Source organism: Kitasatospora humi (assembly GCF_020907985.1).
Taxonomy (GTDB): domain Bacteria; phylum Actinomycetota; class Actinomycetes; order Streptomycetales; family Streptomycetaceae; genus Kitasatospora; species Kitasatospora humi.
Map to the genome: position 1 here is coordinate 1 of NZ_JAJJPA010000022.1, position 112,330 is coordinate 112,330.

Annotated in this window: 104 protein-coding genes, 1 tRNA gene and 7 pseudogenes (1 of these 112 cut by a window edge); 53 read left to right on the forward strand and 59 right to left on the reverse strand. The window is 72.4% G+C overall.

Features of this window, described 5'->3' with window-relative positions:
* Together LN042_RS20860 and LN042_RS20865 are read left to right on the forward strand one after the other, a co-directional pair.
* Positions 1-659: hypothetical protein (locus tag LN042_RS20860; protein WP_230052805.1), on the forward strand; the 659-nt coding region annotated here is incomplete at its 5' end.
* A 157-nt stretch (positions 660-816) separates the two neighbouring features.
* Positions 817-1,311, forward strand: a complete 495-nt coding sequence (locus LN042_RS20865) for a DUF5709 domain-containing protein (RefSeq protein WP_230052806.1) — start codon at positions 817-819, stop codon at positions 1,309-1,311.
* Positions 1,312-1,386: 75 nt separating this feature from the next.
* Here LN042_RS20865 and LN042_RS20870 read toward each other — a convergent pair whose 3' ends face one another.
* The 5 genes from LN042_RS20870 to LN042_RS20890 all read right to left on the reverse strand — a co-directional run bounded on the left by LN042_RS20870 (position 1,387) and on the right by LN042_RS20890 (position 6,278).
* Positions 1,387-2,217 (reverse strand): polysaccharide deacetylase family protein, encoded by an 831-nt coding sequence (locus LN042_RS20870; protein WP_230052807.1) that lies wholly within the window; start codon positions 2,215-2,217, stop codon positions 1,387-1,389.
* Between the two features lie 609 nt (positions 2,218-2,826).
* A complete protein-coding gene (locus LN042_RS20875) occupies positions 2,827-3,357 on the reverse strand; it encodes a hypothetical protein (RefSeq protein ID WP_230052808.1) in 531 nt (176 codons plus the stop codon).
* 41 nt (positions 3,358-3,398) lie between these two features.
* Positions 3,399-4,157, reverse strand: coding sequence for an SDR family NAD(P)-dependent oxidoreductase (locus tag LN042_RS20880; RefSeq protein ID WP_230052809.1), 759 nt, complete (start codon positions 4,155-4,157; stop codon positions 3,399-3,401).
* An 85-nt stretch (positions 4,158-4,242) separates the two neighbouring features.
* Complete coding sequence (locus LN042_RS20885) at positions 4,243-5,169, reverse strand: TIGR03619 family F420-dependent LLM class oxidoreductase (protein ID WP_230052810.1); 927 nt, start codon at positions 5,167-5,169, stop codon at positions 4,243-4,245.
* Positions 5,170-5,882: 713 nt separating this feature from the next.
* Complete coding sequence (locus tag LN042_RS20890; RefSeq protein WP_230052811.1) at positions 5,883-6,278, reverse strand: DUF5997 family protein; 396 nt, start codon at positions 6,276-6,278, stop codon at positions 5,883-5,885.
* Between the two features lie 57 nt (positions 6,279-6,335).
* Between LN042_RS20890 and LN042_RS20895 the strand changes: the two genes are divergently transcribed.
* Positions 6,336-7,097 (forward strand): LysR substrate-binding domain-containing protein, encoded by a 762-nt coding sequence (locus tag LN042_RS20895; RefSeq protein WP_230052812.1) that lies wholly within the window; start codon positions 6,336-6,338, stop codon positions 7,095-7,097.
* Between the two features lie 30 nt (positions 7,098-7,127).
* Here LN042_RS20895 and LN042_RS20900 read toward each other — a convergent pair whose 3' ends face one another.
* The 5 genes from LN042_RS20900 to LN042_RS20920 all read right to left on the reverse strand — a co-directional run bounded on the left by LN042_RS20900 (position 7,128) and on the right by LN042_RS20920 (position 11,577).
* Complete coding sequence (locus LN042_RS20900; protein ID WP_230052813.1) at positions 7,128-7,592, reverse strand: hypothetical protein; 465 nt, start codon at positions 7,590-7,592, stop codon at positions 7,128-7,130.
* Entirely contained in the window at positions 7,589-8,119 is a 531-nt protein-coding gene (locus tag LN042_RS20905) for an RNA polymerase sigma factor (RefSeq protein WP_230052814.1), read from the reverse strand. Before LN042_RS20905 ends, LN042_RS20900 begins: the two co-directional genes overlap by 4 nt.
* Positions 8,120-8,127: 8 nt before the next feature.
* Complete coding sequence (locus tag LN042_RS20910) at positions 8,128-9,039, reverse strand: alpha/beta fold hydrolase (protein WP_230052815.1); 912 nt, start codon at positions 9,037-9,039, stop codon at positions 8,128-8,130.
* An 82-nt stretch (positions 9,040-9,121) separates the two neighbouring features.
* Complete coding sequence (locus LN042_RS20915) at positions 9,122-10,057, reverse strand: serine protein kinase RIO (protein ID WP_230052816.1); 936 nt, start codon at positions 10,055-10,057, stop codon at positions 9,122-9,124.
* 227 nt (positions 10,058-10,284) lie between these two features.
* Positions 10,285-11,577, reverse strand: coding sequence for an MFS transporter (locus LN042_RS20920; protein WP_230052817.1), 1,293 nt, complete (start codon positions 11,575-11,577; stop codon positions 10,285-10,287).
* Positions 11,578-11,666: 89 nt separating this feature from the next.
* On the opposite strand from LN042_RS20920, the gene LN042_RS20925 reads away from it, so the two are divergent.
* A complete protein-coding gene (locus tag LN042_RS20925) occupies positions 11,667-12,641 on the forward strand; it encodes an ArsR/SmtB family transcription factor (RefSeq protein WP_230052818.1) in 975 nt (324 codons plus the stop codon).
* A 235-nt stretch (positions 12,642-12,876) separates the two neighbouring features.
* Positions 12,877-13,353, forward strand: coding sequence for a VOC family protein (locus tag LN042_RS20930; RefSeq protein WP_230052819.1), 477 nt, complete (start codon positions 12,877-12,879; stop codon positions 13,351-13,353).
* Between the two features lie 21 nt (positions 13,354-13,374).
* On the opposite strand, the gene LN042_RS20935 is transcribed toward LN042_RS20930, so the two are convergent.
* Positions 13,375-14,184 (reverse strand): DUF6585 family protein, encoded by an 810-nt coding sequence (locus LN042_RS20935; protein WP_230052820.1) that lies wholly within the window; start codon positions 14,182-14,184, stop codon positions 13,375-13,377.
* 159 nt (positions 14,185-14,343) lie between these two features.
* On the opposite strand from LN042_RS20935, the gene LN042_RS37760 reads away from it, so the two are divergent.
* Positions 14,344-15,189: a class I SAM-dependent methyltransferase gene (locus LN042_RS37760; RefSeq protein WP_308191839.1), complete on the forward strand. Its 846-nt coding sequence runs from the start codon at positions 14,344-14,346 to the stop codon at positions 15,187-15,189.
* Between the two features lie 7 nt (positions 15,190-15,196).
* Here LN042_RS37760 and LN042_RS20945 read toward each other — a convergent pair whose 3' ends face one another.
* Positions 15,197-15,937 carry an MBL fold metallo-hydrolase gene (locus LN042_RS20945; protein ID WP_230052821.1) on the reverse strand — a complete coding sequence of 247 codons (741 nt, stop codon included), beginning with the start codon at positions 15,935-15,937 and terminating at the stop codon, positions 15,197-15,199.
* Between the two features lie 92 nt (positions 15,938-16,029).
* On the opposite strand from LN042_RS20945, the gene LN042_RS20950 reads away from it, so the two are divergent.
* The 11 genes from LN042_RS20950 (at position 16,030) to LN042_RS20995 (ending at position 27,120) form a co-directional block, all read left to right on the forward strand.
* On the forward strand, positions 16,030-16,719 hold the full coding sequence (locus tag LN042_RS20950; RefSeq protein ID WP_230052822.1) for a CGNR zinc finger domain-containing protein: 690 nt from the start codon (positions 16,030-16,032) through the stop codon (positions 16,717-16,719).
* A gap of 45 nt (positions 16,720-16,764) precedes the next feature.
* Positions 16,765-17,604 carry a class I SAM-dependent methyltransferase gene (locus LN042_RS20955; RefSeq protein ID WP_230052823.1) on the forward strand — a complete coding sequence of 280 codons (840 nt, stop codon included), beginning with the start codon at positions 16,765-16,767 and terminating at the stop codon, positions 17,602-17,604.
* Positions 17,605-17,814: 210 nt separating this feature from the next.
* Entirely contained in the window at positions 17,815-17,988 is a 174-nt protein-coding gene (locus LN042_RS37765; RefSeq protein WP_308191840.1) for a hypothetical protein, read from the forward strand.
* Between the two features lie 34 nt (positions 17,989-18,022).
* Positions 18,023-18,163: a hypothetical protein gene (locus LN042_RS37770; protein WP_308191841.1), complete on the forward strand. Its 141-nt coding sequence runs from the start codon at positions 18,023-18,025 to the stop codon at positions 18,161-18,163.
* Between the two features lie 75 nt (positions 18,164-18,238).
* A complete protein-coding gene (fxsT, locus tag LN042_RS20965) occupies positions 18,239-21,814 on the forward strand; it encodes an FxSxx-COOH system tetratricopeptide repeat protein (protein ID WP_230052824.1) in 3,576 nt (1,191 codons plus the stop codon).
* A 61-nt stretch (positions 21,815-21,875) separates the two neighbouring features.
* Positions 21,876-22,553 (forward strand): hypothetical protein, encoded by a 678-nt coding sequence (locus LN042_RS20970; RefSeq protein WP_230052825.1) that lies wholly within the window; start codon positions 21,876-21,878, stop codon positions 22,551-22,553.
* A 65-nt stretch (positions 22,554-22,618) separates the two neighbouring features.
* Positions 22,619-23,344 carry a YcnI family copper-binding membrane protein gene (locus LN042_RS20975; protein ID WP_230052826.1) on the forward strand — a complete coding sequence of 242 codons (726 nt, stop codon included), beginning with the start codon at positions 22,619-22,621 and terminating at the stop codon, positions 23,342-23,344.
* Between the two features lie 299 nt (positions 23,345-23,643).
* Positions 23,644-23,898 carry a hypothetical protein gene (locus tag LN042_RS20980; RefSeq protein WP_230052827.1) on the forward strand — a complete coding sequence of 85 codons (255 nt, stop codon included), beginning with the start codon at positions 23,644-23,646 and terminating at the stop codon, positions 23,896-23,898.
* 101 nt (positions 23,899-23,999) lie between these two features.
* The gene (locus tag LN042_RS37340; RefSeq protein WP_283843859.1) at positions 24,000-25,118 is read left to right on the forward strand and encodes a TerD family protein; all 1,119 of its coding nucleotides are present in this window, start codon (positions 24,000-24,002) and stop codon (positions 25,116-25,118) included.
* Positions 25,119-25,696: 578 nt separating this feature from the next.
* The gene (locus tag LN042_RS20990) at positions 25,697-26,284 is read left to right on the forward strand and encodes a TetR/AcrR family transcriptional regulator (protein WP_230052828.1); all 588 of its coding nucleotides are present in this window, start codon (positions 25,697-25,699) and stop codon (positions 26,282-26,284) included.
* On the forward strand, positions 26,281-27,120 hold the full coding sequence (locus LN042_RS20995) for an alpha/beta fold hydrolase (RefSeq protein ID WP_230052829.1): 840 nt from the start codon (positions 26,281-26,283) through the stop codon (positions 27,118-27,120). Before LN042_RS20990 ends, LN042_RS20995 begins: the two co-directional genes overlap by 4 nt.
* A gap of 24 nt (positions 27,121-27,144) precedes the next feature.
* Here the strand turns inward: LN042_RS20995 and LN042_RS21000 are convergent, their stop codons facing one another.
* From LN042_RS21000 to LN042_RS21010, 3 genes are all read right to left on the reverse strand, one after another.
* Entirely contained in the window at positions 27,145-27,558 is a 414-nt protein-coding gene (locus tag LN042_RS21000; RefSeq protein WP_230052830.1) for a VOC family protein, read from the reverse strand.
* A 347-nt stretch (positions 27,559-27,905) separates the two neighbouring features.
* Complete coding sequence (locus LN042_RS21005) at positions 27,906-29,408, reverse strand: alpha/beta hydrolase (RefSeq protein WP_230052905.1); 1,503 nt, start codon at positions 29,406-29,408, stop codon at positions 27,906-27,908.
* A gap of 66 nt (positions 29,409-29,474) precedes the next feature.
* Positions 29,475-30,239, reverse strand: a complete 765-nt coding sequence (locus LN042_RS21010) for a crotonase/enoyl-CoA hydratase family protein (RefSeq protein ID WP_230052831.1) — start codon at positions 30,237-30,239, stop codon at positions 29,475-29,477.
* A 131-nt stretch (positions 30,240-30,370) separates the two neighbouring features.
* On the opposite strand from LN042_RS21010, the gene LN042_RS21015 reads away from it, so the two are divergent.
* From LN042_RS21015 to LN042_RS21025, 3 genes are all read left to right on the forward strand, one after another.
* Positions 30,371-30,886: a PadR family transcriptional regulator gene (locus tag LN042_RS21015; RefSeq protein WP_230052832.1), complete on the forward strand. Its 516-nt coding sequence runs from the start codon at positions 30,371-30,373 to the stop codon at positions 30,884-30,886.
* Positions 30,887-30,996: 110 nt separating this feature from the next.
* Positions 30,997-32,127 (forward strand): DUF2306 domain-containing protein, encoded by a 1,131-nt coding sequence (locus tag LN042_RS21020; RefSeq protein ID WP_230052833.1) that lies wholly within the window; start codon positions 30,997-30,999, stop codon positions 32,125-32,127.
* A gap of 65 nt (positions 32,128-32,192) precedes the next feature.
* A complete protein-coding gene (locus tag LN042_RS21025; protein ID WP_230052834.1) occupies positions 32,193-33,089 on the forward strand; it encodes a hypothetical protein in 897 nt (298 codons plus the stop codon).
* A gap of 130 nt (positions 33,090-33,219) precedes the next feature.
* Here LN042_RS21025 and LN042_RS21030 read toward each other — a convergent pair whose 3' ends face one another.
* Genes LN042_RS21030 through LN042_RS21040 form a run of 3 tightly spaced genes read right to left on the reverse strand, consistent with a single transcriptional unit; the run spans position 33,220 to position 35,820 of the window.
* Positions 33,220-34,212: a hypothetical protein gene (locus LN042_RS21030; protein WP_230052835.1), complete on the reverse strand. Its 993-nt coding sequence runs from the start codon at positions 34,210-34,212 to the stop codon at positions 33,220-33,222.
* 13 nt (positions 34,213-34,225) lie between these two features.
* The gene (locus tag LN042_RS21035; RefSeq protein ID WP_230052836.1) at positions 34,226-34,918 is read right to left on the reverse strand and encodes a hypothetical protein; all 693 of its coding nucleotides are present in this window, start codon (positions 34,916-34,918) and stop codon (positions 34,226-34,228) included.
* Complete coding sequence (locus LN042_RS21040) at positions 34,915-35,820, reverse strand: ABC transporter ATP-binding protein (protein ID WP_230052837.1); 906 nt, start codon at positions 35,818-35,820, stop codon at positions 34,915-34,917. Before LN042_RS21040 ends, LN042_RS21035 begins: the two co-directional genes overlap by 4 nt.
* A 90-nt stretch (positions 35,821-35,910) precedes the next feature.
* Between LN042_RS21040 and LN042_RS21045 the strand changes: the two genes are divergently transcribed.
* Both LN042_RS21045 and LN042_RS21050 read left to right on the forward strand, forming a co-directional pair.
* Positions 35,911-36,210 carry a PadR family transcriptional regulator gene (locus LN042_RS21045; protein ID WP_230052838.1) on the forward strand — a complete coding sequence of 100 codons (300 nt, stop codon included), beginning with the start codon at positions 35,911-35,913 and terminating at the stop codon, positions 36,208-36,210.
* On the forward strand, positions 36,207-36,986 hold the full coding sequence (locus LN042_RS21050; protein ID WP_230052839.1) for a hypothetical protein: 780 nt from the start codon (positions 36,207-36,209) through the stop codon (positions 36,984-36,986). Before LN042_RS21045 ends, LN042_RS21050 begins: the two co-directional genes overlap by 4 nt.
* Before the next feature lie 172 nt (positions 36,987-37,158).
* Here LN042_RS21050 and LN042_RS21055 read toward each other — a convergent pair whose 3' ends face one another.
* On the reverse strand, positions 37,159-37,692 hold the full coding sequence (locus LN042_RS21055; RefSeq protein WP_230052906.1) for a PadR family transcriptional regulator: 534 nt from the start codon (positions 37,690-37,692) through the stop codon (positions 37,159-37,161).
* Positions 37,693-37,796: 104 nt separating this feature from the next.
* On the opposite strand from LN042_RS21055, the gene LN042_RS21060 reads away from it, so the two are divergent.
* Both LN042_RS21060 and LN042_RS21065 read left to right on the forward strand, forming a co-directional pair.
* Entirely contained in the window at positions 37,797-38,573 is a 777-nt protein-coding gene (locus LN042_RS21060) for an alpha/beta fold hydrolase (protein ID WP_230052840.1), read from the forward strand.
* 248 nt (positions 38,574-38,821) lie between these two features.
* A complete protein-coding gene (locus LN042_RS21065) occupies positions 38,822-40,039 on the forward strand; it encodes a chorismate-binding protein (RefSeq protein WP_230052841.1) in 1,218 nt (405 codons plus the stop codon).
* Between the two features lie 26 nt (positions 40,040-40,065).
* Here LN042_RS21065 and LN042_RS21070 read toward each other — a convergent pair whose 3' ends face one another.
* The 4 genes from LN042_RS21070 to LN042_RS21085 all read right to left on the reverse strand — a co-directional run bounded on the left by LN042_RS21070 (position 40,066) and on the right by LN042_RS21085 (position 41,909).
* Positions 40,066-40,233: a hypothetical protein gene (locus tag LN042_RS21070; protein WP_230052842.1), complete on the reverse strand. Its 168-nt coding sequence runs from the start codon at positions 40,231-40,233 to the stop codon at positions 40,066-40,068.
* Between the two features lie 22 nt (positions 40,234-40,255).
* Positions 40,256-40,603, reverse strand: a complete 348-nt coding sequence (locus tag LN042_RS21075) for a PRC-barrel domain-containing protein (RefSeq protein ID WP_230052907.1) — start codon at positions 40,601-40,603, stop codon at positions 40,256-40,258.
* A gap of 151 nt (positions 40,604-40,754) precedes the next feature.
* Complete coding sequence (locus LN042_RS21080; RefSeq protein WP_230052843.1) at positions 40,755-40,964, reverse strand: hypothetical protein; 210 nt, start codon at positions 40,962-40,964, stop codon at positions 40,755-40,757.
* 210 nt (positions 40,965-41,174) lie between these two features.
* Positions 41,175-41,909, reverse strand: coding sequence for a 2-phosphosulfolactate phosphatase (locus LN042_RS21085; protein WP_230052844.1), 735 nt, complete (start codon positions 41,907-41,909; stop codon positions 41,175-41,177).
* Between the two features lie 424 nt (positions 41,910-42,333).
* Here LN042_RS21085 and LN042_RS21090 point away from each other — a divergent pair, with 424 nt between their 5' ends.
* Positions 42,334-43,065: a hypothetical protein gene (locus tag LN042_RS21090; protein WP_230052845.1), complete on the forward strand. Its 732-nt coding sequence runs from the start codon at positions 42,334-42,336 to the stop codon at positions 43,063-43,065.
* Between the two features lie 76 nt (positions 43,066-43,141).
* Here the strand turns inward: LN042_RS21090 and LN042_RS21095 are convergent, their stop codons facing one another.
* The 4 genes from LN042_RS21095 to lanKC all read right to left on the reverse strand — a co-directional run bounded on the left by LN042_RS21095 (position 43,142) and on the right by lanKC (position 49,061).
* Positions 43,142-45,199: a phosphocholine-specific phospholipase C gene (locus tag LN042_RS21095; RefSeq protein ID WP_230052846.1), complete on the reverse strand. Its 2,058-nt coding sequence runs from the start codon at positions 45,197-45,199 to the stop codon at positions 43,142-43,144.
* Between the two features lie 213 nt (positions 45,200-45,412).
* The gene (locus LN042_RS21100; RefSeq protein WP_230052847.1) at positions 45,413-45,883 is read right to left on the reverse strand and encodes a hypothetical protein; all 471 of its coding nucleotides are present in this window, start codon (positions 45,881-45,883) and stop codon (positions 45,413-45,415) included.
* A gap of 402 nt (positions 45,884-46,285) precedes the next feature.
* Positions 46,286-46,411 carry a SapB/AmfS family lanthipeptide gene (locus tag LN042_RS21105; RefSeq protein ID WP_230052848.1) on the reverse strand — a complete coding sequence of 42 codons (126 nt, stop codon included), beginning with the start codon at positions 46,409-46,411 and terminating at the stop codon, positions 46,286-46,288.
* Positions 46,412-46,499: 88 nt separating this feature from the next.
* On the reverse strand, positions 46,500-49,061 hold the full coding sequence (gene lanKC, locus LN042_RS21110) for a class III lanthionine synthetase LanKC (protein WP_230052849.1): 2,562 nt from the start codon (positions 49,059-49,061) through the stop codon (positions 46,500-46,502).
* Positions 49,062-49,868: 807 nt separating this feature from the next.
* Between lanKC and LN042_RS21115 the strand changes: the two genes are divergently transcribed.
* From LN042_RS21115 to LN042_RS21140, 6 genes are all read left to right on the forward strand, one after another.
* The gene (locus LN042_RS21115; protein ID WP_230052850.1) at positions 49,869-51,005 is read left to right on the forward strand and encodes a hypothetical protein; all 1,137 of its coding nucleotides are present in this window, start codon (positions 49,869-49,871) and stop codon (positions 51,003-51,005) included.
* A gap of 178 nt (positions 51,006-51,183) precedes the next feature.
* Positions 51,184-51,807, forward strand: a complete 624-nt coding sequence (locus LN042_RS37345) for a TMEM175 family protein (RefSeq protein WP_230052851.1) — start codon at positions 51,184-51,186, stop codon at positions 51,805-51,807.
* A 292-nt stretch (positions 51,808-52,099) separates the two neighbouring features.
* Positions 52,100-53,578 (forward strand): AAA family ATPase, encoded by a 1,479-nt coding sequence (locus tag LN042_RS21125; protein WP_230052852.1) that lies wholly within the window; start codon positions 52,100-52,102, stop codon positions 53,576-53,578.
* 317 nt (positions 53,579-53,895) lie between these two features.
* A complete protein-coding gene (locus LN042_RS21130; protein WP_230052853.1) occupies positions 53,896-54,342 on the forward strand; it encodes a universal stress protein in 447 nt (148 codons plus the stop codon).
* A gap of 247 nt (positions 54,343-54,589) precedes the next feature.
* On the forward strand, positions 54,590-55,045 hold the full coding sequence (locus LN042_RS21135; RefSeq protein ID WP_230052854.1) for a universal stress protein: 456 nt from the start codon (positions 54,590-54,592) through the stop codon (positions 55,043-55,045).
* Between the two features lie 32 nt (positions 55,046-55,077).
* Positions 55,078-56,325, forward strand: coding sequence for an MFS transporter (locus LN042_RS21140; protein WP_230052855.1), 1,248 nt, complete (start codon positions 55,078-55,080; stop codon positions 56,323-56,325).
* A gap of 114 nt (positions 56,326-56,439) precedes the next feature.
* On the opposite strand, the gene LN042_RS21145 is transcribed toward LN042_RS21140, so the two are convergent.
* A complete protein-coding gene (locus LN042_RS21145; RefSeq protein WP_230052856.1) occupies positions 56,440-57,201 on the reverse strand; it encodes a pirin family protein in 762 nt (253 codons plus the stop codon).
* 112 nt (positions 57,202-57,313) lie between these two features.
* Here LN042_RS21145 and LN042_RS21150 point away from each other — a divergent pair, with 112 nt between their 5' ends.
* Both LN042_RS21150 and LN042_RS21155 read left to right on the forward strand, forming a co-directional pair.
* Complete coding sequence (locus LN042_RS21150) at positions 57,314-57,544, forward strand: hypothetical protein (RefSeq protein WP_230052857.1); 231 nt, start codon at positions 57,314-57,316, stop codon at positions 57,542-57,544.
* Positions 57,545-57,621: 77 nt separating this feature from the next.
* Positions 57,622-58,110, forward strand: coding sequence for an Lrp/AsnC family transcriptional regulator (locus tag LN042_RS21155; RefSeq protein WP_230052858.1), 489 nt, complete (start codon positions 57,622-57,624; stop codon positions 58,108-58,110).
* Positions 58,111-58,206: 96 nt separating this feature from the next.
* Here LN042_RS21155 and LN042_RS21160 read toward each other — a convergent pair whose 3' ends face one another.
* From LN042_RS21160 to LN042_RS21185, 6 genes are all read right to left on the reverse strand, one after another.
* Complete coding sequence (locus LN042_RS21160) at positions 58,207-59,010, reverse strand: methyltransferase domain-containing protein (RefSeq protein ID WP_230052859.1); 804 nt, start codon at positions 59,008-59,010, stop codon at positions 58,207-58,209.
* 308 nt (positions 59,011-59,318) lie between these two features.
* Positions 59,319-59,471: a hypothetical protein gene (locus tag LN042_RS21165; protein ID WP_230052909.1), complete on the reverse strand. Its 153-nt coding sequence runs from the start codon at positions 59,469-59,471 to the stop codon at positions 59,319-59,321.
* Positions 59,472-59,796: 325 nt separating this feature from the next.
* Positions 59,797-61,062, reverse strand: coding sequence for a geranylgeranyl reductase family protein (locus LN042_RS21170; RefSeq protein WP_230052860.1), 1,266 nt, complete (start codon positions 61,060-61,062; stop codon positions 59,797-59,799).
* A gap of 379 nt (positions 61,063-61,441) precedes the next feature.
* Positions 61,442-62,656: an MFS transporter gene (locus LN042_RS21175; protein WP_230052861.1), complete on the reverse strand. Its 1,215-nt coding sequence runs from the start codon at positions 62,654-62,656 to the stop codon at positions 61,442-61,444.
* Between the two features lie 279 nt (positions 62,657-62,935).
* Complete coding sequence (locus tag LN042_RS21180; RefSeq protein WP_230052862.1) at positions 62,936-64,573, reverse strand: amidohydrolase; 1,638 nt, start codon at positions 64,571-64,573, stop codon at positions 62,936-62,938.
* A gap of 85 nt (positions 64,574-64,658) precedes the next feature.
* The gene (locus LN042_RS21185) at positions 64,659-66,146 is read right to left on the reverse strand and encodes an APC family permease (RefSeq protein WP_230052908.1); all 1,488 of its coding nucleotides are present in this window, start codon (positions 66,144-66,146) and stop codon (positions 64,659-64,661) included.
* A 227-nt stretch (positions 66,147-66,373) separates the two neighbouring features.
* On the opposite strand from LN042_RS21185, the gene LN042_RS21190 reads away from it, so the two are divergent.
* The 4 genes and pseudogenes from LN042_RS21190 to LN042_RS21205 all read left to right on the forward strand — a co-directional run bounded on the left by LN042_RS21190 (position 66,374) and on the right by LN042_RS21205 (position 69,133).
* Positions 66,374-67,102: a TetR/AcrR family transcriptional regulator gene (locus LN042_RS21190; RefSeq protein WP_230052863.1), complete on the forward strand. Its 729-nt coding sequence runs from the start codon at positions 66,374-66,376 to the stop codon at positions 67,100-67,102.
* 92 nt (positions 67,103-67,194) lie between these two features.
* Entirely contained in the window at positions 67,195-68,592 is a 1,398-nt protein-coding gene (locus LN042_RS21195; protein WP_230052864.1) for an NAD(P)/FAD-dependent oxidoreductase, read from the forward strand.
* A gap of 70 nt (positions 68,593-68,662) precedes the next feature.
* Positions 68,663-68,817 (forward strand): annotated as a pseudogene (locus tag LN042_RS21200) (flavin-dependent oxidoreductase); the annotation flags it as partial.
* A 47-nt stretch (positions 68,818-68,864) separates the two neighbouring features.
* Positions 68,865-69,133, forward strand: a pseudogene (locus tag LN042_RS21205) (DUF3237 domain-containing protein).
* A gap of 166 nt (positions 69,134-69,299) precedes the next feature.
* On the opposite strand, the gene LN042_RS21210 reads toward LN042_RS21205, so the two are convergent.
* Together LN042_RS21210 and LN042_RS21215 are read right to left on the reverse strand one after the other, a co-directional pair.
* Complete coding sequence (locus LN042_RS21210) at positions 69,300-69,554, reverse strand: LapA family protein (RefSeq protein WP_230052865.1); 255 nt, start codon at positions 69,552-69,554, stop codon at positions 69,300-69,302.
* A gap of 191 nt (positions 69,555-69,745) precedes the next feature.
* Positions 69,746-69,886, reverse strand: a pseudogene (locus tag LN042_RS21215) (VOC family protein); the annotation flags it as partial.
* Positions 69,887-70,224: 338 nt separating this feature from the next.
* Between LN042_RS21215 and LN042_RS21220 the strand changes: the two are divergent.
* On the forward strand, positions 70,225-70,635 hold the full coding sequence (locus LN042_RS21220; RefSeq protein WP_230052866.1) for an SRPBCC family protein: 411 nt from the start codon (positions 70,225-70,227) through the stop codon (positions 70,633-70,635).
* Positions 70,636-71,208: 573 nt separating this feature from the next.
* Here the strand turns inward: LN042_RS21220 and LN042_RS21225 are convergent.
* The 8 genes from LN042_RS21225 to LN042_RS21260 all read right to left on the reverse strand — a co-directional run bounded on the left by LN042_RS21225 (position 71,209) and on the right by LN042_RS21260 (position 81,340).
* Positions 71,209-72,603 (reverse strand): NAD(P)/FAD-dependent oxidoreductase, encoded by a 1,395-nt coding sequence (locus LN042_RS21225; RefSeq protein ID WP_230052867.1) that lies wholly within the window; start codon positions 72,601-72,603, stop codon positions 71,209-71,211.
* Positions 72,604-72,670: 67 nt separating this feature from the next.
* Positions 72,671-73,027 carry a cupin domain-containing protein gene (locus LN042_RS21230; protein ID WP_230052868.1) on the reverse strand — a complete coding sequence of 119 codons (357 nt, stop codon included), beginning with the start codon at positions 73,025-73,027 and terminating at the stop codon, positions 72,671-72,673.
* Between the two features lie 133 nt (positions 73,028-73,160).
* Positions 73,161-74,588: an APC family permease gene (locus LN042_RS21235; RefSeq protein WP_230052869.1), complete on the reverse strand. Its 1,428-nt coding sequence runs from the start codon at positions 74,586-74,588 to the stop codon at positions 73,161-73,163.
* Between the two features lie 884 nt (positions 74,589-75,472).
* A tRNA-Met gene (locus LN042_RS21240) sits at positions 75,473-75,549 on the reverse strand.
* Positions 75,550-75,782: 233 nt separating this feature from the next.
* Positions 75,783-76,451: a hypothetical protein gene (locus LN042_RS21245; protein WP_230052870.1), complete on the reverse strand. Its 669-nt coding sequence runs from the start codon at positions 76,449-76,451 to the stop codon at positions 75,783-75,785.
* A gap of 864 nt (positions 76,452-77,315) precedes the next feature.
* Positions 77,316-77,873, reverse strand: coding sequence for a GNAT family N-acetyltransferase (locus LN042_RS21250; RefSeq protein WP_230052871.1), 558 nt, complete (start codon positions 77,871-77,873; stop codon positions 77,316-77,318).
* A gap of 182 nt (positions 77,874-78,055) precedes the next feature.
* Positions 78,056-78,697, reverse strand: a complete 642-nt coding sequence (locus LN042_RS21255) for a dihydrofolate reductase family protein (RefSeq protein WP_230052872.1) — start codon at positions 78,695-78,697, stop codon at positions 78,056-78,058.
* An 816-nt stretch (positions 78,698-79,513) separates the two neighbouring features.
* On the reverse strand, positions 79,514-81,340 hold the full coding sequence (locus LN042_RS21260; protein WP_230052873.1) for a zeta toxin family protein: 1,827 nt from the start codon (positions 81,338-81,340) through the stop codon (positions 79,514-79,516).
* A gap of 622 nt (positions 81,341-81,962) precedes the next feature.
* On the opposite strand from LN042_RS21260, the gene LN042_RS21265 reads away from it, so the two are divergent.
* Positions 81,963-84,980, forward strand: coding sequence for a non-ribosomal peptide synthetase (locus LN042_RS21265; protein ID WP_230052874.1), 3,018 nt, complete (start codon positions 81,963-81,965; stop codon positions 84,978-84,980).
* A 227-nt stretch (positions 84,981-85,207) separates the two neighbouring features.
* Here LN042_RS21265 and LN042_RS21270 read toward each other — a convergent pair whose 3' ends face one another.
* Positions 85,208-86,482 (reverse strand): MFS transporter, encoded by a 1,275-nt coding sequence (locus LN042_RS21270; RefSeq protein WP_230052875.1) that lies wholly within the window; start codon positions 86,480-86,482, stop codon positions 85,208-85,210.
* A 70-nt stretch (positions 86,483-86,552) separates the two neighbouring features.
* Between LN042_RS21270 and LN042_RS21275 the strand changes: the two genes are divergently transcribed.
* From LN042_RS21275 to LN042_RS21285, 3 genes are all read left to right on the forward strand, one after another.
* Positions 86,553-87,545 carry an ArsR/SmtB family transcription factor gene (locus LN042_RS21275; protein ID WP_230052876.1) on the forward strand — a complete coding sequence of 331 codons (993 nt, stop codon included), beginning with the start codon at positions 86,553-86,555 and terminating at the stop codon, positions 87,543-87,545.
* 309 nt (positions 87,546-87,854) lie between these two features.
* Positions 87,855-88,514, forward strand: a complete 660-nt coding sequence (locus LN042_RS21280) for a hypothetical protein (RefSeq protein ID WP_230052877.1) — start codon at positions 87,855-87,857, stop codon at positions 88,512-88,514.
* 285 nt (positions 88,515-88,799) lie between these two features.
* Positions 88,800-89,294, forward strand: a complete 495-nt coding sequence (locus LN042_RS21285; RefSeq protein WP_230052878.1) for a hypothetical protein — start codon at positions 88,800-88,802, stop codon at positions 89,292-89,294.
* Positions 89,295-89,937: 643 nt separating this feature from the next.
* On the opposite strand, the gene LN042_RS21290 is transcribed toward LN042_RS21285, so the two are convergent.
* From LN042_RS21290 to LN042_RS21300, 3 genes are all read right to left on the reverse strand, one after another.
* Positions 89,938-90,861 (reverse strand): hypothetical protein, encoded by a 924-nt coding sequence (locus LN042_RS21290; protein ID WP_230052879.1) that lies wholly within the window; start codon positions 90,859-90,861, stop codon positions 89,938-89,940.
* Between the two features lie 455 nt (positions 90,862-91,316).
* Positions 91,317-93,809 carry a helix-turn-helix domain-containing protein gene (locus tag LN042_RS21295; RefSeq protein WP_308191842.1) on the reverse strand — a complete coding sequence of 831 codons (2,493 nt, stop codon included), beginning with the start codon at positions 93,807-93,809 and terminating at the stop codon, positions 91,317-91,319.
* Between the two features lie 25 nt (positions 93,810-93,834).
* A complete protein-coding gene (locus tag LN042_RS21300; RefSeq protein WP_230052881.1) occupies positions 93,835-94,530 on the reverse strand; it encodes a hypothetical protein in 696 nt (231 codons plus the stop codon).
* 70 nt (positions 94,531-94,600) lie between these two features.
* Here LN042_RS21300 and LN042_RS21305 point away from each other — a divergent pair, with 70 nt between their 5' ends.
* The 8 genes and pseudogenes from LN042_RS21305 to LN042_RS21340 all read left to right on the forward strand — a co-directional run bounded on the left by LN042_RS21305 (position 94,601) and on the right by LN042_RS21340 (position 101,300).
* Positions 94,601-95,083, forward strand: a complete 483-nt coding sequence (locus tag LN042_RS21305) for a hypothetical protein (protein WP_230052882.1) — start codon at positions 94,601-94,603, stop codon at positions 95,081-95,083.
* A 41-nt stretch (positions 95,084-95,124) separates the two neighbouring features.
* On the forward strand, positions 95,125-96,654 hold the full coding sequence (locus LN042_RS21310; protein ID WP_230052883.1) for a PLL family lectin: 1,530 nt from the start codon (positions 95,125-95,127) through the stop codon (positions 96,652-96,654).
* Positions 96,655-96,727: 73 nt separating this feature from the next.
* Positions 96,728-96,917: pseudogene (locus LN042_RS21315) on the forward strand (GNAT family N-acetyltransferase); the annotation flags it as partial.
* Between the two features lie 117 nt (positions 96,918-97,034).
* Positions 97,035-97,216 (forward strand): annotated as a pseudogene (locus tag LN042_RS21320) (hypothetical protein); the annotation flags it as partial.
* A 454-nt stretch (positions 97,217-97,670) separates the two neighbouring features.
* Positions 97,671-98,111, forward strand: a complete 441-nt coding sequence (locus LN042_RS21325; protein WP_230052885.1) for a hypothetical protein — start codon at positions 97,671-97,673, stop codon at positions 98,109-98,111.
* Between the two features lie 101 nt (positions 98,112-98,212).
* Positions 98,213-99,235 (forward strand): YihY/virulence factor BrkB family protein, encoded by a 1,023-nt coding sequence (locus LN042_RS21330; protein WP_230052886.1) that lies wholly within the window; start codon positions 98,213-98,215, stop codon positions 99,233-99,235.
* Positions 99,236-99,394: 159 nt separating this feature from the next.
* A complete protein-coding gene (locus LN042_RS21335; protein ID WP_230052887.1) occupies positions 99,395-101,038 on the forward strand; it encodes a bifunctional phosphatase PAP2/diacylglycerol kinase family protein in 1,644 nt (547 codons plus the stop codon).
* A 34-nt stretch (positions 101,039-101,072) separates the two neighbouring features.
* The gene (locus tag LN042_RS21340) at positions 101,073-101,300 is read left to right on the forward strand and encodes a DUF6458 family protein (RefSeq protein ID WP_230052888.1); all 228 of its coding nucleotides are present in this window, start codon (positions 101,073-101,075) and stop codon (positions 101,298-101,300) included.
* A 1,357-nt stretch (positions 101,301-102,657) separates the two neighbouring features.
* Here the strand turns inward: LN042_RS21340 and LN042_RS21345 are convergent.
* Both LN042_RS21345 and LN042_RS21350 read right to left on the reverse strand, forming a co-directional pair.
* Complete coding sequence (locus LN042_RS21345; protein ID WP_230052889.1) at positions 102,658-104,601, reverse strand: YhgE/Pip family protein; 1,944 nt, start codon at positions 104,599-104,601, stop codon at positions 102,658-102,660.
* Positions 104,598-105,224, reverse strand: coding sequence for an ATP-binding cassette domain-containing protein (locus LN042_RS21350; RefSeq protein WP_230052890.1), 627 nt, complete (start codon positions 105,222-105,224; stop codon positions 104,598-104,600). The genes LN042_RS21345 and LN042_RS21350 overlap by 4 nt, the downstream gene beginning before the upstream one ends.
* 605 nt (positions 105,225-105,829) lie before the next feature.
* On the opposite strand from LN042_RS21350, the gene LN042_RS21355 reads away from it, so the two are divergent.
* Positions 105,830-106,948 (forward strand): IS630 family transposase, encoded by a 1,119-nt coding sequence (locus tag LN042_RS21355; RefSeq protein WP_308191843.1) that lies wholly within the window; start codon positions 105,830-105,832, stop codon positions 106,946-106,948.
* Between the two features lie 16 nt (positions 106,949-106,964).
* Here the strand turns inward: LN042_RS21355 and LN042_RS21360 are convergent, their stop codons facing one another.
* Positions 106,965-107,279 carry a hypothetical protein gene (locus LN042_RS21360; protein ID WP_230052892.1) on the reverse strand — a complete coding sequence of 105 codons (315 nt, stop codon included), beginning with the start codon at positions 107,277-107,279 and terminating at the stop codon, positions 106,965-106,967.
* Between the two features lie 91 nt (positions 107,280-107,370).
* Positions 107,371-107,821 (reverse strand): annotated as a pseudogene (locus LN042_RS21365) (ISL3 family transposase); the annotation flags it as partial.
* A 451-nt stretch (positions 107,822-108,272) separates the two neighbouring features.
* Between LN042_RS21365 and LN042_RS21370 the strand changes: the two are divergent.
* Positions 108,273-108,392: pseudogene (locus LN042_RS21370) on the forward strand (IS5 family transposase); the annotation flags it as partial.
* A 72-nt stretch (positions 108,393-108,464) separates the two neighbouring features.
* Here the strand turns inward: LN042_RS21370 and LN042_RS21375 are convergent.
* The 6 genes from LN042_RS21375 to LN042_RS21400 all read right to left on the reverse strand — a co-directional run bounded on the left by LN042_RS21375 (position 108,465) and on the right by LN042_RS21400 (position 111,265).
* On the reverse strand, positions 108,465-109,193 hold the full coding sequence (locus LN042_RS21375; RefSeq protein ID WP_230052893.1) for an HAD family hydrolase: 729 nt from the start codon (positions 109,191-109,193) through the stop codon (positions 108,465-108,467).
* A 91-nt stretch (positions 109,194-109,284) separates the two neighbouring features.
* Complete coding sequence (locus LN042_RS21380; RefSeq protein ID WP_230052894.1) at positions 109,285-109,521, reverse strand: hypothetical protein; 237 nt, start codon at positions 109,519-109,521, stop codon at positions 109,285-109,287.
* 124 nt (positions 109,522-109,645) lie between these two features.
* Complete coding sequence (locus LN042_RS21385) at positions 109,646-109,837, reverse strand: hypothetical protein (protein ID WP_230052895.1); 192 nt, start codon at positions 109,835-109,837, stop codon at positions 109,646-109,648.
* 112 nt (positions 109,838-109,949) lie between these two features.
* A complete protein-coding gene (locus LN042_RS21390) occupies positions 109,950-110,450 on the reverse strand; it encodes a hypothetical protein (RefSeq protein WP_230052896.1) in 501 nt (166 codons plus the stop codon).
* An 87-nt stretch (positions 110,451-110,537) separates the two neighbouring features.
* Positions 110,538-111,062 carry a helix-turn-helix domain-containing protein gene (locus LN042_RS21395; RefSeq protein WP_230052897.1) on the reverse strand — a complete coding sequence of 175 codons (525 nt, stop codon included), beginning with the start codon at positions 111,060-111,062 and terminating at the stop codon, positions 110,538-110,540.
* Positions 111,059-111,265: a hypothetical protein gene (locus LN042_RS21400; protein ID WP_230052898.1), complete on the reverse strand. Its 207-nt coding sequence runs from the start codon at positions 111,263-111,265 to the stop codon at positions 111,059-111,061. Before LN042_RS21400 ends, LN042_RS21395 begins: the two co-directional genes overlap by 4 nt.
* 422 nt (positions 111,266-111,687) lie before the next feature.
* Between LN042_RS21400 and LN042_RS21405 the strand changes: the two genes are divergently transcribed.
* Positions 111,688-112,314 carry a nucleotidyltransferase family protein gene (locus LN042_RS21405; RefSeq protein WP_230052899.1) on the forward strand — a complete coding sequence of 209 codons (627 nt, stop codon included), beginning with the start codon at positions 111,688-111,690 and terminating at the stop codon, positions 112,312-112,314.
* Here LN042_RS21405 and LN042_RS21410 read toward each other — a convergent pair.
* Positions 112,289-112,330, reverse strand: partial view of a hypothetical protein gene (locus tag LN042_RS21410; protein ID WP_230052900.1) — the 3' portion only. It continues 165 nt past the right edge of the window; 42 of the gene's 207 nt are visible here — the last part of the coding sequence; its start codon lies beyond the right edge, outside the window; its stop codon occupies positions 112,289-112,291. The two genes, LN042_RS21405 and LN042_RS21410, sit on opposite strands and share 26 nt — an antisense overlap.

Genomic DNA, 112,330 nt, shown 5'->3' on the forward strand with positions numbered 1-112,330 from the left:
GCGAAATGATGTCCAGGTGGTACTGGGTGTACGGCGGCGGCTCATCGGGCAGCGGCAAGGGCGGCACACCGGCCGGCTCGGCCGGCAACGGTGCGGCCGGCGGCGGGGCCAATGGTGCGGCCGGCTCGTCAGGCGGCCCCTCGGGCGGCGGCGGCACCCCGGCGGGCGGCGGCACCCCCGGCGGCGGCGCGAACCCCGGCGGTGGCGGCAGCACCCCGGGCACCGGTGGCGGCGGCACGCCACCGTCCGGCTGCGGCGGCGGCACCTGGGGCTACCTCACCAACGTCTCGGACGGCCTCAAGCTGGGCTTCTCGGGCAGCATGACCGGCGGTGCGCCCGTGGTGATGAACGAGAACACCGAGTACGGCTGGGTCTACGTGCCCGGCAGCTTCGACGCCTTCTACCCGTGCAACACCAGCAGCCCCGCGCTCAACGACGTGCCGAACTTCAGCGGATCCTCCAACTCGCTCGACCTGCGCGGTCCGACCGACTTCAGCCCGTACTTCATGGTGGCCGCCGGAAGCACCCGGGGCGCCCACCTGATCGAGGACTCGCAGAGCGGCCAGGGGCACTGCATGACCGATCACGGTGCGGGACAGCGGGTGACCATGGACGCCTGCGTACCGGGCGACAAGGCCCAGGAGTGGTACATCCCCTGAGCGCGGCGGCCCCTGGATTCCCCCGAGAAGTTGCAGAGCGATCACGGGTTGCGAAGCATGAGCGTGTGGGCGAAAAGTCGCACGCCTCATGCTTCGCACGCTGACCGGAGCAGCCACGGCGGACCGGACCCGCCCGCGAACGGACGGAAGGTGTGCCATGACCGACTTTGACGACCGGGACTTCGTCCCGGTGGAGGACGACGGCGTGCTGCAGCCCGCGGATTCGCTGGAGACCGACCGGCTGGACGACGACCCCCTGGACACCGGCCTGACCACCAGCGGCGGCTACCAGGGCGCCACCGCCTACGGCACCACCCCGGCCGAGGGGCAGCAGCGGGAGCCGCTCGACCGGTTGCTGGCCGCCGAGGAGCCGGACGAGCCGCCGGACGCGGTCGACGACCGCTGGAGCGACGGGCCGCGCCCCAGGGCCGGGCGCCTGGTGCCCGGGCCGGACGACACGCAGGCCTCGGACGTCGGCCGGAACTGCGGAGCGGCCAGCGCCGAGGAGGCGGCCGTCCACGTGACCGACCCCGACGACGACGCGGACTCCCAGCTGGGCGATGCCACCGAGCCGGAGAGCCTCAGCGAGGCGATCCGCTACGCCATCCTGGACGACCTGGAGGACACCGCCCGCTCCGACGACTACCGCTGAACGGACGCTGGAGGGCCCCACGGCCCCGACGGGCCCGGGCGGGCACTCCTCGCGCCGATCGGGGCCCGGCGGGTGTCACAACCGCACGAAGGTGAAGCCCTTGGCCTTCAGCGCGGGCAGCACGCTCTTCAGCGACTCCAGGGTCTGCGAGCGGTCGCCGCCGCCATCGTGGCAGAGCAGGATGTCACCCGGGCGGGCGGCCATCAGCTTCTGGGTGATGTGGGCGACCCCGGGGCGGGACCAGTCGCGGGGGTCGACGTCCCAGTCGATCGGGACCATGCCGTACTTGGCGGAGGCCGCCAAGATCTCCGGTGACCAGTCGCCGCCCGGCGAGCGGAACAGCGTCGGCGTCGGCGCCCCGCAGTCCACGATCACCGACTGCGCGTCGGCGATCTCGGCGTCGATCTGGGCCGCGGTGCGCTTGGAGAGGGGCTGCGGATGGGTCATCGTGTGGTTGGCCACCATGTGCCCGTCGGCGGCGATCTGCCGGATCAGGTCCTTGTGGGCGTGGGCCTCGCTGCCGACCACGTTGAAGGTGGCCTGGATGTCGTACTTGCGCAGCAGGGCCAGCAGCTGCGGCGTGTAGACCGGGTTGGGGCCGTCGTCGATGGTCAGCGCGATCGCGTCGGACGGGGCGTCGGGCAGCAGGTCGTGGATCTTGTAGACCGGCTTGCTGCGGACGGCGACCGGGGAGGCGGCCATCGGGCCGGGCAGGCCGGCGGCCGCCGACGGGTTGAGCGGGGCGCCCGGGGAGAATGAGTCGGACGGCTCGGGTGCCGCTCCGCCGGACGCGTGAGCGCTGTCGGAGCACCCGGCCAGCGTGCCGACCGCGAGGCTCGCGGCGCCGGCCGCCGTCCAGGCGAGCAGACGGCGGCGCGGCTGCGGAATCCTGGGTGATATTGACACGGGCCCTCCTGGATCGCGTTACCTCCCAACGGGAGGACACCGCGCTGTGCCGCAGCGGTTCCCCCGTCCCCTTTGCGGATCATCTTATGGTCAGGCGTCCACCTCTCCGAACACCGGCGTGTCGCCCGTGAACCGGTCGGGAGCTGCGATGACAATGCGGCGGTTGTGGCGTTGGTGCTCGAGGTGGGCGGTGGCGGCCTGCCGCCCACCGGCCTCCCAGTGGATCCGGTTGCCGTCTCCGACGTCGAGCGTCCGCTCCGGTGCGGCCGGCTTTCCGTATGACCGACCAAGTGCTCGGCGGTCTCCACCCGGCGCCCGGCTGCGCCACTTGCCGGAGCTGCTGGAGCTACTGGAACTGCTGGACGGCGGCTGTCGCGACGGTCCACGGCCACCTCGGCCTTGCCGGGCTCCCGGCCGCGCCACGCGCCCGTGGTACGGGCACCGGCGGCCGACGGCCCGAGCAGGATCCGGGACTTGGCGCGCGCGATCGGCGTGCCGTGACGTGACCCACTCCGCAGCCGGTCGGACGGACGCTCAGATGGTCAAGGACGGACCGGTGGTGCCGGTCTGCAGTGCCGACGCTCGATGGCTCGCATGGCTGACGCAACGTCAACCACCGCTCAGCACCTGGCGCATCGCCGCGACCACGGCCTCCGCCGGGAAGCTGTGGCAGGCCGTCAGCTCGGCCTCGGCCACGGCCTCGGCGAACAGCTCCGGGTCGGCCTGGCCGAGCCGGTCGCGCAGCAGGACGAGCAGCTCCTCGGGTACCAGGGGGCGGTCGCCGGCCAGGATCACGGCGTCATCGTCCGGTTCGGCGGGCAGAGGTGCGGGGGTGCGCCGCGGTGGTGGCGCGTCGGGGCGCAGCAGCGGCGGCCGGGGAGCCGGCGGGCGGGCCGCGCGGTCCGGCACCGGAAGGCGCCTGCTGGCGTAACGGGCCGCCGGCAGGCCAACCTTGTACGGATGCACACAGACCGGGATCCCGGCCGCCGTGTAGCGGAAACCGGTGGCCGGATCGAACGGGGCGTCCTTGGCCGGCCGCCGGTACACGTCGAACCGCCCGGCCGGGTACCGCAGCGCCGGGCAGAACCAGCAGACGTCATGGTCGCTGTCGTCGTCGATGAACGGCGGTTCCCCAGACATGATTTCGCACTTTACCCGGACAACTCCCCGAGGGGTGCCGCTCAGGGGAACAACCGACCGGCGCTCGGGTGGTCCTGGGCGGCGTCCACACGGATGTTGGCGCCGTTGATCCCGCTCGCCCTCGGCGACAGCAGGAAGCACGCCACGTCGGTGACCTCGCGCAGCTCCACCAGCCGGCCCCGGGGGAAGTCCTCCCGCTCGAACTTCTCGAACCGCTCCGGGTGGTTCTCCTTGAACCACTCCCAGCCGCCGCCCTCGGCCAGCACCGAACCGGGGCTGAGCGCGTTCACCCGGATGTTGCGCGGCCCCAACTCCTGGCCCAGCGTGGCTGCCAAGTGGATCTCGGCGGCCTTGGCGGAGGCGTAGGACGACTTCGGACCAGGCTTCCACCCGGTGATCGAGGCGACCACCACCGCGCTGCCGCCGCCCCGCCGTTCGAAGTGCGGCACCGCCGTGCGGATCGCATGCGCGGCGTGCAGCACATTGATCGCATAGGTCTGCGCCCACTCCTCGGGCGTCGAGTCCAGCAGGCCGCCGCCGAACGCGCCGCCGGCGTTGGCGACCAACAGGTCCAGCCCGCCCAGCAGTCGGGCGGCGTCGTCGACGGCCCGACCCAGCTGCCCGGGGTCGGTCACGTCGGCCTGGACGCCGGGCAGGCCGGTCGAGGCCAACCGCTCCGGGTCCCGGCCGCAGACCGCCACCTGGACGCCCTCCTGGACCAGCGCCCGTGCCACGGCCAGCCCGATCCCCTGGGTGCCACCGGTGATGAACGCCTTCTTGCCCGAAAGTCCAAGATCCACGCCTGACAAGATCGCACCTGACGGCCGCTCAGGGCAAGCGGTGCCGTTCAGGGCAAGCGGTGCCGTTCAGAGCAAGCGGTGCCGCTCAGGAAGCGCGCTCGCGCAGCGCGTCGTGCAGGCCGGCGGCCAGCGCCACGTACTCCTCGGGATCACCGGCCGCGAAGTGCAGGTCGAGCAGCACCTCGGCGCCGAGCGCCTCGACCACGCCGCTCAGATAGCCGACCAGCTGGTCGACCGTGCCGTGGCGCGGCACCTGCGCCTCGGGCACCGGCTCGGCGGTCAGCACCGGGTTGACCCTGAGCACCAGGCGCAGCACCTGGGCGTCACGCCCGGCCGCCTCGGCGCGCCGCCTGACGGCCTGCCACATCTGAGCCAGCACCGGCACCGGCAGTCCGCCGGCCAGCCAGCCGTCGGCCCGGCGGCCGACCCGCTCCAGGGTGGCCTGGCTGAAGCCGCCCAGCAGCACCGGCGGCCGGGGCCGCTGCACCGGCTTGGGGCGCATGATCGCCTCGGGGACGGTCCAGTGGGCACCGTGGTGCTCGATCACCGCGTCCTCGGCCCAGGCCCGCTCCAGCACGTCCAGGGTCTCCTCCAACCGGGTACCGCGCCCGGCCCACGGCACCCCGACCGCCTGGTACTCGTCCTTGGACCAGCCGAGGCCCAGGCCGACGTCCAGGCGCCCCGCGCTGACGTGGTCCAGCGTGGTCAGCGAGCGGGCCAACAGCACCGGTGGCTGCCAGAGCGCGTTGAGGGTGCTGCTGCCCAGCCTGACCCGGCTGGTGACGGTGGCTGCGACGGTCAGCAGGGCCAGCGGGTCCAGGAAGACCTGGTGCTCCCGGGGGGCGTTGCCGCCGCCCGCGGGGTACTGGCTGCGCGGTGCGGTCGCGACCAGCAGCCGGTCGCCGACCCAGAGGCTGTCGTAGCCGATCTGCTCGGCGGCGACGGCGGCCCGGGCGGCGAAGCCGGCGTCCGCGAAGCGGCCGTACTGGGGAATGGACAGTCCGATGTGCATGCGCCCAGCCTGCCGCAGTCCACTTGACGTTCGATGAACGTCCGGTCGCCGGTCGCCGGTCGCCGATCGCCGATCGCCGGTCGTCGGTCGTCGGTCGCTGATCGGCCGGTCGCCGGTCGCTGATCGCTGATCGCCGGTTCGGTAGCCGAGCCGCCGACGTGATCGCCCGCGACGAGGCCGGCCCGATCCGGTCCTGGCGCGCACTCCGACCCGCGGCAACAACTCGAGCCGATCGAGCGGTACGGCTACGGCTGGTGCCAGGGCCCGGCCGGTGACGCCCAGGCGTTCCGGCAGCTGCACCGCGCGCTCGGCGAGCCGCCGTGGTCCGCGCTGGTCGACCGCCGCCGGCACACGGTACGACGGTCCGGCCTGCCGTGCCGCCTGCGCCCGGGCTTCAGGGTCATCAGCGGCCGGTGCTGCGGTACGGCCGGGGTGCGGGCGCCGGCCGGCGGCCGCGAGGCGGAGAACGGCGACGGACGTGTGTTCGCCGACACCCTGGCCGCCGACCTGCCGGTCCGGGCCACGGTCGACACCGACGGAGTCCGCTGGTCAAACACCGAGCACCGCCGCGGGCGGAGCTCGCTGGAACCGTGCCCGGGTGGGCCATGGGCAACACGGGCATCATCTGCGAACTCTGCGGCACGCCCGGCTGCGCACCGCCGACGAGCCCGGCCGTGCCGTGGACTGGCCGGACCAGCCGCCGGGCACCGCCGCTACCTGCGCTTGGCCCGCTGCGCCTGCTTCTCCTTGAGCCGGAGCTCTTCCTTGCGCACCTCGGCCTGGATGCTCTGCTCGCGCTGCAGCCACTCGGGAGCGGCGTCGCGCAGCTCCTGGATCTGCGCCGTGGTGAGCGCCTCGGTGACGCCCGCCCGGGCCAGCCCGGAGGTCGAGACGCCGAGCCGGGCGGCCACCACCGAGCGCGGGTGCGGGCCGTTCTTGCGCAGCTCCACCAGCCACTGCGGCGGATCCGTCTGAAGGGAGTTCAGCTCATCGCGGGAGACGACGCCCTCCTGGAACTCGGCGGGAGTGGCGGGCAGGTAGATCTCGAGCTTCTTCGCCGCCGTGGCGGGCTTCATGGTCTGGGTCGTCTTCGGCTTGAGCGATGTCATGGCCCCAAGGTTAGTCGAGTGTGGGCCCACCCCGATCACGGACGGTAGCCTGGGCGCGTGACAGAGAACCAGGCGACCTCCTCCTTCCGGCTGGCCTACGTGCCGGGCGTGACTCCCAGCAAGTGGATCCGCATCTGGGAGCAGCGGCTGCCCGAGGTTCCGCTCACGCTGCTGCCGGTCGCGGCGGCCGGGGCGGAGCAGGTCCTGACCGCCGGGACGGCGGACGTCGCGCTGCTGCGGCTGCCGGTGGACCGGACGGTGCTCAGCGCCATCCCGCTCTACACCGAGACCACCGTGGTGGTGATGCCCAAGGACCACGAGCTCACCGAGGACGAGGAGCTGCTGGTCGAGCAGCTGGCCGACGAGGTGATCTGGCACCCGCAGGACGAGACCATCCACTGGGAGACCCGCCCCGGTCAGCCGGGCTTCGAACGGCCGGTGACCACGGGCGACGCGATCGAGCTGGTCGCGGCCCGGGTCGGTCTGCTGGTGGTGCCGCAGTCGCTGGCCCGGTTGCACCACCGCCGCGACCTCACCTACCGCCCGCTGGTGGACGCCCCGCAGTCGCAGGTCGCGCTCTCCTGGCCGGAGCAGCGGACCACCGACCTGGTGGAGGAGTTCATCGGTATCGTCCGCGGCCGCACGGTCAACAGCTCCCGGGGTCGCACCGCTGCTGCCGCGGAGGCGAAGCCGCAGGTCAGGAAGGACCGCAAGACGGCTGCCGCGCCGGCCCGCAAGCCAGGGCCGAAGCCGGCCGCCCGCAGCAGCAGGGGCGGCGCGGCCGCGGCCAAGCGCGGCAAGCCGCGCCGACGCGGCTGAGCGCGCCGGGCGGGCCAGGCGGGCCGGGCGTCAGTCCTGCAGCGCCGGGTGCTCGGCGAGCCGGCGGATCGCGACGTCGCCCAGCAGCCCGGTGAGCGGGCTCAGCAGCCGGGCGCCGGGGAGGCGGAAGCCGCCCAGCGTGGCGAACCGGGTGCCCTCACCCTCCGGCACGGCGGCCATCGCGCCGAGCACGAAGCGGCTCCGCATCAGGCACCAGCCCGGGCGCAGCACCACGTCGAAGTCGGCCCGCTGCCCGAACCGGCCCACCGCATGGGCCCGCAGCCGCTCGCCCTCCCCGCCGGTGAAACGGAAGCCGCGCACCGTGGTCAGCAGGCGCGGCAGCTCCCGTTCGAGGTCCGAGGCGACCGCCCAGACCCGGTCGACCGGCACGGGCAGCACGATCTCGCGGTGCCGCACGGCGCCCGGGACGGCGGCGGCCAGCACCCTGAGCCGGCGGACCGGGTCGAGCTCGGCGACGATCCAGTTGTCGGTCACGACTCCCACACCTTCCGAAAGCTCTGCCGGGCCCGGGCCAGCCGGGACCGCACCGTGCCGAGCGGCACCGCCAGCACCGAACTGGTCGTCGACTCGTCCACCCCTTCCAGGTCGCGCAGGACCAGCACGGCCCGGTGCTCGGGGGTGAGCCGGGCCAGCGCGTCCTCGACGTCGGTGGCCAGCTGCGGATCGCCGGCCGCCCGCAGCTCGTCGAGCGGCGCCGTGACCGTGCGCCCGGCCCGCTGGGCGACCCGGACCGCCTCGCGCACCGCGATGGTCCGGGCCCAACCGAGGAGCGCCGCCGGTTCGCGCAGCTGCCGGATGCCGCGCAGGATCACGATCAGCGCGTCCTGGGCGGCGTCCGGGCCGTCCTGCCGGGCGATCGGTCCGCAGATCCGTCCGACGTACGGCGTCAGCAGCTCCATCAGGTCTGCCAGCGCCAACGGATCGCCCTGCTGGGCGGCCCGGACCAGCGCCGGATCGATCCCGGTCGCCGAGGTGCCGCCCGGCCCGGTCTGCTGCTCCACGGCTGTTCTCAACTCCTTTCCGCCCCGGGCATTCCGGCAGTCCGGAAGTGCTCCCGCGCGGCGTCGGCGACCGCGCGCGGGTTCTCCTCGGGCAGCAGGCGCCCGCCGGGCACCACGCGGACCGTGACGCCCGGCACCTCCCGGGCGGGCCGGGTCACCGGATCGCGATCACCGCACAGCATCAAGGTCGGTACCGCCAACCGCTGTTCGCGGTACCGCCCGGTGGCCAGTGCCGGGATGTCGTGCAGCACGAACTGCCAGAGCAACTGCTCACCGGCCCGGGCCCGCTGCGGAGCACGCAGGGCCTGGACGAACTCCTCCAGGACGGCCGGCTCCCAGCAGGACGGGTCGGCCGTCCAGTGGCGCAGCAGGAAGCGGGTGAAGCCCGGCCAGTGGCGCAGCACCCGCCGCCCGATCCCCGGGTACTCCCAGGCCGCGGTGTACCAGAACCGCCAGGCGTCCAGCGGCAGTCGGCCCTTCGCCCGGCGCCAGGGGTGCGAGGTGTTGAGCGCCAGGTAGCCGTCGAACCGCTCCGGGGCGGCCAGGCAGAGCAGGAAACCGAGCCAGCCGCCGCACTCGTGGCCGATCAACCGCACCCGCTCCAAGGCGAGTTCATCCATCACCGCGAGCACGTCCTGAACCAGGCCGGCGCTGTGGTAGCCGCGCCCGGGCGCCTGCGACCATCCGCAGCCGCGCAGGTCGAGGCAGATCAGCCGGTGGTCGTCGGCGAGTTCGGGCAGCACCCGGTGCCAGGTGTACCAGTGCTGGGTGAAGCCGTGGAGCAGCAGCACCGGTTCGCCGTCCGCCGGGCCCGCCTCGGCCAGATGGAAGGCGACGCCGCGTGCGCTGACGAACCGGTGGGTGACACCCGGGACTTCGGGGAACGGCCGGCGGGGCGCGTCCGGTCGGGCAGGCCGCATCTGAACCTCCTGGTGATCGTCGTCAGCCAGGAAGAGGACGCGGCCCGCCCGGACTATCCGGTGAGCCGCGTCACACCACCGGTCAGTCGAAGCGGGCCTCCCGGACCAGGTGGCGGGAGAGCTCGTCCACCGCCGCCTCCGGGAGCCCGCGCGAGACGAACCAGGCACCGACGTTGCGCACGTCGCGCTCCAGGAACGACCGGCCGCGCGGGTTGGCGACCACGTCCACGATCTGCGGCACGTCGATGATCACCAGCCGGCCGTGGTGTACCAGGATGTTGTAGGCGGACAGGTCGCCGTGCGCGTACCCGTCCCTGGCCAGCAGCACCAGGCTCTGCTCCAGTTGGTCCCACAGGCTCGCCAACTCGGCCTCCTCGGCGCGCAGCTGGGCCAGCCGGGGAGCCGCCGTGCCGGACTCGTCGCCGATGAACTCCATCAGGATCTCGGTCCCCAGGATCTGCACCGGGTACGGCACCGCGACACCCGTGCTCCACAGCCGGGAGAGCGCGGCGAACTCGGCGGCGGCCCACTGGCCGGCGATCACCTGCTTGCCGAACTCGGTGCGGCGCGCCATCGCCCGGCTGACCCGGGACTCCTTGTGCGAGCGACCCTCCAGGTAGCCCGCGTCGCGGTGGAAGAGCCGGTGCCCGCCGTCGCGGTAGCGCTTGGCGGCCAGCAGGGTGCGGCGGTCGGTGCCCGGCACGCCGCGCTCCAGCAGGAAGACGTCGGCCTCCTTGCCGGTCTTCACGATGCCGAACTCGGTGTCGACGGCGGCCAGTTCGGTGACAACCCAATCCGGGCGCGGCTCCGGGCCCTTCTCGGTGGGCGTCGACTGGTCCCAGGTCGACCAGCGGTCCCCGCTGGGCGGCCCGTCCAGGGGCGGGGCCGGCTCCGCGTCGGTCTCCGGCAGGCCGTAGGGCTGGTACTCGTAGCCGTCCTCGTCGAAGGAACGCCGGCGGCCGGCTGCCTTGCCGCGCATCCGGACGAACGACTCGCTGCTGGAAAAGCGCTCACGCACTTCGGCGATCTCCTGTGGGAGGGGCCCACCGGAGGCCGCGTCAGCAGCCGTCAGCCGGTGGGCAGGGAAACGGGGGAGGCTTCTGGCGCGCAGCACAGAGCGCGCCGCGTCATGGCGGCCGTCACGTTCACGCACCTCTCTCTCTCCGACCGGACGGCAGGCGGCCGTCCGCGTCCCACTGGCGGAACTCCGTGATCGTATCGGGCCGGCGGCGGGACGCAACCGATTTACCGGGGTGCCGTCCGCGCACCGGGGAGGGCGCGTGCCCCGCGGATCGGGGAGCGGCTGATCGGCACCCAGACCAGCGCCAAGCCCGCCGCGCCCGCCCAGAGCGCGGCCCGCACCCCCAGGGTCGCTCCCAGCAGGCCGGCCAGCGCCGAACCCACGCAGAGCGCACCCGTCAGCACGAACCGCATCGTCGCGTTCATCCGGCCCAGCAGGTGGTCCGGAGTGACGGCCTGCCGGAAGCTGACCTTCAGCACATTGTCGATGCCGACCTTGAAGGTGGTCACCAACCAGCCGAGCGCGGCTGCCCAGAGCCAGCCACCCCGGTCGACCAGCGCGATCAGCAGCCCGAACGGCGCGATCACCACGCCCATCAGCCACAGCACCCGGCCGGCGCCCCACCGCCGGGCCAGCGGCCGGGCGCAGCGCGACCCGAGCAGCACGCCGAGCCCGCCCGCAGCGAAGAACAGGCCGAGCACCCAGGACGGCAGCCCCAACTCACGGGTGATCAGCAGCGGCAGCACCGTCTGGCAGAGCTGGATCGACAGATTGGTGCACCCGCCGGCCAGCGCGATCGGCCGCAGCACCGGGTCCTGCCGGACGAACCGCAGCCCCGCACCGATCTCCGCGCGGATCCCGGTGCGGCCGCCCCCGCGTCGGACCGGCGCCGGGCCGGAGCCGAGGCGCAGCAGGCAGGCCGCCGACCACACGTAGCTGACCGCGTCCACCAGCACCGCCGCCGGTGCGGCCACCGCCGCGAGCAGCAGTCCGCCGACGGTGCGGCCGCCGATCTGGGTGAGCGCGTCGGTGGTCACCAGGTGCGCGTTGGCCTCGGTGAGCCGGTCCCGTCCGACCAGGTCCGGCAGGCTGCTCAGCGACGCGACGTCGAAGAAGACCGTGGCCACGCCGCTGACCAGCACGGCGGCGCACAGCTGGGTGAAGGTCAGCCGGCCCAGCGCCCAGGCCGCGGGCACCGAGCCGAGCGCGACCGCCCGCACCAGGTCCGCGGCGACCATCACCCGCCGCTTGGGCGAGCGGTCCACCCAGGCCCCCGCGGGCAGCCCGATCAGCAGGAAGGCGACCGTGCTCAGGGTGGCGAGGAGGCCGACCTGCGCCGCACCGGCGTGCAGGGCGACGACAGCCACCAGTGGGATCGCCAGCGAGCTGACCGCGGTGCCGAGCTTGCTGACCGCGGCGGCGGTGTAGAGGAGGCGGAACGGGCGCTCGGTGAGCAGGCTGCGCGGCGCGGACGCGGCTGCTGCCGGTGGGGGAGTGGTCTGCTGGGCTGTGGTCATGGCGCAGACTGTGGCGGCGGTCGGCCCGGCTGCTCCAGGAATTTAGAGTGGGCTGAATCCACCGCCCCCGTTCGCCCGTCGAGGACCGCATGCTCGCGCTCTCGTTCACCGCCGCCGACCTTGCCAGGACTCGGTTCGCCGTGTCGCCGCTCTGGGAGGTGATGGCGAGCGCGCGCATGCTCCGGCAGCCGGACAGGTCGGCGCTCTACCGGCCCTGGCTGGAACCGGCACGGGCCCGGCTGGCGGCGGCCCGGTTGGACTGGTCGCTGCTCGCCGCGCTGGTACCGCTGCCGCCGGTCATGCTGCCGGTGTTCATCGCCCCGCCGCCGTCCGTGCCCGAGCCCGACCTCGCGCTGGAGCTCACGGTGCTCCGAGCCACCCCGCCCGAACTGGTCCGCGAGGCCGTCGCCGCCCTCGGCTCACCCCGCCTGGCCCCACTCGTCGAGGACCCGGAGCGCGGCCTGGCCGAGCTGGCCGAGACCGTCGAGGCCTACTGGGAGCTGGTGCTCGCCCCCCACTGGCCGCGGCTGCTCACCCTGCTGCGCGGCGACGTGCTGCACCGGGCCCGGCTGCTCGCCGAGGGCGGTGCCCAGCGGCTGCTGGACAGCCTTGACCCGGGCGTGAGTTGGGAGCAGGACACGTTGCAGGTGCCGCACCGCTACCACTCCGGGGCGAAGGGGCTCGGCGGTCGCGGCCTGCTGCTGGTGCCCACGGTCTTCGGCGGCTCCAAGGTCCACTCGGTCACCAGTCCGCGCTGGCAGCCGACCCTGCGGTACCCGCCGCGCGGCGTCGCCACGCTCTGGGAGCAGGCGCCGGCACCCGCGCCGGAGGCGCTCGCCGCGGTCGTGGGCCGTTCCCGCGCCCTCCTGCTGGCCGAGTTGCACGCCCCCGCATCCACCACGGACCTCGCCCGGCGCACCGGCATCACCCCCGGTGGCGTCTCCCAGCACCTCACCACTCTGCGCGCCGCCGGCCTGGTCACCGCCCACCGGGTCGGCCGCTTCGTCCTGTACGCCCGCACCGGTGCTGCCGAGGCCCTGCTGGCGGCGGCCGCGGGCGCGTGACGCCCGTCCTTGGGTGCCCGGGAGAACCCGGGGGCGGAGACCGGACACGGCGAGGGACCGGCGCCCAGCGGTGCCGCCGCGCCCGGGGGCCCGCACCGCCGCGCCGCCGTCGTCCGGTCGATCATCCGGGGCGGCCGTCCCTGACCCGGCGGCGCGTCGGCACCCCGTTGTCAGTGCGAGGCGGTACGCATGGAAGCAGCACACCTTCGATCCCGCACCCCGTTGGAGGTCCGCGATGACCGGTCCGCTCACCACCTGCCTCTGGTTCGACGGGCAGGCCGAGGAGGCCGCCAAGCACTACCTGTCGATCTTCCCCAACTCCCGGATCGGCCAGGTCACCCGCTACGGCGAGGCCGGGCCGGGGCCGGCCGGGTCGGTCATGGTGATCGAGTTCGAGCTCAACGGGCAGCCGTTCATCGGGTTGAACGGCGGCCCGGAGTTCACCTTCTCCGAGGCGATCTCGTTCCAGATCCACTGCGCCGACCAGAGCGAGGTCGACCACTACTGGGACAAGCTCACGGAGGGCGGCCAGCCGGGGCCGTGCGGCTGGCTGAAGGACAAGTTCGGCGTTTCCTGGCAGGTCGTCCCGACCGAACTGCCGGCGATGATCGGCGACCCCGACCCGGAGAAGGCCGCCCGCGCCACCCGCGCGATGATGGGCATGGGAAAGCTCGACATCGCCGCCCTCCGGAAGGCGCACGCGGGCGGGTAGGGGTGACGGCGGCGCGGTGCCCTACCGCGGGGTGCGCGCGGCCTCGACCAGGAGGTCGGCGAGGGTCCGGAAGACGAAGAAGTTGGGGATCTGGCTCACCGCCTTGGTGGTCATGTTCAGCCAGCGCCCCTGCTGCTTGATCGAGAGATAGCCCTTGTTGGTCCTGATCTCTTGCACCTCCGACCAGGCCACCGATTTCCCGCCCGCGCTCAGCCGTTCGGCGTTCACCGCGAAGGGGCCGAACTCGAGGGTGAGTCCGGCCTGTATGGTGGCGAGCGCCGGTGGCAACTGCACCGCGGTGACCTGCTGCTGGATCTCCGTGCCCCAGGTGTCGGGGGCCTCGAAGCCGCCGATCGTCCCGCCTTTGACCCGGGCCGTCTCGCCCCCCGGTCCGGACAGCGTGTAGAGGTACGAGGTGTGTGTGTACACGCCGTTGCGGTAGTGCTTGGTGATGTTCTGCAGCACGGACGCGTCGTCCCACCGGAACGCCTTCATCGTGGCGCCGCCGGTTTCGACCACGGCCACGCCCCGCTCGTAGAAGCGCAGTTCGCGGCCCTCGCTGTTGCGTGCCTCGATCTTCGTCCCGCGACGGGCCAGCAGGAAGAGACCGACCATGCCCGCGAGCACGACCAGACCCGCCACCGAGTTCGCGACCCAGACCACGACGATGATGAACGCCACCAAGGCGAGCCCGAGCACCATGGCGATCACCTGGCCCGCTTTGGCCCCGGGTGTCAGCTCAGCCCACTTGCGCCGCCGGGTGGGCCGGAACGTTCTCCGGAACCCGCCCAGCCGCGCCTGCTCGGCCATTGCGTCGAGGTGCGCCGTCATGCCGTCTCCCCAAGGCTCGTCACCACTACCTGACAGGAAGCTACCGATTCGCCGACAGTTGCGACGCGAAACCGCCGTAATTCGCTTCCGGTGACACCACATCTCCGACACCGTGGGCCCAGTTCTGACCTCCCGTGACCAGTCCGGAGAGGCACCCGGATGCGCAAGATCCCGACGCTCTTCGCGCGCGATCCCGAGGACCGGCGCTCCCTCACCGCCGAGGTCGATCCAGGGTGCGAGTGGGTGCTCGCCGGTGAGGGCACGGCCAGGCGCAAGTACGACGGCACCTGCGTGATGCTCGATGGGCACGGCGACTGGTGGGCCCGCCGCGAGGTCAGGCCCGGCAGGTCCGCACCCGCCGGCTACCTGGCCGTGGAAACCGACCCCGTCACCGGCAAGACGCAGGGCTGGGAGCCGATGGCCCGGTCGTCCTTCGCGGCATTCCAGGCGCAGGCGCCGGCAGCCGGCGGCGACTGGCGACCGGGCACCTACGAACCGGTCGGCCCGAGGATCAACGGCAACCCGGAGCGGTGCGACTCGCACACCCTGCTGCGCCATGCGACAGCCGAGGTGCTGCCGACCCCGGCACGCGACTTCGGCTCCCTGCGTCGGCTGGTCCTGGACCTGGCGGCCGAATCCGGCGCCGAGGGGGGTCGTGTTCCACCACGCGGACGGGCGCATGGCGAAGCTCAAGGCCCGGGATTTCGACGCCCGTTGATCCTCCGTCGGATAGCGGTTGCCGAGTGGTCGCGGGCGCCCGACACTGCGCCGACGTACTCGCAAGCCGACGGCGCCGTGCTCTACGACCGGCTCACCCCTGGTACCGACACCCGCGCCGATGACGCCTGCTGTTTCCCGCTGGTGGTGGGCGCCGAGTCGGTGCTGGACGTCGGGTGCGGCACGGGTGCCATGGCGCACCCGGCCCGCGAGCACGGGCACCGCGGCCGGCCGGCCGGGCTCGACCCGGCCCGTGCGATCAGCACGGTACCCGCAGCCGTGAACTGACCGTACGTCAGCAGAACTGAAGGCGATCGGCGAGCCCGGCAGCCGTGAACGCCGCCTCCAGCGCCTCGCGGCCCTCGGTGAAGTGGCCCCAGCTGTCGAAGTGCGCCGGAACCACCCGGCGGGCGCCCAGGACGGCGGCGGCTTCGGCGGCCTGCGCGCTGTCCAGGGTGAGCAGTGCGCCGTCGAAGATCAGGGTGCGGGCGGCGCCGGCGAACAGGAGCGCCGTGTCGACCGGTCCGAACCGGTCGGCGATCTCCTTGACCACCGCGAGCGAGGCGTTGTCGCCGCTGACGTAGAGGCTCGGTAGGTCAGCGGCGGTCAGCATGAAGCCGATGACTTCGCCGATCACCGGCTCGCAGCCGTCCGGACCGTGCTGTGCGGGCACGGCGGTGACGGTGACCGTGCCGCCGTCCGGCCGGGGCAGCTCCACCGACTCCCAGGGCGCGAGGCCGCGGGCGCTGCCGCCGAGCCGGCCCGCGCCGCTGCGGGTCACCAGCACCAGCGGGGCGGTGGCCAGGAAGGCGCGGCCGGAGGTGTCCAGGTTGTCCGGGTGCTCGTCGTGGGAGAGCAGCACGGCGTCGACCGGGCCGAGCTCGGCGGGGGTGACGGCGGTCGGGGCGGTCTTGGTGAGCACGCGATCGCCACTCGGATAGCTGCCGGGCTGGTCGAAGGTCGGGTCGGTGAGGAAGCGCAGGCCGCCGAACTCGATGAGCGCGGTCGGGCCGCCGAAGACGCGGATGTCAGCCATGGCCAGGGTTCTCCTCACGGGAAAGTTCACGATTTGACGTGAGAGAAACTAGCCGGTCCTCACGGAGAAGCGCAAGGTTTAACATGAGAGTCATGAGAGCCAGGGCAGCCGCCGAGTCCGCCGAGTCCGCCGAGTCCGCCGGAGCCACGATCCGGACCACGAGCGCCGACCTCGCACCGCCGCCGCCCGCGCCGGGCGCGGAGCGGCATGTCGCGCTCGACTTCGCCAACAGCGAGCTCGCGCTGCGCGCCGGCCGCCTCGATCTGCTCGCCACACCCGACGCGGCCGCCCGCTGGCTGGTCGAACGCGAGCTGGCTCCCGATGACGCCGTGCTCTACGAGTACTGCGCGGGTCGGCTGCGCGAACTCCGCGCCCAGTTGCGGACGTTGCTCGCGGCCCGGATCGACGGCACGCTGCCCCCGCCCGAAGCGGTGCGCGCGGTCAACACCGCACTGACCACCGCGCCCGCGGCCTCGCTGCTGCACTGGGACGAGGCCCACGGGCCGCATCGCGCCCCGGCCCATCCGGCCGACCGGGTCGCCGAACACGCCATGGCCGCGATCGCCGCTGACGCGGCCGAGTTGCTGACCGGCCCGGACGGCGAGCGCCTCGCCGCCTGCAGCGCCAGCCCCTGCAACCGGTTCCTGGTGCGCACGCACGCCGCCCGGCACTGGTGCTCGGTGCGGTGCGGCGATCGGGTCCGGGCGGCCCGGGCGTACGCCCGCCGTGCTCAGCGGGCCCAGGTGGCGGGGAGTGACGGGGCGACCGGGAGCGGCAGGTGACCGGGGGAGTGACAGGACATCACCCGCGCCGCTAGGTTCGGGTGCATGCGAAGCCTTCCGCCGCCCGCTGTTCACCCCACTCAGTTCGACGCCTATGAGCGCCAGGCCTGGGCCGGCCGCGCCGAGGCGTTCGCCGGCGGCTTCGCGCTGCTCTGTGCGCACACCGTGCCGGCGCTGCTGGACGCGGCCCGTGTGACCGCCGGTGACCGGGTGCTGGACGTGGGCACCGGGACCGGATCGGTGGCGGTCGCGGCGGTCGAGCGCGGCGCGGTCGTGACGGCGGTGGACGCCGAGCCGAGCATGATCGAGTTGGTCCGAGCGGCGGTTCCCGGACCGGCCGCCGCCGAAGTCGCCGTGCTGCCCGAACTGCCCTTCGAGGACGAGACGTTCGACGCCGTGACGGGCAACTTCGTGCTCAACCACGTAGGGCAGCCGCTCGCCGCGGTGGCCGAGCTGCGGCGGGTGCTGCGGCCGGGCGGTCGGCTCGCGCTCACCATCTGGGCCGTTCCCGCCGCACCCGGGCAGGCGCTGCTGGGCCGCGCCGTCGAGGCCGCCGGCGTCACCCGGCCCGCCCATCTGCCGCTGGTACCGTCCGAGTGCGACTTCTCCCGCACGCCCGAGGGCCTCGCCGCCCTGCTGACTGCCGCAGGCCTGCGCGAGGCGGCGACCGACACCCTGCACTGGGTCCACCGGACGACCCCGCAAGCATGGTGGAACGGCGCCGCCGCCGGCGTCGGCTTCATCGGACAGCTGCTGCTCGCCCAGAACGAGCAGACCCGGGTCGAGATCAGGCGGCACTTCGACCGGTTCAGCCAGGAGTTCACCGATCCCGACGGCCTGTTGAGCCTCCCGCACGCCGCGCTGCTGGTGCACGCCCACCGCTGACGGGCCGCGCCGGCGCCGGTACCCGGAGGATCGCGATGACGGACGAGCACGAGGCCGACCCCACCGAGCAGTTGGCCGGTGGGATGGCCAACGCGGGCGCGGTGCTTCGGCGCGGCGCACTGGTGCACCGCCCGCCACCACCCACCACGCCCGCCCTCCCTGCACGCCCACCTGCGGGCGCCGCGCCCCCGGGGATTCGACGGCGCCCCGATGTCGCACCGCATCACCGACGACGGCAGCGAGGAACCGGACTTCATGCCCGGCGACGCCGCCCACCGCGACTACCCACCGGACGCCGACCTCCCGCACCGGCTGCGCCCGGTCGCCGATGCCTACCGCCTCGACCGCCAGGGGCGCTCCCAACTGCCGGTGTTGATCGAGTAGGCCACCGCCGCCGGCCAGGTCGTCGCGCCGCCGAGTGGCGGCGGCAGACCCCGTCTACCGCGAGGCGTTCGCCGAGCACGGCGGCTGGGCACGGTGGGGCCGGATGCAGACCTGGTTGGCCGACCAACGGGACGTCAACCAGCGGGCGTTGCCGGCCGGCACCCGGCCCGGCTGATCAGCCGCCGTCCGACCCCTACGCAAGTCGCCCGCACTGAGCCACACTTGATGGCCCAGTGCGGTGGGAGGCGGGGTGGAGTCGTACTTCTTTCTCAGCTATGCGCGAGCGGATGACGACGGGACGGTGATCGCGCGGTTCCACCAGGACCTGCGGGCCGAGTTGGCCCGGCGGGACCCGGAGGCCGCCCGGCAGCCGTCGTTCCGGGACGTCGAGGAGATCTTCCTCGGAGCGGACTGGGAACGGAAGCTGAGCCAGGCGATCGGCGGCTGTCGCGCGCTGGTGGCGCTGTACTCGCCGGCGTACTTCACCAGCGTCTACTGCGGCAAGGAGTGGACCGCCTTCCGGGCCCGGACCGCCGCCTACCAGCAGGAGACCGGATGGGATCCGGGCGCGCTGCTGCCGGTGCTCTGGGAGCCCGTGCCCGGCGGGCCGCCCGAGCCGGTCGGCGAGGTGCAGTACCGGGAGCCCGCGCTGGGCGACCGCTACGCGGAGCTGGGGCTGTGCCGGCTGCTCGTCGAGGAGCCCGACGGGCCCGACTACCGGCGCGTCATCGAGGTGCTGGCCGAGCGGGTCAGCCGCGCCGCGGGCCGGATCCGGCTGCCCGGCCTGCCGGGGCTCAACCTGCGCGAGCTGCGGGGCGTGTTCCCCGTCGAGTCGTCCCCGACGCCGCCCAGCGAACCGGTGGTGGACCCTCCGGCGCCGCCGAGCCACCTCTTCGTCAGCTATGCTCCCGCCGAACGGATGTGGGCCGAATGGGCGGTGGGCGAGCTCACCGCGCTCGGCTACCGCAGCTCACTGCACAGCCTCGACAAGAACTCTGACGGTCAGTCAGCAGAGGTCTCCTGGACACTGGCCGGTCAAGGGCGGGTGGTCGCCCTGCTCTCCGGCGACTACCTGCGCCACCCCCGCGCCGCCGAACTCTGGCGCGCCCTGTCCGGACACCAGGTGGTCCGCGGGGTGAGCGCCCTGGTGCCCTTGCGGGTCCGGGAGTTGGACGGCCCACTGCCCAGGCTGTTCGCCGAACACCCGGTCGGTGACCTGGTCGGCAGTACCGCCGCCGACTCCGCCGCCCGCCTCGCCACCGCCGTCGGCCGGCTCCCGACCGCCGCGTCGCCGGCCGGCGGTGAACCGGCCCGCCACCCCGGCGCCCTGCCCGAGGCGCTCGACGTCCCCGCCCGCAACACCGCGTTCACCGGCCGTGACGCCGAACTGGAGGCCCTGCGCGAGGGCTTCACCGGTGGTGGCCGAAGCGTCCAGGTGGTCACCGGCCTCGGCGGCGTCGGCAAGACCCAGACGGCCGCCGAGTACGCCCACCGCTTCCGGGCCGGCTACGACCTGATCTGGTGGATCGCGGCCCAGCAGGTCGAGTACCTCGCCCCCCAACTCGCCGCGCTGGCACCCTGGCTGGGCCTGGAGAGCGGCGACGACAGCGCCGACACCGCCGGCCGGGTGCTCGCCGCCCTGCACCGCGGCGAGCCCTACCGGCGCTGGCTGCTGGTGCTGGACAATGCCGGACCGCCCGAACAGCTCACCCGCTGGCTGCTCGACGGCCCGGTCGGCGGTCATGTGCTGGTCACCTCCCGCGACCCCGGCTGGAACCGGCGCGCCGCCGTGCTCGAACTCGGCGTCTTCCGCCGCTCCGAGAGCCTGCGCCTGCTGCGCCGGTACAACCCGGGGCTCAGCGAACAGTCGGCCGAACAGGTCGCCGGGCAGCTCGGCGACCTGCCGCTCGCCATCGCCCAGGCCGCCGCCTGGCTGCAGGAGAGCGGCATGCCGGTGGCCGGCTACCTCGACCTGCTGTCCGCCACGCTCACCGAGATCCTGGACCGCACCCGGCTGCCCGAGGCCGAGTACCCGCGGTCGGTCGCCGCCACCTGGCTGCTCTCCCTGGAGGAGCTGCGCCGCGGCAACGCCCGGGCCGCGGACCTGCTGGAGGTCTGCGCGCACTTCGGCCCGGAGCCGATCCCCACCGCGCTGCTGTTCAGCCCGCCGCTGCTGCACCGCCTCGGGCTCGGCCGCGACCCGCTCAGCGCCCGGCTGGAACTCGGCGAACTCGTCCGCACCATCCACCGCACCGGACTGGCCCGGGCCGACGCGGGCCGGGAGTCACTGACCGTCCACCGACTGGTCCAGGCCGTGGTCCGCGACCAGGTGCCCGACGAGCGCCGCGGCGAGCTGCGCCGCACCGCCCAACTCGCGCTCGCCGCCGTGGCCCCGCAGGACCCGGACGCGGCCGACACCTGGCAGGCCTTCACCGAACTGCTGCCGCACCTGTGGCCGAGCGGCGCCGCCGACTCCCGCGAGGCCGAGGTGCGCCAGATGCTGGTCAACGCGGTGCGCCAGCTGTGGAAGACCGGCCTCGGCCAGGAGGCCAGGGAACTGGCCGAACGCACCCTGGAGCGCTGGTCCGACGCCAGCCCGGACGGCGGCCGGGTGCCGTCCGACGGCCTCTACGCCGGAATGCTGCGGGTGCAACTCGCCAATGTGCTGCGCGACCAGGGCGAGTTCCAGGAGAGCTACGCCATCGACCGGGCCGCCCACGACCGCTTCCGCCGCGAGCTGGGCCCCCGGCACCTCCAGACCCTGATCGCCGCCAGCAACCTGGGCAGCGACCTGCGGATGCTGGGCCGGTTCCAGGAAGCCCGGGTGCTCGACCAGGAGAGCCTGGAGGCCGGCGAGCAGTCACTCGGCCGCACCCATCCACGGGTCGTGATGATGACGCACAACCTGGGCGTCTCCGATGCGCTGGCCGGGAACTGGCAGCGGGCGCTGGAACTCTACCGGCGCGCCTACCTGGGCCAGCGCCGGCTGTTCGGGCCCACCGACCCACGAGCCCTGCTCGGCGCGACGGTCTACGGCATGGCCCTGCAGAAGACCGGGCGGCTGCGCGAGGCCCTGGAGCTCCTGGAAGTCATCGTCCAGACCCACCGGCGCACGGTGAGCAGGCGGTACAGCGGCGCCCTGTTCGCCGGTGCCCAGCTGGCCGCGGTCTACTTCCGGGTCGCCCGCCACGACGAGGCCGCCGAGCTCGCCGAGGCGGCGCACGAGGGCTTCCTGGAGATGATCGGGCGCAGCAGCTACTACACCCTGTCCGCGGCCAACACCCTGGCGGCCGTCCGGCACGCCCAGCACGACGTGGCGGCGGCGGTGCGGATCGCCGCGCTCGCTCACCGGGCCGGCCAGGACCACTACGGCGGCGACCACCCGATCGCCCTCGGACTGGCCGCCAACCTCGCCGTGCACCTGCGCGGCGCCGGCAGTACCGGTGAGGCCCGGGCACTGGCCGACGCGGCGGTGGCCGGACTGACCCGGGCCCTCGGCGCGGAGCACTGCTACCTGGGCCCGGCGCTGGTCAACCAGGCCACCGCGCTGGCCGACCGGGGGGATCCGGAGCGGGCGGTCACGCTGGGGCGGCGGGCCGCGCGCCTGCTCGTCACCGCCTTCGGAACCTCGCACTACGACGTCCTCGCGGCGCGCGCCAACCTCGCCCTCGACCTGGCCGCGCTGGGGCACCAGGACCAGGCGGCCGAGCTGACCGCCGCCTGCACCCGCGAGGGCACCGCCGCGCTGGGGGCCGAGCATCCGCTCACCCGGGCGGTGGCGGCTGGGGAACGGTTGTCGGCACACCTGGACCTGTGCGACTTGTAGCGCTGGACCTGTGCGACTCGTAGCGCCCCGGAGGCGCGGGCGTCGCTATGCTGTCCGGGCCATGACTGCCCCCGGGACCGCGGCCGAGCCATCCGCGATGCGCGCCGCCGCGCTCGACCTCCGCGTGCTGCGCGCCGTCCCCTTCGCGACGGTGTGCGTCCTGCTGGCGGCCGGCGGGCACCTGATCGGCTCCGACACGGCGGTTCCCTGGTCGGCGGTGCTCTTCGGATGGCTGCTCACCCTGGCCGCCGCCATTCACGGCGCGCGAAGGGAGCGCGGCCTGCGGGCGATCACCGGCGGCTTGGCGGGCGGGCAGCTGGTGCTGCACCTGGTCTTCGCGGTGGCGCAGGCGGTGCACGAGGCGCCGGCCACCCCTTCGATGCCCGACATGCCCGGAATGTCACACGGCGAGTCATTGGGCCGCACCGCATTCGGGATCAGCCCCGGCATGCTGACCGGCCATCTGCTCGCGACCGCCGCGGCCGCCTGGTGGCTGCGGCGCGGCGAGGCCGTGCTCTGGCGCCTGGCCGGCACCGCCTCCCGAGCGGCCACCGAGGCCACCCGGCGGTGGGCGGCGGCGCTGGACACCGTGCTTGCGCTGCTCACCGCCGCACGCCTCACCGGCCCTCCCGTGGCGGCCGGGACGCCGGCCGGGGCCCGGCCGCCGCGTCGGCCGGGCGCACCGCTCCTGCGACACGTGGTGGTCAGGCGCGGTCCACCGGCACGGCCGGCTCGCTGAACGGCACCCGCCCAGGCGAGCCGACCCAGCCGACCGACCGCAACCAGCCGATTGGGAGTACCCCCATGTCCGCAACCCGTCACACCCGTACCGCCCGCACCGCCGCCGCCCTCGCCCTGGCCGGCGCGGCCGTGCTGCTCACCGCGCTGCCCGCGTCCGCGCACGTGACCGTGCAGCCGTCCACCGTCGCGGCGAACGCCACCGACCAGACCTTCGCGTTCCGCGTGCCCAACGAGCAGGACAAGGCCAGCACGGTGAAGGTGGAGGTCGACTTCCCGACCGATCACCCGATCCCGTCCGCCCTGGTCGCACCCGTGCCCGGTTGGACCGACCAGGTCCAGACCACCAAGCTGGCCACCCCGATCCACACCGACGACGGCGACATCACCGACGTGGTCTCGCAGATCGTCTGGACCGGCGGGCAGATCGCCCCCGGCCACTACCAGGACTTCACCGTCGACTTCGGCGCGCTGCCCGACGGCACCGACCAGGTGGTCTTCAAGGCCCTGCAGACCTACAGCGACGGCAGCGTGGTGCGCTGGATCGACGTGCCCAAGGACGGCCAGCCCGAGCCGGAGCACCCGGCGCCGGTGCTGCACCTCACCGCGGCGGGAGCCCCGGCCGGCCAGGCTGCCGCGCCGGTCTCCTCGGCCAAGCCGGCCGCGGCGCCGGCCGGCGACAGCGACTCCACCGCGCGGGTCCTCGGCATCGCCGGCATCGTGGTGGGCGCGCTGGGCGTCGCGGCGGCCGTCCTGATGGGCCGCCGCGGGCGGACCACCGACAGCAAGTGAGCTGAGGGCAAGTGAGCTGAGGGCAAGGCGGGGCCGGGGCAGCGGCTCCGGTCCCGCCGGCCGGCCGAGGAGCGTTGGTCCGGCCCGCTCGCCGGGGCGCGGTGATCCCACTCCTCTTCCTTCGCGCGCCGGCCGGGCGCCCGCCGGCCGGAGCCGTGGCTGCGCGAGATCGACGACCGGGTGCCCGCCCGCGTGCCCGCCGGCCGTTCCGGCATTCCGTCGGGAGTCGTTCCAGCAGGGGCTTGCGTCGCTCCGGTCCGCCCGGGGCAGTAGTGTGTGCGCCCTGTGAGGGAGGTCTGATGATTGCTGGGCCGGGGTTCTGGGATGCGGAGATCACTGCCGCGGGGTGGTCGCGGGTGTTCTCGCCGGGTTTCGCCGAGTTCCCGGAACTGGCGGCGCGCGGTGCGGTGTGGGGGCGCAATGCCTACGTCCGGGGCGGTGACCGCCTGGTGATGGAGTGGTCGGACCTGGTCACGCTGGCCGTGGTCCTGCTGAACGGGGTGCCGCGGCAGGTGGCGGCGGAGGAGGACCTGCTGACCCTGATCAAACCCTGAGTTCGTCGAACGTCACGGCGAGTCGGGAACCAAAGGTTCTGCGTACCGCGTTATCGGCGACATGGACCCGGCAGTGGGGTCAGTGAGCGGGAGGAGTGTCCATGAGCGTGGCGCTGACGAAGGGCGGCAACGTCTCCCTGGGTCGGCAGGCGCCGGGTCTCGCTACGGCGCTGGTCGGGCTGGGATGGACGGCCGACCCCGCGTACGAGCTCGACGCCAGCGCCCTGCTCTGCGACCGCGACGGGCGGGTGCTGTCCGACCAGCACTTCGTCTTCTTCAACAACCTGCGCAGCCCCGACGGCTCGGTCTGGCACCTGGGCGGCCCGGCCGCCGGCGGCGACGCGACGGACCAGCAGCGGATCGAGGTCGAGCTGACCGCGGTGCCGGCCGAGGTCGAGAAGGTCGTCTTCGCGGTCGCCCTCTACGAGGCGGCGCAGCGCCGGCAGAGCTTCGCGCGGGTGCGGTCGGCCTACATCCGGATCACCGACCCCGGCAGCGGTCTGGAGATCGCCCGCTACCAGCTGGCGGACGAGCCCCGCACCGAGACCGCGATGGTGTTCGGCGAGCTCTACCGGCACAGCGGTGACTGGAAGTTCCGCGCGGTCGGCCAGGGCTACGCGAGCGGGCTCGCGGGGATCGCCGCCGACTACGGGGTGGTGGCGCTGCAGCCGGCCGCCGAGCCCGCCGACGAGGTGCGCACCGCGGTGCCGACAACGGCCCCGGCGGCCCCGGCCCGCCAGGCTCCACCGGCTGCGCCGGCCCGACCGGCCCCCGCACCCGTGCCCCCGGTGGTCACCGAGCAAGCAATGACAGGGAGTTCAGCCGTGACGTGTTTCTTCGACCCCTCCCACGGTGCCGGCGGGACGGCAGTGATCTGGACGCCGCAATGGGGTGTGCCCCGGCAGATCCAGGCGTGCGCCGTCTGCGCACAGCGGGTGCAGACCACGGTGCCGCCGTTCTACACCCCACCGCAGCAGCAGGCCGGTTACCCGCAGCAGATCCCGCTGGCCGACCCCCGGCAGGGTGCCGGGTACCCGCAGGGCTACCCGCAGCCGGGCCAGGTGCCGCCGGACCAGCAGCGCCGCTACGGCACGGGGGCGTTGATCGGTGCGGGTGTGGCCGGCGTGGTGGGCGGGATCCTGCTGGACGAGGCGTTCAGCGACGACCGGCCGGACGTCGTGGTCAACAACTACTACGAGGACGACGGCGACTTCTTTTAGGACGGCTCCTTCCGATTCCCGGACGGCTCCTTCCGGGCCCGCCTCGTTGATGCCCCGGCAGCACCGCTGCCGGGGCATCGGCGCCGCTCCAGCAGGCCTGCCGGTCGGTCCGACGAGCCCGGCCACCAGGCGGTTCGGGATGACCTGGGCCGCACATGGCCGGAGCACCGTCGCGAACCGGCAACTTCGTCGCGTGCCGGTCGGCCCGCCCTGTGACGACGCACCGCGGGGCCCGGCTCCGCCGACCCCCTCCGCGTAAAACCCCTGGCCGCGAACGTACCGACGTCACGACTGCATTCCTCGGCCGCGCCGTCGAGACCACCGGCCCCGGCTTCGGTGCTGCTCGGACCAGTTACCGGGTGGGAGCAGCCCGCCCGCCGCCGGGTCGATCCGGCTCGGGCGGACCGGCCGTCCGATCGCCCGGCGCCGTGGACCGTCCGTGCGGCGAACCGGACTGCCCGGCGTGCTCTCCGGTGGCGCGTCCGAGCCCGACTGGGCGTCACCGAGCTCCCGCACGTGGGCGATCCGACGGTCGGGCATGCTAGCTTTCTTCCTAGACATCCTAGGAAAGGATCCGCATGGCACGCGCAGGGCTCACCGCGGCCCGGCTCACCGAGGCGGCCGCGCAGCTGGCCGACGAGGTCGGCCTCGACCGGCTCACCGTGTCCGCCCTGGCCCGTCGGTTCGGCGTCAAGGACGCCAGCCTCTACTCGCACATCAAGAACCTGCGCGACCTGCGGGTGCGGATCGCGGTGCTGGCGGCCGAGCAGATGAGTGAGGAGATCGCGCTCGCCGTGGCCGGCCGGGCCGGCAAGGACGCGCTGATCGCCTTCGCCGACGCCTACCGCGAGTTCGCCCTCGCCCATCCGGGCCGCTACGCCGCCACCCAGCTGCAGTTCGACCCGGAGGAGGTCGCCGACTCGGTCGGCGGCCGGCGCGGCGTCGAGCTGACCCTCGGAGTGCTGCGCGCCTACGGCCTGGAGGAGCCCGACCTCACCGACGCCGGCCGGCTGCTCCGCGCCGCCTTCCACGGCTACATCCAGCTGGAGCTCAACCAGGGCTTCGCGCACAACCGCCCCGTGCGGCAGTCCTGGACACGTTCCCTCGACGCCCTCCATGTGGCGCTCTCCAACTGGCCGGCCCAACCCACCGGGAGCACGGAATGACGACCACCGGCCTGCTGAAGGTACCCGGCGCCGCCCTCCACCACGAGCACCGCGGCAGCGGCCCGGTGCTGCTGCTGATACCCGGCGGTGCGGGCGACGCCGGTCTCTACGCCGGTCTGGCCGAACGCCTCGCCGCGCACTGGACCGTGGTCGGCTACGACCCGCGCGGACTCTCCCGCAGCCCGCTCGACGGCCCGCTCACCGACCAGCGGGTCGAGGTGTGGAGCGACGACGCACGACGGCTGCTCGACCTCTACTCGCCGGACGCACCCGCGGCCGTTTTCGGCAGCAGCTCCGGCGCGATCGTGGCCCTCGACCTGCTCGCCCGCCACCCCGAGCGGGTGTGGCGCGTGGTGGCCCACGAGCCGCCGCTGCTGGAACTGCTCGCCGACCCCACTCCCTACCGGACGCTGTTCGCCGAGACCGGCCGACTCTCGCGCACCGCCGGGCCGACCGCCGCGATGGCCCACCTCGGCGCCGGGCTGGGCGGCGAACAGCCCGACGACGCGCGGCAGGACGACCGGCCGGCTACCGAACTGCCGCCGGAGATCCAGGAGATGGCCCCGCGGATGGCGGCCAACATGCCGGTGTTCCTGGAACGGATGCTCCATCAGTTCGCCACGGCCGAGCTCGAGTTGGCGGCCCTGCACCCGGTCGCCGACCGCCTGGCGCTCGCCGCCGGCCGGGACTCGCGCCAACTCCCCGTTTTCCACGGCCCCGCCGCCCGGCTCGCCGAACTGCTCGGTGCCGAGCTGGTGGAGTTCCCCGGCGGCCACCTCGGCAGCGTCGAGCACCCCGCGGAGTTCGCCGAGGTGCTGCACCGCACGCTGCGTTGAACCGGACGGCCGCCGGGAGCGGGACTACGGCCGGGCGTAAGGCCGGGTGAGGATCTCCATGTTGTGGCCGTCGGGGTCGGCGAAATAGGCCCCGTGGCCACCGAACCAGTCATTGACCTTGCCGGGCTCGGTCTGGTGCGGATCCGCGTAGTAGGTCACCCCGGCGGCCTCCAGTCGGCTGATCATCGTGTCGAACTGGTCGTCAGGCACCAGGAACGCGTAGTGCTGGCTCTGGATCGGCTGGTCGCGCACCTCGTAGAAGTCCAGGGTGACGCCGTTGCCGAGGTCGATGGGCAGGAAGGGGCCGAACGGCGCGCCGATCTCCAGGCCGAGGATCCCGGCGAGGAACTCCGCGGAGCGCTGACGGTCGGACGCGCACACCGCGGTGTGGTTCAACTGGATGGAGGTGACGGGCAACTGCGGCTGCTGAGCAGGCATCAGGGAAAACTCCAGGTCTGGGAGTGCTGTTGGAAGCGCAGAACAGGACCTGGATGTGGCGGGCCCCTTGCCCGCCTCGCGCTCACGCGGAGGCCGGGTGCCCAACTCGTGTGTGGCCCAAGGCCGACCCGGCAGTCACGTGTCGGACTCTACCCAGCGTCGCCGGCCTCGGCAACCGACGCGCCGCGACCCGTGCCGCCACCCGGCTGGAGGCCGCCAGGGCCGGCGAGGTGCTCCGCTCCGGCCAGGCCGGCACCACGGTGGCGGGCAGCGCGTCGGTGACCGGGACGCAGACCAAACACCGTCAACTACGTCGCCGACCCCCCACCGCCCTGGTGACGGGCGCGTCAGCCCGCCCTCAACCGGTCCAGCACCGCTGCCATCGCCCGCCGCACGCCCTGGCGCGCCTCCTCGGTGCGGTCGGTGGTTTCGAAACCGTGACGGGCGCTGGGTAGGTCCACCAACTCGACGTCCGCACCGCACTGTTCGGCAGCGGCCAGGAACTCCTCGACGGTGGCCGCGAACGGCGGTGACTCAAGGCCCACCCGGGTGAGGACCAGCGGCAGCCGGCCCGCGTTCGCCACCGCCTCCACCGGACGGAACCGGGATTCGACCGGACCCCATGCCGGCGGCGGCGCGAGCAGCGGATAGGAGGCGGCCAGGCAGCGCAACCACGGTGGGGGAGCGGCCAGCCAGTCCGCGGTGAGCAGTCCAGCGCCGGAGAAGACCCAGAGCGCGATCCGGTCCGGATCGACCCGGGAATCCGCCCGCACCAGCGCCACCGCCTCCGCGACGTCCTGTGCCGCCCGCCCGAAGTCAGCCGGCTCGTGCAGCCGGTGGTCCAGGGTCACCCCGACCACGCCGAGGCTCGCCGCATAGGTGCCGTACCCGACGAAGGTCGGCCGGTCCCGTGGCGTGGGCCGCAGGCTCTCGGGAAACGGCCCGCCGTGGACGAAGACCACCGCCGGGCGGGGCTCCTGCGACGCTCCGTCCGGCAGGTAGAGATCGACTCGGCCGGTCCGCTCCCTGGGCCGCTCGGCCAGCGGCAGCAGGAACTCCGGGGGCCGCTCGGGCTCGGTGGGCAGGGTCAGCCGATGGCCCTCGCCGGCGACCGCCCGGCGCAGCGTGTCCGCCAGGTCCTCGGGGCAGGACAGCATCGGCCAGTGGCCGGTGTCCAGCTCGAAGAAGGTCGCCTCGGGAACGGCCAGGGCCCGCACCTGCGGATCGCCGAAGCCCAGTCGGGCTTCCAGCGCGGCGACGGTCGAACCGTTGGCGCCGCACAGGATGCCGGTGGTCGACGGGATCCGCTCAGCCGGGGCGCCGAGCCGCAGGGGCTGGGTGAGGGTGCGCACCGGCTGCGGAGCGGCCAGCCGGGTCAGCCGCTCCAGGGCCGGTAGCGGCACGCCCGCGATGCTGCCCCAGCGGGCCCACTGGTCCAGCGCCGGGGCCGGCACCGGGCCGGACTCGGGATCGTGGAGCAGCCGCTGGTGCAGGGTGGGATCGGGCACCAGGGCGAGCGCGGGAGCGCCGTCGCGCGGCAGGCCCGCGTCCAGGTGGACGACCCGGGCGACCCGCTCGCGACGCCGGTCGGCGGCGCCCACGGCCGGGTGGATGCCGTAGCCGTGCCCGACCAGTACGACCTGGTCCTCCGTCAGGTGGTCGATCAGCTGCACCACGTCCTCGACGTGGGTGGCCAGATCGGTGTCCGGCCCGGCGAGATGGCGTCGGTGGCCGAGCCCGGTGAGCGTCACCGGATGGGCCCCGAAGCCGGCCGCCCGCAGCGCGTCCGCCGTCTCGCGCCAGATCCAGCCGCCGGTGTGGGCCTCGGACACCAGGACAAAAGCGATCATCATGCTCCTCCTCGTTCGGCGGGAGCATAGGAATTCCCCCTGCGGGAGGTTCAGCACCGACGAGGGCTACTCGAACGCGCCGTGCCGCCCGCTGCCCCGGGCGAAACGGGTGGCGCCGGCCACCGTGTCGGCGGCCAGCGAGACCTCACCGTGCCGCCACTCGTTGGCGAGCGCCCGCTCCAGCGGCAGGCCGTGCTGCTCGTGGACCGACAACCGGTCGTGGCGCAGGCAGGTCTGGGGGAAGGCGGCCAGCCGCTCGGCGAGCGCGACCGCCTCCGCCAGCGCCGCGCCGGGGGCACTGAGCCGGTTGGCCAGGCCGATCCGCAGCGCCTCCTCGGCTCCGACCGGCCGCCCGGTGAGGATCATGTCGAGGGCGTGGGACTCCCCGATCAGGCGCGGCAGCCGGACCGTGCCGCCGTCGATCAGCGGCACGCCCCAGCGGCGGCAGAAGACGCCGAACACCGCGTCCGGTGCGGCCACCCGCAGATCCGCCCAGATCGCCAGCTCCAGCCCGCCGGCGACCGCGTGCCCCTCCACGGCCGCGATCACCGGCTTGCCCAGCCGCAACCGGGTCGGCCCCATCCCCGCAGGGCCCTCGCCGGGCGCACCCACCACCGCTTCGCCCCGCGCCACCGCCTTGAGGTCGGCGCCGGCGCAGAAGGTGCCGCCGTGGCCGTGCAGCACGGCGACGGCGGCCTGCGGATCGGCGTCGAACTCCTGGAACGCCTCGGTCAGCATCGCGGCGTGCTCGGCGTCGACCGCGTTTCGCACCTCGGGCCGGTCGAGGCCGATCACGGTGACCGGTCCGCGCCGTTCAAGTCGCACTGCCATCAACTGCCTCCTGCGAGTCGGATGCCGGCCGCCTTGAGGCTACCGCCGGTCAGCGACGGGGGCGGTTCCCGGACGACCGGCTCCGACGGTTGCCGTCCCAGGGCGAGTGACCTCGCGATACGGTCGGCCGCATGGCAGAGACCCGGTTGACCACGCCCTCCTACCTCGTGCTCGGCATCATCGACAGCCTGGGCGAGGCCAGCCCGTACGACGTCAAGGTGGAGGCGGCGCGCACCGTGGCGCCGTTCTGGTCGATCCCGCACGCGCAGGTGTACGCCCAGTGCGACCGGCTGACCGCCGCGGGCCTGGTCCGCCAGGTGCGGCAGGAGGGCGGACGCAACCGACGGGTGCTGGCCCTGACCGACGCCGGGCGCGGGGCGCTGGCGAAGTGGCTGGCCGACCCGGAGTTCGCGCCCGTGGAGGCCCGCGAACGCGGCATCCTCAAGCTCTGGTTCGGCGGCCGGCCCAAGGTCCTGGCACCCACTCAGGTGGTCGAGCACCAAGCCATCCTGGCCGAGTACGAGGGCCTGGCCGGGAGCGTCGGCGACCAGCTGACCAGGGGGCAGCGCGAGGCCCTGGAGTTCGGCATCCGCTACGAGCGGATGATGGTCGACTTCTGGCAGTGGGTCGAACGCCGCGAACCCTGAGCACCCCCTCCGACCATCGCCCAACACCCGGCCCGGACCGACCTGTTGACCCCGGCCTGGCCCAGCGTTACCTTCTCGATAGTCCAGAAAGGACTATGAAGGGTGTCGTCGTGAACCGGTTCCGGACCATCGCCCGGCCGCGGGTGGCCGTGATCGCCGTGGTGCTGCTCTGCCTCGGCTACGCGCCGATCGCCGCCACCGAACTGTGGCCCTACGCGCATCCGGGCGCGCCCGCGATCGGGCAGTGGCTGCTCGCCCGCACCGTGCCGCAGCGGTACGTCTCCGAGGCCTTCGCCGGCCGGGTCGGCCCCTACCGGCACAGCCTGACCGCGATGGTCGTCCACTCGGTGCTCGGCGGCCTGCTGATGGTGCTCGGCCCGGTCCAACTGCTCAGCGCGGTACGGCGCCGGATCCGGCTGCACCGCGCCACGGGGGTGCTGTTCGCCGCCACCGTCTACCTCTCGATGACCGGCGCCGCCGTCTACCTGCTGCGCACCAAACCCGCCGACGCCTTCAGCGGCCCGACCTTCTGGATCGTGCTCGCCACCATCCTGGTCGGTACCGTGCTCAGCACCACCATGGGCGTCATCGCCGCCCTCGCCCGCCGACCCGACCTGCACCAGCGCTGGATGCTGCTCTGCTACGGCTACCTGATGACCGCGCCGCTGCTCCGCCTGGAGTGGGTGGTACTGCCCCTGGTCTTCCCCGGGCTACCGGTGACCGAGACCAACCGGATCGCCGTCATGCACCTGGGCTCGGTGGTGGTCTTCGGCGCCCTGGTCGCCTCCCGGGCCCTCGACCGGCGAACCGAAGTCCCTGGAGTGACCGGTAGTTGGGCGCCGACCCCGGTGCTGGTCGCGGCCCAGCTGCTGGGCGTGGGCTCGCCTGGATCAGCCGGCAGTACCTCGGCTGGGGCGCCGGCGGCCACCGGCTGCTCCTGTCCTACCTGCTGCCCTACCTGGTCACCTGGGCGGTCATGGCGTGGCAGGCCCGGCCCGCCGGACGCACCGGACGGCCGTGGGCCCGCGAGGAGTGGCGGCTGCACCTGCTCGGGCTCGCCCTGGCACCCGCGCTCTCGGTCGCCCTCGCCGTGCCGTTCGAACGGTACCTCGGGCTGGACCGGGCCACCGCGCTCACCGCGGGCGTGTCCATCGGCTGTGGTCTGCTCGGCTTCTGGGCCACCGCGGTGGTCACCGTGCGCGTCCTCTACGGCCGCGAGGTCGTCCGGCGGGCGGCCCTGACCCGTTCGACCGCGGTCGGCAACTCCCCTGTTGCCAACCGGATCTGAGGCTGGAGACCGATACCGATGAACAGTGGGACAAGCACCGGAACCGGCAGCGCGCCCGGCGACGGCGGCCGTTGGCTGGCACCCGGCGTGCCGGTCCTGGCCGGCACGGTGGCGGTGGTCAGCATCCTGACCGGCGCGCTGATGGCGGCCGTGGCGGTGGCCGGGCACGCCTTCACGCCATGGGTGTCGGCCGGGCCGCTCGGCCCGGGCCTGGTCGGCGCCGCGATGCTCGGCGTCTCACCCGGGCTGCTGCTGGTCGGCCGGGCCAGGCGCTGGGAGGAGGTCCGCACCCTGATGCTGCCGACCGCGGTCGTGCTGCTCGGCCTGCTGACGGTCAGCCTGGTCAACGGCGGCCGGCTCTACCTCGTCCACGGCGGCTCGATCGTGCTGGTGCTGTTCAGCCTCGGCTGGATCGGCACGCTCGCCCTGCTGGCGCTCGGCGCGCTGGTCTGCCTGCTGCTGCAGTACCTCACCCCCGCCGCCCCGGTGCGCGAGCGGATCGTACCGGTGCCGGGCTGGGCCAAGCCGTTCCTGGCCGTGCTCGGCTCCTCCTGGTCCGGGATCGGCGCGGGCCTGCTGCTCCTGCCCGGCTTCTGGGGCGCGCTGCTGCCCTGGCGGGTCGATCGTGCGGACGCCCAGGCCCTCGGGGTCTGGGCGCTCGCGCTGGGCGTCGGCGTGCTCGGGGGGCTGGTCGAGGACGACCTGGCCAGGCTGCGCCCGGCGCTGCTGTCGCTGCCCGGCGTGGCGGTGGTGGCAGGAGTCCTGCTCGCCACCAGGTCCGGTGAGGTGCACTGGGCGTCCGGGCCCGGTGTCTCGCTGATCACGATGCTGACCGGCCTGCTGGTCTGCGGCGGGACCGGGTACTGGCTGCTGGCGCGGAGCGGAGCCGGCCGGCCTGCCGGCTCCGGCGGCTAGGGGCGGTGGCTGGTCACGTCGGCCCCGCGCCGCTGCGCGCCGACGCAGTCCGGGAGGCCGCCCGCCCCCGGGGCCCGGTGCTCGCCGCGGCGGCCGCCGTCCCCGCCCCTTTTTTGCTGCTGACGATCAGTCAATCTCCCTCCTGCCGAGCCAGAGCGGCCGCGAACGTGACCGCCCCCGCGAGCAGTGCGGCGCCGAGGAGCAGCCCGGCGAGCTCGCCGAGCGTGTCGACCGGACCGATCACCGGCCGCAGTGGATCCCGCAGCCCGGTGGCGACCGGTACGGCGAGGGCCGCCGCGGCGGCGGCACGGCGGATCGCACGCCGCCACCGCCCACCGGTCCTCCCCGGCACGGCGATCCGCAGCACGCTGTTGCAGAGCGTGCAGAAGGCGAAGAAGCCACCCGAGGCGATGCCCACCTTGATGACGAACAGGAGCGGACCGGGTGCGCCCTCGCCGACTGCCTGGTCGACGGCGAGTCCGAGCCCGGCGGTCAGGCTGGCGGTCGCGGCGACGGCAGTGATGTGGTGGCGGGCGAACTGCGCGGCGGTGCCGGGCGCGAGCCGGGCGGCCGGGTGGCGCAGCGGGCCGGGCAGCCGCGCCGTCACCAGCTCGACCAGCAGGGCCAGATCGGCCAGCCAGTCGCCGTTCTCGGGCAACCGGCCCGTCGGGCGCGGCAGCCGGCCGAACGCCTGCCACTGGAGCAGCAGTCCGACCGCCGCCGCCACCGCGAGCGGGACCAATGAGGCGATCAGCCACGGGGTTCCACCGTTCCAGTAGGCGTGGTCCGCGTGCAGCACCGCCGCCGTGCAGTCGGCGGCCGTGGTCGCCGCCACCAGAACGGTGGACAGGCAGGCGGCGCGCAGGAGTTGATCCACCCGGTGGGCCGGCTGCGGCCGGCCGCCCCGGCACAGCAGCGCCCGCAGTGCGGTCAGGGCGCTCAGCGCGGGCACCAGGAAGACGGTGAAGGAGACCACGGCGTCATACGGGTCGTCCTGCCACGGACTGCCGGTCCGCACCGCGCGCACCTGGGTGGTGACGTAGGCGAAGACGGTGAAGGCCGCGGCCAGGGCGAAGGAGAACCGCAGGGCGGCAACCGGGAGTCGGGTGGTGCGCTCGGTCATGGTGGCCACCGGCTCAGCTGGTGACGTCGCGGCGGACGAACAGCAGCAGGGCGAGCCCATCGAGCAGCACGAACGGCAGCAGCGCGTGCGCGAGGGCGCCCGGCAGCGCTTCCACCGTGAGCTTGTGCTGCGTCAACCGCTGGGTCACCAGGCCGGGCAGCCACTGGGTGCTGTGCGCGAACCGCCCCTCCAGCACGTGCTCGGCGGCCAGGATCCAGGCGAGTGAGACGGTGAGTGCGGCAGGCACACTGCGGGTGAGCAGGCCGGTCGCATGTCCGAAGACGCTCAGGATCACGCAGGCGCCCAGCAGTTCGGCGGTGGCGGCGGCCATGTCACCGACGCCCGGCATCCGGCCGAACAGCCCGCTGACCGCGTAGCCGGCCGCACCGGCCAGCACGGCGAAACCGGCGGCGATCGAGGCCGAGGCGGCGAGCTTGCCGAGCCCCAGCCGCAGGCGGGACGGTACGGAGATGAGCCAGGCGCGGATCGTGCCGCTGCTGAAGTCGCCCGCCGCGGCGGTGGCGGCTCGCCCCATCAGCAGTGTCGCCACCACGATCCCGGCCTGCCGGAACCCCCACAGCGGGGACTGGTGCTGCGGGCCGGCGTTGGACATCGAGAAGACCATCAGGGCGAAGCAGAACGCCAGGAACCAGGTGGTGCCACGGCTGGTGGAGCGGAGCAGTTCGGCGCGGTAGCTGCGGATCATGAGCGGGCTCCCGAGATCACGGAGTGGAACGCCTCTTCCAGGGTGGGCGTGAGGTGGCTGAGCTCGACCAGCTCGATGCCGGCGCGGGCCGCGGTGGCGAAGACGTGCTGGGCGGTGGCGTCGGCGCCTCGGCCGTTCGGCGGGGTGCGGATCCCGTCCGGCGCCTGCTCGGCGGCCAGTCCGTCCGCCCGCATGAGCGCGGCGAGCCGGGTGGTGGCGGCCTGATCGGCGGCCCTGATCCGCAGCCCGGCCGGTCCGACGAACGCGTCGAACGGGCCGTCGTAGAGCACCTGGCCGCTGTGAAGCAGTGTCAGATCGTCTGCCACGCCGTCGAGTTCCCGCAGCTGGTGGGTTGACACCACCACGGCGCAGCCCTGGTCGGCGACTTCGCGGATCATGGTGCGCAGCACCGCGATCGCCTGCGGGTCCAGGGCGTTGGTGGGTTCGTCGAGCAGTAGCACCTCGGGGCGGCGCAGCAGGGCCAGCGCCATGGCGGTGCGTTGGCGGTAGCCCTGGGAGAGCGTGCCCACGCGGCGGTCCAGCACGTGGGTGACCTGGGCCAGTTCGGCGGCTTCGGCGGTCTCGGCGGCAGTCGCTCCGGTCAGCAGCGCGTGGACCCGCAGGTTCCGGCGCACCGTCAGCGCGGTGTGCAGCGCCGGAGCCTCGATCATCGCGGAGAGCGGGCGCCGGTCGGACCCGGTCGCGATGCGCACCGCGCCCTGGCCGGGCCGCATCAGACCGGTGACCAGGCGCATCAGGGTGGACTTGCCCGCGCCGTTGAGACCCACCAGGGCGGTGACCCGGCCGGGTTTCGGGCTCCAGGTGACCGAGCTGACCGCCCTGGTCGAGCCGAAGGACTTGGACAGATCCGAAAGCACCACAGGGGCGTTGGAGTTCGGCATGACCGGGATAGTACACGGCGCGTAGTACTTGTCGCGTACTACATGGTGCGTAGTAGTCTGGAGGGCACACGAGGCAGGGGAGTGAGGCGGATGCAGGCGAACGACGCACAGACGCTGGTGCTGTGCGTGCTGGCCGACGGGCCGCTGCACGGCTACGCCATCAACGCGGCGATCGAGGAGCTGGTCGGGGAGCGGCTCGGTCCGGGCAGCCTCTACGGCGCGCTGGCCCGGCTGGAGGCCAAGCAGCTGATCGAGCCGGCCGAGGAGCAGGGCCGGCAGCGGCCGGTGCGGCTGACGCCCGCCGGGCGGGAGGCGCTGGAACGGGAGCTGCGGTCGATGGCCAAGGTCGCCCGTGCGGGACTGCGCAGCCTGGGAGCGAACCCGGCATGACGACCCATCGGGGCCTGGTGCGGCTCTATCCGGCCGCCTTCCGGGACCGCTGGGGTCCCGGGCTGGAGGACGATGCGCGGGCGGCCGGCTGGAAGGGCTGGCCGAGCCTGCTGGCCGGGATCGCCGACATGTGGCTGCACCCGGCGATCTGGCCGGCCGACTCCAGGGCCCAACGCCGCGAGCGGGTGGCCACGTTGGGCGTCACCGCCACCATGGTCGCCGTGCTGCTCGCCCGGGCCGCGACCGCTCGTGGCGTCCCGCTCGTCGCAGTGCCGGGTGGCGCCTTGGTGCTGTGGCCGTGCACCGCGCTCCTGCTGCTCGGGCTCGGCCTGGTCGCGCCGCTGCCCCGGCTCAGCCGGCCGGCGGTGACCGCGGTGCTCGGCCGGGCGGTGCGCCGGCTCGCCGGTCCGGTGGTGGTCGGTGCCGCCATGGTGGCCGCCGCGCACCGCTATGCGGCCGTGCTGGCGGGCGGCTTCCGGCACCAGCTCATGCTGACCGGCTACTGGGGGCTACTGGTCGTCGGTGCGGTGCAGGCCTGCCGGGTGGTCGCGGGACTGGGTGTCAAGGTGGTGGTCGCACCCCGGGTGTGGCGGTTGCGGCTGGGCATCGCCAGCCTGACCGCGGCCAGCGCGCTCACCGGGTCGGTGGCGCTGGCCGTCGGGCTGGCCCGCCCGCAGGCCGACCGCCCGGCCATCGCCGCCGGCGGTGCGCTGGTGCTGCTCGCCTGGGCGCTGGCCGCCACGCTGCGGGACCTGCGGGAGACGGTCGCCGACTGAGCGTCCGTGGACCGCGCACCGGCGGTGGCCGACCACCGCTCGCCGCCGCTCCCCCCTCCCCGCTCACCGCTCCCCGCTCACCGCTCACCGCCGGCCACCGCACGGCCGCAGGCACGCGCCCAGCACCGTACGGCCGTTGGCGGCGCCGGACCGTCCGGGCGCCCTGCGACCGTCAGCCTCCTCCAGCCTCCAGGGTGGCCAGAGTCCGCTCCAGCCAGGCCAGTTCGGTCTCGCTGGTGGCCCGGGCGATCAGCAGCAGGCCCTGCCGGAACGGATCCGTGATGTCCTCGGCGCCCAGCGGCCGGTCGCCCTCGTAGAAGAAGCTGCTCGGCTCCCGCAGGAAGGCGAGCCGGCGTCGCAGTACCTGCGCCTGGTCGGCCGGCGTGCCCAGCAGGCGCAGGAAGGCGAGCACCGTGAACCAGTGGTTCTCGTCGGTGATCTCCACGCCGTCGGCCTCGCGCAGCCGTCGGAGCAGTTCCACCCGCCCCTCGGCGGTGAGGGTGAGCACATGGCGCGGCGCGGCCCGCGTGCCCGGCTCGGTCTGCCGGGTCAGCCGGCCCGCCTTCTCCAACCGCTTGATCGCCGGATAGAGCGTGCCGTCGGCGATCGGCCGGACGTGCCCGGTCAGCTGTGCGACCCGCCGCTTCAGCTCATAGCCGTGCAGCGGCTGCTCGTACAGGAACCCCAGGATCGCCAACTCCAACACAACCAGCATTATGCCTCACTGTCGCTATACATCGGCATCGATGTATAGTCCTGGCGATACAAGAAGCCGGCCGACAGCTGACGGTCGACCGTTGAGGAGGAGCCATGCGCAATGCCCAGGTGACCGAGTCCGGAGCCCGGATCCGCTGGATCGAGCTGCCGGGCACCGAACCGACTCGGCTCTACCTGCACGGACTCGGCGCCGGCAGCGGGCCCTACTTCACCGCCTCGGCGGTCCACCCGGAGCTTGCCGGCCACCGCTCGCTCCTACTCGACCTGCTCGGCTTCGGCATCAGCGACCGGCCCACCGACTTCGACTACACCCTGGAGGACCACGCCGACGCCGTCGCAACCGCGCTGGAAGCGGCGGACGTCGAGGCCGCCGAAGTGATCGCCCACAGCATGGGCGGCGCGGTGGCGATCGTGCTGGCCGCCCGCCACCCGCGGCTGGTCGCCAAGTTGGTGCTGGTGGACGCCAACCTCGACCCCAACCCGGCGGCCCGCAGCGCCGGTTCGACCTCCAGCGGGATCGCCTCCTACACGGAGGAGGAGTTCCTGGCCGGCGGCTGGCAGGAGGTGCGCGACCGGGTCGGGCCGCACTGGTGGTCCACCATGCGGCTGGCCGGTCGCGAGGCCCTGCACCGCTCCGCCGTCCACCTCGCCGCCGGCAGCACACCCACCATGCGCGAACTGCTGCTGGAGCTGCCGATTCCGCGCACCTACCTGCGCCCCGCAGCCGACCCGGCCCTGCCCGGCACCGACCGGTTGGCCGCCCACGGGGTGTCGGTGGTGACCGTCCCGGACTGCGGCCACAACATCATGCTGGACAACCCGGACGCGTTCGCCCGGGCCACCGCACGCGCCCTGCGCGACGGCCGCTGATCACGGTCCTTCACGAGCGGGAACTCCTTCACGAGCGGGAACTCCTCCGCGAGCGGGAACGAACGGCAACTCCGGGTTCGGCACTCCGAACGGCCGTCCGCGAGCCGACCTGGCGGCAAACCCGGGTTCGGTGCTCCGAGCTACTCCGAACGGGCGACGCCCAATGCGTACACGATTGGTCACCGGAGCGCGGGGTACGGCACCAGGACCGCAGCCCATCCCTCCCGGAGAGGAACGTCCGCACGCCCATGAGCGACCTCCACACCATCCCCGAACGCGCGCGCCTGGTGACCACCGCCCGCGCCTGGGCCCACGCCCTCGCCGAGCATGCCGACCCGCACGAGGACCTGGTGGTCTACGGCGGGCCGGACAGCTACCTGATCGGCGTCGGCAGCAGCGCCCGGCTGGCGCTCGACGGCACCAGGACCGACCCCTGGCCCGCCATCACCGAGTTCCTCGAACAAGCCGCCGGCGCCCCCGTGCTCGGCCACCTCGGCTCCGACCTGCTGCGCGGCCTCGAACCGCGGCTCGCCCGCGCCGACTACCCGGCCAGCTGGCTCACCCTGCCCCGGCTGCTCTTCCAGGTCGACGCCACCGGCCCGACCGTACTGCGCGGCCGCCCCGGACAGAGCTGGGAGACGCTCCGCCCGCGCCTCGCCCACCCGATCGGATCCGTGCCGCTGGCGGACAAGGGCGAGCAGGGCCGTGCCGCCTACGAGGACGCCGTCCGGCGCGTCCTGGAATGGATCGGCGACAGCGCCGACCACCGCTGCACCCTCGCCCGCCGGGTCGAGGTCAGCACGCGGTTCCCGCTCACCCGCCTGCTGCTCACCGGGCCGCCGCCGACGCAGACCAGCCGGCTCTTCTACGTCCGGCACGACGGTTTCGAGATGGCCGGCAACAGCCCCGAACTCCTGGTCCACGGCAACCTCGCCGCCTTCCGATCCTACAAGCTGGCCGGCACCTACCCCCGCCACCCCGGCGCCACCGACCGCGACCTCGCCGCCGCCTTCGTCAGCGACGGCAAGATCCTCGCCGAGCACGCCTCGGCCCTCGGTGCCTGGCGCCGCTCGCTGCGCCGCCTCGGCGCGGTGGTCGGCGCCGGCACCTCCGTGCTGGAACGCGCCCGGCTGCGCCACCTGATGACCGTCCTCACCGTGCAGCCGGAGCACGCCACCCTCACCGACCTACTGCGCGCGGCCCTCCCCACCCCCTGCAACCCGCCCGCCGGCCTCTCCCTCCTAGCCGAGCTGGAACCCTTCCCGCGGGGTGCCTACCACGGCCTCGTCGGCCGCATCCAGCCAGGCCGCCTCTCCCTCTCCCAGACCCTGCGCACCGTGTTCCGCACCGGCACCGACACCTTCACCCACGTCGGCGCCGCCATCACCCGCGACTCCACCCCGGCCGGGGAATGGGCGGACACCTGTCACAAACTGGCGGACATCGAGATCCCTCTGGAGAGCTGACGAGCGGGCGGCGGCCGGCCCGCGGGTCACCGAACGGGTGGCCGGCCGCCGCGCCGGAACCGGAGCGCCCCGAGCACCAGCGCGATCACGAACACCACCACGCCGATGGCCAGCAGGTACAGCAGCCCCTTGGCCACGGCACCGACGATGCCGAGCGCGATCGCCACGATCACCAGCAGCAGGACCCACACCATCGGACGCACTCCCTCTCGCGGCTCAGCGGCGGGCCAGGCGGCGCTCACCGCGGCTGCCGGGCACGTACTCCAGTCGGTAGTACGCGAAGACCGCCGGCTCCTCCTCGGCGGCCAGCACCCCGTCGACATCGATCGCCGGGGCGTCCTTGACCAGGGACTTGGGGAAGGTGACCCGCACGTATCCGGGGCCCGCCACCGCCCCGATCAGCGGTACGAACACCAGCCGCTGCCGGGTGGGCAAACCTACCGTGACGGTGGCGAAGAAAGGCTCGTCGTCGACGGTATCCACGTAGACCGATTCCAGGGTGCCGATCCGCTTCCCGGTCTCGTCGACCACGGCGTGCTGACGCCATTCGCGAATGTCGGCCATTTCGATCGTCGGCACGTCGCACCTCCGTCATGTCCATTGCCGTCCATGGTGCCCCAGCGGGCCCGCCGCCGCCCGGCGGCCGCGGCCCTCCCGGTCGGGGAGCGGGGTGAGGGCGCCGCCCAGTAGCCGCCGGGGCCGACAAGGGGCCCGGTCAGTGGGAGACCAGTTCCCGTTCCAGGACCTCCACCAGCTCGTGCCCGGTCATCCTGGAGCGGCCGTCGACATGGGTGTCCTCGGCCTCCCCGTAGAGCTCGGCCCGGGTCGCGTGCTCCAGCTCCTCGTGCAGCCCGCGGACCGACCGACCACGCGCACCCGCCGGTCGCGCCCCCCGTGCCGCCGCCGGTGGTGCCTTCCGTGTCATCACCGGTCGCGCCCTCCGCGGCACCGGCCGATCAGCAACTGGCCGACCTCCTCCAGCACCCGTCGACGTCGGCATGGCCGGAGTTCAGCTGATCGAAAAGTCGCTCGACCCGACGGTGGTCCGAATTGATCAATCCCATGGCATCGTCAGCCTGACCCACTCCTGCCGCACCCTCTGTCACCGCGTGCGCGGTTCGTCGCGACGGCGCGGCTACCCCGGTACGGGCTCGCCAATCGCCTTGACCGGAGTCTTCCCGACGAACCGGGGGCGCAGCACCAGTAGCCCGTCCTCCGGCGCGGCGGCCATCGCGAACGGGTAGCGGTCGGCCCGGAGGCAGAGCGGGACGTCGTCGGGGTGGACGCCCCGGTAGCCCCGGCGCAGGCCCTCGGCGAGCTCGGCGGCGGCGGGGGAGCGGGCCGCGCGGTGCAGGTAGGGGGCAGGGTCAGCGGTGGGGTCGGCCACGCGGTGGGCGATGTACTCGGCACAGGCGCGGTCCTCCGGGGCGGTGCCGTCGTCGCCGGTGATCACGAAGGTCACCGACGACGACGGTCGGCCATGCAGCAGCCGGGCCGTCGCATCGGCGACCGCGAAGCTCGCGCAGAGCACCAGGCCCGCATCGCGGACGGCCAGCGCGCCCACCGTGCCGGCCGTCGTCTTCTGCACCACGGTGCGCCCCGCGAGCGGTGTCGAGCGCAGCAGGCCGGGCGAGTTGACCGCGTCGAACCCGGGTGCGGGCGCGCCGTCCTTCAGCGCGAGCCAGCCGGGATGACGTTCCTTCAGTGCCAACGCCCTGTCGAGTGACTCGGCCGGCACGATCCGCGCGGCTCCCTGTGCGAAGGCCTGGGCCGCGACGGTGAAGGCACGCAGCACATCGACGACGACGGCGACGCCGGGCGGCTCGGCCAAGTCGGCGAGTTCGGCGATGCCGGCGAAGTGGAAGGACATCTGCCGCCTCACTGGGGCGAGTTGGAGATCCGGCCGAGGCCGGGCGACCGCGGTGAGCGGTTCCCGGGGGCACGACCAGCTCCGGTTCGAGCAGCGTGGTGAACCGGCGAGGGCGAGTGGCAGGTCACTGCGGGACGGGGCGACCGGGGTTGGGTACCACACCGGCCCGGTCGGCACCCCACCCGGGTGCCAGCCCTGGTTCGGCCACCGCCCCCTACTCGGCGGAGGCCTCCCGCGATGTCCGGGCGGGGCTCGCCCCGGAACCGTCCCGCCTCCCCTGACGGGGCCGTGACACGGCGGTGACGGGGCAGTCGAGTTGTCACGGTTCGGTTTCTACCGCCGACCCTCGACTGATGTCCAGTCAGATCGTCGCCCTATCGTGGTGGTCCTGATCAACTGGTATTCACAGCAAGGGAGTCCGCTCGTGTCCGAGCCGCCATCCGCCCCGCCGGTGCCGCCTGGACCGCCATCCGCCTCGCCGGTGCCGCCTGGACCGCCACCCGCCCCGCCGGCGACGGCGGCGCCGGTCCCGTTGCTGCGCAGGCCGCTCGTCGCCGGCGTTGCCGGGCTGCTGGTGGGCGCGGTGCTCGTCGGCGTGCCGATGGCGCTGCTCGGTGGCGCCGGCGGCCCGGACTTCGGGGGCGGTGGCGGCGGCAGTGCCCTCCAGGCCCCCGGGGCCATCGCAGACCTGAGGCCGATGGCCGAGGTGCGGCGCGCGATGCCCGGGGCGAGCGCCCAGCAGACCGACCAGCTCACGGCCCAGGACCGCAAGAGCGGTCAGAACCTCTCCGCCGCGTACTCCGGCGCGCCGGCCGTGGTGCAGAGCTACTCGGACTCGGACATGGGCAACATCGTGGTCCTCGACGCCGTCCGGGCCGAGTCCCCGGAGCCGTACGTGCAGTTCGAGGACACGGCGATGCTGCAGGAGGCGCGCCCCGTCAACCAGTTGCTGAAGGTCGGGCCGGTGAGCTGCGTGCTCTTCAACGACTTCACCGCGGCCGGGCAGACGCCCGGGCCGGAGGCGACCCATGTGACGTACTGCCAGCGGACCGGGCCGGGGCTCACCGTCATCATCCGCCCGGGCGCCGGCGACCTGTCGCACGACCCGGGCAAGGTGGCAGCCCTGGTGGAGAGCGCCTGGTCGGCGCTCTCCTGAGGAGGACCGCCGGGGGCGGGCGGCCCGCTCGGGGACCGGGAGGCGGCCTGCTCGTGGCAGCGGGCCGCCTCCCGGGTCAGGCGGTGGCGATCGCCGGGTCGCTGGTGCTCGGCCCGCCGGTCTCGATGTGGCCGGCCAGGCGGCGCAGGTAGCTCGGGTCCCGGTCCGAGGTGACCGTCAGGTCGTACCAGCCGTTGCTGCCGTTCGGGTGGACGTTGTGCGTCAGCTGGGCGCCCGGACGCAGCTGGTGGGAGACCGGGTGATCGTTGCCGTAGCCGTCGGTGATGGTCAGGCGCACCGGGGTGCTGCCCTCGTTGGTCAGCACCAGCTGGAGCTGGCCGTTGTGACCGCGGTGACGGGCCGTGAGCTCGGGGCCGGCCGTGCCCGTGGTGCCCTTGAACTCGCGCAGGAAGCCGTTGGGGCCGTGCACGGTGAGGGCGTAGCCGCCGGCGGCCGGCCGCCATTCACCGGACAGCGACCGGCCCGCTTCCACGGTGTAGTTCCACGGGCCGTCGCCCTCGGTCGACGAAGTGACCAGGAAGTGCGCGCCGGCCGTGCCGTGGTTGGTGAAGTCGAGTCGCACCCGGCCGTCCGCCCCGGCCGTGCCGTCGGCGGCCAGGTCGTAGGGGAGCGGACGGGCGACGCGCAGCCCCGGCTCCTGCTTGGGCAGCCTGGGATCGGCCGGCGGGGTCGGCACGTAGCTGGCGTGGCGGTCCCGGTCCGGCGGCAGGTAGCCGGCGGTGTCCGGCAGCCCCGGCACCTTCGCGTCGCTGTGGCTGAAGTCGAAGGCCGAGGTCAGGTCACCGCAGACCGCCCGCCGCCACGGCGAGATGTTGGGCTCGTGCACACCGAAGCGCTGCTCGATGAACTGGATGATCGAGGTGTGGTCGAAGGTCTGCGAGCAGACCGCGCCGCCCTTGCTCCACGGCGAGACCACGAACATCGGCACCCGCTGGCCGAGGCCGTACGGGCCGGCCGGCGAGGAGTCGCCCGCCGCCGGGGTGAAGTGCTCGCCCGTGGTGGTCACGGTGGAGCTGCCCTCGGCCGCCGAAGCCGCCGGGTAGGGCGGCAGCACGTGGTCGAAGAAGCCGTCGTTCTCGTCGTAGGTGATCAGCAGTGCGGTGCGGCTCCACACCTCGGGGTCGGCGGTCAGCGCGTCCAGCACCTGGGAGATGTACCAGGCGCCGTAGTTGACCGGCCAGTTGGGGTGCTCGGTGAAGGCCTCGGGGGCCACGATCCAGGAGACCTGTGGCAGCTCGCCACCCACCACATCGGCCTTCAGCTGGTCGAAGAAGCCGTCGCCGGCCTTGGCGTTGGTGCCGGTGCGGGCCTTGTCGTAGAGCGGGTCGCCGGGCTTGGCGTTGCGGTACTGGTCGAAGTACAGCAGCGAGTTGTCGCCGTAGTTGCCCCGGTAGGCGTCCTCTATCCAGCCCCAGCCGTGGTCGCCGTCCAGGCCGTCGCCGATGTCCTGGTAGATCTTCCAGGAGACGCCGGCCTGCTCCAGGCGCTCCGGGTAGGTGGTCCAGGAGTAGCCGGCCTCGGCGTTGCTGATCACCGGGCCGCCGCCCTTGCCGTCGTTGCCGACGTAGCCGGTCCACATGTAGTAGCGGTTGGGGTCGGTGGGGCCGAGCAGCGAGCAGTGGTAGGCGTCGCAGATGGTGAAGGCGTCGGCCAGCGCGTAGTGGAACGGGATGTCGTTCCGGGTCAGGTAAGCCATGGAGGTGGCCGACTTCGCGGGCACCCACTGGTCGTACTTGCCGTGGTTCAGGGCCTGGTGGGTGCTGCTCCAGTCGTGCGGCAGATCCTCCAGGAACTGCAGGCCCATGTTGTCCGCGGTCGGGTGGAACGGCAGCACGTCCTTGCTGCCGTCCGACTGGTACCAGACCGGCTTGCCGTTCGGCAGCGTCACCGGGCGCGGGTCGCCGAAGCCGCGAACCCCGCGCATGGTGCCGAAATAGTGATCGAAGGAACGATTCTCCTGCATCAGCACGACGATGTGCTCGACGTCCTTCAGGGTGCCGGTCCGGCGAGCGGCCGGGATCTCCGCGGCGCGCGCGATGCTGGTCGACAGCGCGGAGAAGGCGGCGGCCCCTCCCGCCAGCTGGATGAATCGACGGCGATTGAGGGTGCTCATGGCAGGCAGTTCTCCTGTGGTTCTCCGGGGGCGTGCGGAGACAGTCTGCTCATCTGCTCGAGAACGCGGTAGCGGATCGAGTGGAAATGCGGGGCGAACACTGTGCCAATCTATGGTGTTTCAGGCCCCATGAGCGGTCGACGCGCGGTATGACGCCGTGTCAACCGCTGTCCGGATGACACGGCGCCAGAGCGGCCACGGGTGGCCCGGCACTCACCCGTGGTCGCCGACCCCCGGCCCGCGGGCCCGCCGGTGCAGCCGCAGGGCGACGGCCGTCACGGCGAGCAGTGTCGCCTCGACGGCGAGGCCGGCCAGACCGAGCGGCTCGGTCCAGTTGCCCCGGTCGTCGGTGTAGGCGGGCAGGCCGGGCCCGCGCGAGAGCAGGTAGCCGATCAGCGGACCGGCCGCGATGCCGCCCGCCAGCAGCCAGGGGAGCGCCGACCGGGCGAGCGGGCGTGCCGCGTACCCGACGAGCACCGCCGCGGCCAGCACCCCGCCGACCTCCAGCAGGTAGTAGCCGATGCCGACGTAGCGCGGGCTCTTGCTGCCGGGGAAGCCGCCTTGGTCCTGGACGTGGATCCACACCACCGCCAGGCACAGCAGGGCGGCCGGCAGCGCGATCAGTGGGTGGGGGCGGGGGAGCGCGCGGGGTCGCTCCCGGCGAACGATGAGGACGGAAGGCATGGAAATGCCTCCTGACAGGGTGGGATGGTGGGGCGTCGGGAGGTGGCAGCTCGTCCAGCACGTCGATGGTCGTCTGCTGGGTCAGTCGTTGCCAGGCGTCTGCTGGATCGTCTGCCCGGAGGTACGCGGCGCGGCGCGGAGCGGTTCAACGCCGGCCGGGCTCCCTCGCCCCGGACGCCGCGACGAGCCGGTGGTGCCCCTGCCAGGACCTGCCGGTGGCGCCCCTGCGCGGACAAGCCGGTGGCGCCCTGCCCGAACAAGCGCGCCTGCCCGACATGCGGTGACGCCTGCCCGGACCTGCCGGTGGCGCCCAGGACCGGCGGACGTGTTCGCGCCGCTCCGCCCCCGGGACATGCCGGTGGCCCGGCAGCGCGGGTGCGCTGCCGGGCCACCGAAGGTGGGTCAGAGGCAGAGGAGCGTGCTGACGGTGCTGTTGCCGCAGTTGACGACGCTCAGGGTGCTGCTCATCTCGTTGGCGTCGGTCTCCTCGGCCGGGGTCTCCAGGGCCTGCAGCTCCAGGATCTCCATGGTGGTGCTCCTTTCGGGGATGGGTGTGGTGCTCCCGGCCTGTCGCCGGGCGTCGGTGGGGGCACGTCGGGCGTGCCCGGGAGGGAGGTCAGTGCGCTCGCGGCGGTCCGGTGAGCGGCAGGCCGTCGGTGCCGGCGAGAGCGGCGCCCAGGGCCAGCAGCACGCCCGCCGAGCCGGTGGCCAGGTCCGTCGACAGCCTCAGCAACTGTTCGCCGGGAAAGGCGAGTTCGGACCGGTAGGGGACAAGGTGCAGGGTCAGTGCACGGCGGTGGCGCTCCAGCAGGCCGTCCAGGGCGAGCTCGGGGTGGCGGCGGCGCTGCTCCGCCAGGTAGAGGATCAGCCCGGCCCGGCCGTTGAACAGGTTGGGCTGGATGACGAACTCGGGCTCGGCGGAGCGCCGGATCGGGTCGGCGGAGGCCGCCAGGGGCGAGTCGGGCCGGTGGACCAGGAACTCCTCCAGCGCCAGGCCGATTCCGGTGCCGCCCTTCTCCAGGTAGGGCAGCAGCCGGGACTTGTCCCGCACTTGAAGAGTGCCGTCCGGGGCGGTCGTGCAGCGTGCGAGGTCGCGGTCGAGGGCGCGCTCCGCGCAGTCCAGCAGCTTCTCCTCCCCGCTCCGCTCGAACAGTCGCAGCAGCGCCAGGGCCTGTCCACTGCCGCCGCGCAGCAACCCGATCGAGGCGGTCGGACTCGGTTCGCCCTTCTCCTGGCGCTCGGCCAGCAGACCGCCGGCACGCCTGGCGACGTCGAGCAGTTCGGGCCGGTCCCAGGAGAAGTGCAGCAGGGTCAGTACGGTGCCCGCCAGCCCGGTCGCCAAGTCCTCGCCCTGTTCCTCGAGCGGCAGTTCGGTCAGCTGGTCGATGAGCTGCCGGGCGGTGTGCTGCTCGCCCAGCAGAGCCAGCACCACGGCCACACCGTGGCTCCCGGTCCACAGCCCCGGGCGCGGGGCGCGGCGCCGTTCGGCTTCCACCAGCCAACGCACGTGGTCGGGTTCGACCGGCGCCCCGGTGGCGTGCAGCGCGTACAGCACGCCGGCCGCGCCGTAGGCCAGGCCGAGGGCGTCCACCGAGAACTGGGCGATGTCACCCGGGAACAGCCGGTCCTCCCGTTCCGGAGTGGCGGCGGCCAGGATGCCCCGGGCCAGCGAGTCGCGCAGGGCGGGCCAGTTGGCGGCCGGAGCCGACAACAGGGCGGCGAGCCGGGATCGTTCGGCCTCCGAGGCGGCCGCCGTGGTCCGGGCGCCGGAGCGGGGTGCCAGCTCGCGGCGCACCCGGTCGGCGAATCCGGCCGGAAGGGCGAACCGCTTCGCGGCGGCGTCGGCCAGATCGCCCGCCTTGCCCGGATCGAGGGCCAGCAACTGCTGCAGCGGCAGGAAGAACCAGAGCCGCAGGGCGGCCAGTGCCCGCAGGTCGACCTCGAAGCCGGTCAGGCCGGGCACCGCGAAGCCCGCCGCGCCGAGTGCCGGCGGCACGAACTCGCCTATGGGGCTGGCGAGTTCGAAGTCGATGAAGGTGATCTCGCCGTCCGGGCGGACCATGATGTTGTGCGGGTGCAGGTCACCGAAGACCACCCCGCGCCGGTGCAGGGCGGCGACCGCGGCCTCGATCCGGTCCAGCAGCGCGAGCGCGTCGGCGGCGTAGTCGGCCACCTCCGACTCGCTCGGGTCCGGATGGATCAGCGGGTAGTGGTGGGCCAGCCAGGCGTTGAGGGTCTCGCCCTCGACGTACTCCTGGGCCAGGAACTCGTGCTCCCAGGCGGTGAACTGTCCGATCAACTCCGGCACTTGTGCCACGCCGGCGAGCAGGCGGAGCATCTCGGCCTCGTGCCGCAGCCGGGTCGGCGCATCGGCGCCGCGCTGGTCCAGCCCGGCGTGCGGGCGGCCCTCCTTCAGCACCACCTGCCGACCGGACTCCGGCTCGCGGGCCAGGTAGATGCCGCCCGCATTGGAGAAGTGCAGGGCCCGTTCCACCTGGTAGGGCAGCTTGTCCGCGCCGCCGCGGGCCGCCTTCCGCTCGGCCAGCGCCTCGCGCAGCACTTCCGGTACCGGCGCCCAGTCGGGCACCTCGAAGACGGGCGCCCGCACGTCGGGGACCAGGGTGCCCTCCGGGTCGGTGAACGCCAGCTGCGGGACACCGTCGGCGTCGCGCAGCCAGCGCTCCGTGAAGGCGCCGTACCGCAGGTACAACGGTCCCCGGCGCCAGCGCAGATCGCTGAGGACGTACGGGCCGGGCTCGCCGTCCAGGGCCGTGCCCAGCTCACTCAGGCAGCGTGCCAACTGCTCGTCGTCGACGGGGTAGAGGGTGCAGAACTTGCCGCTGGCGGCACGGGCCGCGTACTTGGCGTTCTGCATCTGCACGACCGCCAGGCCGCGCAGGAACTTGAACGGCAGCCGCTCGCCCAGGCAGTAGTCGCGCACCGTGGCCAGCACCTGCTCGGCATTGCCGAGGGTGGCCGAGACGTGGACCTTCCAGCCCTGCTCGGGAACGCGCACACCGACGGGGTGGAGCATGACCCAGATGCCCCGCTCGCCGCGTGCCCAGCCGGTCGGTACGGGCTCGGTGCTCGCGGCGAACTCCTCCGCGGCTCCCCAGCGCACCGGGGAGTCGTAGAAGAGCGGGTCGGCGAACGAGTGCGCCTCGTACCGGGTGTCCATCCCAACCCTCCAGAGATCGCGACGACGGCACCCACGCGAAGCTGCCGGCGGCAGCCCGAGCAGAGCCCTGGCCAAAGGAAAGTGACTGAACGTCAGGAGCGCCTGGCCGACCCCGTTGCGCTGGGCCTCGGTGGCGTCACGGGGGAGAGCATGCTCTGCCGGGGCGGGAGTCGGCCAGCGGATCCGCGAGCAATGGCCGAATCTGCTTTCGGTTCGCGGACGGAGTGGAGAGCGACCGAATCCGATGACGAAGAGTGCTCGGATCATGTCGTTCCGTGCGCTACCGGCCGGGCCCGGCTGATCGGTTCTGCTAGGTCAGGGCCACCTCGGGCAGCCGGCGCCGACGCCCGGACCGGAGCGAACGGGAAAACTGAGAGGACGTCACACGAGTCCCGCCCCGGCGCAGGCGTGTCAGGCGTTGCACGTAGACGGTCGAACGGCGCTGACCGGATTTGTATCCTCCCGTTGCGGTCACATGGCGGTGGCGTGTGTTCCGCAGCGGCCCGCCGCCGCCCGCCGCCGCATGTGAACGTGGGTGTGCGGCCGCCAGCGCGGGGTGTTTGAACGGGGGCGCCCGGCGGCGACGAGCGCCCCCTCGCCAGCCTTCGCGCCCCTGTCGACCGACCCTCCGCACGCCCGCACGTTCACCGCACCCGGGCCGGCCCGTCCCCGTGTCCGCCCGGTCACCGCCACCCGCCACCACCCGGACACGACGGGACCTTTCAGATTCCCGCCGGCCGGCCAGGAGGCAACCGGACCCCGTCAGTCCCGGGTGGGTTGGTGCTCCGGTGCCCTAGCCTTTGGCCAATGACCGATACACATGCCGACGACGCCCCTGACGGGGCCTGGAGCAGGCTGATCGCAGCCACCGACGTCGATCGGCGAGCAGCCCTTTCCTGGCTCTCCGGGCTCGGTTACAACCGCTCGGCGCCTGTCGACGTGCTCCTCAGTCTGCTGGATGCCGACGAGGCCGGCTTTCTGTGGCGGGAGGACCTGCCGACCGCAGTCATGGACGCCGCAGTGGTCCACCATGCCCGCCGGGTGCGCGCTGTCGCTGCGGAATCCGGCCGCCTGTCAGCCGCGCAGTGGGACCGCCTCGTCGCCGCCACGCCGAGCCCGGGGCAGCGACGACTCTTTGCAGAGCTCGCGGAAGAACAACTGGCTGCCCGACGACCCTCCCGCGGTGGCCGTGGCGTCGGCCGTGCTCCGCACCCCGACGCCACGCCGCCCAAGACGCCGGAGGAGATCGCGGCGATGGCCGCCGAAGTACCCGACATCGACCCGGACGGCCAGACGACTGCGCTCTGGTGGATCGGCGCCCTGCACGAGGACGCGGAAGCCATGCGTCAGCTCGCGGCCTCGCCGAAACCGCTGATCCGCCGCAGCGTCGCAAGGGCCCCACGCCTGCCCACGGACGTGGTGGCCGCGCTCGCCCGCGACCAGGACCGCGTCGTGCGGCTCTTCCTCGCCGAGTCATGCGACGACGCTCCACCGGAGATGCTCCTGGAGGTGGCCGGGTGGTGGGACGGGAGCCTGTCCTTCCCCGGCCGACCGCACAACCACCCCAACTTCCCCCGCGAAGGCCTGCTGCGCTATCTGGCAGACCCGAACCCGCGCCTGCGGGCCCTCGCCCTCGACGACCCGGCCTCAACGAGCGCACTCGTCGAGCAGTTCGGCTACGACCCTGACCCGATCGTGCGCAGCGCCGCCGGCCAGGACCAGCGCCTCTCGCCAGGATCGCTGAGACGACTCGCCGCCGACACCGACCAGGGCGTGCGCCGGCGGGCCTGGCTCAACCCGTCCATACCACCGGATGCCCTGGTGACGCTGCTGCTCGATGCCCACAGCGCCGAGCACGCTGCCCGCAACCCCGTCATCCCCGCCACCGTCATGCGCCGCATGGTCGCACTCGGGAGACTCCAAAGCGCGACCGAGACCTCATGACCGCCGGGGGTGGCGCGGGTGGCACCGTGGCGGTCCCCGTTGTTGCCGGTGCCTGCGAACCGGCCAATCCCCACCTCCGCTTCGAGCTCCTTCCAGTTCGAGGGCGTCCTCGCCGGGGCCGGCCCGCGACCGGCGTTGCGCCGACGGCTACCGGCGCCCGGCCTGCAATGCTCGGCCAGTGGAAACGAGGGACACGGGGAGGATCGAGGCGTTCAGTGACGGGGTCTTCGCGATCGCGATCACCCTGCTGGTGCTGGACATCAGGATCCCGCAGGCCCACGGGGCGGCGGCCCTGTGGCGGGCGCTCGGCGCGCAGTGGCCCTCGTACTTCGCCTATGTGGTCAGCTTCCTGGTGATCGGCGTCGTCTGGGTGAACCACCACGTCCTGTTCGGCTACCTGGTCCGGGTCGACCGCACCCTGATGTTCGTCAACCTGCTGCTCCTCATGCTGGTCTCCGCGCTGCCCTTCCCGACCGCTCTCGTCGCGCAGAACCTCCGCAACGGCTCAGCCGCGAACGTCGCCGCGGCCGTGTACGGCGGGGTGATGGTCGGTCAGGCCGTGATGTTCGCGGTGTTCTGGAATTACGCGACCCGCACCGGCCACTGCTTCGACGAGCGCGTCGACGTCGCGGCGGCCCGGGCCGCCCGGTGGCGGTTCGAGGTGGGTCTGGTCGTCTATCCGTTCACCGTCGCGCTGGCGTTCCTGTCCGCCCCGGCGGCCCTGGGCGTCCAGGGCCTGCTGGCCCTCTACTACGCGTTCAACCAGCTGCGGGTGCCGACCCTCGACCAACCGGCCCGTTGAGCGGGCGCCGCGCGCAGAGGTGGGCCGAGCTGGACGGCGAGCGGCTACCGGCAGCAGCGCCTGCCGGGTGGCAAGTCGGCCCTGGCTGCCCCGGTTGGGCGACCGCCATCACCCGACCGGCCGAGTGCGGTCATGCCCGCCGCCCATCCGGACGCGGCTCCAGCCTGGCCGAAGCCGGAGGCGGGGCCCGGCGGGCCCGCCCGCGTCGGCGCACCGCGTCGCGGGAGGCGTCGCGCCCGGCACGGCGGTCTACTGGGTCAGAGAAGCCATCGAACGAGGGGAGGCCCCGGCCGTGGAACCCGGGCCCGCTGCCATCGCCCGTCCGACCGAGCTCTTCGACCGCGAGGCCGAATGGCGGGCGCTGGTCGACTTCGCGTGCGACCCACGTCCCGGACCCTCGCTCGGACTGGTGACCGGCCCCCGCCGGCAGGGCAAGTCCTTCCTGCTGCAGGCGCTGACCAGGGCAACCGGGGGTTTCTACTTCGGGGCGCAGGAGGCGGCCGAGGCGGAGACCCTGCGGCTGCTCGCCACCCGGTTCGCCGGCCATGGCGGAAAACCGCCCGACGCCGGGTGGCACAGCTGGGACGAAGCCCTCGAAGCCCTTGCGGAACTCGGCAACGACGGGCCGCTGCCGGTCGTCATCGACGGATTCCCGGAACTCGTCCGACAGAGCCCGGCCCTCCCCTCGACCGTCCAAGCCCTGTGCCGGCGCCTGTCCGGTGACAGACCGTCCAACCGCACACGGCTGCTGCTGTGCGGCAGCGCCATGCCCGTGATGAGCCGGCTGCTGGGCGCCACCTTCCACGACACCGGGTTCAGGCTGGACGTCGAGCCGCTCGACTTCCGCGCCGCCGCCCGGCTCTGGGACATCGAGGACCCGTCACTCGCCATGCGGGTCCTGGCCGTTGTCGGGCCGAGCCCGGCCTTCCGCTACGACCTGCTCGGCGACGACCGGCCGGCGCACCCCGGCGACTTCGACGCCTGGGTTTGCCGGACCGTGCTCGACCCCCGGCAGCCGCTGTACTGGAAGGCGCTGCTCCTGCTGGAGCGCGAGGCGGACCGGTCGGCCCTGGCGCTGTGCCACTCGACCGTGGCGGCCATCGCGGCCGGTCGCTCGACCCCGGGAGCGATCGCGGAGTGGCTCGCCCGCCCGGCGACCGAACTGCCCCGGGTCCTGGACCTGCTCGGTCACTGCGGCATGGTCGCCGCCGTGCCGGACGGCCTGCGGCCCGCAGTGGCCCACTACGAGATCGCGGAACCGCTGCTGGCCTTCGACCACGCGGTCATCCGGCCCAACCGGACCGCTTTGGAGCAGCGGCAGCTGCGGGAGACCTGGCAGGCCGCGCGGCCGGTCTTCGAGGAGTCCGTCGCGGCCCCGTGCTTCGCCCGGATCTGCCGCGAGTGGGCCGCACGGTTCGCGGCGGCCGACACCTTCGGCGAAGTCCCCGGTTCGGCGACCCCGGGCCGACTGGCGGGTTCGTCCGGGCACGGACCGGTCGACGTCGACGTGGTGGTCAGGGCCGAGGGCCAGGAGGGCGCCCCGGGCAGGCTGCTCTCGGTCGGCCTCGCCGACTGGGACCGGATGATGGACCTCGACCGGCTGTCAACGCTCCGCCAGGTGCGCGCCCGGCTCTCGCAGCAGGGCGAGGACGTCAGCCGGCTCAAGCTCGTCTGCTACGGCGCCGCCGGCTTCACCCCGGAGCTCACCGGGGCGGCCGCGCGGGGCGAGGTCATCCTGGTGGGCCCTCAGCGGCTCTACCACGGCGGCTGATCCGACCGGCGCGCGAAGCCGCCGGGGCGCGCCCGGCAACCCAAGAGCGGCCGGCGCCGGGAGCGCGGGCCGATCCCGGCGCACGTCACGGCGGCCCGCCGAGTAGTCGGCCCATCTTCCCGCCGGCCCTCGGCCCATCTTCCCGCCGGGCTTCGGCCCATCTTCCCGCCGGCCCATCGGCATCGGACCCCGGGCAGTCGGCGTGCGGGCCCGGCGGATCCGTTCGATGCTGCCAGGAGAGAGAGGTCCGAGCGCGCGGGCAGTTCGCCGGTGCGCGGCCGGCAGGATCCTCCCGGCCCGGACCGGAAGGGCGAGCGATGACCGACGAACAGACCCGCGAGAAGATCGTCGCCGGAGTGGACGGCTCGGAGCAGTCCCGGCGGGCACTGCGCTGGGCGATGCGGCAGGCGGAGCTGACCGGTGCGGTTCTGGAAGCCGTCATCGCCTGGGAGCCGCCGTTCTCCGGCTGGGGCGGCAACGTGCGGCCCGACGAGGAGAATGCCCTCGCAGACCAGGCCAGAAAGGTCCTGGTCGAGAGCATCGAGAAGGTGTCGGACTCCGGGCCCGCCGTGGAGGTCACGGCCCGGGTGCTCGAGGGCACTCCGGCCCAGGTGCTGCTGAAGGCCGCCGCCGACGACGGCGTGGCGCTGCTCGTGGTGGGCAGCCGCGGCCTCGGCGGCTTCACCGGAGCGCTGCTGGGCTCCGTCGGGCAGCACTGCGCCCAGCATGCCCCGTGCCCGGTCGTGATCGTGCGCGGTCCCTGATGTCGCAGGGCGTGCCCAGTCGTGATCGCGCGCGGTCACTGCTGCCGCACGGCGTGCCCGGTCGTCATCATGCGCGGTCACTGCCGTCGCACGGCGCGCACACCCAGGTTCGGTCACTGCCGGCGCCCCGGGCACTCGTAGCCCCGTCGGCGCAGCCGCACCGGCCGACCGACTCGCCGACCGACTCGCCGGCCGACCCGCCTGCCCCGCGCCCGGTTGACGGCAGTACCTGACCAGGAGGCACCCGATGGACAACGAAGCGGAGCCCGCCGGGCGGATCGTGGTCGGCGTCGACGGCTCGGCGCCGTCGACGGCCGCGCTGCGGTGGGCGGCACGGCAGGCCGCACTGACCGGCGGCGTGGTCGAAGCAGTCACGGTCTGGCAGTACCCGCCGGCCTACGGCGCGGGTCTGGCGGCCGGCGGATTCGACTTCGAGGCCAATGCGGCACAGGTCCTCACCCAGGCGATCGACGAAGCCCTCGGCACCGAGCGGTCGGCCGAGATCCGCCCCCTGGTCGCCTACGGCCACCCGGCCGACGTGCTCCTGAAAGCCGCCCGGGGCGCGGAACTGCTGGTCGTGGGCAACCGGGGCCGCGGCGGTCTCACCGGAACGCTGCTGGGCTCGGTGAGCCAGCACCTCGTGCAGCACGCCCCCTGCCCGGTCGTCGTCATCCGCGACCCCGCCGGCGCGACGTCCGGATGACCCGGCACCGCAGGGCGCGGATGTTCGCCGTCATGCGGGTGCGGAACTTCCGGCTGTACTTCGCCGGGCAGTCGGTGAGCCTGGTCGGCACCTGGATGCAGGCCGTGGCGCAGTCCTGGCTGGTGCTGGAGCTGACCGGCTCCGGCGCCGTGCTCGGCCTGGTCGTCGCCGCCCAGTTCCTGCCCGTACTGCTGGGCGGCCCGTACGGCGGCTTGGTCGCGGACCGGGCCGACAAGCGTCTCCTGCTCATGGCCACCCAGGCCGCACTGGCAACCCTCGCCCTGCTGCTCGGACTGCTGACGGTGACCCACACCGTGCGGCTGTGGATGGTCGTGCTGCTCGCCGTGGCGCTCGGCTCGGTGAACGCGGTGGACAGCCCCACCCGGCAGACCTTCGTCCCGGAGATCGTCGGACCGCGGCTGCTGCGCAACGCGGTCAGCCTCAACAGCGTCATGGTCAACGCCGCCAGGGCGGTCGGCCCCGCACTGGCCGGCATCCTGATCGGCACGGTCGGCGTGGGAGCGTGCTTCCTGGCCAACGCCGCCAGCTTCCTCGCGGTCCTGCTCGCGCTGCGCCTGATGAGCACCGAGCGGCTCATCCCGGCCCGTCCCGTCCAACGCGGGCCCGGGCAACTCGCCGCCGGGCTGCGGTACGTGCGGGCCACCACCGGACTGTGGGCGCCGCTGGCGATGATGGCCCTGATCGGCACGTTGGCCTACGAGTTCCAGGTGGTGCTGCCGCTGCTGGCCCGCATCACGCTGCACGGCGGCGCACGCACGTACGGCTTCCTCACCTCCGCGATGGGCGCGGGAGCGGTGGTCGGCGGCCTGGCCGTCGCCGCGGTCGGGGAGGCGGGAGTGGTCCCGCTGATCGGCGCCGCCGCCGGGCTCGGTGCCGCGCTGACGGCGGCCGCGGCCGTCCCCGGTGTCCCGGCCGAGGTCGCGGCCCTGGGCTGGGTCGGCGCCACCAGCACCGTCTTCCTGGCGACCGGCAGCACCACGCTGCAACTGGTCACCGATCCGCGCTTCCGCGGACGGGTCATGGCGCTGTGGTCGGTCACCTTCCTCGGCAGCACGCCGGTCGGCGGACCGATCCTCGGCGTCGTCTCCGAGCGCCTCGGCCCGCGCGCCGGACTGGCGCTCGGCGCTGCGGCCTGCCTGACCGCCACCGTGCTGGGCTTGCTGGTGCTGCCCCGCCTGCCCCCGGAGCACCGCTTCCTGGAACGCCGCGCCACCGACGGCCGGCCCGCACCGACCGCCACCGAGGCGGACCGAGCCTGACCGCATGGCCTCTCCGCCCCTGATCGCCGGTCGGACGCCCCGGCCCCGACGGCGGGCGCCGCACCCGCCCTCCGAGTGCGGCCCGCGGCCGGGGCCGGCCGGAGCCGAACGGGGTCAGCCGACGGTCACGGCCGCCGTCATCTCCCACACCAGCGCTTCGGCGCCGTCGGGGCCGCCGGTGATCCGCCGGCCGTCGGAGCCGGTGATCCGGGCGGCGTCGCCGGTGCCCAGCGGCCCGGCCCCTTCGAGCTCGGCGCTGCCCCGGGCGATGAACAGGTGGGCGAACGGCGAGGTGGGCAGCTCCAGGGTCTCGCCGGGACGGATCCGGGCGACGTGCAGCGCGGCGTGCTTCTGCCGGATGCCGATGGCGCGCCGGTCGGCGTGCTCGGGCATGCCGGAGGCCAGGGTGACCCAGCCGCCACGGGCGAGCTCGTCGTTGATGTCGAGCTGCTCGTAACCGGGCTGGATGCCGGCGGCGTCGGGGATCGTCCACATCTGCAGGAAGTGGACCGGGGTCTGGTGCTCGGGCTCGCCGGTGAGCGTCCAGGAGTCGTTCTTCTCGCTGTGCAGGATCCCGGTGCCGGCGCTCATCCGCTGCGCCAGGCCCGGGTAGATCACGCCGTTGTGCCCCTCGGAGTCCTGGTGGACCAGCGAGCCTTCCAACACCCAGGTGACGATCTCCATGTCGCGGTGCGGGTGGGTGTCGAAGCCGGTGCCGGGCGCCACGACGTCGTCGTTGGAGACCAGCAGCAGCCCGAAGTGGGTGTTGGCCGGGTCCCAGTGCCGGGAGAACGAGAAGGAGTGCTTGGAGTCGAGCCAGTCGGTGCGGGTGTGGAAGCGCTCGCCGGCGCGGCGGACGTCGAGTACGGATGCCATCGGTAGTCCTCCTTCGGTGTTGTTGACAGTTCAACAATAGCGCTGGCGAGGTATTCCCCCCACCGGCGGGTGCGTACATGCGGCTGCCGCCCCGAAGGAGCAGCCTTGAGTCATGGACACCGACATGCGCAAGGAAGCGATCGCCGAGGTGGCGGGCATCGACGCCGACGCCCGCTACCGCCTGGTGCGCTTCCGCGGTCACAACTGGGAGCCCGTGGACGAGCAGGAGTTCCGCGCCGAAGCCGCGCGCCTGTTCCCCGCGACCGACCTGACCGAACCCGGCCGGGTCGCCTGGCAGGACCACCCGTGGGAGTGGCCGGCCTGGCACCCGGGCGAGGCATAACGCAGCACGGCCGCGTCGGCGGGCCGTCACGCAATCCGCTGTTTGACCTCTGGGCAGCGGTGGCGGATTCTTGCGCCGTGGACGACATCGATCTTCAGATCTTGCGCGAACTGCAGGCCGACGGACGGCTGAGCAACCAGGAACTCGCCGACCGGGTGGGCCTGACCGCCTCGCCCTGCATGCGGCGGGTGCGACAGCTCGAACGCGACGGGGTGATCCAGGGGTACCGCGCCGTGGTCAACCCGGAGGCGGTGGGCCGCGGCTTCGAGGTGCTGGTCTCGGTCGAGGTCCGCCGCGAGCGGGCTGCCGTCGAGGCGTTCGAGGCCGCGCTGGCGGACATCCCCGACGTGATCGAGGCCTACCGCCTGTTCGGCAGCCCGGGCTGCCTGCTCCGGATCGCGGTGGCCGACCTGGAGGCCTATGAACGGCTCTGGATCGAACGGCTCACCTCGCTCGCCGGCGTCACCGAGGTCAATTCGCAGATCATCATGAAGCGGATCAAGGAGCCGCGCGGCTTCCCCGTGGACCGGCCCAGGTCGGCAGGGGCGAGCAGGCCGCGCCCCTGACGCGCCGCGGCCCTGGGAGCCACGAAGGCGCTCTCCACTCCAGCCCCCATCCCGGCGGGCGGGCTGCCCCGCGACCCGGGATCGCGTGGGCCGTGCCTACCGGGAGTGAGTCGGTCGCTGGCCCCAGCAGCTGATCAACGGGGCGGTGGTGACGTCGAGTTCGGTGTCGCGGAGGTTCGCCAGGTGCTGGTCGAGGTCACCGGCCGAGAGGTCGGGGCCGACCAGTTGGTCACGCAGTTGGCGCACGGTCGCGGCTTCGAGTTCGCGGCAGGCGCGCGAGGTGACGGGAGCGTAGGACTCGGCCGCGACGCTGGTGAGTCCGGCGGCGCGCAGCAGCCGGGGCAGGGTGCGGCCGAAGGCGAGGTCCACGCCCCGCTCGGCGAGGCGGGCGCGGAACGACCGGCGGATCCGGTTGGCCAGCACCTCGTTCGGACCGTGCTCGTCGGGGCAGGCCAGCGGCTGCAGGGCGGGGTCGGCGTCCTCGATGACGAGCCAGCCGCCGGGCCGCACGGTCGACGCGAGCTTGCGCAGCACCTCGGCCCGGTCGGGCAGGTGGACCAGCACGAGGCGGGCGTGGACCAGGTCGAACCGCTCATCCGGCAGCGGGTCCCGGGTGATGTCGTGCCGGATGACCTCGACCGTGTCGCCGGGCAGCCCGGTCAGCCAGCTGGTGTCGAGGTCGCTGGCCAGCACCCGGCCGGTCGGGCCGACCCGCTGCGCCAGTGCCCGTGCGATCCCCGGTCCGCCCGCGCCGACCTCCCAGCAGTGCTGCCCGTCGGCCACTCCCAGGCGGTCCAGGTGCTGCAGGGTCCAGGTGTCGAACAACTCGGCGATGGCGTCGAACCGCCGACCCGCTTCGGGTTCCCGGTTGTCCAGCAAGTAGGCGCGCTCGTCGGCCATGCTCTCCCACCTCTTGAGTCACTCCGTCTGCCAACGGGTGCTGCGGTCATTGGTGGTGATCCTAGGCAATGGACGTGGGACGGGTGGGGCTGTGCCGGTGCGGCGTCACTCGCCGCGCGCGTGGTCGCCGGTGCGGCAACGCGGTGCGGCCGTCGGGTGGTCGGCGGGCGCTGCCGCCTGCCGGACCTCGGGTCGGTGCCGGTCGGAGCATCAGGTGACCTGCCCTGATGGGTGCTTGCGCGCTGCCGGGAAAAGCGGAGCGGGCCGTCACCGGTGGCTTCGGTGGCGGCCCGCAGTGCTCGGGGTGGTCATGCGCTCAGGTTGGTCAGGGCACGGCGTGCGCGCTGGCTGGTGCGCTCGGCGCGGCTCTTGAGTCGCAGGGCACGGATGACGCGGTATTCGGCCGCCTCGCGCAGGCGCTCGTCGATCGTGGCCCGTGCGGCGTCGAGTTGGTAGGTCATGGTGGTGTCCCCCTCCTTGGGTGTGGGTGACCTGTCGGCATCGTCGTGGTGCCTCTCCTGCAGGTCGCCCTGTCACTAAAGATTCTACACCCAACCGAGCCAAGCTCCTTTCATTTTTCGCCTCCCTATGGGCAGATGCCTGCTTATCGAAGGATTCGACGCCGGTTGGGAGTCTGTTCAAGCTCCGTTGCGGGTGGGTTTGCCGGAATTGGGACCGTCGGCCCGGGCGGGCAGGCGGGCGGGGTGCCGCCGACACCGGGAGTCGGGCCGAGGGACCCACGACGGCACGTCAGCCGGCTCGCTGTCAGTCGTTCCTGCGCGATCGTCAGGGGCGCAGCGGTGGGACCAGGCGCAGTACGGCGTTGAGCAGCGAGTCGATGCCGTCCTGCGCGGGCTCGGTGGTGGTCTGGCTGAGCAGTCGCAGGAGCACGCCGATCGCCGTGGGGCTGGTCATGATGCGGCGACTGACCAGTGGCCGGTAGCCGACCCGGCTGAAGAGCTGCGCGGCGACGGCGTTGCCGAGCCGGTAGTAGCGGCCCCAGCGGTGGTCGAGTTCGGCCGGGTACCGCCGGAGTGCCTGCTCGCGGCGTGATCCGGGCGGCCGGGTGAGGGCGAGGGCGATGGTGTCGGCAGCGACCTCGGCGGCTTCCAGGGCCTGGGCGATGCCCTCGCCGTTCCACGGGCTGATCATGCCGGCGCTGTCACCGATCACGAGCAGCCCGGCGCGGTACTCCGGGCGGCGGGTGAGGCCCATCGGCAGGGCGGCACTGCGTGCTGGGCCGTCGGCGTGCGGCTCGTCGAGGTCCCAGCCGGGCGGTAGCCGGTCGACCCACTCGCGCAGGGTGCCCCGCAGGTCGGTGGCACCGTGCCGGCGGTGGGGCAGGCCACCGAGGCCGACGTTCACCCGGTCGCCGGCGAGCGGGAAGATCCAGCCGTAGCCGGGCAGGTCGGCACCGGTGCCGGCGCAGCGCACGTCGGCCCAGAAGTGCAGGTAGTCATCGGTGAACGCGTCGCTGCGGTAGTAGCGGCGGATCGCGGTCCCGAGGGGGCGGCGCTGGTCGCGCTGCCAGCCGGTGGCGAGAGCGGTGCGGGCGCTCGCGCCGTCGGCGGCGATGACCAGCGGTGCCCGCAACTCGGCGGTGGTGCCGTCGGCGGTGACCGCGGTGACGCCGGTGAGCCGGCCGGTGCCGTCGGCCAAGGGGGCGGTGACCTTGGTACCGGTGTGCAGCCGGGCGCCGGCGGTCTGGGCGTGCCGGGCGAGCAGGTGGTCGAAGTCATGGCGGGCGCGGGTGAGACCGAAGTCGGGCAGGCCGCCGTGCGCGGGCCAGTCGATGTCGGCCTGGCGGCCCGCGCAGTGCACCCGCAGGCCGCGTGAGCGCCGCCAGCCGGGGTCGTTCAGGTCGATGCCCAGCCGGAGCAGCTGGTGCACGCCGCGCGGAGTCAGGCCGTCGCCGCAGACCTTGTCCCGGGGGAACGTGTTCTTCTCCAGCACCAGCACGTCGATGCCCGCCCGCGCGAGATGTGCGGCGACCGCCGAGCCGGCGGGACCGGCCCCCACCACGATGACCTGCGCGTCCGTGCGTTCGGCCATCTCGGCTCCTCCGGATCGGTGACCCTCGTCCGCCTCGGTCATGCCCTCCTTGCCTCTACCCGGTGGCAAGCCGGACGAGTCTCACCCGATCGGAGGTACGGCCGACTGCCGGCCCGAGGGCCTGGCTCGATGCTCGGCCGGCGCTCGGCCCGGGGACGTTCCGCAGCCCCGTATCCGTTCTGTGCCGGCCGGCGCCCGACAGCGGTGGCGTTGCGCAGACGGCCCGGAGGCGACCACCACCGCAGGTGCTTCACCGACCTGCCGGGCCACGGCCGGCCGCGCCCCCATCCGGCGTCGGCTCACGGAACGTCGGATGGGGAAGGCAATCGGACGCGGCGCCACCGCCGGGGGCGGTCGGTCGGCAGGAGCGGTGTGCGACTCAGTGGTGCCCTGCGGTCTGCGGCGCGGGGGCGTTGACGGGGGAGCCGGCCGGGGCGTCGGTCCGGGCGGTGCCGCGGCGTTCCAGGGCGGCGGACCAGAGCGCGAGGGCCAGGGCGGCTGCGGCGAGGGCGGCGCCGACCCAGTTGGGGGCGGTGTATCCGAAGCCGGCGGCGATGACCAAGCCGCCGAGCCAGGCGGAGAGCGCGTTGCCGAGGTTGAACGCGCCGATGTTGACGGCGGAGGCGAGGGTGGGGGCGCCGTGTGCCTGGTCGAGGACGCGCTTCTGCAGCGGTGGGACGGTGGCGAAGCCGAGTGCCCCGACGAGCAGGATGGTCGCGGCGGCGAGCACCTTGTTGTGGGCGGTGAGGGTGAACAGGGCGAGCACGACGGCGAGCCCGCCGAGCGCGCCGTACAGCAGGGGCATCAGCTTGCGGTCGGCGAGCCTGCCGCCGATCAGGTTGCCGAAGAACATGCCGATGCCGAAGAGGACCAGGAGCCAGGTGACGGAGCCGTCCGAATAGCCGGCGACGCCGGTCATCATCGGCGCGATGTAGGTGATCGCGGCGAAGACGCCGCCGAAGCCGAGCACGGTCATCGCCATGGCGAGCACGACCTGGGCGTTGCGGAAGGCGGCCAGCTCCCGTCGCAGCTGGGCGCCTTGGGGGCGGGGCAGGGCGGGCACGAGCTTGGCGATGCCGAGCAGGCCGACGATGCCGAGTGCGGCGACGGCGGCGAAGGTGACCCGCCAGCCGACGGCCTGGCCGATGAAGGTGCCCAGCGGTACGCCGACGATGTTGGCGACGGTGAGCCCGGTGAACATGGTGGCGATGGCGCCGGCCCTCCTGGCGGGGGCGACCAGGTCGGCTGCGACGACCGCACCGATGCCGAAGAACGCGCCGTGGGCCAGGGAGGCCACGATCCGGCCGGCGAGCATCAGGCTGAAGCTCGGCGCGAGTGCGGAGAGCAGGTTGCCCACGGTGAACAGGCCCATCAGCAGCATGAGCATCCTTTTGCGGCTGACCTTCGTGCCGAGCGCGGTCATCAGCGGCGCGCCGATGACGACGCCGAGTGCGTAGCCGGTGACGAGCAGGCCGGCGCTGGGGATGGAGACACCGTAGTCTCCGGCGATCTCGGGCAACAAGCCCATGATCACGAACTCGGTGGTGCCGATCCCGAATGCGCCGATGGTCAGAGCGAGGAGCGCGAGAGACATGACGCAACCCTCCATGCAATTGCTTGTGCGGCTTACGGGCGTCGACAATAGTTGCACACGCGCTATAAAGGCAATCGCAGGCATGTGCTCTTGGGCCTGCGCTCCCGAACAGGGCTGAAGAGTTGCGGCGTCCGCCCGGGCGCGGGCGAGGGCACAGCTGGACCCACGGGCGACGGCACAGCCACACTGGGCCGTGGCTGCCGCAAGACCGGCCGGCCTCCCGCGCCCGCTCCCACCGGTGTCGGCGGGAGCGGGCGCGATACGGGAATCGCTGGGCGGCTACTCGGCCGAGTGCACCAACGTGCCACCCACGTAGGTCCGCAGGGCCCGGGCCGCGCAGATCTCCTCCGTCGGCGAGGCGAAGATGTCGCGGTCGAGCACCACCAGGTCTGCCAGTTGACCGGCTCGCAGACTGCCGGTGTCGTCGAGTCCGTTGACGTGGGCCGAGCCCGCCGTGTAGGCGGCGACCGCGCTGGCCAGGTCGAGGCGCTGCTCGGGCAGGAAGACGCGGCCGTCGGCGGCTCCGGGCTCGGTCCGGTTGACCGCGACGTGCAGGCCGGCGATCGGGTCGGGGCTGCTGACGGGCCAGTCACTGCCGGCCGCGAGTGTGGCACCGGCCCGCAGCAGCGAGCCGAACGGGTACTGCCAGGCGGCGCGTTCCGGACCGAGGAAGGGGATCGTCAGTTCGTCCATCTGCGGCTCGTGGGCGGCCCACAGCGGCTGGATGTTGGCGATGGCGTCGAGCTGCGCGAAGCGTGGCACGTCGTCGGGGTGCACCACCTGGAGGTGGGCCAGGTGGTGCCGGGTCGCGCGGCGGCCGTTGGCGGTGCGAGCGGCCTCGACGGCGTCCAGCGCTTCGCGCACCGCGCGGTCGCCGAGGGCATGGAAGTGCACCTGGAAGTCGAGCCCGTCGAGCTCCGTGACGTAGGTCCGCAGGGCCACCGGATCGACGAAGCTGAGACCGGAGTTGGCCGTGGCGCAGCCGCAGGCGTCCAGGTAGGGGCTGGTCAGGGCCGCGGTGAAGTTCTCCGCGATGCCGTCCTGCATGATCTTGACCGAGTCGGCCCGGAACCGCCCGAGGCGCATGGCCGCCCGCCGGGCGACCAGCTCCGGAACCTGCTCCGCACCCCGGTCGCGGTCCCACCACAGGGCGCCGGCGACCCGGGCGGTGAGCGAGCCGTCCCGGGCGGCGGCGAGGTAGGCGTCCGACGGATCGGGCTGGCCGTTGAACTCGCCGAGCAGGGCGTCCTGCCAGCCGGTGATGCCGAGCGAGTGCAGCAGTGCCTGGGCGCGCAGGAGCCCGGCCAGCCGTTCGGCGGTGCTCGTCGGCGGGACGAGCCGCGCGACCAGGCCGGTGGCGCCCTCCTGGAGGACGCCGCTGGGGGTGCCGTCCGGCTCCCGCTCGATCCGGCCGTCGGTCGGATCGGGGCTCTGCCGGGTGAGGCCGGCGAGTTCGAGCGCGCGCGTGTTGGCCCAGGCACCGTGGTGGTCGCGGTTGAGGAGGTAGACCGGGCGGTCCGGGACGACGGAGTCGAGCAGCTGCCGGGTCGGCAGGCCACCGTCGAAGCTCTCCAACGACCAGCCACCGCCGGTGATCCACGCCCGCTCGGGGTGGCCGCCGGCGAACTCCCGGATCCGCCGCAGGTATTCGTCGACACCGGTGGTGCCGGTGAGGTCGCACTGGGCGAGTTCCACGCCGCCGTAGACGGCGTGGATGTGCGAGTCCTGGAAGCCCGGGAGCAGCAACTTGCCGCGCAGGTCGATCACTTCGGTTCTCGGACCGATCAACTCCCGTACCTCGTCGTGACCGACGGCCGTGATCCGCTCCCCGGTCACGGCGAGGCTGCTCGCCCGGGTCCGGGCGCCGTCCCCGGTATGGACGGGACCGTGGGTGAATACCAGGTCGGCCTGGTTCATTGATGCGCTCCAAGCAGAGTCAGCGGCCTTCAAGCCGCGTTGGGAAAGGGGCGGTACGGCGGGCGGCGGGACCGCGAAGCGCCGGTCAGGCGGTGCCGGCCGAGCCGCTGCCGGCGCCGTCCGGGAGGTCGGCCGCCAGGACGCCGCCGACAGCGGATCCGGCCCCGGCGGCGAAGTACGGGGAGCGGCGGTGCCAGCGGGCCCAGGCGGCGGCCAGCAGTCCCGAGCCGACCATCAGCACCGGTATCAGCAGCTCGAACCAACCGTTGTCCGCGGCGAGTTCGAAGTGGTCGGTCGAGTCGTAGAAGGTCCAGGCGAGGTATCCGCCGACCGCCAGCAGGGTGAGCGCGCCGAGCACCGGGGCGACGACCGCCCGTAGCGCCTCGACCGGTGAGGTGCGCAGCAGGTGCCGGAAGCAGACGGCGGCGGCGACGGCGGTGAGGGCGTAATAGAGGGCGACCACGATGCCGATCGCGTTGACCGTGGCGGAGATCAGTGAGCTGACGGTGGGGATGACCAGCGACAGCAGGGCCAGGGCGACGGCGACCGCCGTGATCAGCAGGGTGCCCGCGGCGGGGGTCTGGTGGCGCGGGTGCAGACGGGTCCAGACCGGCCCGAGGGTGCCGTCGCGACCCATCGCGAACATGCCGCGGGCGGTGGGCACGACGGACGCCTGCAGCGAGGCGGCGGCCGAGAAGGTCAGGGCGATCAACGGCAGCGCGGCGAGCGGCTGGTGGGCGAGGCGGTCGCCGAAGTAGGTCAGGCCCTGCGCCCCGTTGCCGACCAACTCGTCGATGGGGAGCACGCGTTGGAAGGCGGCGCCGGCCAGGAGGAAGAGCAGCATCATCACGGTGAGGGAGATGAAGCCGCCGCGCGAGGCGTCCCGCGGGTCGTGGACCTCCTCACCCACGCTGAAGACCGACTCGAAGCCCCAGTAGCAGAACACCGCGAGCACCATGCCCTGGGCGAGGGCGTGGAACGAGGGGATGGCGAACGGGTCGAACCAGTCGAGGGAGAACGGCTGGGTGCCGGCGAACAGGCCGTACCCGCAGAAGCCGAGCAGGACGGCGTACTCGAACACCAGCAGGTACTTCTGCAGCCGGGCGGCGAGGTCGAGGCCGCGCACCGCGACCAGCGCCGAGGCGATCAGCACGACCATGCCGATCGCGGTGCACTGCAGCGTGGAGTCGGGGCTGAGGGACAGCCCGGCGACCCGGTGCACGGTGGCCGCACCGAGCAACTGGATCACCGCCGACCCGGTCACCGTCGTGGTGTAGGCCATGAACACGACGGTGCCGAGGATGTTGACCCAGCCGGTCAGGAACCCCAACCAGGGATTGAGGGCCGCGCCCACCCACCGGTAACTGCTGCCGGCGTCGGGGTCGACCCGGTTGAGCCGTCCGTAGCCGCCCGCGATGGCGAGCACGGGCAGGAAGGCCAGCAGCATGATGGCCGGCAGGTGCAGGCCGACGACACCCGCCATCAGACCGAGCCCGATGCCGATACTGCTGGTGGCCGCGGTACTTGAGGCGGCGAGCGCTATGGCGCCGCCGACGCCGAGCGACCGGCGCATCGCGGGCCCGGCGGCCGTGGTGGGGGTCCGGACGATCAGGGGGTTCCGGGGTCTCGGGTCCGGGTCCGAGTCGTTGCGCGCATCTGCCAACGGGTCACCGCCGTCTACGTGTCGGGGCGGCCGAAAAGGCCGGAGGTGTGGGGGAGTGGCGGCCGAAGGGGCCGGGTGGCAGGCCATGCAACCGGCAACCCCTTCACACGTCAATGCCGTTGTCATAAGGTCCCGGCATGGCCGACCGAGTGACTCCCGAGCCGCAGCGGCGGCGCAGACGACCCACCAAGCAGGGCACCGTCCTCTCCGAGAAGGTCATCGTCGACACCGCGCTGCGGCTGGTCGGGCTGCACGGAGCGCAGGCGCTCACCGTCCGACGCCTCGGCGCCGCCCTGGGCGCCGACCCCAGTGCGATCTACCGGTACTTCCACAGTACCGACGACCTGCTGCTCGCCATCGCCGACGAGCTGATCGGCCGCGCCCAGCACGGCTGGCAACCGACCGGCGACTGGCGGGCCGACCTCCGTGCCGTGGGACTGCGCATTCACGCCGCCTACCTGGCGCACCCTCAGGCAGCCATCCTCGCGGCCCACCGAACGACCGGGCGCGACAACGAGATCCTGGCCGTCGAGGCGATCCTCGGCGTGCTGCGATCGGCCGGCTTCCCGGACGCGCAGGCGGTGCGGATCTACCACGCGCTGGTGGACCAGAGCCTCGCCTTCGCCGCCCTCGACGCGGCAGAACTGGCCCTGCCCGCTCCCTCCCAGGCGGCCGACCTGGAGGTCTGGCAGTCCCGGTACGCCCTCCTGGACCCGCGCAGCCACCCCAACATCGCCGCCACCGCCGACCTGCTGGCCGCCGACATGCGGCTGAGCGGCTACCCGTTCGCACTGACCCTGCTGCTCGATGCGATCGCCGCCCGACTGCCCGATCCGGATGCCGAACGCAGGAGATCCTCGGCGTGAGCTTACGTCAACACCATTGACGTTATGTGGTGCACGGCGGTCAGATGGCGTCACCGGAGGCCGGCCCCGCCTCGCACCATAGGAGTCTCGTCATGGTTGATCCCGTCCGCTCGCTCCAGGACGCCAAGCCGCTCCCCTTCTGGCTGGACGACCCGGGCCGCCCGCAGGCGGCCTCCACCCTGGTGTCCGACACCCGCTGCGACCTCCTCGTGGTCGGCGGCGGCTACACCGGGCTGTGGACCGCCCTGATCGCCAAGGAGCGCGACCCCTCGCTCGACGTCCTGCTCATCGAGGCGCAGGAGATCGGATGGGCCGCCTCCGGCCGGAACGGCGGCTTCTGCGAGTCCAGCCTCACGCACGGCCTCGGCAACGGCTACCAGCGCTGGCCCGGCGAGCTCGCCCGACTGGAACAGCTCGGGGCCCGGAACCTGCAGGCCATCGAGAACACGATCAAGCGCTACGGCATCGACTGCAGCTGGGAACGCACCGGGTCCATGACCGTGGCGACCGAGCCCTACCAGGTCGAGGGGCTCCACGAGCTCGCCGCCCTCGCAGGCCGCTCCGGCAGTCAGCTGACGGTCCTGGACGCGGACGCCGTGCGGGCCGAGATCGACTCCCCGACGTTCCTGGGCGGCGTCTGGGACAGGCACGGCGTCGCGATGGTCAATCCGGCCCGCCTGGCCTGGGGCCTCAAAAAGGCCTGCCTGGAGCTGGGCGTGCGCATCCACGAGCACACCCGGGCCACCGACCTGGTCCGCTCCGGCGCGGGGATCGCCGTGCGCACCCCCTACGGGCAGGTCCGCGCCGGGCGCGTCGCGCTCGGCACCAACGCCTTCCCGTCCCTGCTGCGGCGCCACCGCCCGTACACCGTCCCGGTGTACGACTACGCCCTGATGACCGAGCCGCTGACGGACCAGCAGCTCGCCTCGATCGGCTGGCGCAACCGGCAGGGCTTCGCCGACAGCGCCAACCACTTCCACTACGTCAGGCTGTCCGACGACAACCGGATCCTGTGGGGCGGTTACGACGTCATCTACCACTACGGCGCGCGGGTGCGCGCCGAGCACGACCAGCGGCCGCAGACCTTCGCGGTGCTCGCCCGGCACTTCTTCGAAACCTTCCCCCAGCTGGCGGGCGTGCGCTTCAGCCACGCCTGGGGCGGTGCCATCGACACCTGCACCCGGTTCAGCGTCTTCTTCGACCTCTCGCACGGCGGCAAGGTCGCCTACGCCGCCGGCTACACCGGCCTGGGCGTGGGAGCGACCCGCTTCGGTGCCGAGGTGCTGCTCGACCTGCTGGCGGGCGAACGCACCGAGCGGACGGCCCTGGAGATGGTGCGGCGCAAGCCGCTGCCCTTCCCGCCGGAGCCGATCCGCTCCGCCGGCATCGGGATCACCCAGTGGTCGCTCGCCCGCGCCGACGAGCGAGCCGGCCGACGAAACCTCTGGCTTCGCAGCCTCGACCGACTCGGCCTCGGCTTCGACAGCTGACCGCCGACAGCCGTTGCACAGCAGCGAACAACCACACGCGACCCCGCCGCATCACTGAAAGGGGAGCGCCGTGCAGATCACCATCGCGGGCGGGGGCATCGGCGGCTCGCCACCGCACTGAGCCTCCACGCGGCCGGGTTCGAGGACGTCACCGTGCACGAGGCCACCCGGGAGATCCGTCCGCTCGGCGTCGGGATCAACCTCCTCCCGCACGCCGTGCGGGAGGGATCCTGCCGGGCGGAGCGGACTGGCAGGTGCTGCACCCCGACGGCATGGCCGGCATCGACGCCCGCCACACGCTGCGCACGCACGACGACGCGCACCTGCACCTCGCCGCCGCCGGCGTCCGCCACGGCCCGCCCGAGGTCCTCCAGCGGCCGGCCGCGGGGAGGAGGTGGATCCGGCCGAGTACTACTTCAGGCTCTTCTGCCGCTTCGAGACGGGTGACGAGCGCTACCGGTGGCTCAACCGCACCCTCGCCGTCGCCACGGGTGCCCGGACCGCCGAGGCCGTCCGCTGCACGGCGTTCACCCCCACCTGAGGCACATCGCAGGCGCGTGCGGGCGGACTACACCGATGTGGGGCGGCCACGAGACATCGCGAACCTCCCACCGGCCCTCGATGCAGTTGTGCGGCCCACCGCCGTGACGGTCGCAGCCGTGGTCACCCGGCGGCCACGACCACGGTGCGGTGGGCTCCCGGGACGGTCAGCGTCTCGCCCCGCGGCGTGCGAGCAGCCAGCCGATCAGGATGCCGGTGGCCAGGGTCACGGCCAGGACCGTCCAGAGCGGGAGCGTCACGGTGCTGATCCAGAGCCGGACGGAGACCGAGCCGGTGTTGGCCGCGATGAACCAGACGGCGAGGATCGCCAGGACAATTATCCCGATCGTGCGGAACCGTACTGTCCGTCCCTTCACCGTGACGGTCGACGTGCGCTGCGGCGGATCGGTGTACTTCGCCATGGTTCCAGTATGTGGCGCGCCGCACGGTCCGCTCGCCCGGGGACCCGCTCCTGGGCCGGCCCGCAGGCAAGTGCGACCCACATCGACCTTCGACACCCCGCCGCGGAGCCGGCGGGGCGTCGGTGTGTCGAGCCGGACAGCTGCCGCACACCGCCCCGGTCAGCCATCGACCAGGTGCCGGTTCGATCCGGTCAGATCGCGGCCGGAGTGACCCACTCGACCAGTTGGATCACCACGCCGTCGGGATCGGTCACCTGGAACAGCCGCTCGCCCCACGGCTCCTCCCGCAGCGCCATGGTGATCTCCACGCCTTCCGTCCGCAGCCGGGCTTCCCCGCCGGCCTGCCGCCGTCGCCGAGGACAACCGCGCTCTACCGCGCCCACCCCCTGGACGGCGGCCGTCCTGCTGGCGCTGCCATTCCCCCGGGGGGCCGGCGCTGGTGATCCAGGTACCGGCGCAAGGCCGCTGCGCCGATGGATTCCCCGGTCGGCGGCTTTCCGGTCGCGGTTTCGCCGGCCGGGGCCGAGGGTGGGCGGCGGACACCCAGGCGCCGCGCGGTCGGTTGGGGAGAACCGGCAGAACCGGCCTCCGGCCTCCGGCCGCGGATTCTTCCGTGACCCGAGGGAGCGGTCCGCCGACCGCGGTGCGGACAGGACTTGAGGAGTAGGCGATGACGGAGTACGAACGCACCCGCACCATGCCGGCCCTGCCGGAGCTGGTCTTCGATGAGGCGGCCGATACCGGGCGGCTCGACGCGTGGATGCCCCGCGACCTGCACGTGCGGGTCGATGACCCGCCCGCGGTGACCGTGCACGAGGACCGCAGCGGCGCGGACGAGCGGGGACTGCTGCGGGCGCTGCGGGACCAGCGGCGGATGGAGTGGGGCACTCGGGACGACGGGCGGTACGCCGGGTGGCTCCAGGTGGCCGGCATGGGCGCCGGGGCGAGCCAGGTGACCATCCACCTGTCGTTCTTCGGCGGGACCTCGGCCCCGACGCGTGAGGCTGTCGAGCAGGGCCTGGACGAAAGCCTGGCCCGGTTGGAAGAGCAGGTCCGCCTGAGAGTCGAGAACAGCGGCTGACCCGCCGCTCCTGCGGAGGCGTGCCGCCTTGGTCAGCCGAGCGAGTCCACCGGCTCGGCGATCGCCCTCAGCGGCTGGGGGCCGCGAGTTCGGCAGCCGGTCAGCGGCGTTGCTGCGGTGGGCCGGGCCAGCCAGGACCCGGTCCACGGCCTTGCGCAGCGCCGGTTGGCCCCTCGACGGGCTGCTCGGCGTGGCCCAGCACGACGACGACCGCGTCCACCCGCCGAAACCGGTCCGTTCACCGGGCCGGTCTGCTGCTCTTCGGCACAGCACGAGAGCTGCTGAGCAAGACCTTCCAGTTCCCGAGACCATTGCTCGGCGCGGCGCCCGGGCGACAACTGTCCGCGTTAACCTCCGTGGCGGCGCCGACCGGGGCGCGCTGAGCCGCCCCCGGCCGCCGCCAAGGGGCGGCCGTCCGGAGCACGTTTCCGGACCGCCGCCCCGGCTGCCGCGAACCCGGACGCCGCGGGGCCCGGTGAGCGGGACTCAGGATTGGAGCCTTCAGGAAGCGAACCCCATGGACCCTCATGAAGCGAACCCCATGGACCCTCACGAAGCGAACCCCGTGGACCCTCAGGAATCGAAGCCCAGGCCCAGGCGGTCCAGGGTGCGCAGCCAGAGGTTGCGACGGCCCGCGTTGCGGTCGGCCAGGTCGAGTGAGCGCTTCGTCAGCTCGATGCCGATCCAGCGCACCGGCTCGGGCGGGAACGGCAGCGGCTTGCGGCGCACCATCTCCAGCGCGGTGCGCTCGGTGTGCTCGCCCGCCAGCAGGTCGAGCATCACCTCGGCGCCGAACCGCGTGGCGCCCACCCCGAGGCCGGTGAATCCGGCGGCCAGCGCGACCCTGCCGCGGTAGGCGGTGTCGAAGAAGGCCGAGAAGCGGGTGCAGGTGTCGATGGCGCCGCCCCACGCGTGGGTGAACCGCAGGCCCTCCAGCTGCGGGAAGGTCTGGAAGAAGTGGGTGGCCAGAGTCCGGTAGGTCTGCGGACGGTGGTCGTACTCGGCGTGAACCCGGCCGCCGTAGTGGTAGATGGCGTCGTAGCCACCCCAGAGGATCCGGTTGTCGGCGGAGAGCCGGTAGTAGTGGAACTGGTTGGCGCTGTCACCCAGGCCCTGCCGGCCCTGCCAGCCGATCGAGGCGAGCTGCTCGGCGCTGAGCGGCTCGGTCATCAGCGCGTGGTCGTAGACCGGAACGGTGTAGGCGCGGGTCCGCTTGACCAGCGAGGGGAAGACGTTGGTGCCGAGCGCGACCTTGCCCGCGAAGATCCGGCCGTACGGGGTGCGCACGGCCATGCCGGGACCGGACTCGGCGAGGTCGGTCGCCCGGGTGTGCTCGAAGATCCGCACGCCCGCCTCGAGGCAGGCTCGCTTGAGGCCCCAGGCGAGTTTGGCCGGGTTGACCATGCCCACGCCGTCCTTGTCCCAGAGGCCGCCGAGGTAGGTCGGCGAATTGACCTCGGCGCGCACGGCGTCGCGGTCCAGGAAGGTCAGCTCGCTGCCGAGCTCCGCCGCGAGTGCGGCGATCTCGTGCAGGTCGTCCACCTGGTAGGGCTCGGTGGCGATGTCGATCTCGCCGGTGCGCTCCCACTCGCAGTCGATCGCGTAGCGCTTGACGCTGTCCTCGATGGCCTGCAGGTTCTCGGCGCCCAGCCGCTCGAGCCGGGCCAGCTCGCGGGGCCAGCGCTGGTGGCCGTTGCCCAGGCCGTGGGTGAGGCTGGCGGCGCAGAAGCCGCCGTTGCGCCCGGAGGCCGCCCAGGCGATCTCCTGGCCCTCGATCAGCACCACGTCCAGCGCGGGGTCCCGCTCCTTGGCGATCAGTGCGGTCCACAGGCCGCTGTAGCCGCCGCCGACCACCAGCAGGTCGCAGGTTGCGTCCCCGACCAGGGCGGAGAGCGCCTGCGGCCGCCCGGGGTCGTCCAGCCAGAACGGGGTCGGCTTGGCGTCCTGGAGGGAACGGACGGGATCCATGCGTGTTCCTTAGCTGCTGTGGCGGGGGCGGGATGGGAGCGGGGGAGGAGGGTCGGGCCGGTCAGACTCAGGCGGGTTCGCTGAGCGTGATGGCGTAGGCCTTGCGGAGGGTCTCGTGGATGGTCCAGGTGGTCCGGTCGCCCTCGTGCAGGACACCGGCGTCGCCGGGGCCGACCTCCAGCGTGGAACCGCCGGCCACCTGGATGGTGGCCCGGCCGCTGACCACCACGAAGAGTTCGTCGGCCTCGGTGTCGGTCACCACGCCGGGCGTGATCTGCCATATGCCGCGCAACTGGCGGCCGTCCTCGGACTGCCACAGGACGCGGCCGGTCACCTGCGGCGTACCGGAGACGACCTGCTCGGGGTCGAGCGGCTCGGGTTCGAGGTCCGCGTCGGGGATGTGCAGGGCGAAGCTGTTGTTCATGGGCTTGACGCTATCCACTGGCGCAGGCACCCGGGAGTGAGCACGGTGTGAACCTGACGTCGTGCCGGGTGACACCCCGTAAGGCCGCCGGGCGCTGCTTTCGGCGCCCGGCGGAAGCGGGAGCGCATGGTGACTACGAGGACACCCCGGCCGGGTCGGTCACCGGTGCGAGGGCGGCCCGGCGGGCCTTCCGAGCCCGGTTCGCGGCGAGCGGCGGGTAGAGCAGCACGGACCCGGCGACCACCACGGCCGCGTACACCACCGCCCGACTTCCGCTCTGGCTGTACTGCTCCCAGGCCGCCCAGGAGCAGACGCCGCCCAGCAGGAGCACGATCGCCGCGATGCTGGACCAGCCGCCCGGGATCCGGTAGGGCCGCTCCAGCTCGGGCTCCTTGATCCGCAGCGCGATCAGCGCGGCCACCTCCAGCAGGATGCCGAGGTTGGTGAGGAAGACGTCGAAGATCACCAGGTTGGTGAAACTGCTGAGGCAGAACAGGGCGTAGATCGCCGAGGAGCCGATGATCGACACGATCGGCATCCCGTAGCGGCGGCTCTCCTTGGCCACCCAGGACGGGAAGTAGCCGTCCTGGGCGAGCACCAGTGGCAGGCGGGAGTTGGAGGCGAGCAGCGCGGAGAACATCGCGACGGCCGCGAACATCCCGCCGATGGTCACAGTCACCTGCAACCAGGGGCCCGCCAGGGCCTTGGCCACCTGGGAGAACGACCCGGCGTCCCAGTTCTTCCAGCCGGCGTCGCCGCCGGAGCCGATGGACAGCGAGGCGAGCGAGGGCAGCAGGTAGCCCACCATGATCAGCACGACGGCCATGGCGAGGGCCTTGGGCAGGTGCTTGCGCGGATTCTCCATCTCACCGGCCACGTTGGAGACGCTGTCCCACCCCGAGTAGTTCCACATCACGATGAACAGTCCGGCACCGAAGGCGTTCCACATCGACTGGTCCGACGAGGAGGTCATCGAGCCGACCGGGTTGATCCCGTGGCCGACGAGGTGGGCGATCCCGACCGCGGTGAGGATGAGCATCGGGGTCAGGCAGATGAGCGCGAACGCCACCGACGAGTCACCGACCCAGCCCGCGCCGAGCAGGTTGAGCAGGGTGAACACCACGATCACGGCGAGGCAGATGAACCAGTTCAGGTCGAACCTCAGGTGCCCCAGGGAGAACAGCACGTGCCGGCCCGGTGCCACCGCCGCGACCAGGCTCTGCAAGTAGCTGGTGAAGAGCACCGGGTAGAGCGCCATGTCGACGAAGCTGTTGATCCACTGGAGCAGCCCCTGCTGGAAGCCCCAGAACTTCCCCAACCCCCGCTTGACCCAGTGGTAGGAACCGCCCTCGACCGGGATCGCGGTCCCGAGCTCGGCGACCGCCAGCGAGTGCGGGATGCTGTAGATCACCGGGGTGACGATGATCAGCAGGATCCCCATCCCCGGCCCGGACGCCGAGAAGAGCCCCTCGATGCCGTAGGCGCCGCCGGAGACGCTGAAGAAGATCAGCGCGACCAGCGGCATGAGGCGAACGCGCTTGGGCGCCGACAGGCGATTCACCGGGCGATCCACGGCGGTTGTGTTCAATTCGTCACCTCTGAGGAGTGGTGCTGAGTGCGGAGTGGAGCTGGACGGCACCGAATGGGGAGCCCACCGGGCAGTGGCCCGGCGACCGGGGTTCAAGCCCTGTCAAGATCCTTGTGGGCCTAGAGTTTCGGGGCTGCTGCTCAACCCGGCAATCGAGCATCCTGTCAATGTTCCTGCGCACACCTTGACACCATGTTGACGACAGCTGGTTGACATGCGCAGCCGACCAGCCTGAGAGCGGGCCGGTGGCAGCAGCGCCACCGAGGTTTCCCGGGGATGCGGAAGGTCGCCCGAGCCGGCCTGGTTGGCCGTCGGAACCGTAGTCCCCCCAGGCCGGCCCCGTCGCCGTTCGGCGCGCCCCGAGGGCCCGTTCACCAGGGCCCGGCAGCACATGTGCGGTTCACTGGACCGGAGGCCGGCCGCCACGTCGGCGGACCGCAGCGATTGGGCCGCCTCCTCATCCCAGCAAGGTTATTGACGTGCCGTCATGTCAGTAGATTTACGCGTCGGCCACGGCACGGTCGATCTCGCGGGACATGCCACCGCGGGCTCCTCGACGGCCTGGTGCCCGGGCCCGCTACCCCGGTGGCGGCGAGCACCGCGCGCTGGATCGCGCGCTGGATTCCCGAAGGCCGAGCACGAGCCGGGTAGGACGCCGGGGCTGTGCAACTCCTGCTATAGAGTGCGGTGTTGACGTCGCTCGCCCTCAGTGATCTGCAGGCCGCCGGCCGGCGCATTCGCTACGAGCGCGTTCGGCCGCGCCTTCAAGAGCACGATGTCGTCAAAGCGTCTGGGCGGCAGGCCGGCCAACAAGTAGGGGTGGGATCCGCGCGATCGTGCGCGAACCCCACCCCTGGTGGTAGCGGGGACAGGATTTGAACCTGCGACCTCTGGGTTATGAGCCCAGCGAGCTACCGAGCTGCTCCACCCCGCGTCGGCGAGATCAGCTTAGACGGTAATCGTGCCAGCGCGAAATCGGTTACCCGTTTTGTCAGGAGTCGTAACGATGTCGCAGCCACACGAAACATCAAAGGCCACCGTCAGTGCCGGCCGACAGGGCGGCTTCTCGAGTCGAATGCCTTGGGCCTTGGGCCGGACGGAGGGGCGGGCGGATTGCCGACCACCCCGACCGCCCGCCCATCGGCGCGAAGGTCATTCGGTGTGCTCTCAGCCGACCTTCCAGATCATCGGCACGTCCATCGGGGCGCCGTAGGAGAGGAACTCCGGCGCTTGGCCGTTCGGCACCAGGTAGACGCCGCACTCGCGGTCGCCCTTGCCGTTGTCGGCCGGGGCCGGATTCGGCGTCTGGCACTGCGGGATGTGGTAGACGACCGGGCTGCTGTTGATGATGCCGCTGTCATCGGCCGTCGTGTGCACCCAGATCCGCATGTCGTTGTCGCCGAAGTCCGGGACCGTGGCGCCGCTTTCATTGGTGAACTGGACCGTGACGAAGTACGGCGTCTTGCCGGCCAGTTCGGAGTCCTGGAAGTGGAGGGGCGCGACATCGGCGGCGGTTGCCTTGACCACCGAGACGGGTGTGATGGCCAGCTTGTGAGCACCCTTCGAGTGGCCGGTGGCGGTCGGGCCGAGCGGACTCTGGTAGGTGCCTGCGCCGCCGCTGCCGTTGTCGGTCGGCGTGGCCGCGCCGGCCGCAGCTGACGGGGTGGTGGCGCTCCCGGTGCTGGCACCCATGCTCGGAGTGGCGCTGGTGGCGACCGAAGGCGCTGCGGAGTTGGCGCTGGTGCCACCGGAGTTGTCGTCGGGGCCGCAGGCGGTCAGCAGCAGGGCGCACGCGGCGGTCGGCAGGGCGAGACGCAGCAGGGCGTTGGTACGCAAAGAATTCCCCCATGAGATTTCGGACTGGCGAGTCCAGACTCTACCCAGGTCGAACCTGCGGGGTCGGAGTCAGGGGCCGATGAACAGCGCTGTCCTGCGCCAATCGGCCGTTGCGGAGCCATGAGTCGAGAGCGGGGCTGGACACGATGGCGTCTGTGACGTCTCCTTGCTCGCTCGCGTGACAGGGCGCCTCCTGGCCGTGTGCCTTGATGGAGTGGGCCTGCAGCGAGTTCGTACACACCGAGCGCCTGGAATGTAGGGCTGTTCTTGGCCGGTCGGTCCGGCGAAGTCGCTTGATCGGGCCGGACATTGGCCAACAGGTAGGCCGCGAGTGGTGCCGCCTGGCCCTGACGCGGTGTCGCGTACCCTGCTGGATCGTCGCCGATTCCATGCAGCACAGCTGCCACGTTTGACTGGGAAAGCCCCGGTGGACGCCACTGCGATCCGCCCAACTTCTCTCGGGCTCCGCGTCGTTCCGGCCCGCGTCGGTGACCACTGCGTGTCGGCGGCGTAGCCCGTCAGCGCGTTCGCCGGCGGCTGCCGAAGGTCCGCCGGGGACTTCGTCCCCTGGCGCCCCGGCTCGGTGACCGCGTTGCCCATCAACAGGATCCGGGTGTCCACGTGGCCGGTCTGCATCGGCGAGCCCGGCGCCAGTGGCCGTTGAACCACCGAACCCGCCCTGACCAACTCGCCAGCACCTCCCGCACAGTGGGGAAAGCTCAGGTCGACCGGGTGGGGCGTCTCGACGTCGACGGAGCACGGGTCCCGGAATCGCAGATGCGAGCCGTGTCTTCGCCCGACCAGCACCTGTACCCCGGACAGGCCGCCGACAAGCAGGCCCTTCCGAGCACCTCGAGCCGGGAATCACGGCTCAGGACATGAAATGGCCGAGATCCGCAGGCGCGCGCGAACCGTGGGGCGCTCACCGGGCCCGGGATTCCGGTTGGCGGGGCCGGCCTCATGCGGAGCCTCCGCCACGAAGCCGAGTGCGTCGAGGAACTTCAGGCCCGGCCGCCAGCCCTCCGCAACGGAGGCGAGGACCTCGGTGCAACCACCCGCCGCCAGCGACCCGATGAGAGCTGAAGCCACGGCCCGCCCCAGACCGAATCGACGGCAATCGGGGTGCATCAGGAACAACCCCACTGAACACGCTCCTGGATGGGGATGCTCCCGCACGGCGTCGATGAGCCCGCTGATCCGGCCTTCGGCCTCGATCACCAAGATGGCCTTGTTCTCGAACTCCGCGCCCTCCGGCAGGCTGTAGTAGAGGCTCTGGACATCGCCGGGCATAGCGGGCTGACCGAGGGCATGGCAGAACCAGTCCTCGCATGCCTCGAACAAGCTGAACACACCCTGCTCGTCCGGCGGTTCAAGGTCACGGATCCGAAGGCAACGACCGTCCATCTCGATACCCAACAGCATGTCAGCAGTCTGTTTCCAAGAGCCGCACACTCGGAGGCCTCGCCACTGCTCGATGCCGGCGGTTCCGCCGTGCCGCTGGTGGAACTGCTCGGCGGTCGACAGGGTGAAGCGGTGGAGCGTGCCAGGGCGTCGTGGTCGCGCGTAGGTCGACGATCCCATCGGCGTTGACAGTGGTCATCGGATCACCGGAAGTCGTCGTTCCCGAGACCGCGGTCGGGTGCGTTCATGTCGCCCGTCCTTGGCGTGCCGTCGCCGAGCCCGTAGCGCAGGTACACGGTGCCCTGCGGACCGGCCACCGGTGGTTCGAGCAGTGCGAGGTTCGTGGGCACCGCGCCACCGTCGAACACCTTCTTCCCGACGCCGAGCACGATCGGGTGCACCCATAGGTCGAGCCGGTCGAAGAGCTTCTCCCGCAGGAGGGTCTGCACCAGGTTCAGGCTCCCGACGACCTTCACGTGCCGGTGCCGGTCACGGATCTCGCGCACCGCGCCGGCCAGGTCCGGGCCGAGCTGCGTGGACCCGGCCCACCGGAGGTCGGGCGTGGCGCGGGAGGCCACGTACTTCGGGACGCGGTTGAAGAGCTCGGCGAACTCGCCGTCCTTCTGGTGCGGCCAGTAGGCGGCGAAGATGTCGTACGTCCGCCGGCCGAGCAGCAGGGCGTCCGTGCCCTCGTACGCGGCACCGATTTGCGCCCCGGTGACCTCGCTCAGCAGGGGCACCTGCCAGCCGCCGAACGGGAACCCCACCGGGTCCTCGTCGGGTCCGCCGGGCGCCTGCCCGACCAGGTCGAGGGTCGCGAACAGCTCGATGTGGATGAGGCCCATGTCTGTACTCCCGATGAGTTGGTCGTCCCTGTCGAGATGTAGACCTGCCGGGGCCGGAAAACTCATCGCCGCGCCGGTACCCGGTTTCCGCACCCGCCGACCGCCTCGCCCATCTGATCCACCGCCAGGAACGGTGCCGTTCATCGGATGCCCTGCCGGTGCTCCGACCACGATGGCGCCCGTGAGCCCGCCCGGGTGATGAGGCTCGCCGAAGAAAGGGGCGCTGCCCCCGTACGTGGGTTGCCGATTGGCCTTGGAGCTCCTGGCAGAGCTCGGGCCGCTCGGGCTGGTGTGCCTGCGGTTCGGCCGCCCGGGCCGGCACTCCCTCACCGAGGCGCTGGTGAACCCGACAGCCGCGCCGCCTACGACGACAGGTGTCAGGCCGTCCGGCAACACGGGCAGTACAAGGCCCACCAGGCGCACCACGAGTTGATGGCCTCCCTGGCCTGGAGGAGAGCACCGCAGCGCACAGCACCTGGTGTACGGCAGCCGCAACTGGACCCGCCGGCCTGGCAGCCGCTGCCGGGCCGACGGCGGCGGGTCGGGAAGATGGTGTGACCTACCCGCCCACGTACCGACCGACGCCGGCCCCGGCGCGCCGGAGGGCGCGGCAGACGCCGGCGCTCTGGGCCAGGTCGCGGAGAAGATCGAGGAGAGCGCGGTCGGGTACCCCGAGTCAGGTCCCGCCGAACGCCGGCACCCGGGACCCGGCCCCGCCCGTGTCAAGCAGTTGTCGGCCGAGCGTACCGCCGGCACCAAGGCGCTACGCGATCTGCCGGAGGCCTCCGAGGCGGAGTTGGAGCGGATCGAGGCCCTCTACGACGCCAGGCATGGCGGAATCGCCGGGGCGCAGGAGCGCGGTGTCGGGAGTGCTGTGGGCGCGGTGAAGGCGAGTCGGCCGGGCTGGACCTCTGGGGGTAGCAGCGGCCACGCGAGGCGGGTGATCGCGTCGACTTCGCGCCGGTACTGCGGCAGGGCCGCGCGCAGTTCGCGCTGCCCGGCGAGGAACCGGCGGGCCTCCTGGTCGGTGTAGGGCCGCACCTGCCCCGCCCGGGCGAGGAGCGCGGCACCGGTCGGCCCGGTCCAGTGGCCGTCGGCACCGAGCGTGTTGTGGAAGACGGCGGTGCCATCGCGCCGGATCACGGTGAGGTGGTCCACCAGGCGTTGCTCCTCGACGGCCTGGACGCACTCCAGCACCGCCGTGAGGCACCGGTCGTGTCCGGCGGCGGTGGTGAACCGGCCCGGCCGGGTGCCGCTCCGGCTGACCTCGGCGTAGCGCAGCGCGGTGCCCTGGCGGCTGTCGGGCGCGCGTACGTCCAGCACCAGCAGCTCGACGCGGTGCTCGGCCCGGCGCCACGCGGCGACGTCGTCGAGGAAGGCGGCCTCGCTGCCCGGGGCGATCTCGATCACCGCGTCTCCGCGCCGGTCCCGCACGTGGGCCTCGGCCCGGGCCTGCCACGCCTTGTAGTCCGCGCGGATCCGGGCGGAGGCGGTGCGCGGGTGCTCCCGCAGCAGTCGCCGGTAGTCGGGATGGGCCGCCTTGAACCGTCCGCCGGAGAGCCACACCGGCCGCCGCTCCCGCAGCGCCTGGCGCACCATCACCGCCGCCCACCTCTTGCCCGCCCCGGGCGCCCCCATCACGTACACGACGACGGGACGCTCCTGCGCCACGATCTCCCCGAGGTCGGGGACGACCAGGTTCTGGAAGATCCACTCGTGCTCATCGGCGGACAGCCGGTGGTAGTCGACACCGGGCGGGGCGGCGATCGGCTGGACGGTGCGCCGTACCGGTTCGGCCAGCGCGGCGGCTCGCTCCGCATCCCGTTCCACTGCGAGCAGCCAGTCGGCTGGCAGGCGGGTTTGCGCCCGCACCAGAGCGCGCTGTGCGCGGGCCAGCGACCGGCGGAAGACAGTGGTCTCCACCGCATCCCACCACCGGGCCCGCTCGGCCTCCACCGTCCTGGCCGCGCCCGGCGGGCGCACCCACACCCCGCCGACGAGCTCGTTGGCGTACAAGAACTCCAGGCCGCGCCGCACCACAGTGACCCGGTCGACCAGGTGCTCGGTCTCCAGCACGTCCAGGGTGCGGGCTAACTGGCGGGCGCACTCGTCATGGTCGGCCCACGACACGTAGCGCCCGGCCCCCGCGCCGTCGCCGAGATAGCGTTCCAGCAACCCCAGCTGACTCCAAGCCAGGGGGCATGCCACCGCGACCACCTCGATCCGGTGCCCGGCCCCCCGATACGCCCGCGCCTGCTCCCGTGCCTCGTCCGGGTCGCCGAACGCGGTCTCCACCACCGCGTCCAGACAGTGGGTGCGCACGTACTCCTCCACCGCTGTCTGCCAGCGGCGAGTGTCCAGCCGCACCCCGCTACCGGCGGTCCGCACGTTCGTGGCCAGCAGCGCCTCGTAGCGCCGGTGTTCAGCCTTGTAGAGGTCAGCGTCGATCCGCACCGCGCCGCCGCGCAAGCTGAGGACCGGCAGCAGCAGATCGCCGAGGACGGTCTTCCCGCTGCCGGGCGGCCCGGCCACGAGCAGCACCACCGGCTTCTCCTGCGGCACCGCCCCACTGGTCCAAGCCGGAAGGATCATCCGGTTCAGAACGTCCTGGTGTTCCGCTGCGGAGAGCGTCCCCTGCGCCATGCTCCCGTTCCCCCTCTCCCGCGCCGTGGCTGGTCAGGTCCGGTCGTAGGTCGCACGCGCAAGCGCGATCGCCTCGGACAGAGACATACGACGAATGCATCGCCTTCCCCCGCCGCTACCTACTACCTACCCGAGGGCCGCATGGCGCAGATCTGCCCCACCCACGACGAACTTCCGCCCACCGCATGACCGTTGGCATGCGAGCGTGCCACACGTCGAGGGACACGGCCTGGAGACGGTGGGATGATTGCAGCGGTCAGGGCGTTCAGGTCCGCAGGCTTGGGCAAGGTGGCCGAGACCCGCAGCACGCCAGGCCCTCGATTCCGTTGCTGTTGAAACAATGCAGCCGGCACTCGGGCCATCATCGGCCGGCTCGGAACGAGTGCCGCGGCAGAATATGCGACCTGACGGGACCACGGCATTCAACCGTGTGTTCTGGGCAGTTGAACGCCGCCCGGCAACACTATTTTCTTCACAGGCCACCTACAGTCCGCGCCCAGGCAGGCGGAGGACGTCCAGTGTCGCCTTCGTAGCTGGCACCGCAGCCCTGGAGGTCTCCGTGAACGCGTCTAGCCCGTCGTATACCCGACGTATTGGGCCGGATGAGTGGACGTACATCGGAATGGGCATCGCGAATGTCTGCCAGCACGTGTACGAGGGCCACGGGGATCTGACCGTCGAGGCTCTGGCCGCGGCCGTGGAGAAAGCCGGTGACGCCTGCCCCGGGACACGCCTGCACCGGAGGAAGCGGAACTGGGTGGACAGCGGCGTCGCTCCGGCCGTGCGCATGGTGAACCTCGAACCGGGACAGGACCTCCTGGCTCACCCTGCGCTGCAGACGACGCTCAACGACGGCGGAGCGACCTGCGAGGTCCTGTTCGTCCCCGGTGAAGTCGCCGGGGACGACGCTGACGGTACTCGTGGACGAGGCCGGCCGCTGCGGTTGGTCTTCCGGGGCTTCCATGCGATCACCGACGCGCGCGGCATGCTGGTGTGGGCAGCCAACGTCTTCCAGGTGCTGCGCGGCGAGGAGCCGCAGGGCGCGACCTCCACCTTCAACACCGGCGAGTTCTTGCAGCACCTGATGCCGCAGGGCCTGCCGCCCATCCAGCCTGGCCTGGGCAAGGCGGAATGGACCACGCCGATGGCGCCGATCCCCCGTGGGCGGCACGATCACATCTGGCGCAGACGGACGGTCGACGGCATCCACGCCGCGGTTACCGCCAAGGTGATCGCCGCTGTCGCCGCCATGACTCCGGGCGAGCCCATGACACGGTTCTTCGTCCCCGTCGATCTGCGCCGCCACCAGCCGGATCTGCGCAGCACGGGCTGGTTGTCGCTGGCCGTCAACCTCGACGTCGAGCCAGGCACCGGCTGGGAACAGGTGCACCAGGAACTGCTGACCGGGCTGGCCGAGCGCCGGGAGTTCACGCTGCGCACCGCCCCATGGCTGCTGAAGATGCCGCTCCCGGTGATCCGCTTCTTCAGCGACGGGATGGAGGACACCGCGCGCCGCAAACAGCGCTACATGGGCACCGCGTTCGTCGCCAGCATGGGCTCGGTCGATCTGGCGGACTACAGCGCGCAGTCGTTCCGGCCTTCGACGGTGTACAGCCTGGGCGGTTCGGGCCCCTCGGCTCCCCCCGGCATCGACATCGTCGAGAGCTCCGGCCACACCGAGATCGTGCTCGCCTGGCGCGATGTGCCGGGAGCAGTCGAGCGGATGGACGCCTTGCTGGACGCGGTCGTGGAGGCGTTGTCGCCGCGGGCCGATCGGGAGCAGGCCGTCAACCGCACCGAACGGGCACCCGTGTCGTCGCGTTCGCTGCTGCGGTTGTTCCGTGACCAGGTCGAGCTCACTCCCGACGCGATTGCCCTCACGGGTCCTCAAGGCGAGCTCAGTTACCGTGAGTTGAGTCTGCGAGCGGACGCGGTGGCGAGTGCGTTGCGGGCTCGGGGCGTGGGTCGCGGTGACGTGGTCGGTCTGCTGGCGGAGCGAACGCCGGGAGCGATCGCCGGGATCTGGGGGATCCTTCGCGCCGGGGCGGCCTACCTACCGCTCGACGTCCAACACCCGGACGCGCGGCTGGCCGACCTGCTCCGCGACTCGGGTGCCCGCTACTGCCTGGTGGAGACTCCGCAGCTGGCCCGGGAGCACACTCCGAACGGGTGCGAGCCGATCAGCCTGGACGATCTGCCGGCGTCCACGGCCGCGCCTGCCCGTGAGCCGGACGCCGACCCGCGGCCCGACGACCTGGCATATGTGCTGTACACGTCGGGTTCCACCGGACGTCCCAAGGGCGTCCAGGTCGAACATGCCGCTCTGCTCAACTATCTGCACTGGGGCACCGAGGAGTTCGGGGTCGACGCGAGCACTCGGCTCCCGCTGCTGACTTCGCTGTCGTTCGATGTGTCCGGCACGTCGATCTTCCTGCCGCTGATCAACGGCGGGACCGTGGTCCTGGTCCAGGACCAGCCCACCCATCTGACGCTGCGCCGACTGCTGGAGGGCTCCAGCGCCACCATGCTCAACCTCACCCCCTCGCATCTGGAGCTGATCGGCCGCCTGGACATCGCGCCGCGGGGGTTCCGCAGCGTCGTCGTGGTCGGCGAGCAGTTGCGGGTCGAGGTCGCCGCGCGTGCCCAGGAGATGTTCGGCCCGGACTGCCGGATCATCAACGAGTACGGCCCGACCGAGGCCACCATCGGCTGCACGGCCCACACCTTCGACCCGGTACGGGACGCCGACCGCGCCGCGGTTCCGATCGGCGTCCCGGCCCACAACACCCAGGTCCACCTGCTCGATCCCAACCGCCGGTTCGTGCCGAACGGCGAGGTGGGCGAGATGTACCTGGCCGGGGTTCAACTGGCCCGCGGCTACCTCGGCCGGCCCGACCTGGACGCCGAGCGGTTCCCCAGGCTGGCCGACGGCACCCGGGTGTACCGGACCGGGGACCTGGCCCGGCGGCTTCCGAACGGCGCTTTGGAGTTCCTCGGCCGCATCGACGACCAGGTCAAGGTCCGCGGCCACCGCGTCGAGCCCACGGAGGTGGCCAGCGCCCTTGAGGAGCACCACCGGGTGGATCGCGCCGTCGTCGTCGCCCGGAACCGTCCGGACGGCTCCGGCAAAGCGCTCTACGGCTACGTCCTGGTGAACGCCGAGGTGAGCGCCGAGGAGTTGCAGGCCCATGCCGCCCAGCGGTTGCCCGCATACATGGTTCCGGCCGCCACTCTCGTGATGGAGGAGATCCCGTACAGCGTGGCCGGCAAGGTGGACGTGCGAGCCCTTCCCGACCCCTTCGCCGACCAGGCGCACACCGGATCAACCGCCCCGGCCGGTTCGGCCAACCATCCCGACCGGGACCCGATCGAGTCCAAGGTCGCCCTGATCTGGTCGGCCAGCCTTGGTATCGACGAGGCCCAGATCGACGCCCGCACCGACTTCCACCAGCTCGGCGGCGACTCGCTCTCCTTGCTGACCATGCTGGCCCGCGTCTGCAGGGAAGTCCTACCGCCGCAGACGGAGACCGAGTTCATGTCTCAACTCGGCCGGGTCATCGCCGAACCCACGCTCGACACCGTGTCGGCGATCGCCCGGGAGGTCTCCCGGGTCCCGCTCGGACAGCTGCAACAGCTGTAGGTGAACGGCGCCCGCCGGTAGGCGTCGCCGAACGCGGTGGCGCAGGCCTCGGCGAGGCCGAGCACGAGAGTCCTCGTGCGGTGGCGCCGAAGCCCGGCGCCACCGCACGGGGGCCGCAGGCGAAGAACGAGTGTGACCTGGACCACGACTAGGTCAGGCGCTACCGGACCTGGTGCCGGCACGTCACCCCTGGCCATGAGGTCGTGGCCGGCCGGGCCCGCCGCGACTCAGACCGCCGCCGGGTCCGTGGCTCCGCGCTGCGCCCACCGGGTCACGGGCACCATCGCCGCCCCCGCGGCGGCGAGGAGCACTCCGGCCCCGAGCCAGCCGATCGGTCCGTGGCCGATCACGCCGACCGTGATCAGCGCCGGCCCGACCATCCCGGCCGCGGCCGTGCCCGCGTTGTAGACACCCTGGTAGGCGCCGGCCGCCCGGTCGCCCGCCAGGTCGTAGCTGAGCGCCCAGCTGCCGGCCTGGCTCAGCACCTCGCCGAGCGCCTCCACCACGAGGCCGAGCACCAGCAGCACGGTCGCGGCCAGCGGGCCCAGGCCGTGTGCCAGTCCGAGCAGCACGCAGCCGGCGGCCAGCAGCAGCCCGCCGCGCAGGCAGACCCGGGCCGCCTGGCCGGGCTGCTCGGTGCCGCGGGTGGCGCGGACCTGGAACAGCACCACCAGCACGGTGTTGATGGTCATGCCGGCGGCGACCAGGGCCCGCGGCGCGTGGGTGTCGCGGACGATCCACAGCGGCACGCCGACCTCGAGCAGCGCGAACTGCAGGGTGAGGATCGCGTTCAGCACGGTCACGGTGAGGAACGGAAGGTCGCGCAGTGCCGGGTTGCGCCGCTCGGCCCGGGTCCGGGCCGCGGGCGGGACGGCCGCGGCCGGGCGGTTCGGCAGCCGGAGCAGCCACAGCGCCACCAGCGCGTAGCTGACCGAGTTGGCGAGCACGGTGAGGGTGTAGGCGAAGCGGGTGTCGGCTTGCAGGGTCACTCCGGCCAGGACACCACCCAGGCCCATCGCGACGTTGGTGACGGCCCGCAGGTAGGCCCGTCCGGCCACCCGCTGCTCGGGGGCCAGGGCTTCGGCGTAGAGCGCGCTGCGGGCGGCGGAGACCCCGCGGTCCACCGCGGTGACCGCGCAGGACAGCAAGAGGAAGGCGGGTAGGCCGTGGAGCAGCGGGAAGCCGGCGCTGAGCACCGCCTCGACGGCGACCAGGACGACGACCACCGGCTTGCTGCCGAACCGGTCGGCGGCCCGCCCGGCCGGGATGCTGGCCAGCACGCCGCACAGCCCGGCCACGGTGAGCACCACACCGGTCTGGGCCACGCCGTAGCCGAGGATGCGGGTGAAGTAGAGGGCGCTGACGGTGAAGTAGAGCCCGTTGCCGAGCGCGTTGACCAGGGTGGTCCAGGTCAGCAGGCGCAGCACCGGGTCGGTGGGGAGCAGGCTTCCGCGTCTGCGTATCGCTGGAGCGGGCGGGGCGGCCGTGGTGGTCGTCGTCATGGCGCAAGCTCAGCGCGACGGCGTACGGTGCGGACACTGATTTAGCGTCAGCCTCAATCCAAGGATTGGAATGTACCGCTTTCACCTCGGTCTCGCGGACGTCACCGCGCTCTCCTTCACCTGGTCACCGCTGCACGAGGCGGTGCTCAGCCTGCGGATGTGGACCCACCCGCAGAGCTACCCGGCGCAGCAGGCCTGGTTCCGCCGGCTGCGGCCGACCTTCGAACAGCTGGAGGGGTACCGGCTGCTGTGCTCGCTGACCGCCAGCAACCGCTACGTGCCCGATTTCCTGACGCCCCGCCCGAGCGGCCCGGCCCCGAGCCTGCGAGCGGAGCTGAGCGTGCTGCGGGCCACCGACCCGGCCACCCTGCGCGCCGAACTGGAGCCCGCCTTCCTGCCGCACGACCGGGTGCTGCCGCCACCGCTGGCCGAAGGACTGGCCGAACCGGAGCTCCTGCTGGAGCGGATCTGCCTGGCACTGGAGGAGTACTGGGAGGAGTGCCTGGCGCCGCACTGGTGGCCGCGCGCCCGCTCGGTGCTGGAGGCCGACATCGTCCATCGGGCCCGGACGCTGGCCCAGCAGGGCCTGGCGGTCTTGCTCGCCGACCTGGACCCCAAGCTGTCCTGGTCCGACGGCGTGCTGACGCTCGACCGCGACTTCGGCCGGCCCGGCGACCCGGTGGACGTCGAGGTGAGCCGGCGCGGCCTGGTCTTCATCCCCACCTGCTTCGTGAGCTCGGTGAACACCTCGATCAGCGCGGACCGCCCGCCCGTGGTCAACTACCCGGCCCGGGGCCAGGGCACCATCGCGGGCGCGGTGGACCCGCCGGCCGGGCCGCGGGTGCTGGAGCAGCTGGTCGGCGCACCCAAGGCCCGGCTGCTGGCCCTGCTGGCCGAGCCGGCCTCCACCACCGATCTGGCCCTGCGGCTCGGCGTCACCCCGGGCGCGGTGAGCCAGCACCTGGCGGTGCTGCTGGCCAACCGGCTGGTGACGCGGGCCCGGCACGGGCGGTCGGTGCTCTACCTGCGCAGCCCGCTCGGCACGGAGCTGTGTCGCCACTGACGGGCCGCCCGCCAGCCGGTGGACGATCCGGCGACAGGGACCCGCTCGGCGGGCAGGCGTGCCCGGTCAGCGGAAGGCCGTTTGCGTCGCCGCCCGTCCCGGTGGTCGGGTTCGTCGAACCGCACGGCCGGGAGTTGGCCGCTGCTCGGAGTCGTCACGGCCGCCCACGACCAGCGTCGCCGGACCTGAGTGGGCTACCCCCTGCCCGGACCGAGCGGAGGCGCCGGACCGGCACACCTCCGGAAAATGCCCAAGTCCGTACGGGCATGTCGTGGAAGGATACGGTTCGGCCCAGGGGGAGTGAAGTGCATGGGACTTGACTACAGCTATGAGGTATTCACGCCTGCTCAGAACGTCGCCAGGGCACTGGCCGCGCTCGTCGAGCTAGCGCCGCGGCACCGTCGGAATACGCCGCTCGCGGTCACCCTGCCCAGTGGTGACCGACTCGTCCTCCCGTTCACGTCCGGCTTCAAGAGCGACCCGGTCGACTGCTCCAGCAGCGGCAGGCTTGAACTCGACACCTCGATCATGGTCGGCGTCGATGACGCGGTGCGCGAGTTCGAGGAGGGTCGTGACCTCGAACTCGACGAACTCGGGAGGGTCCCGATCGGGTACGTCTACCTCACCGTCCGGTTCGCGCCCGCGATGCACCCGCACTACGCCTCGCTGGAGTTCACCGCAGCCACAACGGGGATGAGCCTGATGTTCGAGCGGTCCGCGAGCATGAGAGCAGTATTCACCGGCCTCACCGCCGCCAGCGGCGGAGTGTGCTGCTTGCTCGACACCGAGAGCGACACCTTCCAGAAGGAAATGTGCTGGCTGAACGGTCAGACGACCAAGGAGACCGTTCCCGGCCCCCGCTTCGCGAGCTTCCGTGACCTGGTGGCGGCCTGGCCCGACCAGGACCAGCCGCTCCAGCGGGCGAACGGCGACCCCGCGCAGGCTGCCGCACCGGTCGCGTCCGACTAGCTAGCCTCGACCTTTTGTGACAACGGGCTCCTCGAGCGCGGCCTCACGCTGGACCGGCCGTCGGGCCGGTCACCGGCTGGGGACACGCGGCGCCGGTGAGGGCGCGGGGGAAGGTTCTGAGGAGCTCCTGGCACCTCGGGACCCTTCGACGCCCGCCGGGTGGGCCGGCGGGGGGTTCTGAGGGGCTCCTGGCACCTCGGGACCCTTCGACGCCCGCCGGGTGGGCCGGCGGCACTTCGGTTAGCGTCGACCGTGGGGCCCGGACGACGGTCGGAGGACGGTGGCATGGCAACAGTGACATCCAGGCGATTGGTGGACGAGTGGCGGCGGGTGGCGGACCGGCATCTCACGCCGACCAAGCTGTCGCTGGTGGTGATGTGGGCGGCCTTCGGCACCACGTTCGGCACGGTGCGGTTCATCACGCACGGGATCAGGGGCGGCTGGCTGCCCTGGGGCAACGTGTCGGCCGGCGGGAAGCATCTGCACCACTACAACATCGGCATCGCGGCACTGGCCGGGGTCGGTTTGGTGGCCGTCCGCGGCGACGAGCAGGCGGTCGGCCACCCGGCGGTGGCAGCCGTCTACGGTGCGGGCGCGGCTCTGATCACCGATGAGTTCGCGCTGCTGCTTGACCTGCAGGACGTCTATTGGGCGAAGCAGGGCCGGGTGAGCGTCGACGTCTCGTTCGGCGTGCTCGCCGCACTCGGCGGCTACCTGTCGGCCGTGCCGTTCTGGCATGAGATCGCCCGGGTCACCCACCGGCGGCTGACGGCCGGGTGAGGCTCCCGCCCGCCGGCGCCCTCCGACGAGATCGCGGACCTGCCCGGCATAGGCGTCGGGCCACGCTTCGCAGTTCCAGCCGGTGGCGAGCATGTCGATCAGCTTGCCGCTTCTCTGAACCAACGTCTGGAACTGCCACCAGGCGCGGCCGACATCGGTGGCCCGGGTGTGAGTCAGGCCATGCCGGTCGCGAACAGGATGGCAGCACCGCTGACTCCACCGTCGCCGGCGCCATCTCGAGTCCGGCTGCGAGGGTACTGAAGTGCCGGACCTCGTAGCTCCCGTCCACGGCGAGGATGAACGGCATACCGTCGCGGACACCGGCCCGGTCGAGGGGCGAACCGGCTGACTCGGACTCAGCGCGATGGCCAGCAGGTGGCGCGAGGTGGGGCAGAGGAACAACGAGGCGGCCCTTCACGGGAGACAGTGCCGCCACACCCGACGGCGGGGTGCTCGCCTGCGACACCCACGAGCCGCCAACACAGAGCCCGAAGCCGAGGCTTCCGGTCCAGATGGGCCCGGCCACGACGACCGCCTCCGGGCGCAACCCCCTCCCACCTCCCACTATGCGGCGCCGCACCCTTCCCGGAGCATGCTGCTGGGTCGAACGCCCCACCGGCCATGCCCGCTTCCGAGGCGCAGGCTATGGCTGCTCCCTCCGGCGGGCCTGGAGCTCCTCATCCGCGCGCTCGGCCGCCGCCTGAAGCTCGGCGGCCCGCCCGCGCAGCTCCTCCAGCCGGTCAGCGGCCTCCTGTCGGGCCTCGTCGGCCCGCCGGGCGGCGAACCGCGCCCTCTCCACCGCAGCCTGAGCCTCTTCCACCCGGCCCTGGGCGCGCTCAGCCTGTTCCTGCGCACCAGCCAGGTCCCGTTCGCCCTTGACCGAGGCCCGCTGCGCCGCCTGGGCCTGGCCACGCAGCCGGTCCCGCCGCTGTTCCAACTCGGCCACAAGCCGCCGGTGGTTCTCGGCGGTGTCGTGTTCCGGTTGCCGTCGGGTCCGGCTGGCTGTGGTGGTGCGCTGCCTTCCGCCGGCCCTTGAGGGGGTGGGCGGGTCGGGGACGGCGGCGAGGAGCGGGCCGAGGTCGGGCAATGCGGTCGGCACGCTGAGCGCGGCCACGAGCCGACCCGCCGCGACTCGGCCGGCAGCATCCGGGTCGGCCATCGCGGCAGCCAGCGTCTGCTCCACCGCCTGCATCGCGGCGTCGCCCAAGCGCTCACCGGCGCCGGCCGCGTCCCGGACCGCCGCGTCCACGAGCTCTGCGAGCAGCCGGCGCCGTTGGCCGAGCAGTTCCCGCAGCGCTTCCGGGTCGGGGCGGGCCTGCGCGGCACGCATCCGCGCCCCGGTCTCCAGCAGCTTGGCCAGATCGGGGGTGTGGTTGCGGGCGAGCTGGTTGACGGCCCACGCGGCCTGGGTGGGGCGGCGCAGAGCGGCAAGCGCCGCGGCCTCCTCTCGCCGGCCCTCGGCCCGCGCTGCGCGCACGGCCCGATCGCGTGCCGGGACGAACTCACCCGGCACCAGTCTGAACAGGTCGTCCAGCACCTGGTCGTCGGCATCGCTATGGTCGGCCATGGCCCCAGCCTGGCACCACGCGCTCGCCCGTGCGGCTTCTCCATGAGCCGGTCGGCAGCCCGCACGCCGAGCAGCGCGTCCTGTGCGACCCGCCCGCCTCTCACCGCCACCGGCGCGCATGGTCGCGCTGCTCTGGGCGGCAAGACGGCGGGTGACGGCGCCCAGGCCGGGCACGAGGACCCTGGCCACGGCCGGCCGCGCCGCGGCGTGCCAGTGCTTCGGCAGTGGTGAGGCGCCTGCCGCGGGCGGAGAGGCGCCTGCCGCGGGCGGAGCGCTTGCCTGCGTCACCCGAGACTCGTTCGTCATGGGCCGGGCGCTGGTCGCCGGGCTCGTGCCCGGTACGGCCCGAGCCCGGAGCAGTGGGTCGCGTCAGCAGTGGGCGGAGCGATGCTGGGAGCAGCGCGACCCATCGGTCAGCCACCGTGCCTGGGCCTCCAGATCGCGTGAGCACATGGTCAACCGTTTTCCGAGGTACGGGGAGCGGAGCTGAGATGGCTCTGGAGCCGGGCGTGGCGGAACTGGTAGACGGCTCCGACCTGGCGCAGGACCCCTCGGTGGTAGGCGTCGTCGAGGAACGACATGGTCGCCCAGGGGAGCCGTCCCGTCAGGGGGAGGGCGATTCGGGTGAAGAGTACCCACTGGCCCCAGGCGGTGAACGCGAGGACGTAGGAGGCGGTGCCGATGAGCCCGCACTCGACCCCGCTTGCCAGCCATCCCCAAGGCAAGTCCGGTGGGCCCAACAAGCCAGGGGCGAAGCCATCCACTAGCCGGTAGGTACCCGCGACGGTGATGGTGATCGCCGGCGCGACGAGCAGGGTCTGCCGGATGACGGTATTGCGGTTGCTGCACAGCAGGTCCGCCGGCGTCGCGGCGGATCCGACATCGAGCGGTGTCTCCAGGGCAGCCATGAGCCCCAGCGCCAGGGTTCCCGCTGTTCCGTAGACGACCGCGTACAGGAGCGACTGGACCAGCACGGTGTCGACTGGCTCCTGGATGCCGAGCGGTGCCCCGGGAACCAGCCCTGGGACCAGCAGCGCGTAGTGAGTGGGTCCGTATGACAAGCCCGCGGCGATCCCGACCAGCAGTCCGGCGCCGAACGCGGTCGGGAGTCTGCGGGCGCGCGTACCGGCCTTCCGTCTGCCTCGGATCGGTAGTTGCAGCCGCACGCGGGACGGCTTGAACCTTTTCTTTCCGAACACGACGGCGATCCCGTAGACGAGCCCCAAAGCCAGGCTGATGGTCAGGCCGAGCACGAGTCCAGTGAGGAGAGTGGCGCCCAGCATGAACGGGCGGTCGCTGATGACCAGGTCCACGGCGCTGGATACGAGCATCTCGACCGCGGTCGCGACCGCGGTGCCGGCCAGGACGATCGCGAGGATGCGGGAGGGCAGGCTCAGGACGCTGGACAGCTGCCACCAGGCAACGTCCAGTCGGTTGTGCTGCTCGGGCTTGTCGAGGTGCCTGGCGAGGTGGCCCAGGTAGTGCCGGGCGCGCTGCGGGTCCCACCCGTGGCGCCGACGCGGCCCATCGGTGTCGGTCCGCACCGGGGGCCGTTGGGTGTAGACGGTGGGCACGAAGCCGGCCAGCAGGTGCTCTTCAATTGCTTCCGGTGTCGGGAAGCGGACCGTGTCCAGGAGGTCCGCGGGGTCCTGGCCTGGCGTGTCGCTGTAGAGGGTCCGGGCGAGCAGGACCATCAGCGGGGTACTGAGCACGCTGGCGAGGTTGGCGGCCGAGCGGGTGTCCGGTCGGCTGCGCAGCTCGTCCAGGATCGGGTCCCACACGGTCGCGGCTCGTCCAGCGTGCCCGCTCTTCCCGCTCTTCCCGCTCTTCCCGCTCTTCCCGCTCTGCCCGGTCGGCCGTGCGGTGCGCGGCAGATAGTGGACCAAGTCCTCCGCGGTCAGGTCGGTCAGTTCGATGCCGGCGGCCTTCCTGAGCACCTCGGTCGCGGCCGCATCGGCGAACTGCTCGGTGCGACTGGTCACGAGCAGCGGCAGGGATATCGCGTTGAGTTCACTGAGGGCGGCCCCGTGAAGTCCCACGGCGATCTCGTCGAAACCATCGAGCACCGGCAAGATCCAGCCGGCGTCGACCAAGGCGGCTGCCAGGTTCGAGCGGCCAGAAGCACGTGCGGCGAGATTCGGGTGGTCGCGCAGCAGCCGGTCGATGAGCCAGTCGCGTAGGCCCGTCACGGTCGGGTCCCAGGAGCCGACGCTGAAGACGACCGGAACGGGATCGCCGCTCGAGCGCGCCCCCAGGTAGTCCAGAACGAACCGCATCATCAGCACGGTCTTGCCGGAACCGGCCCGGCCGAGCACCACCAGCCGCCCGGACGGGACACTCCGATACGCGTCCGCGATACCGGACAGGTCGCCGTCCAAGGAAAGCGGACCGGCGGTGGCTCCGGGAGCAGCGCCGCAGATGTTGTCCCAGTGGTCCAACAGCCCCTCGGGCACCTGCCGCCACCGCACCGGCAACGGGAACGGGTCGCGAATCCGGCGCTGCTCCTCCTCGCGTATCCAGCGGCTGTGCACATCGCGTGCCAACGCGTCGGCGACCTCGGCCAGCGCACCTCGCGCCGACGGCCCGGCACCTCTTGCCGGCTGGGGCCCGGGCTCGGCCGGATCGGGCACCGCGCCGGGCGACGGCACGCGGATCCCGGGAGCGTCCTCGACCGGCGCCGAGGTCGACACTGCGGCGTCACCTGTGTCGCGTTGCGCGGCCAGCAGGCTCTGCCAGACGTCGTCGCGCTCGCGTCCCAGGGCGTCGGCCAGGGCGTGGGCGATCTGCCTCACCGTTCCCATCCGGGCGTCGATCGGCTTGCCGGTCTCCAGCCGGTGGACGGTACGCACCCCCAGCCGGGCCTGCTGGGCCAGCTGCTCCTGCGTCAGCCCAGCTTCTGAGCGCAAACCTCGAAGCAGGGAACCGAACTGACTGCTCACCTGATGCACTCGCCCCCGTCAAACGATCTTCCTTCTACGGCCGGTGATCATCGTACTGATGGGTGTGATTCCTGCTCAGGACTGTCTGCCATATCTGGCCGGTCCATGGCGTGGTGCGCTGAGCAGCCAAAACACCAAGGTGATGACCAGTCGCCGCAACCGGCAGCACCCGAGGCGACCGTGACGAGGCGAGGTCTGGCACGGGGGAGCGAGGGCCGAACGGCTGCGGCTCCACCGCTGACATCAGCGGTTCTTCCTTCCTCACCGCGTCGCGCTTGGCGATGAATCGAACGGATGTGAAACCTCGAATGCTGATACGACGGCGTGGCACCACAGCTGCCGATCCGGCCGGTCCGCGCCGAAGCGGCCGCCGCCGATCGACCCAGCTCGCCCTCTGCCTGGCGTGCGCCGCACTCGGGCTGGCCGGCTGCGGCACCGCCTCGGCCGGCCGGCCGCAGGCGCGGACTCCGCCTGCCACCACCTCGGTTTCGGCCTCAGCAGTGCCGAATGCGGGCGCATCTTTGGCGTCCGCACCGTCAGCGTCCGCGACGCCGAACACGACCGGTACACCGACGCAACCGAATGCGGGCGCATCTTTGGCGTCCGCACCGTCAGCGTCCGCGACGCCGAACACGACCGGTGCACCGACGCAACCGAATGCGCCCAGCGCCGTTGCGGTACCAGGCGGCACCGCAACGGCGCCCGCCCTCAACCCGACGACCACCAGCACGGTCCGCTCCAGCCTCGCCTCGTACACCGCCGAGTCGTGGACCGCGCAGAGCGCGGGTCCGGTGCGCGACGTGAGCGGCCATGACATCGCCCTGAACGAGTGCGCGAGCGTTCACGGCGCCACGACCTGGCAGCAGCAGCCCTACCTGAGCAGCGGCGGCGACCCCGCGGTGCTGGAGATCTACACGTTCGCCGGTCCGGCGGCGGCCAACACCGCATACGACAGAGTCCGCTCCGGTATGAGCTCCTGCCAGGCCACGTCCAGGGCCCTGCAGAGCACGCACCACATCACCGCCGACGCGGTCTCACAGCAGACCGCCGACGCCCCGGGCGCCGCGGCGTTCGAACGCACCTGGACCGGAGTCGAGGGCGTCTCCGCCCCCGGCAAGCAGACCAATCACCTCTACCTCGCCGCGCACGGCACGAGCCTGCTGGTCCTGCACTTCGACGAACTGGCCAGCGGTTCCGCGGCTGTTCCGTACGACGTGCATCAGGACTCGAACGTGCTGTCGCTGCTCACGAACCTGCCGGCCGGCCAGGCCGGTACGCGCTGATCCAAACGCCGATCGACCAGCCAACACAACAAGGGAGAACCATGTCATCGATGCGCAGGAAATCGCAGGGCGTCGCCCTGCTCGCAGCCGGGTCGCTGCTCGGCGCGGTGGTCGCGCTGGTGCCGAGTGGTGCCGCCTTCGCCGGCACCGTCGGCCTTGGCTCGCCCGGATCGACCGGAAGCCTCGGTCCGTCCGCGCCGGGCGCCGCGATAACGCAGCAGCAGATGATCGCCAGGGCGCACGACTGGATCAACAATGCCGTGCCGTACAGCCAGTCCGCCGCCTGGCAGGACAGTGCCGTCGGCGGTCCGTACCGGGAGGACTGCTCCGGCTTCATTTCCATGGCCTGGGGCCTGACGGACAGCCTGACCACCCAGACTCTCCCAAACGTCTCCACCGTCACGGCCGGGAACATCAGCGGCGACACGAACCTGCAGCCGGGCGACGCGCTGGACTACACGGCCGACCACGTCGTGCTGTTCGACTCGTGGGCCAACCAGTCGGCGGGGACCTTCAACTACGACGCCGAACACGACTACGGCCAGGTCGCCGACGAGCGGACGGGCAGCATTTACTCCAGCACGCTGGAGGGCTACTCGATCTCCTCCTTCGAGGCCCTGCGCTACAACAACATCGCCCAGACCCGGACCTCGCCGGTGTCGATGGCTGCTGCCGGCAACTACGTGGCGTTCGTCGACCAGAACGGGTACGTGGAGAACGATTGGGCGGACGGTAACGGCTGGCACGGGCCGGCGTTGTTGGGTGGTCAGGCGCGTGCCGATTCGCCTGTGGTGCTCGATGCCAAGGTCGACCACGCGTACTTCATCGATCAGAACGGCTACGTGGTCAACGACTGGACGGACAGCAACGGCTGGCACGGCACGGCGATGCTCGGCGGACAAGCCCGGGCGGGTTCCCCCGTCGTCACGAACGCGGCGGGCAACTTGGTCGTGTTCATCGATCCGAGCGGTAATGTCGTCGACGATTGGGCGGATGGTAATGGCTGGCACGGGCCGGCCTTGATGGGTGGCCAGGCTCGTTCCGATTCGCCGCTCGCGTTCAACGCCAACGGTGACCACGTCTACTTCGTCGACCCGAACGGCTATGTGGTCAACGACTGGGCGGACAGCAACGGTTGGCACGGCACTGCGATGCTCGGTGGACAGGCCCGTGCGGGCTCGGGCATCACCACCACCGCCGGTGGTGGTCTGGTCGCGTTCGTCGATCCGAGCGGTAATGTCGTCGACGACTGGGCGGACGGTAACGGTTGGCACGGGCCGGCCTTGATGGGTGGCCAGGCTCGTTCCGATTCGCCGCTCGCGTTCAACGCCAACGGTGACCACGTCTACTTCGTCGACCCGAATGGCTATGTGGTCAACGACTGGGCGGACAGCAACGGTTGGCACGGTACCGCCCTTCTCGGCGGACAGGCCCGTGCAGGCTCGGGCATCACCACCGACGGCCCCGGCAACCTCGTCGCGTTCGTCGACCCCAATGGCTACCTGGTCAACGACTGGGCCGATAGCAACGGCTGGCACGGCACCGCCCTCCTCGGCGGCACCAGCCGCTGACCCCACCACCCCACCACCGCCCCAGATGGGGGAGCGTGATACCCCACCCCGGCTCGCCGTAGGCCCACCTCCGATCTCCGATCGGCGCGCGTACGCCGGGGTGGTCGCACTCCGCCTACGTCCACCCCGACGTCCGGGGCCTCGGTGTCGGACTGGCGCTGCTGGATGCGCTGCTGGCTTCGACCGGCGCCGGGATCTGGACCGTGAAGTCCGGCATCTTCCCGGAGAACACCGCCAGCCTCGCCCGGCACGCCAAGGCGGGCTCGCAGCTGGAGCTGCCCGAGAAGGCCGGGCCGGACCGGTTGGAGTGCCCGCAGTGCGCGGGCGACCGGGAGGTGCGGTGTAGCGAAGACTGGAGGTGATCTTGGACACCGGTGGCCGCCGCGCCGCTGGCCGAACGAGGAGTGGCGCCGGGCTGTTGATGGGCACCGCGTACCTCCTCACCGAGGAGGCGGTGGCACGCGGGGCGGTGCGACCCGCGTTCCAGCGCCAGGTCTGCGAGGCGCGCGGCACCGAGCTGCTGCGGACCGCCCCCGGGCATGCCACCCGGTGCGTGCCGAGCCTTTCCTGACCGGCCATCAACTCGACACGGCCACGCCGCAGCGTGCGCACCCCGTCGGTCAGGACGGTCTCCGATCCGTCCACGCCGCGCAGGGCGGCCACCGCCTCCTCGGGCGCAGCGGACTCGGCGAGCAGCGCCAATTGGGTGTCCAGCAGCACGCCGTCCGCCGCACCGGCCACGGCCGCCGCCGCGGTGTACGGGCCGGTGCCACCGCAGGCCCACACCGGTAGCCCGAGCAGTGGTGCCGCGCCAGCTCCTGGAGGAGCACGAAGGTGCTCAATTCGCCGACTCGCCCGCCGCTTTCGCAACCACGCGTGATCAGGCTTCTCGTGACCCCGCCACGGACGCCTCCGGCTGCGCGACCGCAGGCCGACCGTCGCCGAAGGGCGGTTTGACCGGCAGCGCAGCGGTAAGGCGAGGTGCGCAGTCATCGACGTACGGAAGGCAGGCCGCCATGACTCTCCTCGACCGCCTCACCGGGGCATCCGCTTCCGCCGGAGCCGATCGGGCCCGGTCCCACGAGGCAATCGGGATCCCCACCCTCGACGCCGCGGCCGGCTTGCGCAAGGCCGCGCAGGCCATCAGTGCGCAACTGGACGACGTGCACGCGGACCAGGCGCTCGGACGAGCCCGCTCCTGGGCGACGGCGGCCGTCGGATTCGGCCGACGCACGACCGCCCGGACGGTGGCGTTCGCTCGGGGGCAACTGGCCGGATCGGTGCGGGGCGCCCACTCGGTGGCCGACTCGGTTCGCCGCGGTACCGACGCCGGCCAGGGCACCGTGTTCACCGCCGCGGCACGACTCGGGACGGGCCGGCGCTCGCGCGCCGCCGGCGTGGCGGCAGTGACGGGAGGCGTCATCGCGGTCATCCTGTGGCGGCGGCGACGCAGCTGACCTCCGGAGCCGGCGCCGGCGCCGCCGCGCGTGACCGCCGCGGTGCCCGCGCACCACGTTCCTCAACGGTCGGTCACTCAACTCCCAGGATGCGCGGGCCCATGAACGTGCTTGGCAGACTCGACGCCTACCAGCGGCAGCGCCGCTCGGTGGCGCTCACACTCGCCGTCATCTACAAGTTCATCGACGATCAGGGCACCTACATGGCTGCCCTGATCACCTACTACGGCTTCCTCTCCCTCTTCCCGATGCTGCTGCTCCTGGTCACCGTGCTCGGTTTCGCACTGCACGGCGACGCCGAGCTCCAGCAGCAGGTCCTGCACTCCGCCCTCAGCCAGTTCCCGGTGATCGGCGATCAGATCGAGCGCAACATCCACTCCTTCCACGGCAGCGACTTCGCGCTCGCCGTCGGCATCGCGGGGAGTCTCTACGGCGCCCTGGGAGTCGCACAGGCGCTTCAGAACGCCTTCAACACCGTGTGGGCCGTTCCTCAGCACAGCCGCCCGAACGCGCTGGCCGCCCGCCTGCGCGGACTCGCCCTGCTGGGCCTCCTCGCCACGGCCCTCCTGGTGTCCAGTGCGCTGGCCGCCCTCACCGGCACCGCGCACCACTGGCCGACCTGGGTCGACTGGGGTGCCAGGGCCGCGGCCCTCCCGCTCTCGCTGGCCGTCGACACGGTCCTGCTGGTGACCAGCTTCAAGCTCCTGACCACCCGGCACCTGCGAGTACGCCTTCTGTGGCCGGAGGCCCTGGGGGCATCGCTGGTCTGGCAGGGCCTGCTGACGGCCGGCACCTACTACGTCGGGCACGAGCTGCACGGGGCGACGGCCACGTACGGTCTGTTCGGCATCGTGCTCGGCCTGATGGCGTGGATCTACCTCGGCGCGCTCACCCTTGTCGTCTGCGCGGAAAGCGCGGCGGTGCGCACCCGCCACCTGTGGCCGCGCAGCGTCGCGGCCCCGTTCACCGACGAAGCCCCGCTGACGCGCGCGGACCGCCGGGCCTACACCTCCTACGCCACCGCCGCCGCCTACAAGGCCTGCGAGGAAGTCAGCGTCGACTTTCACCCACCCGCCACCGGCAGCCCCGCCGCCGCCGACCCGCCGCCGCCCGCCGGGCGGTGAGCCGCGCACTCCGGGTCACCGGTGCGGGGCCGTCCCACGCCTGGCCCGGGTCACCGGTGCGGGGACGTCCCACGCCTGGCCCGGGTCGCCCGAATTCGCCTGCGCGGCCGCCGCATCACGCCCATCGCTCACCCGTCACCGGTGAGAGGACCGCTTCGCATGAGGAACACCCTGAACGACCTCGACGCCAGGCTGTTCGTCCAGGTCGCCTCCCGCCGCCTGCGCGGCGCCGACCCGTGGCTGTCCCGCCTGACGCGCGCCGCCGACCACGGAAAACTGTGGCTGGCCGGCGCCGCAGTGGCAGGCGCGACCGGCAATCGGACCGCGCGCCGGGCCGCCCTGCGGGCCACCGGCTCCCTCCTGCTCGCATCCGCCGTGGCCAACATCGCCGCGAAGAGCCTCACACGTCGCTCCCGTCCCGCTCTCGAACCGGTGCCCTTGGTCCGGCGTCTGCTCAGACAGCCCGTGACCAGCTCCTTCCCGTCGGGGCACTCCGCCTCGGCGGCGGCGTTCGCCACCGGGCTGGCCATCGAGTCGCCGCTCCTCGGTGCCATCGCCGCGCCCGTCGCCCTCGGGGTGATGGCCTCGCGCGTCTACGTCGGCGTCCACTACCCCGGTGACGTCCTGGCGGGAGCGGCCCTGGGGGCGGGGGCGGCCGCGCTCACCCTGCGCTGGTGGCCCCGCCGCGGCGAGCACCCCGCCCAGACGGCCCCGCCCGGGATCGACGTGCCCGCGCTGCCCACCGGCGCCGGGCTCCACCTGGTGGTCAACGGTGCCTCGGGTTCCGGCACCCTCCCTGGCACCGGCGACCGGGAACGACTCGTCGAGGAACTGCGCACCGAACTGCCCGACGCCCACATCCTGATGTGCGGCGACGGCGACGACCTCGCCGCGCTGGTGGAGCGGGCCGCGGCACTGGCCGTCAGGACCCACGGGGCGCTGGGCATCTGCGGCGGCGACGGCAGCGTCAACCTGGCAGCGACCGTCGCCGCACGGGAGGGACTGCCCCTTGCCGTGTTCCCGGGTGGCACCCTCAACCACTTCGCCCTCGACCTGGGTACCCACACCGTGCGGGCCACCGCCGAAGCCGTCAAACAGGGCCGCGCCTGCGCGGTCGACCTCGGTCTGGTCACCGGGGAGGGGGCCGACCGACCGTTCCTCAACACCTTCAGCGTCGGCATCTACCCCGAGCTGGTCCGGGTCCGCGAGAGGCTGGAGAAGCGGATCGGCAAGTGGCCGGCCCTCGGCGTCGCCCTGGTCCGCGTCCTGGCCACCGCCGAACCGGTGCGCCTGACCGTCTCCGGCGTCCCGAGGACCGTGTGGATGCTCTTCGCCGGCAACGGCACCTACGACCCGCCCGGCTTCGCCCCCGTCCACCGGACCTCACTGGACGACGGCCTGCTCGACGTCCGCGCCGTCGACGGCAGCCATCCCTTCGCCCGCACTCGGCTTCTCTTCGCCTTCCTCACCGGCACCCTCGCCCGCACCCCGGTCTATCGCGAGGCCCGCCTGACGGCCCTCGACCTCACGGACCTCCGCGATGCCCGGCACCTCGCCGTCGACGGCGAAACCATCCGGGCCGTCCCCCGACTGCGCCTGGCCAAGGTCCCCGCCGGGCTGACCGTCTACCGGCCCGAAGAGCCCGCCGTGCCTCCGCAACCGGTGGTGCGGAAGGGGTTGCTCGGGGGTGTGGTGTTCCAGGACGGTCGACCCCCGGTGTCCAGGGCCGACGCAGGAGGGCAAGGCCGGAAGACGTCGATCCGAGGCCGGGCGGCGGGGTGTCATCCGCCGGTTCGGGGGTAGCCGGACTCCGTTCCCTACCGCAAGGAGTGGAGTTATGGGTATCGGAGGCTGCGTCCTGTTGTTCGCCCTCGGTGCGGTCCTCGCCTTCGGCGTCAACTGGCACGTGTCAGGAGTCAACATCCATACGGTGGGCTGGATCCTGATGGCCGCCAGCCTGCTCGGCCTGATCACGTACGTGAGCATCTTCAAACGCCGGCGGTACACCGGCCGGGCGGGAGCCGACGAAGTCGTGGAGGAACGGCGCTACTACGAGCAGCCATGAGCCAGCCGAGCGGCGAGGTGCACGAAGTCGCCCCAACCCGTGGTCGGCACGTCCTGACGGACGGGACCACGGGACCGGCGGACGCGAACCGGTGCGCACGTCATCGCGCCGCGTCGGTTGGCCCGTCCCGCCGGCCGGTTGCGTTCCGGGACGCTTGACCGCGCCATCCGGGTTGGCCGGTGGTGATGTTGAGATTCCTCTGGATCGCCTGGCTGATGTGTGGGGCGGTCGCCGCTTCGGCGGCGGCCGTCGTGGTGTCACCGTGGTGGTGGTGTGCGGCCGGTCCGATGCTCGCCCTGGCGGTGCCGGCGGGTGTGGACCTGCTGCAGACCAAGCACGCGGTGCTGCAGCCGGGACTGCGGATCGCGGGCACCCTGGGCGGGGGGCGTCGTGGTGTTCTGGTGGCTACGGCACCTGCTGCTCGCCTCCCGCGTCGGGTGGCTGCTGGTACCGGGCGCGGTGGCCACGGTGGTGGCGCTGGTGGGGCTGTGGTTCTTCGCCAACCTGGTGCTGGCGCGGCGCTGGTGGCCAACGCGTTGTCCTACGGCACGATCGGCACCGTCCTGGTGGTGTGTCCTGGCTCGTCGGGGTCGGCTACACCATCTACGGTGGCGCGCTGCTGGGCCGGGTCCCGCCCGGTCACGGAGGAGCACGGGACCGAGGGGGAGGACGACCCAGGGATCGCTTCTTGGTCCCAGCCGCATCAGACGCCCCGCCGGTCGCGGCTGCTCCATGGCGCCCGGGGCGGTGGGCGGGACGGCCGATGGCCGGCGCCGGGCAGCCGCTTGCCATCGCACCGTCCCTCCGGCCCCCGCAGCCGCGCCGGCCCGCGGGCCCCGACCTCAGCCGGCGGAGGCAGCCGGAGGGGGCCCGGGGCGTGCGCCGGACCGCGCAGCTTGGCGGTTCAGTCCGGCGGCTCCGGTGCCCGGGGCTCGCCCGGTTCCGGTGTGGGTGGCTCGGGTTGCGGTGGAGCCGGGGTGGGCAGCGGCGGTTCCGGGGGCGGTACCGGCGTGCCGGGCGGGGCGGGAGGATCGGGTACCGCCGGCGGCTCGGGCGGTTCAATCGCTGTCGGTGGCCGCTCGGGCAGGGTGCGCAGGGACGGGGCGGGCGCGATTGCCATGGGTTTCCCTCCATCGGTCGGACCGGGCACGTCGGGCGGGCTGTTCTGTGATCGGCTGCCCTCGTTCCGCGGGTTTATGCCGTCCCGCCGAAGCCGCCGGTTCAGGCGGCGACGCTGTGCCGGCGGCGGCCCGGCACCCGAGAGCGCGGTCGTCGTCCGGTCGTGCCAGGTCGGCCGCCCGTCCCTGCACGCGCCCGTGTCTCGACTCGCGCCTTGAAGCTGCGCGGCCGGTCCCGGTCACAGCTCGATGTCCGGGTGGAGGCGGGCCATGGTCCACAGGCGCTGACGTCGGGTCACCAGGGTGGTGAAGGCGAGGAACACGAAGGCACAACCCGTCAGGACGAGGGCGTCACGCAGCAGGCGGGATGCCAGGCCGCCGGAGATGGTCACCCGCAGTCCGTCGATCAGGTAGGTCATCGGCAGCAGCGGGTGCAGCGCCTGGAAGAAGGCGGGTGTGGTGGCCACGGGGTAGAGGCCGCCGGAGGCGGTGAGCTGGAGGATGAGCAGGACCAGGGAGAGGACGTCACCGGCGACGCCCAGGGCGGTGCGCAGGAAGTGGTCCACGGTCACGAACGAGCCGACCGCGAGGACCAGCAGGATGATCGTGGCCAGCGGGTGCAGCGGATGGAGGCCGAGCACGAGGTCGACCACTCCGTACAGGACGACCGCGGCCACCGCGCCCAGGGCGGCGGCGGGCAGCCAGCCCGCCACCGCGATGCTGCGAGCCGGGGCCGGTCCGGCCAGCGCCCGGCGGTTGGTCGGGCGCAGCAGCAGGTAGGCGAAGAGGCCGAACACCCACAGGGCGATCCCGAAGAAGAACGGTGCCATGCCGCGCCCGTAGACCCCGGCGGGGTGCAGGTTCTCACGGTCGATGTGGACGGGGGCGCCGAGGACTTGAGATGCGGCGGAGACCTGCTGGTCGTTGAGATCGGGGATGGCGGCGAGCCCGGAGTCGACGGTCTGCGAGAGCTGGGTGGCGCCGCCGTTGGCCTGGTCGGCGGCGCTCTTGGCCGCGTCGGCCGCCTGTTGTGCGCTCTTCAGGCCGGTAGTGAGGGTGGCGGCACCGGCGGCCACGCTCTGGCTGCCGGAGTCGATCAAGTGCAGCGGGGTGTCGAGTGCGGCGACGCGTTGTTGGAGGGGGGTGACCTGGCCTTGGAGCTGCTGGGCGTCCGTCACCGCCTGCGGTGCGGCGGCGGCCGCGGTCGCGGCCTGGCCGTCCACCTGGCCGGCGGCGGTGTCGGCCTGTTGGACGCCGTTGAGAATCCTCTGGAAGGCCGCGTCCTGCGCGAGTTCGGGATGGGCGGCGGCGAACTGCTGCAGGTCGGTGACGGCTTGGGCGGTCGTGCGGCGGATCCGACTGGTTCCGGTGTGCACCGCGCTGGTGCCCTGTTCGGCGAGTTGCGCGGCGGCCACCAGGGAGGCGGCGGCGGTGGGCAGGCGGCCGGTGACGGCGCTGTTCAGCGCGTCGGCCGCGGTGTCGACCTGTCCGATGGCCTGGCTGATCTGCCTGCTGCCGGTGGCCACCTGGTCCGCCCCGGTGCTGGTGGCGCTGCCGGCGGCAGCGAGGGCGGCACTGCCCTGCTGGGCGGTTGTCGTGGCGCTGACCAGTTGGTGAGCGGCCTGCGAGGCGGTGGTCAGCTGCTGGCGGACGCCGGACAGTTCGCCGTAGAGGCTGCGGACGTAGGCCTCGTGGGTGGCCGCGTCGATCTGCGCCTCCAGCTTGGACTGGACGGTCTCGGTCATCACACCGGCGATGTAGTTGTTGGCGTCGTTGAGTTCCATCCGCAGGCCGGCCTGCTCGGGCAGGGGGTCGCCAGCGCTGGCCAGCCGGGTACTGAAGTCCGCTGGGATCTCGATGGTGAACGCATACCGGCCCGAGCGCAGCCCGGACGCGGCGGTGGGCTGGTCGACGAAGCGCCAGGCGAACGTGCCGGACGCCTTGAGCTGCTGCACCAGTTGGTTGCCCGCGTCCACCGTCCGGCCCTGGGAAGTAACCGCGGGGCGGTCCAGGTCGACCACCGCCACCGGGATCCGGTCGGTGTGACCGTACGGGTCCCAGTTGGCCCACAGGTACATCGCGCCGTACAGCAACGGGACCAGGCAGAGCGTCAGCGGTACCAGGCGGCGCAGCGGCCCCCGGAAGCGGCGCAATTCCAGGAAGGCCAGCAGGACAGCGGTCACGGGTGCGCCACCAGGTCGCAGGCGGAGCCGGCCGGGCCGGGACCGGGCAGCCGCGCCGCACTGCGCCGGGGCAATTCCAGCAGGACGGTGCCCGGAGCGGGGTCCGGGGGCGGCTGGGTCGCCGAGGCGAGGACCGTGCACCCGGTGGCGCGCACCGCTTGCAGCGCCTGCCAGGCACGCTCGCGCTGGAGGTCGGGACAGCCCCGGCCCACGTTGTCGACCACCAGGACGGCAGGGCGGGCGGCCAGGGCGAGGGCGGTCGCGAAGAGCAAGGCATCCAGTGGGGTCAGGTCCTCGACCAGAGTCGAGCCGCGCAGCCGCACCCCGAGCAGGTGGGCCGCCGTCACCACACCGCGCACGGTGACAGCCCGGTCGGTCCAGCGGCGCTCGGCGATCGACTCGGCGACCCGCAAGCGCCTCTCCAGTTCGACCGCCGAGTCCGCCCGGGCGATGCCGACCAACTGGCGGATCCGGTGCGCGCCCCGCCCCGGCACAGTGGCCCGTCCCACGCGCACCGCCCCGGTGGTCAGCCGCATCCGTCCGGCCAGGGCCAGCAGCAGGACCGTGCGGCCCGACCCGGCCGGGCCGTGCGCGACCAGCAGACCGCCGGCGGGTACGTCCACGTCGACATTCTCGAACACCGGGCCCCGGGGCCCACGCACGCTGATCCCTCGTGCCCTAACGGATTCGCCGGATGTCTTCATGGCTTACGAGTAACCCCATTCAGCGGATCCACGCTCGCATCGCCACACCCGTCAACTCCGAACTCGACGGAAACGGCGAGGACTCGGCTGACATGGCTTCAGCCGGTCGGGGCAGACGGCGAAGCACCTGCTCCGACATCCGGGAGGCATCCATGACCGCAGCCATGGTCCTGCTACTGGTACCGCTCGCACTGGTGGCCATCCTGACCGCCACCGCTCCTTCCCTCACGCACCGCCATCGCCGCCCGCAGGCCGCTGTGGGCCGGGGCGAGCGAGCACGTCGCTCACGCCACACGCGCCCGTTCCGCTGAAGGGTCCGTAAAAAGCGTCCTCGCGCAGGTGGGCGGGGTCGGCGAGCAGGAGGCGGGCGGCCTTGCGCGGGGAGAGGTTGGCGTGGTCGGCCTCGACCCGGCCTGGTTGATGTAGCGGACTAGTGCTCTGACCGAGAAGGTTCACCGGGTTGGCGCTTGCGAGGCAGGTAGCGGTTGGATGTTGGCGACATCGAACCGGTGCGGGGAGGCGTGGTGGCGGATCCGGTCATGGTCAGGAGACTGACCGATCAGGAGGGCCAGCAGTTACAGCGGATCGTGCGTCGGGGCAGCACGAGCACGGTGCGCTACCGGCGGGCGATGATGCTGCTAGCCTCGGCCGGCGGTAACCGGGTCCCGGTGATCGCCCAGCTGGTCCAGGCGGACGAGGACACCGTGCGGGATGTGATCCACCGGTTCAACGAGATCGGCCTGGCCTGCCTAAACCCTCAGTGGGCGGGAGGCCGTCCCCGCCTACTCAGCCCTGACGACGAGGACTTCGTCATCAAGACGGCCATCACCCGACCCACCAAGCTCGGCCAGCCCTTCACACGCTGGTCGATCCGCAAACTGCTCACTTACCTCCGCAAGGTCCACGGCCGGGTGATCCGCATCGGCCGCGAGACCTTGCGCTGCCTGCTCGCCCGACGCGGCGTCACCTTCCAACGCACCAAGACGTGGAAGGAGTCCACCGACCCCGACTACGACGCCAAGCTCGACCGGATCGAGCACGTCCTCGAACACTTCCCGGACCGCACCTTCGCGTTCGACGAGTTCGGCCCACTCGGCATCCGGCCCACCACCGGTAGTTGCTGGGACGAACTGGGCAAACCGAACCGGCTACCGGCGACCTACACGCGCACCCACGGTGTCACCTACTTCCACGGCTGCTACTCGATCGGCGACGACACCCTCTGGGGCGTCAACCGCCGCCGCAAGGGCACCGCGAACACCCTGGCCGCACTCAGGTCGATCCGGGCCGCCCGCCCGGACGGCGCCCCGGTCTACGTGATCCTCGACAACCTGTCCGCCCACAACGGCAAGAAGATCCTGCGCTGGGCGAAGAACAACAACGTCCACCTCTGCTTCACACCGACCAACGCCTCCTGGGCCAACCCGATCGAGGCGCACTTCGGACCGCTGCGGCAGTTCACCCTGGCGAACTCCAACCACCCCAACCACACGGTCCAGACCCGCGCGTTGCACGCCTACCTGCGCTGGCGCAACGCCAACGCCCGCCACCCCGAAGTCCTGGTGGCCCAACGCCGCGAGCGCGCCCGCATCCGCAGCGAGAAAGGACTCCGCTGGGGAGGACGGCTGCTGAAGGCCGCCTGACCAGCGGCGCGTCGCGCTAAACGTTCGCGCCGTCGGCCGGCCGTCGGTGCCCGCAATCGATCTCGTTGCCTTCGACGTCCGAGACGTAGCCGTGGTGCCCGTTGAAGTGCACCGTCACCGAGCCTGGCCGATGGTCTACCTCGAAGGGCTCGTTGCCATATGTCGTCCCGGACCAGGGACGACCATCCGCGGCCCCGAACGTCCAGACCACGAACGTCTCGCCAGGCGCCAGCCAGTGATCACTTCCATACGGCTCCAAGACCAGCTCCAGCAGCTCCTCGCCGCTGTTGTGGACCCGCAGACGAGCCACCGGCGCCTCATCGACGGCCATCAGCCCTCCCTGATCAACGATATCGCTGCACGAGGAACAGTAGCCGGGCCCTCCGCCTGCAAGAACCGGTGAACCTTCCCGGTCACAGCACTAGGAGGTTCGCGCTGCCGGTGTAGCCCAGTTCCTTGGTCTCGCGCAGGAGGTGGGTGACGGGCACTGCGGGATCCTCTGTCCGGCGTCGGCGCAGGTGGTCGCGGTAGGGGTCGACGAGCGTGGGCCGGTACAGCGGTGCTCTCACCATGCGCTCGGGCTTGGTGTGGCGGGCGTAGCGCTTGACGGTGTTCAAGGCCAGGCGCAGACGGCGGGAGCATTCCAGCAGGCCGACGCCGGCATCGAGGAGTTGGTGGACCTGTTGCCACCGCCCGAGGGTCGTCGCGGCGCGGGTGCCCTCCCGAAGCGGTGGGCCGGCCTTGGCCGGTGGTGGCGTCGATCAGTATCGTGGCGCAGCGGTGGCCCCTGCGCAGGGCGAACTCGTCGATGCCCAGCACCCGCGGAGCCGGCCTGGCGGGCAGCGTGATGCGCATCAGGCAGTTCAGCACACTCGCCCAGACGGAGCCAGCGGCCCGGCACGACCGTTGACCGCTCGCCGCCTCGGTGCCCGGCTTCGAACGATCGGCCTTCCCCCTGGGTCGGTCGGAAGGCAGCCCTCCTTGATCGCTCTGCTCAGATGCCTCCCGCCGTCCTCCATCGGCTCCTGGGGATCAGCATCGCCAGCCGTCAGTTCTGGTCGGCAGGAGCCAACAGCAACGAGTACGCAGCCGAGCTGGCTCGGCGACTATGAGCATTCCCAGAAGAAGCGTCCTTCGCGGCGATCAGGGCTGACGAAAGCGAATCCGTAGCCGCAGCCGAAGTTGACGCACCGTTCCGTCGCCTAGGTCCACTACCCACAGGCTCTCGACGCTCGCTGGCGGCCAGCCGTCCTCGTCCACCTCCATTTGAAAGTCGCGTACAAGGGCCCATTCCGCGTCCGTCAGGGCGAAGCAGCGACTGGGGTTCGCTCTGGAGATCGTCAAGCGCAGCGACGACGCTTCGGGGTTCGTGGTGCTGCCCAGACGCTGGGTGGTGGAACGCACGCTGAGCTGGCTGACGCTCATGAGCCGCCGGCTGGCCCGGTCGCGAGCGTGAACCGCCCCGAGGTGGGTTCGGGCCTTCACCCGTGAAGGCCCGAACCCACGATCGAGGGCGTCATACAGCACGATCTGGTTCGCGGAACGGTTGAGGATCCGCAGCACGCGATGCCCGCGTGGCGTCCCGGCTCCCCCTGGACACATACGCGCCGAATACAGAGGTATCGAGATCCTTTAGGGAGTCCAGGACCAGAGTGGCAATCGCAAAGCGAGGATCGCAGCGATCAGCGGCCTCGGGAACGGCGACGACCGTCATCTGGGCTGACACGCCGGCGAGGACGCCGTTGAGCGAGTCCTCGAGCACAATGCATTCGCCGGGTGACGCGCCGAGGGCGGCGGCTGCGCGGAGGTAGGCGCCCGGGTGGGGTTTGCCGTGTTCGTCGTCTTCGGCCGAAAACACGGCGTCGAAAGATCGGTCAAGGCCGGTGCTCGCGAGCGCAGCCCGGATCACCGACTCCGGCGAAGATGACACGACGGCCATCGCCCTCGATGCTCGCGCGCACGCCGCGACGGCGTGTTCGGCGCCGGGTTTCAGCGCCGCTCCGTCCAGCCGACGGCACACGGCGGCCACGATCTGCTCCTCGACGTCGTCGGGGTCGGCTTGAATGGTGGCCCGATCGAACCAGTAGGCCACCATGTCTCTTTGCCGCAGCCCGCGCGTCGCCGCCTGCATCTCCGTTGTGAGGTGCAGGCCAAGAGGACCGAACACTTCACGCTTTGCCGCGTCCCAGATCGGCTCGGAGTCGATCAAAAGGCCGTCCAGGTCGAATAGGACAATCGGTTGCATCGGTTGTTCTTTCGTTGGCGATCACGCGAGGACAGGACGATTCGCTGCCCCGCCGTGCATGAGCAGATGGCGCTGTGGTCGATGACGGTGGTCATGAGCCGCCGGCCGGCCCGGCGGCGAGCGTGAACCGTCCCGGGGTGGGCTCGTCGGCCCGGCCCCGGTCGGCCAGCCGCTTCATCTTCGACCGAACTCCTTCCACACTTGCCGGAACCGGCTCCAGTCCGAGTACGGCAGTGATCTCCTGACAGGACATCACTGGCTTCCCGTTGGATGCTTGTTCGGCGAGCGTAGCGAGGATGCGCTGGTAGTGGGGGGCGAGCGTGTCCATGGAAAGCGCGGGACGCCACACCGGGACGATCGAGCCCGGTCGCGCGGCCCTCGGCAGGGGAACCTTGACGGGCGCGTTCGTCGCGGGCTCCGGCCCGGAAGAATCACCGGCCCCCGGGCCGGCTTCACCTGCCTGTCCGGGCCGCGGTCCGGACAGGACACTCGCCAATGCGCTGCCGGGCGATCAGCCACTCGTGCCGGGCCGCCTCCGCTTCGGCGAGCTCAGCGAGTACCCGGTCCGCCACCTCCCGAAGGTCCTCCACGCGCTCACGAGCGGCCAGCAACCGCTCCTCCAGGAGACCCACCACCGACGCCATCCCGGCACCTCCACCAACGAGACAACCCGACGGCCCGAGCATGCCTCGCCGTGCCGGCATCATGCCTGAACTGCGGAAACCCACCGATCAAGACCGGTACGACAACGGCTTCTCAGCCCTCCGCGCTCTCCGGTGTGAACGCGTAGGTGCGGACCGGGTCGAGGTGTAGTTCGTAGGGCCCGAAGCAGTCCGCGGTAAGTGTGGCGACCCGGGCTCCGCAGGGGCAAGCCCGGTTGAGGCCTTCGGTTCCGTTCGGTCCACAACATCCGGTGCTGTTCTCCCAGTTCGGGAGGGGCTGCAACGCGGGCGCGTCATCGGGGTGGATCACGGCCGTGTTGCGGACCCCGGCCGAGGCGATGAAGCCCTCCTCGGTGGCCATGAGAGTCCCGCGAGGCTGCGATGGAGCCGGGTTTTCCTGGTCTTCCTGCACGACGAAGGGGGCTCCCCAGGGCTCTGCTTCGATCGCGTAGCAGCCCTGCGGAACGGTCGGCGGGGCCTGCCGTGCTCCCTTAGGCCGGGCGTCTTCGAGCTCTGGAACTGCAGGGACGGCGGGCAAGGCCGTCAGGTCCGGGGTGAGCGTCGTACCGCACTTGGAGCAGTAGAAGACCGTCATGGGTCCGTTGTACCCGTAGATCTTCTCGCTCTGCACCTCACTTATGTCCAGCTTTCACCGACATGGGGCGAGACGGCGACGACTCGGTCAGCGGTTCAACTGAGCCATCAACTCCCGGTTCGCGGCACGTGCGGCGGCGAGGCCTTCGTCGCGCTCGGCGACTTCGGACCGGAGGTCGAGGGTCTGCTGCTCCAGTTCGCCGATCCGGCGGGTGAGCGTTTCGACGTCGGCGGGGGTGCTCAGGCCGGATGCTTCCCAGGCGGCCTGGCCGAGCGCTTGGGACAGGCGTCGTTCGAGCCGGGTGATTTGCGCGGACAGTCGCCCGTTGCGGGCGGTGAGGTTCGCAACGTCGGCCAGCAGCGACTTGCGGCTGACCTGCGTCCCGGCGGTCGTTGCGGGCGGGGGCTGGCCCGCGCGGGCGACGATGGCCGCGTCCAGGTCCCCGTGCCGGTGAATCAGGCTGCGGTGGACGCCGGCGGCGCGGGCGACCGACGAGACGCTGATCTCCTCCCCGGCAGCGGCCAGTTGGTCGAGGGCTTTGAACACCCGGTTTCGGCGACGGTCGGAGTCCGCGGACCGCGCTCGGGTCAGGTGGTCCGGTGATGTGCTCACGCGTCACGCTCCAGCCGCAGGTCCTGCTCCGGCGGCCGGATCCCGGGCATGCCCAGGGAGACGCTGCGGGTTGCGTCCTTGATCTGCTCGCGTTCGTCGTCGGTGAGCCCGGCGAGGTCGGGCTCCACTCGGCGGATCATTGTGCGGATGCGCTTGATCTCCTCCTCGGACGGGGTCGCCTCGGAGCGTGCCCACGTTTCCAAGTCGGTTGCTGCGGCGAGAGGTTCGCGATCCCGGAGAGGTTTTCGAGGTAGGTCCGCAGCTCGGGCAGGTAGGACGGGTCGGTGCGGAAGTGATCGCAGCCGACGCAGCGGAACCGAACGGGCAGCCGTGGCCGCCGGCCTTGACGTTGCTCGGTTCGACGCAGATGCCGTAGGGGACGGAGACCTGGCCGATCCGCAGGCGGGCGTGTTCGTGCTCCAGGGGCTGGCGGGTCTGGGTCCAGATCCTGTTGCCGTGCCGGCCGAACTGATGCGAGACGAGCTTGTCGACCGCGGCCCGGGTGCGCTTCTCGGTGACCCGTGATGGTGGAGTCGGGTATGGAACTGTCCGAATGCCTCCCGTGGCGAGTAGTCTGCTGAGGTCGATCCCGCCCGTTCCTGGGAGGCTGTGGTAGGCAGGTCGGATGATCAGCCGACTTCCCCTGGATCAGCAACTGGAATCCCTGCGTGCGGTGCTGTCCCGCAACGACGTGTTGACGGAGGTGCTCCAGCGGGCGACGACGTTGGATTTGCCTGGGTGGTATGTGACGGCGGGGTGCCTGTTCCAGACTGTGTGGAACGTGGTCACGGGCAGGCCGCCGACCAATGGCATTAAGGATTACGACGTCTTCTACTTCGACAGTGACGATCTGTCCTGGGAAGCCGAGGATGCGGTGATCAAAGCCGGGCGTGAGGTCTTCGCTGGCCTTCCTGCGGAAGTGGAGATCCGCAACGAGGCGCGAGTCCACCTCTGGTATCAGGACAAGTTCGGTGTCGTGTGCCCGCCGTATGACTGCACCGAGGCGGCGATCGACAGCTTCGCTGCGACGACGTGCTGCCTGGGCGTGCGTCTGGAGGCCGACGGTCGGTGGCGCGTGTATGCGCCGCACGGGCTCTCGGACGCTTTCAACCTCGTTGTCCGTCCCAACCCGCTGCTCGCGCCGCAGTCGGTCTATGAGGCAAAGGCGGCGCGATGGCGCGAGCAGTGGCCGGAGTTGACCGTCCTCGACTGGCCCTCCGCGACCGTCACGACGACCGCGTCCGCCGGCTGACATCTGCGGCGCAGGC

Excerpts from the sequence above, each read along its gene's own strand:
- LN042_RS20865 (WP_230052806.1), top strand. The coding sequence starts at position 817 with ATGACCGACTTTGACGACCGGGACTTCGTCCCGGTGGAGGACGACGGC.
- LN042_RS20875 (WP_230052808.1), bottom strand. The coding sequence starts at position 3,357 with ATGTCTGGGGAACCGCCGTTCATCGACGACGACAGCGACCATGACGTC.
- LN042_RS20885 (WP_230052810.1), bottom strand. The coding sequence starts at position 5,169 with ATGCACATCGGACTGTCCATTCCCCAGTACGGCCGCTTCGCGGACGCC.
- LN042_RS20890 (WP_230052811.1), bottom strand. The coding sequence starts at position 6,278 with ATGACATCGCTCAAGCCGAAGACGACCCAGACCATGAAGCCCGCCACG.
- LN042_RS20910 (WP_230052815.1), bottom strand. The coding sequence starts at position 9,039 with ATGCGGCCTGCCCGACCGGACGCGCCCCGCCGGCCGTTCCCCGAAGTC.
- LN042_RS20920 (WP_230052817.1), bottom strand. The coding sequence starts at position 11,577 with ATGACCACAGCCCAGCAGACCACTCCCCCACCGGCAGCAGCCGCGTCC.
- LN042_RS20925 (WP_230052818.1), top strand. The coding sequence starts at position 11,667 with ATGCTCGCGCTCTCGTTCACCGCCGCCGACCTTGCCAGGACTCGGTTC.
- LN042_RS20930 (WP_230052819.1), top strand. The coding sequence starts at position 12,877 with ATGACCGGTCCGCTCACCACCTGCCTCTGGTTCGACGGGCAGGCCGAG.
- LN042_RS20935 (WP_230052820.1), bottom strand. The coding sequence starts at position 14,184 with ATGACGGCGCACCTCGACGCAATGGCCGAGCAGGCGCGGCTGGGCGGG.
- LN042_RS37760 (WP_308191839.1), top strand. The coding sequence starts at position 14,344 with ATGCGCAAGATCCCGACGCTCTTCGCGCGCGATCCCGAGGACCGGCGC.
- LN042_RS20945 (WP_230052821.1), bottom strand. The coding sequence starts at position 15,937 with ATGGCTGACATCCGCGTCTTCGGCGGCCCGACCGCGCTCATCGAGTTC.
- LN042_RS20950 (WP_230052822.1), top strand. The coding sequence starts at position 16,030 with ATGAGAGCCAGGGCAGCCGCCGAGTCCGCCGAGTCCGCCGAGTCCGCC.
- LN042_RS20955 (WP_230052823.1), top strand. The coding sequence starts at position 16,765 with ATGCGAAGCCTTCCGCCGCCCGCTGTTCACCCCACTCAGTTCGACGCC.
- LN042_RS37765 (WP_308191840.1), top strand. The coding sequence starts at position 17,815 with ATGTCGCACCGCATCACCGACGACGGCAGCGAGGAACCGGACTTCATG.
- LN042_RS20970 (WP_230052825.1), top strand. The coding sequence starts at position 21,876 with ATGACTGCCCCCGGGACCGCGGCCGAGCCATCCGCGATGCGCGCCGCC.
- LN042_RS20975 (WP_230052826.1), top strand. The coding sequence starts at position 22,619 with ATGTCCGCAACCCGTCACACCCGTACCGCCCGCACCGCCGCCGCCCTC.
- LN042_RS20980 (WP_230052827.1), top strand. The coding sequence starts at position 23,644 with ATGATTGCTGGGCCGGGGTTCTGGGATGCGGAGATCACTGCCGCGGGG.
- LN042_RS37340 (WP_283843859.1), top strand. The coding sequence starts at position 24,000 with ATGAGCGTGGCGCTGACGAAGGGCGGCAACGTCTCCCTGGGTCGGCAG.
- LN042_RS20990 (WP_230052828.1), top strand. The coding sequence starts at position 25,697 with ATGGCACGCGCAGGGCTCACCGCGGCCCGGCTCACCGAGGCGGCCGCG.
- LN042_RS20995 (WP_230052829.1), top strand. The coding sequence starts at position 26,281 with ATGACGACCACCGGCCTGCTGAAGGTACCCGGCGCCGCCCTCCACCAC.
- LN042_RS21000 (WP_230052830.1), bottom strand. The coding sequence starts at position 27,558 with ATGCCTGCTCAGCAGCCGCAGTTGCCCGTCACCTCCATCCAGTTGAAC.
- LN042_RS21005 (WP_230052905.1), bottom strand. The coding sequence starts at position 29,408 with ATGATCGCTTTTGTCCTGGTGTCCGAGGCCCACACCGGCGGCTGGATC.
- LN042_RS21010 (WP_230052831.1), bottom strand. The coding sequence starts at position 30,239 with ATGGCAGTGCGACTTGAACGGCGCGGACCGGTCACCGTGATCGGCCTC.
- LN042_RS21015 (WP_230052832.1), top strand. The coding sequence starts at position 30,371 with ATGGCAGAGACCCGGTTGACCACGCCCTCCTACCTCGTGCTCGGCATC.
- LN042_RS21025 (WP_230052834.1), top strand. The coding sequence starts at position 32,193 with ATGAACAGTGGGACAAGCACCGGAACCGGCAGCGCGCCCGGCGACGGC.
- LN042_RS21030 (WP_230052835.1), bottom strand. The coding sequence starts at position 34,212 with ATGACCGAGCGCACCACCCGACTCCCGGTTGCCGCCCTGCGGTTCTCC.
- LN042_RS21035 (WP_230052836.1), bottom strand. The coding sequence starts at position 34,918 with ATGATCCGCAGCTACCGCGCCGAACTGCTCCGCTCCACCAGCCGTGGC.
- LN042_RS21040 (WP_230052837.1), bottom strand. The coding sequence starts at position 35,820 with ATGCCGAACTCCAACGCCCCTGTGGTGCTTTCGGATCTGTCCAAGTCC.
- LN042_RS21045 (WP_230052838.1), top strand. The coding sequence starts at position 35,911 with ATGCAGGCGAACGACGCACAGACGCTGGTGCTGTGCGTGCTGGCCGAC.
- LN042_RS21050 (WP_230052839.1), top strand. The coding sequence starts at position 36,207 with ATGACGACCCATCGGGGCCTGGTGCGGCTCTATCCGGCCGCCTTCCGG.
- LN042_RS21060 (WP_230052840.1), top strand. The coding sequence starts at position 37,797 with ATGCGCAATGCCCAGGTGACCGAGTCCGGAGCCCGGATCCGCTGGATC.
- LN042_RS21065 (WP_230052841.1), top strand. The coding sequence starts at position 38,822 with ATGAGCGACCTCCACACCATCCCCGAACGCGCGCGCCTGGTGACCACC.
- LN042_RS21070 (WP_230052842.1), bottom strand. The coding sequence starts at position 40,233 with ATGGTGTGGGTCCTGCTGCTGGTGATCGTGGCGATCGCGCTCGGCATC.
- LN042_RS21075 (WP_230052907.1), bottom strand. The coding sequence starts at position 40,603 with ATGGCCGACATTCGCGAATGGCGTCAGCACGCCGTGGTCGACGAGACC.
- LN042_RS21080 (WP_230052843.1), bottom strand. The coding sequence starts at position 40,964 with ATGACACGGAAGGCACCACCGGCGGCGGCACGGGGGGCGCGACCGGCG.
- LN042_RS21085 (WP_230052844.1), bottom strand. The coding sequence starts at position 41,909 with ATGTCCTTCCACTTCGCCGGCATCGCCGAACTCGCCGACTTGGCCGAG.
- LN042_RS21095 (WP_230052846.1), bottom strand. The coding sequence starts at position 45,199 with ATGAGCACCCTCAATCGCCGTCGATTCATCCAGCTGGCGGGAGGGGCC.
- LN042_RS21100 (WP_230052847.1), bottom strand. The coding sequence starts at position 45,883 with ATGCCTTCCGTCCTCATCGTTCGCCGGGAGCGACCCCGCGCGCTCCCC.
- LN042_RS21105 (WP_230052848.1), bottom strand. The coding sequence starts at position 46,411 with ATGGAGATCCTGGAGCTGCAGGCCCTGGAGACCCCGGCCGAGGAGACC.
- lanKC (WP_230052849.1), bottom strand. The coding sequence starts at position 49,061 with ATGGACACCCGGTACGAGGCGCACTCGTTCGCCGACCCGCTCTTCTAC.
- LN042_RS21115 (WP_230052850.1), top strand. The coding sequence starts at position 49,869 with ATGACCGATACACATGCCGACGACGCCCCTGACGGGGCCTGGAGCAGG.
- LN042_RS21130 (WP_230052853.1), top strand. The coding sequence starts at position 53,896 with ATGACCGACGAACAGACCCGCGAGAAGATCGTCGCCGGAGTGGACGGC.
- LN042_RS21135 (WP_230052854.1), top strand. The coding sequence starts at position 54,590 with ATGGACAACGAAGCGGAGCCCGCCGGGCGGATCGTGGTCGGCGTCGAC.
- LN042_RS21140 (WP_230052855.1), top strand. The coding sequence starts at position 55,078 with ATGCGGGTGCGGAACTTCCGGCTGTACTTCGCCGGGCAGTCGGTGAGC.
- LN042_RS21145 (WP_230052856.1), bottom strand. The coding sequence starts at position 57,201 with ATGGCATCCGTACTCGACGTCCGCCGCGCCGGCGAGCGCTTCCACACC.
- LN042_RS21150 (WP_230052857.1), top strand. The coding sequence starts at position 57,314 with ATGGACACCGACATGCGCAAGGAAGCGATCGCCGAGGTGGCGGGCATC.
- LN042_RS21160 (WP_230052859.1), bottom strand. The coding sequence starts at position 59,010 with ATGGCCGACGAGCGCGCCTACTTGCTGGACAACCGGGAACCCGAAGCG.
- LN042_RS21165 (WP_230052909.1), bottom strand. The coding sequence starts at position 59,471 with ATGACCTACCAACTCGACGCCGCACGGGCCACGATCGACGAGCGCCTG.
- LN042_RS21170 (WP_230052860.1), bottom strand. The coding sequence starts at position 61,062 with ATGGCCGAACGCACGGACGCGCAGGTCATCGTGGTGGGGGCCGGTCCC.
- LN042_RS21175 (WP_230052861.1), bottom strand. The coding sequence starts at position 62,656 with ATGTCTCTCGCGCTCCTCGCTCTGACCATCGGCGCATTCGGGATCGGC.
- LN042_RS21180 (WP_230052862.1), bottom strand. The coding sequence starts at position 64,573 with ATGAACCAGGCCGACCTGGTATTCACCCACGGTCCCGTCCATACCGGG.
- LN042_RS21185 (WP_230052908.1), bottom strand. The coding sequence starts at position 66,146 with ATGCGCCGGTCGCTCGGCGTCGGCGGCGCCATAGCGCTCGCCGCCTCA.
- LN042_RS21190 (WP_230052863.1), top strand. The coding sequence starts at position 66,374 with ATGGCCGACCGAGTGACTCCCGAGCCGCAGCGGCGGCGCAGACGACCC.
- LN042_RS21195 (WP_230052864.1), top strand. The coding sequence starts at position 67,195 with ATGGTTGATCCCGTCCGCTCGCTCCAGGACGCCAAGCCGCTCCCCTTC.
- LN042_RS21210 (WP_230052865.1), bottom strand. The coding sequence starts at position 69,554 with ATGGCGAAGTACACCGATCCGCCGCAGCGCACGTCGACCGTCACGGTG.
- LN042_RS21220 (WP_230052866.1), top strand. The coding sequence starts at position 70,225 with ATGACGGAGTACGAACGCACCCGCACCATGCCGGCCCTGCCGGAGCTG.
- LN042_RS21225 (WP_230052867.1), bottom strand. The coding sequence starts at position 72,603 with ATGGATCCCGTCCGTTCCCTCCAGGACGCCAAGCCGACCCCGTTCTGG.
- LN042_RS21230 (WP_230052868.1), bottom strand. The coding sequence starts at position 73,027 with ATGAACAACAGCTTCGCCCTGCACATCCCCGACGCGGACCTCGAACCC.
- LN042_RS21250 (WP_230052871.1), bottom strand. The coding sequence starts at position 77,873 with ATGCTGTTGGGTATCGAGATGGACGGTCGTTGCCTTCGGATCCGTGAC.
- LN042_RS21255 (WP_230052872.1), bottom strand. The coding sequence starts at position 78,697 with ATGGGCCTCATCCACATCGAGCTGTTCGCGACCCTCGACCTGGTCGGG.
- LN042_RS21260 (WP_230052873.1), bottom strand. The coding sequence starts at position 81,340 with ATGGCGCAGGGGACGCTCTCCGCAGCGGAACACCAGGACGTTCTGAAC.
- LN042_RS21265 (WP_230052874.1), top strand. The coding sequence starts at position 81,963 with ATGGGCATCGCGAATGTCTGCCAGCACGTGTACGAGGGCCACGGGGAT.
- LN042_RS21270 (WP_230052875.1), bottom strand. The coding sequence starts at position 86,482 with ATGACGACGACCACCACGGCCGCCCCGCCCGCTCCAGCGATACGCAGA.
- LN042_RS21275 (WP_230052876.1), top strand. The coding sequence starts at position 86,553 with ATGTACCGCTTTCACCTCGGTCTCGCGGACGTCACCGCGCTCTCCTTC.
- LN042_RS21280 (WP_230052877.1), top strand. The coding sequence starts at position 87,855 with ATGGGACTTGACTACAGCTATGAGGTATTCACGCCTGCTCAGAACGTC.
- LN042_RS21285 (WP_230052878.1), top strand. The coding sequence starts at position 88,800 with ATGGCAACAGTGACATCCAGGCGATTGGTGGACGAGTGGCGGCGGGTG.
- LN042_RS21290 (WP_230052879.1), bottom strand. The coding sequence starts at position 90,861 with ATGGCCGACCATAGCGATGCCGACGACCAGGTGCTGGACGACCTGTTC.
- LN042_RS21310 (WP_230052883.1), top strand. The coding sequence starts at position 95,125 with ATGTCATCGATGCGCAGGAAATCGCAGGGCGTCGCCCTGCTCGCAGCC.
- LN042_RS21325 (WP_230052885.1), top strand. The coding sequence starts at position 97,671 with ATGACTCTCCTCGACCGCCTCACCGGGGCATCCGCTTCCGCCGGAGCC.
- LN042_RS21330 (WP_230052886.1), top strand. The coding sequence starts at position 98,213 with ATGAACGTGCTTGGCAGACTCGACGCCTACCAGCGGCAGCGCCGCTCG.
- LN042_RS21335 (WP_230052887.1), top strand. The coding sequence starts at position 99,395 with ATGAGGAACACCCTGAACGACCTCGACGCCAGGCTGTTCGTCCAGGTC.
- LN042_RS21340 (WP_230052888.1), top strand. The coding sequence starts at position 101,073 with ATGGGTATCGGAGGCTGCGTCCTGTTGTTCGCCCTCGGTGCGGTCCTC.
- LN042_RS21360 (WP_230052892.1), bottom strand. The coding sequence starts at position 107,279 with ATGGCCGTCGATGAGGCGCCGGTGGCTCGTCTGCGGGTCCACAACAGC.
- LN042_RS21375 (WP_230052893.1), bottom strand. The coding sequence starts at position 109,193 with ATGCAACCGATTGTCCTATTCGACCTGGACGGCCTTTTGATCGACTCC.
- LN042_RS21380 (WP_230052894.1), bottom strand. The coding sequence starts at position 109,521 with ATGGACACGCTCGCCCCCCACTACCAGCGCATCCTCGCTACGCTCGCC.
- LN042_RS21385 (WP_230052895.1), bottom strand. The coding sequence starts at position 109,837 with ATGGCGTCGGTGGTGGGTCTCCTGGAGGAGCGGTTGCTGGCCGCTCGT.
- LN042_RS21390 (WP_230052896.1), bottom strand. The coding sequence starts at position 110,450 with ATGACGGTCTTCTACTGCTCCAAGTGCGGTACGACGCTCACCCCGGAC.
- LN042_RS21405 (WP_230052899.1), top strand. The coding sequence starts at position 111,688 with ATGATCAGCCGACTTCCCCTGGATCAGCAACTGGAATCCCTGCGTGCG.